Origin of the sequence: Listeria weihenstephanensis (assembly GCF_003534205.1) — a bacterium.
Taxonomy (GTDB): Bacteria; Bacillota; Bacilli; order Lactobacillales; family Listeriaceae; genus Listeria_A; species Listeria_A weihenstephanensis.
The window spans coordinates 1300135-1415477 of record NZ_CP011102.1 but is presented as its reverse complement, the minus strand read 5'-3'; the positions used below and the strand labels follow the sequence as shown (position 1 = coordinate 1415477).

Below are 115343 nucleotides of genomic sequence, written 5' to 3'. Positions count from 1 at the left end.
GCAGAGGAAATATCGCCTGGAACGACAACTTCTTGTCCCACAAAACGCTGTCCGCCAGTTACCCGAATCGTTAAATCCGTGACATCAATTTCTCCACCAAACTGGCGAATCATTTGTTCTGTATGGTCTCGCGTTTTCTCTTTTTCAATAATCGTTGTCTCACCATCTGCTTGTAATGCCGCAAAAATAATCGCGCTTTTTACTTGCGCACTTGCAACCGGTAACGTGTATTCCATCGGCTCAAGCTTTGCTCCTGTTACTTTGACTGGGGCAAAATTAGCTTCTTTCGCTTCAAAAATGGCGCCCATTTCACGTAACGGCGACATCACACGCCCCATCGGACGCTTGGCAATCGACGCATCACCTTTAATTGTAGCATCGAATGGTCGTCCCGCAAGGATTCCCAACATCAAACGTATCGTCGTTCCTGAATTACCAACATCGAGTATCCCAGTTGGTTTTTGTAAACCATCCCAACCTTTTCCGTGTACAACAATCTTGTCTGGCGAATCTTCAATCTCGACACCGAGCGCTCGGAAAACCTCGATCGTGCTGAGGCAATCCTCACCGTGTAAAAAGTTGGTTACCGTCGTTGTTCCTTCCGCTAAAGCTCCAAACATAATGCTACGATGCGAAATAGATTTATCTCCTGGAACCTGAATCGTCCCCGTTAAACCTTGCTTATCCGTGATTAACTGCATGATTTTCCCCCTTAAAAATGACATTGATAATAACTATGTTTTTCGATACAACGCTTGGCACGTTCTCGATCTTTTTCATTTTGAAACGTAATCTGTAAAATACCCATGATGTCTTCGCGCGTTTCCAAAATCTTGATATTGATCAAACTGATTTCTTCTTGCGCTAAAAAGCCTGTGACTTCCGAAATAACACCGGGATAATCTGGAACGTCCACAAATAGGTCATAAAAGGAGGGAATTGCGCCTTCTTGGTGTACTGGTAACGAATCACGAAATTCTTTCGCTGTATCAAAAAATTGATAAATCGCTTTCGTATCCTCATTTTCAAGCATTTGGATCGCATCATTCATTCCATCGCGCCAAGTAGATAGCAATTTGCGCAACGTCTCTTTATTCGAAAGGGAAATATCCGTCCACATCGTTGGGTCAGAAGAAGCAATACGTGTAATATCTCGGAAACCGCCAGCTGCCAACCTGAAAGCCGCGGGATGTTCTTGTGTAAAATCACTCGTTTGATTCACAAGTGCTGCCGCCACAATATGTGGTAAATGGCTAAGCATTCCAGTGATATTATCATGTTCCTGTGCCGAAAGCTCCAAAAATTTCGCATTTGTTCCTTCCAACCATTCACGTAATAGAGCCACGTTTTCTGGATTCTCACCTTCACTCGGCGTCAATAAATAATAGGCATTCTCAAACAATAAAGACTTCGCCGCTGTCACACCACTTTTATGGGAGCCTGCCATTGGATGACCGCCGATAAAAATATGACCTGCTTCTTGAATCGCTACTGCATGCTCCATGACACGACTTTTCGTACTCCCAGTATCCGTAATCAGCAAATTCGCTTTTAAGTCATAGTTCGGTAATTCCGCTAAAAAGCGCTCCGTTTGTTGCACGGGACAACAGAAAATAAGCAAGTCAGCACGCGTGATAACTTCTTCTAAACGTGTCGTTCCTTCATCAATAATTCCCAAAGAGTCGCCCGCCAAAATCGTTTGCTCCGAAATATCAACGCCAATAATATGTGCTTGCGGGTGTTTCGCACGAATACAAAGTGCAATAGAACCACCAATCAATCCAAGTCCGACGATCACGACTGTACCTTTCATTTTTCAAAAACCCCTTACTTTACTAATTGTTGTAACAGTGCAATGACCGCTTCATTTTCAGCCTGCTTCCCAACTGTAATTCGAACAGCTGTCGGGAATCCCAATGCGGAACCAGAACGAACGATATAGCCATTCTTCTCTAAATAACTAAAAACATCATCCGCTGGTAATCCAATATCTACTAGGACAAAATTGCCTTGTGATGGATACACAAAAACCGCTTCATTTTTATCAGCAAAGGCTTGATATTGTTCTCGTCCCGCGGCATTTTCCGCTCGACAAGCATCGATAAAAGCTTGATCCGAAAGCGCGATCTGTGCTAATTTTTGCCCCATTGTCGTCGTATTAAATGGTGGTCTTACAATGTTAATTTGGCTAATAATAGCCGCGTTTGCAATGCCATAACCCACTCGTGAGCTAGCTAGACCATAAATTTTACTGAACGTACGGGTAATAATCAGATTCTCAAATTCATAAATAAGTGCCGTGTGCGTGTCTGGTTGCGGGGAAACATATTCAATATAGGCCTCATCAAGCACGACCAATACATCGGTTGGAACTTGACGTAAAAAGGCAATGATTTCCGTTAGCGCTATGTAGTTACCAGTTGGATTGTTCGGATTACATAACCAAACGATGCTTGTCGTCGCGTCCATTGCAGCCAACATCCCATCTAAATCATGATCTCCGTTTGCGCTTAAGGCTACCTCACGAACTTCCGCTCCTTCAATACGTGCATTTTGGCGATATTGCGGGAAAGTTGGAGCTGGCATGACCGTACTAGTTGCCGGCGAAAGTAGCGTGCGTGCGAGTAAAGCGATTAGCTCATCCACACCACTCGTGAAAACTAGTTCCTCCTCTTTCACACCATGATGCGCCGCTAGTTGTTCACGTAAATCTGTCGCCCAACCATCTGGATAAATTTCGAAATTTACATCCGAATTTGCCATATAATCCGTGACTTTTTTAGACACACCATGCGGATTTTCATTGGAGGACAGCTTCGTAATCTCTGTTAAGCCAAGTTCTGCCATCACTTGTTCTTCCCGTTTTCCAGGTTTGTATGAATGCAAGCCAACTAACTCTTTTTTCCATTTCATTTCCAATTCTCCTCCTACTTCGCCAAATCCGGGCGTAACACTTTTGCGCCTTCTAAGTATACGTGAACCACATCTTGCTGTTTCGTATCGCCTAATTCAGCATTCACCATCAAGCGGATGCACATTGGTAGCGCACCAGCAACGGGGATTTCCATCACACCCATAATGGGCACGAACTGAAAACCTGCTAATTCACGAATTGGCTTCGCTGGGAATGCGGCATCGATATCTTGCGTCACTGATGTCATAACAGATGAAATCGCTTCTGGTTCTAAATGATTATCTTTCACGATCGCTTGGAATAATGTCACCGTTGCTGCATAAATGGCCTCTGCCGTATTTTCCGTCACCGTTGTTGCTCCTCTAATCCCTCTAATCATCCCAGATCCTCCTGACTTAATCGCTCAAATGTTGTTGCTATCACTTCATCCGATACCTTTTGAATCGTCGGTTTCCCAATCGCTTCAAGCAATACCATCGTTATCTCATTAAATGTTGTTTTCTTATCGTGCTTCATACTTTCTAGCAAAACTGCGAAATCAAGATTCACTGGTAAACGAACATCATAACCAAGTCCTGCCAACCATTTTAACAAGGCTTCCTTATCAAAGCTTAATCCAAGCAACTGCTCACTCATGTCAAGCGCATAGATCATCCCGAACATAATTGACTCACCGTGCAACCATTTTCCGAATTCACCGTAAGCTTCCACCGCATGTCCGAATGTATGCCCAAAATTAAGATAGGCGCGAATCCCTTGCTCTGTTTCATCCTGAGATACGATTTCCGCTTTAATCTCGATACCTCGCGTTAAATAAGGCGTTAAATCAACACGATATAAGTCCATCGGTACTTTATACGTTTCCATCAATTCCACCAAAAGCGCTGGGTCACGAATCAACGCATGTTTCACCAGTTCTGCAAAACCAGAACGCATTTCACGCTCTGATAACGTGCCAAGCAGTGAGGTATCATAAATGACCGCTTCCGGTTGATAGAAATTCCCGACCATATTTTTGCCTAGCGGATGATTGATCGCAACCTTCCCACCAACCGCGCTATCATGTGCCAGCACGGTCGTTGGAATTTGATAAAATGCGATGCCACGCATGTAAGTGGATGCTACGAAACCGCCCAAGTCTCCAATTACACCACCACCAAAAGCAAGCAACACAGACTTACGATCCAGTCCGACCTCGATTGCTTTCGTTAGCGCATCCTCGTAAACCGCAAATGTTTTCGCCCCTTCACCAGCTGGAGTGATGTAATAAAAGACATTTTCTAACGGAGCAAGCAACGTATCTAATTTTTCCAAATGCGCTTCTGCTACATTCGCGTCCGTCATCACAAAAATTTTAGAAAAGCGAGCTAATTCTGCGATGAATGCATCCGCCTTTTCGTTCAACGCATTCTGGCTTATATAAACAGGATATACCTTGTCTGTCGTCGTTACCGTGATTTCAGGCATATTTTAAAACTCCCTTGTCATAGCGCGATGCTCTTCTACATGCGCCCGAAGCACATCGAAACGATCGCTATCAAATTTCTCCAATACCGCTTGCGCTACTTCCCAAGCTACAACTGCTTCTGCCACAACGCTCGCTGCAGGAACCGCACAGCTATCAGAACGCTCCACACTTGCATTAAAGGCTTCTTTAGAATCAATATCGACACTTTGTAATGGCTTATACAACGTCGGAATCGGCTTCATCACACCACGTACCACGATTGGCATCCCGTTCGTCATACCGCCTTCAAAACCACCAAGATTATTCGTACGTCTCGTATAGCCATCTTCTTCCGACCATAGAATTTCATCCATCACTTCGCTACCTGGTTTACGCGCGGCTTCAAAACCAACACCAAATTCAGCACCTTTAAACGCATTAATACTAACGATTGCCTGTGCAATTTTTGCATCTAACTTGCGATCCCATTGTACGTAACTACCAAGTCCAGCAGGCACGCCACCAACAACGACTTCCACGATCCCACCGATTGTATCGCCATTTTTCTTGGCTTCATCAATTTTTTGCTTCATTTCTTCTTCTTTCGCCGTATCTAAACAACGCACAGAAGATGCCTCTGAAATTTCCTGAATCTCTTTAATGGAGTAGTCACGCGTTAATTCTGCACGCACACCACCGATTTCTAACACATGTCCAGCGACTTCGATACCTAGTTCAAGTAACAACTTCTTCGCAATTGCTCCAGCCGCCACACGCACCGTTGTCTCACGAGCAGAAGAACGCTCCAGCACATTTCGCATATCGCGATGACCGTATTTCATCCCACCGACAAGATCTGCATGGCCTGGGCGTGGACGCGATACTTTCCGCGACGCTTCTTTTTCCACAGGGACAGGTTCAATACTCATCACTGTCTCCCACTTTTTCCAATCCTTATTTTCCACAAAAATCGCAACTGGCGAACCCATCGTTTTACCGTGACGAACACCCGCTGAAATTTGCGCACGATCCGTTTCAATTCGCATTCTCGCCCCGCGTCCATGTCCACCTTGGCGCCTCGTTAAATCCTTATTAATATCGTCCGCCAAAAGAGGCATTCCTGCTGGTAACCCCTCAATAATCGTCGTTAATCCTGGGCCGTGTGATTCTCCCGCTGTTAAATATCTCATTTTCTCTACTCCCTTTCTCTATTTCAAATTAGAATTTATCCGAAAAATAACTCGCATTATTTTAGCGCTTTAAAGTGTATGTGTAATATCATATCATAATTGTCTCTTCGCGTAAACAACTAAATAACAAAAGCACACGAGAAAAACCCATGTGCCTCTCTATCATCTATCCAATTTAAAGCCAAACATCGACTGCCTTCTCATAGTTCAGCAATTCCTCATCCTTGAAGAACAACCCTATTTCACGTTTTGCGCTCTCGAGCGAATCCGAACCATGAATCACATTACGGTTCATATGTACCGCAAAATCGCCACGAATCGTCCCCTGATCTGCATCAAGCGGGTTCGTTTTCCCCATCATTAGCCGCGCAAGCAAAATCGCTTCATCGCCTTCCCAAACCATCGCAAAGACAGGGCCAGAAGTAATAAAAGCAAGCAGATCTGGGAAAAAGCTCTTACCTACATGTTCCGCATAATGTTGCGTTGCTAACTCCTCATCGATTCTCATCAATTTAGCCCCCACAAGTTTCAATCCTTTTTTCTCTAGGCGCGTCACAACTTCACCAATTAAGCCACGCTCCACACCATCTGGTTTGACCATCAAATAAGTTCTCTCCATCATCTCTTCCCCCTCTAATACTTTCTCTTGTCCAAAAATTGAACGATTTGCTTCAATGGTTTCAGTTCTTTCGAAGGTGGAAATTCATCTAAAATAGCGATGGCTTTCTGTAAATAGCTTTCAGCAATAACCTCTGATTTCGCGATCGCACCAGAAGATTTAATGGCTGCTATAAACGATTGCATCTCCTCTTTTGATGTCTCATCCGTTATTTTGCTAAGCTTCTCTTTAAACGCCTTATCTTCCATTGCAAAGAAAACAGGCAACGTGATATTCCCTTGACGCAAGTCCTCGCCAGCTGGTTTACCTAGCGTCTTTTCCGAACCTGTAAAATCAAGAATATCATCGGTAATTTGGAAAGACATCCCCACATAATAACCAAATAAGAATAACTTGCGATGCCACTTGGATTCCAACTGCGCCACAATCCCGCCAAGTTCACAACTCGCTGCGATTAAGAGCGCCGTCTTACGCTTAATTCTACGCAAATACGTCCGCACATTTTGATCAAAATCATATTTCGCTCGCAATTGTTCAATTTCACCAACTGCAAGTTCCACCGTTACATTAGAAAGAACTTGATGCGCTTGTGGATTCGGAATTTTTGTCATGTATTCTAGCGATTTCGCAAATAAGAAATCTCCGGTATACATCGCAACATGATTGCCCCACTTCGACTTAATCGTTGGTCGGCCACGCCTCATGTCCGCATCATCCACAACATCATCATGGACAATCGATGCCATATGTATTAGTTCCACAGCGACCGCCGCTTGCTCCACCTGGTTCCATTCAAATTGACCCAGCCTTGCCGTTAAGCATACAAAAATCGGTCGAACTCGTTTGCCACCAGCCGCCAGAAGCTCCAAAGCAGCCTCTTCGATTAAAGGCGCTTGCTCTGATTTTACGGCGACTCGTAGCTCTTCTTCAATAGCCGCCACATCCGCCTGAATATTAGAATATAGAAAATTAAGTTTCATCTGCCCCACCTATTGCTCTTTCTTTTTATACCCAAAATGTGTCGCGCTTGCCCCACCACTATGTGGAACATAACGAACATGATCAAATCCAGCGTCTTGGAACATATCGGCCAATTTCTTCATTCCAGGGAAATGACGCGTTGACTCTTCCAGCCACGCATATTCCTCATAACTTTTCGCAAAAAGTTTTCCCATGACAGGCATCATGTGTCGGAAATAAAAGAAGAACAGCTGGTTATAACCCGGAATCGTTGGTGTTGACGTATCAATACATGTTAAAAGCCCACCTGGTTTCAATACCCGGTACATCTCTTTTAGCACCGTCATGTAATCTGGCACATTACGAAGACCAAAACCAATCGTCACATAATCAAATGAATTATCGATAAAAGGTAATTCCATCGCATTTCCGTGCATTAGTGTCACATTGGAAAGGTCCGTCGCGTTGACTTTCTCCTGCCCAACCCCTAACATATTCTCACTAAAATCAAGACCGATAACAGAGCCTTTGGGACCAACTGCATCCGCCATCATAATCGTCCAATCAGCCGTGCCACAACAAACATCCAGTGCCGATGATCCTTCTTTCACTCGCATCAATTCCATCGTTTCTTTACGCCATTTCGCATGAAGTCGGAAACTAATCAGGCTATTCATACGGTCATAGCTAGGAGAAATCTTTTCAAATACATTATGCACTTTTTCTTCTTTTGTTTCTACCATACTCATCATTTCTCCTCTATTGTCCGAGTAGCTCTTGCAACCGTTTCTCCGCCATTTCAGAGATCGCTACCCCGCCCATATTTGCCTTTATTTCAGCTTTCACCGTTACAATCAAATCATCTAGCCACACCGCAAAATTGGCTTGGGCATTCATCGCCATATAGCCATGCTCATACGCCTTTTTAAATAAGGACTCGTCTGTTTTCAGCCACTGTGTACGTTCCCTCAAAAGATAGGTCAACAAAATCATATGCGACCCCACATTGACAAAAGCTTCATCCTTACCAAAATAGGTCGCAAACTTAGCAAAAATCGCTGCTTTGGAAGTCACCAAATGCGTTAAATAATCCTCATCACCAGTAATATGCAGTTGGTATAGGTTCACTTTAGCCTCATTCGTCTCTTGCACACCGCGTTGCAAAGCTGCCAGCAAATCAATCATACCAAATTCAGATAACGTCCGATAATATAAACTACTATAAAAATCACCCGCTAAAACCGTCAACTGCCGCTCTTTTAAAGTGTGCTGCTTCTGGTCATTCGGTTCATCAATTCTTTCATGTGTATCATGGGCTAAAATAACATAGAGCGTCGCACCGATTACTTGGTGAGCTACAATATCATCTAACTCTGTTCCACTAATCGCTTCATGTAACCACAACATCTGGTCTTTATCCATTTGCGGCCCGTCAAAGTTATCCCCCAGAAATCGATAAGTTGTTCGGTCTAAAACAAGTGCTTCCACCTGTTTTAACTGCGCTACACTACCTTGATAACTCATTTTCAAAATCCCCTTCAAATCTCGTTTATCATAATACTGTAAATTATATCATATTCTTCACAAAAGCCCATAACAATACACTACGCTACAGCCTCCACGAAAAAATTATAGTTTCAAACTTAATGCTTAATCAAAGCCATAACTTCACTTCGCAATTTATCATTGTTACGGAAAGCGCCACGAACAGCACTCGTAATCGTTTTTGCCCCTGGCTTGTTGACACCACGAATTGTCATGCACATATGCTCCGCCTCCATAATAACCATCACACCAAGCGGCTTCAATTTATCCATCATAATTTCAGCAACTGTCGTTGTTATGCGTTCTTGCAATTGCGGACGCTTACTCACGTCATCAACAACCCGCGCCAACTTACTCAGTCCAGCTACACGACCATTTTGCGGTAAATAAGCAACATGTGCAACACCAAAGAACGGTACCAAATGATGCTCGCACATCGATGAAAAGCGAATATCTTTCACCAACACTAGTTCCTCATGCTGCTCTTCAAAAACCGTATTAAAATGTATCGATGGATCTTTCTTTAGTCCTGAAAAAACTTCTTCATACATTCTGGCGACACGCATTGGTGTATCAAGTAACCCTTCACGCTCTGGATTCTCTCCAACCGCTTCTAATATAACCTTCACTGCATCTGCAATTTTTTGCTTATCTATTTGCTCCATGATAATCCCCTTTACCAACCCGTTTTTATCTACCTCGTTATTTTAACATAGCTAGCATATCAGGTAAATGTTAATTGCTTGAGCCGCCTAAAATAGTCCCAATCCCCACGCTTGCCTTGTGCTCTTTGTGATAAATCAAACATAATTTTAGACAACAAAAAAGAGACTCCGAGGAATCCCTTTTTCGTGCTTAAAAAGTGTATGTAGTTATTTAACAGCTTCTTTAAGCGCCTTACCTGGTTTGAATGCAGGAACTTTGCTTGCAGGAATGTCAATCTCTTCCTTCGTACGTGGGTTGCGTCCTTTACGGGCAGCACGTTCACGAACTTCAAAGTTACCAAATCCGATTAATTGAACTTTTTCACCTTTAGATAAAGAAGTTTGGATAGTTTCAAAAACAGCTTCTACAGCTTTAGCAGCGTCTTTTTTAGAAAGATCTGCAAGTTCTGCTACGCTATTTACTAAATCAGTTTTGTTTGCCATTGTTTTTTCACCTCCTTAAGAGAATAATACCAAATGATCAGGTCTTACTAAACATGTGGAATATCCATTTTCCAAAATAAGCTAAACTTCTATGGAAATTCTAAGAAGAATTTCTGCTGGAATGGCATTTTACTGCCGTTTCAGTGATTCTGATAAAAGATTATCACATTATCCCTACAACTGCAAGGATTAAGAAGCGAAAAGCTTTGTTTTTTACAAAAAAGATTTCCTTTGTTCTCCCTAGTCCTAGTTGCACAAACGTGATTGTATCAAGCTGTTAAGCATAATACTAACGCGAGAGACCTATAATAGCAAGCAAAAACGTGTCAAATAGCAAAAATAGTTCAAATTCCTTAAAAAAACGACTAAAATCTGTGCCTTTACCAGACAACTCTAGGCTTCAACTACTATTATCCTTCTAACATCATAGATTGAAATATTGCCTTTTTATCCGCCGTAATTCCAATTCCCTTTTCTAGATACGCGTCCACAGATCCATATTTTTTTCGCATTTCATCAAAAGCAATTTCGAGATACGCGGGTTTTGCTTCTGCCATTGGTCGGAAATTCTCTAGCTCAATCTCTTTATCCCCCCCAGAGAACACATCCACCAAACCTTGCATTTCACCAAGGATATTATCCGCATACTGATTTGTAAGCTCGTAATCAGCTAAAATTGTTTTTTCTGGGATATCGAGCAGTTTAAGCAAAAGCGCTCCTAAAACGCCTGTACGGTCTTTTCCTGCGGTGCAATGAAATAAGAATGGCAGTTCTTTTTCCTCGATGATATAATCAAATATCTCACGGAAACCATCGATAGATTGAACAAAAACACGATAACTCTCTCCCATTAAAGGTTCGTAAACGCGATGATCGTCCGGAATATCTATTTTTTGCGTTTCATTTGATTCATTTTTTGCCGTTCCAATTGGAATATGACGATTTTTAATGTTCGCTAATTCGGGGGATGGTTTTGCTGCGATTTCTGATGTGCTGCGCAAATCACAGATCCATTTTATGCCCATAGCCTCCAATGCATCTTGATCTTTCGGCGTCAAATTAGTTAGCAATGATGACCGATATAACTGCCCCCATTTCACCGTTTTACCTGCTTCATTCGTATAGCCGCCCATATCACGGAAATTAAAACAACCTTCCAGCGGGATAATCCGTTCTCCAATAACTTGACTTGTTCCATCAGGTTTTTGAATCGTGAAGAAAACCGGCAAGTCTTCCGTTACGAGCACAAGTCGTGTCTCACCGTCCATAACTAATAGTTGTTTTTTAGAAGCCTCTGGTTGTAACGAGCGGCTCTCAAAAATCGTAGAGCCCATTGGAATATCTCCGACCGACCATGTAAGCGCTAATTGATTTCCAGTTCTTTGCGTTTCTATCATCATTTCATCCCTCCAAATTAGATAAATCTATACTCTCATCTTATCATAAAACAAAAATAAAACCCTCCACGAGCTAACTCGCAAAAGGTTTTCTTGTTTAATACTCTTCTTTTTCCAACTTTGGATCGCGTCCCATAAGACGGTCGATCGCAGTCTGGGGATCATCTTTTTCGAATAGCACTCGGTAAATGGCTTCCGTGATCGGCATATCGATTTCAAGTTTCTGTGCCCATTGATGAACAGCATTCGCCGTACGAACACCTTCCACAACCATTCCCATATTCTCAAGAACAGAATCTAAGTTTTGGCCTTTACCTAACATATTACCCGCGCGCCAATTTCGCGAATGCACACTCGTACAGGTCACAATTAGATCGCCAATCCCAGTAAGACCGTAAAATGTCTGTGGATCTGCACCTGCCGTTACGCCGAGTCGAGTGATTTCAGCCATACCACGCGTCATGAGAGCCGCTTTCGCATTATCGCCATAACCAAGGCCATCAACAATACCAGCGCCAAGTGCGATAATATTTTTAAGCGCACCGCCAATTTCAGCGCCAATAACATCTTCATTCGTATAGATTCGCAAGTTATTATTTAAAAAGGCATCCTGCACGATTTTTGCAGCAACAAGATCTTTACAGCTAGCGCAAAGTGTTGTCGGGTGATGGCGAACTACTTCTTCTGCGTGACTTGGCCCAGAAAGAACGACCACAGCGGAGCGTTTCGAAGCATCTACTTCTTCTTCAATTACCTGTGTCATACGCAAGTTCGTATCAGGCTCGATTCCTTTACTCACGTGTACGAGCAATGTCGGCTCTTTTAAGGCATCATTTAACTGACTACAAACAATCCTCATAGCGCTCGTTGGAATCGCAATAACGACCATCTCTGTGCCTGCTAATGCTTCCTCCAATACGAGAGTTGCCCGCATTTTTGGTGAAAGCGTCATATCAGGAAGATAATGTTGATTGGTATGCTTTGTATTCAGTTCATCAACCACATCGGCGTGATTTCCCCAAATAACAACATCATGCCCATTTTCAATCAAAACTAGTGCCAATCCGGTGCCCCAACTTCCAGCACCAAGAACTGCAACCTTTTGTTTTTTCGCCATTAAATAGTCACTCCTTTATATCATCATTTATAGAACACTAATCCTATAATTTCAAGTAGGATGTGCACGCTGCTTTACACAAATCGAGCGCTTGTCACCGATTTACTTGGTGTAAACAACAACACTTTTACTTTCTTTGGCGTGCTATTAGACGAATCGGTGTGCCATCAAACGGGAAGGCTTCACGGATTCGATTTTCTAGGAATCGTTCATAAGAGAAATGCATCATTTCAGGTTCATTAACAAACACTACAAACGTTGGTGGTCTTACGGCTACTTGTGTTGTGTAGTAAATTTTCAGACGTTTGCCTTTGTCCATTGGAGATGGGTTCATCGCAACGGCATCCATGATAACATCGTTCAGTAGGCTTGATTGAACGCGAAGTGAATGGTTATTGCTGATATCATTAATCATCGGGAAAAGGTTTGTTAAGCGTTGTTTTGTTAGAGCTGACACGAATACAATTGGTGCGTATGATAAGAATAAGAATTGTTCACGAATATCTTGGATAAACGCGTTCATCGTCTTCTCGTCTTTTTCAATGGCATCCCATTTGTTAACAACAACTAAAATTCCGCGCCCCGCTTCATGTGCATAGCCAGCAATTCGTTTATCTTGCTCACGAATTCCTTCTTCGGCATTTAGCACAACTAAAACAACATCGCTTCGTTCAATCGCTCGCATTGCACGTAATACGCTATATTTCTCTGTGGATTCATAGACTTTCCCACGTTTACGCATACCCGCTGTATCAATCATTACGTATTCTTGACCATCATATTCGTAAGGCGTATCAATCGCATCACGCGTCGTTCCTGCAATATCCGACACGATCACACGTTGTTCGCCTAGAAGCGCGTTTAAAATAGACGATTTCCCAACATTCGGGCGACCGATAAGTGAGAATTTGATAACATTTTCATCATATTCTTCTTCATCGAGTTCAGGAAATTTCTTAAATACCTCATCCAATAGATCTCCAAGGCCCAATCCGTGAGAACCAGAAATTGGGAAAGGTTCGCCAAATCCAAGCGAATAGAAATCATAAATTTGATCACGCATCTCTGGATTATCAACCTTATTAATCGCTAAAACAATCGGTTTTTTCGACCGATACAAAATTTTGGCCACCTGCTCATCTGCATCTGTGACACCTTCACGACCATTTGTAATAAAAATAATGACATCTGCTTCATCGATCGCGATCTCTGCCTGCGCCTTAATTTGCGCCAAAAACGGCTCATCTCCTAAATCGATTCCACCTGTATCAATAATATTAAAATCACGTCCAAGCCAATCGGCCGAGTTATAAATCCGGTCCCGTGTGACACCTGGAATATCCTCCACAATCGAGACACGTTCGCCAACGATGCGGTTGAAAATAGTGGATTTGCCGACATTCGGACGACCGACAATTGCTACTACTGGTTTAACCATTATTTCACCTTCTTTTTCTTTAAATTACTTCAGACTTTCTTTAGTTTAACAGTAAATGCACCTAGTATCAACTTAAATTTCACAAATAAAAAGCGAGGTGATTAGTAACACGTAAACGAATACGCATCCATCGACCCTCGCTTTTTCCTATTTAAGCGTGAAAGACTATTTCTTTTGCCGCTTATTTATCGTCTGTCGTTTTTAGATTCTTTAATTTATCACCGATTAAGTCACCCAATTGGAAGCCAGTGCTTTCCTCGGGCAACTCATAATCTGTTACCTCAGCAGGTGCCTCTGTTAAGGCTTTGATGCTAAGCGATAGACGTTTGTCCGTTTCATTCACTTCTAGTACTTTCACTTCGATTTCTTGGCCCTCTTTTAGAACTTCTTGAGGTGTGCCAATATGTTGATGTGAAATTTGCGAAATGTGAACTAATCCTTCTACACCAGGGAAAATTTCTACAAATGCCCCAAATGTGACAAGACGCGCTACTTTACCTTTTAAGACAGAACCAACTGGTGCTTTTTCAGAGATATCATCCCAAGGACCAGGTTGCGTTTCTTTAATAGATAAAGAAATACGTTCGTTTGCTGGGTCAACACCAATAACTTTAACTGTTACTGTTTGGCCTTCTTCTAAAACATCAGAAGGTGATGCGATATGTTGGTAAGAGATTTGGGAAATATGAACCAAACCGTCGATACCGTTCATATCAACGAAAGCGCCAAAGCTAGTTAAGCGTTGAACTGTACCTTCGACAACATCGCCTTCTTTAATTTCGTTCAAACGCTCTTGTTTTTTGCCTGATTTTTCAGCTTCGACAACAGCACGATGCGATAGAATCACACGGTTGTTCTCTGGCTCAAATTCAACGACCTTAAACGTCAATGTTTGATCTTTATACGATGCAAAATCTTCTACAAAATGGTCTTCAACAAGCGATGCTGGCACGAATGCACGCACGCCTAAATCAACCACTAATCCGCCTTTTACAACGTCATTAACGACTGCTTCAAATACTTCGCCGGATTCAAATTTTGCTTTAATATCATCGACAGATTGGAGCGCGTCTACTTTACGTTTAGACAACACTAATACATCGTCCTCTACTTTCAAAACGATTAAATCTAGCGTATCGCCAACGCTTGCAACATCAGATGCTTGCTCAATATGAACATTAGATAATTCACTGATTGGGACAACACCATCTAATTTGGAATCAGGAATACCAACGTAAACCTGTTTATCCTCTACACTAGTAACCGTACCAGTTACTTTGTCGCCTTCTTCAAAATTTCTAACTTCTACACCATTTAATTCTTCAGACATGTATAGCCCTCCTCTAAAAACGTTTATCGTAATTAGGACTTTCGCAAGATTGACTGCCTCAAAAGTAAACAAGCAGGAATACAACTTCAATCTAAAACGGTTCTTTTTAGAAAATCCTATTTGACGAGATAAATTCTCTCTCTACTAACTTCCTACAAAATGGCTCTTTTGTCAAGTTTTTTGAGCTGTTTTCTTTGACTTTTTATTTTACACAACCGGCTTTAATTGGTTATTTTTTCAAGCGCTAATTTATAAATAGAAGTTGCCACTTCATCAATCGTCATAGAAGTCGTATCGAGCGTGATGGCATCCTCGGCTTTTTGAAGCGGTGAGTGCTCTCTTGTGTAATCTAGATGATCCCGCTCCTCTATTTCTTTCTTTAATTGCTCCAAATCACTTGGGAATCCTTTAGAAATATTTTCTTTATAGCGCCGTTCTGCTCGTTCATCCACACTGGCTAGCAAAAATATTTTCAATTCGGCATGTGGTAGAACTGCGGTTCCGATGTCGCGACCGTCCATAACAATGCCGCCTTCTGTCGCAAATACTTGTTGTCGTTTTTGCAATTCTTCGCGTACAACGGGATGGGCTGCTATTTCTGAAACATTCGCCGTGACTTCATGGGAACGAATCACTTCCGTCACATTTTCTGAACCTATAAATACTTGCTGTACTTCCCCAGGTTCAAAGCGGATATCCGTATTAGCAAGCATATCACCAAGCGCACTTGCGTCATGAAGCGGTATTTTTTGAAGGATAGCAGCAAAAGTCACCGCACGATACATAGCGCCTGTGTCAATATAAATATAGCGTAATTCCTTCGCAACAATTTTAGCCACCGTACTCTTACCTGCCGCTGCAGGACCATCGATCGCGATACAAATCTTTTTACTCATTCTGTTATTCGACTCCTTTATTTATCTGAAATTGGTTTGGCAGATTTCTTCTTCCGCAGCAATCAGGACCGCCAATTTCATGCGTGCTTTTTTGCTATCGTAATCTTTACCTAAAATAACGCCTCGCTTATAAAGATCATACGTGCTACCTTCATAATCGTACGTCGTATACACATTTCCTTCTTCCGCACTCGTTGAAATCACAATCGGAATACCCGCTTCCAGTGCACGTTCAATGGCTGGCATCATTTTTGGCGCTACTTGTCCACGTCCAACACCTTCTAGCACAATACCATCCACACCAGCCTCGCGAGCCGCATCAATAAACAGACCGTCCGCCTCTAAATAGCACTTCACAATGCAGACTGAGGGCATCTCTCGCTTAATCCGATATGACTCATGTTCTACCGGCTTTTGGTATAGAAAAACTTGATCGTTATCAATAATACCCAAATAGCCAAATCCAAATGCGCCGAACCCTTGAATGTTTGATGCGTGTACTTTTTTGACATACCGCGCTGCAAAAATACGCTCATTAAAAACGACGACCGTGCCAGTATCACGCAATTCTTTCACACTCGCCGTATAAATCGCATGGCGAATATTGACATACGCATCCGTCCCAGCTTCTCCTGGCGCACGCTGCGATCCAGTCACAACAACGGGACGCGAATCACTGATCGCCAAATCAAGGAAGTACGCCGTTTCTTCAAGTGAATCTGTACCATGCGTGACAACGATTCCGTCATATGTATCGTCCGCAAAAATCGTCATAACTAGCTCTTTCAAAGACACCAAATCTGCAAACGTAATATGCATCGATGGCAATTGAAATGTAGAAAAAATATCGACTTGAATCTCGGCAGGCAACTCACAAAGCGCCGCTAATTCTTGACCTGAAAGTTCCCCCGACGCAAGCCGTCCCGATTCCGTTTTAGTGCTAGCAATCGTTCCCCCAGTGGTTATTAACGCTACTTTTGACAAAAGAAACACCTGCTCTCCAGAAAAAAATCGAGAAAAACGTATAGTTGTTTGTTCTCGATTTTTCTTATTTTTGTTTAAGCCACTTATTGCGGAATCTTCAATACCGTTCCAATTGGCACGCTATCTGCCGATAAACCATTGGCTTGTTTAATTTTGGCTACATTCGCTGCAACGTTACTATTTCCATAGGCTTGACGCGCAATTTTGTATAGCGTATCTCCCGCAACGACTGTGTGTGTTGATTTCGCTGCTGTTTCTTCTTCCTCTTTCTTCTTGGCTTCCGCTGCAATTCGATCTTGCTCCGCTTTTTCAGCTGCTGCCGCTTCTTCTTGTTTACGGGTTTCTTCCGCTTTTGCTGCAGCAATACGGTCTGCTTCTGCTTTTTCAGCTGCGGCTTTTTGATCCGCCGCTTCTTTTGTCTTCGCTTCTTCTGCTTGTTGTTTCTCTAAAGCTGCTTTTTTAGCATCTTCTTCTTTTTGTTTTTGTTCAGCAGCTGCTTTCTCCTTCGCCGCCTTCACTTTCTCTTCGTTGCTCGCGATGTTTACATCTTTCGGTTTCGTCGTCGTTTGTGTTGTTTCAGTTTTCACCGTATCATCCGTGTTTGATCCGAAATTAAGTACGAATAAGTAAACACCTAGGCAGACAATCGGAATAAGTAAGAAGAAAATGATCAATAAGTTTAATATCGGGTAGCGAAAAATAGCCTTCTTTGATTTATTGGCGCGTCTGCTTTGGGAGCGTGATGGAATGGAATCAATATAATCATCGTCAGTCTCTTCACCTAATTGTTTAAACTCTTGATCGTCTTCTTTCCCCATGTTCTCGTCTTCTTTCTTCACCATGCGCGACCCCTCCTTCATTCTGATATCTATTTCTCATATCTAACGCACCAATAAAATTGAATAAAATATGGAACACTATCACTGCGATTAAATTTTGATTACTAAATTGAAATAGTCCTGCAATAATTATACTCGTTATTGTAATATTGAACAACAGATACACTTTATTTAAATAGCGGAAATGTACCAAAACAAACAAAATAACACTTGCCCAAAAACCAAAGTAAAACTGGATGATCCCTCGAAATAGCAATTCTTCCGCGACGCCGATGAGGACGCACAGCCAAAGTATATCGATAATCCCACGATCTTTAAAAATGAGCTTGTTTAGTCCACCATCGTCCGTTAAACGTTCTGGTAGCAAGCGATCAAAGACCACATTCAAAAACCCAACGACAACCGCCAGAACAACAGCTAGAATAATGGCGCCTAAACTGAAACTAAGTTGTTTCGTCCAATTTAAAATACCACTACTGATAAAAATAATACCAATTCCGAGCAAAATTAACAACCCATTTTGCAATAAAAAAACACGCGTTATTTCTTTTTTAGACATTTTTTTCATCGCATCTACTGTATTTGCCACATCTCACCCTCATTTCAATAGATACTCTAAATATTTTTGCCAACCTGCTTCTTCCACAATTTCTTGATTTTCACCGTAAAAATCAGCTAAATTCACGCCACACACATCGCAACAATTTTCAGGCTTATCGTGATTCGTGACTTCCTCAAAATAGGTTTGAATAAACTGACGCCGACACGTTACTCCTTTAATAAAGTTTAAGAACGTATACAAATTCTCTCGTTTCCAGCGTTTTCGGAATTGAATTTTTTCCTTAATCTGGTCTGGCGTGAAACCTAACTGCCGATAAAACTCCAGAAAACGGCGTTCCGTCACCGGTAATTGCTCTGTTAACGCTGGGCTTAGATGAACGAGCTCCTCTTCTGGCAAATCTCGATCTTGTAGTTGCAATTGAATCGCTTCATCTCCATCTGCATAAAGCAAAATCGCAACACTTGGCGCACCATCACGACCGGCCCGGCCAATTTCCTGCAGATAAGCCTCCAAATCGCCCGGCATATGAAAGTGAATCACATAGCGAATATCGCCCTTGTCAATCCCCATCCCAAATGCACTCGTCGCACAGATCAAATGTAGCTGATTCTGAATAAATTGCTGCTGAATTGTAATGCGATCTTCCCCGCTCATATCCCCATGGTAAAACGCCGTCCGAAGCCCATGTTGTTCCCCAATTTCATACGCATAACGCTCCGCCAATTTCTTACTAGAAAAATAAATAATGCCTGGCCCTTTTAACGCCCCAGTTAACGCAAGCAGTTTTGCCTGTTTTTCCATCCTCGTCGATGTATTCTCCACCACGATCGCAATATTCGGCCGATCTACCGAGTGAATCACATCTACACAATCCGTTAAACGCAACTGTTTTTTTATGTCCAAACGTACTTTTTTAGTGGCCGTCGCGGTCAAAACAAGCGTTACCGGTGATCCTAATTCCTGCCGAAGCACTCCCAATTCCAAATAATCTGGTCTGAAATCATGACCCCATTGCGAGATACAGTGCGCTTCATCCACTACAAAAAGGCCAATTGTAAGCCTTCTAATCGCCATTTGGATTTGCTTATTCGCAAGCATTTCCGGCGACACAAAAATAAATTTGTACTGTGCGAGTTCCGCAAGCGCTTGCTGCTTTTCAGGTAAACTTAGAAAACTATTAAGCGCAATCACACGTTTTTCTCCATTCGCGCGCATTCGTTCCACTTGGTCTTGCATCAATGAAAGCAGTGGCGACACAATGAGTACCACGCCATCGCTCAAATAACCAGATAATTGATAACAGACTGTTTTTCCCGTTCCGGTAGGTAGCATCGCAAAGCAGTCGTTCCCAAGAAGCACTTGCTCCACAACTTCCCGCTGCCCAGCTCTAAATTCGTTAAATCCTAAAAAGCGCTCTAATTCTTGTTCTAACTGCATATCGCGCCCCTCCTTTTCGCAACCAAAGCCAGCCTGATTTGAAAATAATCAAGATTGGGAAAGGCCTGCTTAATATCCTTTAAAGATATCCATTGTTGCTCTGAAATCGAAATGACAGCTGCTTCATTAATCCACGCGTCCACACTAAAATTCGGAATCGTGGCCGCAATCTCCACGATATGATCTTGAATCGTACTAAGCTTTAACCGCCTCAAATCCATCATTTTTTCCATCGGCACATTTTGCTGCCATAACTGCCATGTTTTTTGCGCGGAAGCTGTCAAGCCAAGCTGCGAATCAGGCATTAAACCATTTAAAATCGGAAATTCTGTATCTAATTTCGCAAAGAGTTGATGCAACCCGTTCAGCCATTCAAAATAGTACTCCCACGGTGCTAAATCAAGCTCATTCGCCACTTGAAGCCCCGTTTTCCCAATATAATCCCCACCAGAAAATCGCGGCACATAAAATCGAGGCTCCCCGTCCAAAAACCACTTCTCCAACTCCTTGTAGAAATCCCGTCGCGCCATTTCTTTCGACTTACTTTTCATCATATCTGCCAGCCAAAACTTCACGGCTAACTGCGTCACATCATCCCGAACAATCGGTAAATAATGTTTTCGCTCATGCTTAAAATTACTAAACACCTGTACCGCCAAAAGCAAGCGCTCAAAAAATAAGTCTGTCCGATTCTGAAAAGCAAAACCATCCAAATATGGAAACCGCGCAACAAAAGGAATGTCCGCCTTCACACGTATCTCTACACCATCTTCTGTGATCGAGAGTATATCACGCTCCATCATACTCGCTAATCTCGCATCAAACGTTTCAGACTTAAGCATCGGCGCGCATCCAAATAAACGCGTCACCCCAAATAAATGCGAATCCTGAACAGCCTGTCCTGTCCGTTTTCCCGTCACAACCGCATACAAAAAAGCAGGTTTTCGTTTCATCGGAAAAGAAGCAATAACCTCCAGTAAATAGCGATCCAGATAATCCATTCCACCCACCCCTAACGCCGTCTTTTTCACTATTCTAACACGAAAACGTTTGTTCGACATCCCTATTCATGAAAAAAAGAAAAACAATTTCTATATTATCTCCCAGCATTCAAGAATCGCATCCATTCACTACATCCGCCTAATATGTTAAACTTAATAAAAGACATGACCGTATAAAATGAATAAAGGAGGTCTGATTCCTATGAAATACGCAATCGTTGACCAGAGCACCTGTATCGCTTGTGGCGCCTGTTCTGTTCACGCACCCGATATATTTGATTACAATGACGAAGGGCTGGCCTATGTCACACTCGACAACAACCAAGGCGACACACCTATCCCCGAGCAACAAGAAGATAACACCATCGACGCCGAACACGCCTGCCCCTCTTTATCCATAAAAATAGCGAACCACCCGTTTCAAGGCGACCCGCTAAAATTTGAATCTTAATTTTTACGAAGCATCTATACGATTCCCTGATGCTTTTTATTTTTGCTTACTTTCAATTTTACAAGCGTATTTTTCAAAATCCATGATCTCATCCGGCCGTAGACTAAGATGAATACCGCGCCGACAACGACACCTTTTAATAAGTTAAATGGTAGTATGGCAGTGGTTACGAGCGCTGCGATATTCGTTCCCGCAGGAAGTCCACCTACCGCAATATAAAATGGCAATAGAATAAAGTAATTAAATAAAGACATCATCACCGTCATCGTCACCGTCCCAATTCCAGCACCCATTATCATCGCTTTTGTCGAACGGGTAAATCGGAACATGTAATAGATCGGTAACACAAAACAGATACCAGATAAGAAGTTAGCCAGCTCCCCGATTGGAACCCCCACAAAACTCCCCGTTACTAAATACTCCAATACATTTTTGACAAATTCAATCAAGATTATCGCCAGTGGTCCAAATAATAAACCACCAATAATAGCGGGAATATCACTGAAATCCAGTTTTAAAAATGGTGCGCTTGGTAACAGCGGAAATTGAATAAGCATAATAACGAACGCCACCGCTCCCAATACCGCGATACTTACAAATGCCTTTAAAGAATACTTCTTCATCAAAATCACTTCTCCTTAGATGTTCATCCTAAGAATCTGCGGTTTCCCCTTTATTTTGCGACACTACACGAAAAAATCCCCCGAAAAATAATTCGAGGGATGGCATGTGAAAATCTAAACAAGCATAAACTATTCAAATAAAGCCTCCAACCCCTGCAAAAAAACAGTAGCTAAAAAAAGCCCCATCCAAATAGACTATTTCACTAGTCAATTTTTCAAGTAGGCACGCTAAAACGTAAGCGAACCAACATCTCCTCCCATCCAGACTATACTGTCGGTTTTGGAATTACACCAAATCAACCATCTCAATAAAGAAACAGTTCGTGGACTTTAACCACCGGTCGGGAATTACACCCTGCCCCGAAGATGAACTATATTTTATTTTGTTACGTTGGTTATTGTACCATAACGATAAGATTCATGCAAAGTCCCGAATCCTAGCCCCACGGTATTTCTGTGGATAACGATTCCGCAAGTTCACGGCTATGTTTCAAACGATTCTTTCTTGCCAAGCTACGACTTTCCGCATCACGACTAATCATTTTCTCCTCATCCGACTGTGCCACAACAGTTGGGACTTCCACTGTTTTTCCGTTATCATCAATTGCGACAAATGTTAGAAATGAAGTTGCTGCCAGATAGCGATCGCCAGTTTTCAAGTTTTCAGCTATTACTTTCACGAAAATTTCCATGGAAGAACGGCCCGTTGATGCCACGTAAGACTCCAAACATACCGAATGATCGCTTTTAATTGGTTGTAAGAAATCGACCGAATCTGTGGATGCTGTTACGATTCCAGTTCTGCAATGGCGTGACGCACTAATCGATGCTGTATCGTCAATATACGTCATCAAACGGCCACCAAACAGTGTATTATGATTATTTGTATCGGATGGAAACACCCGACTTGTCTTAATTACCAATGAATCTTTACAAAATTTTTGCATGCGTTCTGTCACTTTTATCAAACTCCTTTATATATCTGTGGAAAGTGGCAAGGTCACGATAAACGTTGAACCAATACCTAAATGGCTCTCCACTGTTATTTTACCATTATGCGCTTCTACAATATTTTTTACAATCGACAAGCCTATGCCTGTCCCAGTTTTGCCACGCGTCCTCGCTTTATCAGCCTTGTAGAATCGCTCAAATAAGAATGGAATATCCGCTTCTGGAATCCCGCTACCGTTATCAATAATTTTTATGACTAGCTCATCCGCATAAAAGTTCGCCGCTTCATGAACCTCAACGACACCCTCATAATCCTCACGACCAGTATGGCGAATCGCGTTCATGATCAAGTTCACCAACACCTGCTCCATCCGGTCAGGATCAAACGTATACTCTAAATCCGGATCATCCATCACCAGTTTCAATTTCACGTTATTTTCCTTCGCTAAAACTTCAAAATTCGAAACAACCTTATCCAAAAATGGCACTAGCGGTAAACGTTCTTTTTCCAGTTGATTGAATCCAGCTTCCATCCTCGCTAAATCAAGCATATCATTCACCAAGCGACCAATTCGGAGCGACTCATCGTAAATAATCTGCGCAAATTCACGCACTTCTTCATCCGTTTGGGCAACTCCATCAATAATCGCCTCACTGTAGCCTTGAAGCATCGAAATCGGCGTCCGCAGTTCATGCGATACATTATTCACAAAATCCGTTTTCATCTTCTCTAGACGCTTCTCCTCCGTCATATCACGAATAACCGTAACAATACTTCTGATATCATCACCATTATAAAGCAGCGTCAAAATTGCAACATACGTTTGATCGCCAAACACAATTTCACCGACTTGTTCCTCGCGCGTTTCCAAGATATTCGTAAGCATAATATCCAAATTAGGCGGAATGAGCACCTTATCCTCATTTTCCGTAGAAAAGAACCAATCATGCAAAAACTGCTCCGCCGGCGGATTACTCAAAATAATCGTCTTATCAATATTAAACTTGATAACACCATCAGCCATCCCAACCAAAATATTAGATAACTGCTCTTTTTCCTGCCTTAGCGCACTAATATTGTATTTCAGCTGTTGTGCCATCTTATTAAACGCAATCCCTAAATCACCAATTTCATCATGCGTATACGTCGGTACCCGATTATCAAAATTCCCTTTCGACACAGCAATCGCGATTTTCTTCATTTCCCTAAGCGGATATGCCATGCGCGACGACAAAATAAAGGATAATATCGAGGTCACGAGTACAGCCGCGATACCTGATATAATCAACGTTTTCGTCACTTGCCCAGTGATTTTTAAAATATTCTCGTAGGAACGATACACATAGACAGTACTAATATTCCCATCCAATGTTTTAAAGTGCTGCGCGCCCATATGTACAGTTTCATTATTCTTATCATCATAAAAATTATATTTTTCACTCACATATTTCCCAGAAGATAAGCGTTCATTTAATTTATCGTCTTTAAATAATTTTTGATAAGACGCATCACTCAAGTGCATACTAGTTTGTTGTGACGCAACGACTTCTCCATTCTGTTCTACAATGACACCCGTCGATTTATCCAACAATTGGAACGCAGATGACAGTGTCTCAAGGTTTGTCCCTGATTCAATCAGATTCCCAATATGCTCTGTTGTTGATTCAATACCATTTGCAATTTGTTCTGTATTCTTATCTTCATAAATAATGGCAATGAAAAATCCGGTTGCCACTAGGACACCCGTCAATAAAAGAATAATCGTGCCCCAAATTTTTCCCACAATACTATGCCAAAACTTCATTTTCACCAACCCTTTTATCTGAATTTCAAGATAACAGCTTAAAAAACGTCCCTAGCAAGAAAAAAGATAGGTTCGTGTCACAAAAAACATAACGTGAAACCTATCTTTATCTATTACTCCGTTTCGGTCACTTCAAACTTATAGCCTAAGCCCCAAACGGTTACAATCATTTTCGCAGCTTCCTCCGAAGCATCGTATAATTTTTCACGGAGACGTTTTACATGGGTATCAATCGTACGCAGATCTCCGAAAAACTCGTAACGCCAAACCTCTTTTAAAAGTGATTCGCGATCAAATACCTTGTCTGGTGATTTCGCTAAGTAGTACAGCAAATCATATTCCTTTGGTGTCAAATTAATTTCTTGTCCTTCCACGATAACGCGATGTGCCTCATTATCAATTTTCAGGTGCGGGAAAGTAATGACATCCCCAGGGATACTGGCAGCAATAGGCTGGCTTTGTTGTTGCGCCCGACGAAGTACAGCTTTCACACGCAGAACAACTTCACGAGGACTAAATGGCTTCACGATATAATCATCGGCACCAACCTCGAAACCTTGCACTCGGTTCGCTTCTTCACCTTTAGCAGTCAACATCACCACAGGGGTTGCCTTATATTCACGTAATTCACGACAAACCTCAATACCGTCTTTTCCTGGCATCATTAAATCAAGCAGAATAACATCATAACTATTATCAATTGCGAGCTGTAACGCTTGACCCCCGTCACTTGCCTCTTCAATTTTATAATTCTCACGTTCGAGATACATCTTAAGTAAACGCCTGATCCGGTCTTCGTCATCCACAACGAGAATTTTAACTTGCTCACTCATAGGTAATCATCCCCTTACTCGTTTCCCTAAAACAGGAAACTTATTTCGGTATGTAATCAAATCAATTTAGACTTTCGTACCTTTTTAATGACAGTTTGTTCACAACTTCAATATATCATAGACTAGCACACATTAAAAATAAAAGCCTACTATCCCTCGACAAATTATACATGTTTTTTTTAACTTTAGCTATTTTTAAGTCTTAGTTTGTGAATTAGATCAATTAAATTGTATAAAAATGCAACAAAAATCTAGGGACAATGGCATACATTCCCCTAGATTCTCATTGAAAAAGTAATATTATGTGTGTGTTTCATGGCCTGCTGCATTTTCTTTGAATCTAGGTAATACACTTAACAAAATGAATTATTTCTTATCGCCAAATTGCGTGTAAGCTTTCAATCTTTTCACTTCATGATGCGTTAGCTCTCTTCGTTCCCCAGCATTTAAGCCTTTTAAATCCAGAAAAGCATACGCTTCACGTGATAATTTTTGTACCGGATGTCCAATCGTATCAAACATTTTACGAACTTGACGATTGCGTCCTTCATGAATAACAACTTCGATAATTGCCTTTTCTTTCTTCTTATCAAAAGATTGTAGGCGCACTTTCGCTTTCGCTGTTTTACGTCCCTCAATCATCACACCATTCTCTAATTTACGAAGTGCCTCTTTTGAGGGAATTCCCCGAACTCGAGCAATATATTTCTTCTCTACTTCATACTTGGGATGCATCAATTGATTGGCAAAATCACCATCATTCGTCATCAATAGCAACCCTGATGTATCATAGTCTAAGCGTCCAACTGGATAAAGTCGTTCTGGAATATCCGTGAAAAAGTCCGATACACAACGACGTTTCTTATCATCTGATACCGCAGACATCACACTACGCGGCTTGTATAATAAAAAGTAGCGTTTGACTTCTTGTGTCAACTCAATACCATTAACCTCGATTTTATCCGAGTTTCCGACCTTGAGACCAAGTTCACGAACCACTTTGCCGTTCACTTTCACTTTACCTTCTTCAATCATCACTTCTGCTTTTCTTCGTGATGTGATCCCTGCATTAGCAATTACTTTTTGTAAACGTTCCATCTTGCACCTCATTTTAGCAACAAGCTTTCAGCAGCTAGTCGCTAATTATTCTTCATTCTATGCCTTATTTTCCATTAAAACGATCGAAAAACAAGTCCAGCTCATCCTGCATCATTTCCTCAGAATCAGCTTCATCCATCGATGGCAAATCCTCTAACGAATTCAAACCAAAGCAATCCAAAAATTCGGATGTTGTTACGTATAGTTTAGCTCGCCCTGCGCCTTCCATGCGACCTTTATCCATTATTAACCCTTTAGCGATTAACGTATGAATCGGGCCGTCTGTTTTTACACCGCGAATGTCATCAATTTCCATCCGTGTGATCGGTTGACGGTAAGCAATGATTGCCAATGTTTCAAGTGATGCCTGTGATAACGTCGTATTCCCTGGCGCTTCCACTAATTTTCGCAAATAATTCGCATGCTCTTTTTTCGTAGCGAGTTGAAATGTCCCCGCAAGCTCTAACAGAACAATACCACGTTCTGCGCTTTTTGCATAGCTATCGCTTAATGTTTCCAATAAATTGAGCGCTTCAATATGACTGATTTCCATGACTTCTGTCAACTGCTTTGTGCTCAAACCCTCATCCCCCGCTGCAAAGAGCAAGCTTTCAAGGATTCCTAATTTTTTATTCACGCCTCATCTTCACCTCTACTAAAAACATATAACGTTGCAAAACTTTCCGACTGCTCCACGCTAATTTCGCGACGCTTCATCAACTCCAACACCGCCAAAAAAGTAACAATCAAATCATCCTTTGTCGGCGCATCAAAAAGTTCATCAAAGACAACGCGCCCTTGCGCCTTAGAAATCCGCGTCATCACGTCGCTCATCCGCTGATCAATCGAAATCTCTTGTTTCGTAATCCTCGTATGTAGTGGCTGACTGAATTTTTTGCGTCGTAACATCTTGTGAAACGCACCCAACATATCATTTAGCGACACATCCAAATTCGCCTGTTTACCAGACGTATCATATTCCGCTAAATCCATCGGCGCCTTCCCAAAATAAAAATTACGCTCCGACTCTTTTTCCTTCAATTGTTTGGCGGCTTCCTTGAAACGCTTGTATTCCATCAATTTTTCAACAAGTTCATCACGCGGGTCAACCGAATCATCGAAATCCTCAAAATCGAGTTCCAACTCCTGCTTTGGCAACAACATTTTACTTTTAATCGCAAGAAGCGTCGCCGCCATCACAAGATACTCACTCGCAACATCGAGTTCCATTTCCTTCATCAAATGAATGTACTCCAAATATTGATCCGTAATGTCCGCCATCGGAATATCATAAATATCAATTTCCAACTGCTGAATCAGCTGCAAAAGCAGATCAAGCGGCCCTTCAAAAGCCTCCACTTTAAAATTAATTCCTGTCATGCTCGTTTAACCACCTTAGTAAAGCGGTAAATCAAGTTGCACTAAATTCTCATAGGTTTCCCTTTGCACAACCAGTTTATCCATGCCATCCTCGACAAAAACAACAGCAGCGCGAGGAATTCGATTATAATTATTTGCCATCGAATACCCGTAAGCACCCGTACAAAATACAGCTAAAACTTCTCCAGCATCTGATTCTGGAAGCGGTAAATCCCAAATTAACATATCGCCAGACTCACAGCATTTCCCAGCAATCGAAACCGTCTCCTCAGGCTCCTCAAGCGGGCGCTCAGCGATAACCGCATCATATTTCGCCTCATATAACGAAGGTCTAATATTATCCGACATACCACCATCAACCGCCACATAGCTACGAATATCTGGTACCTCTTTACGTGAACCAATCGTGTAAAGCGTCGTACCCGCCTCGCCAACGAGCGAACGGCCAGGCTCAATCCAAATTTCCGGCATCTCCAAGTCATTAGCAAGCGCCACTTCACGTACGTCCGCAATAATTTCGCGTACATACTGTGAAGGTGGAAGTGGTTTATCATCCGCCGTATAACGAACCCCAAAACCACCACCAAGATTCAGAACTTCTGCGTGGAAATCAAGCTCATTTCGCCAAATGACCAACTGCTCCATAATCCGATGTGCCGCTAATTTAAAACCAGTTGTTTCAAAAATTTGCGACCCAATATGGCAGTGCAAGCCGATCAAACGGAATACATCATCCATCGCAAGCACACGTTTAATCGCTTCTTCCGCCTGTCCATTCGTCAAACCAAAACCAAATTTCGAATCATCTTGCCCCGTTAAAATATAATCATGCGTATGTGCCTCAATACCTGGCGTCACACGAATCAATACAGAAATCGTCGTGTTTTTCGCCCTCAGCACCTCCGCTAACAAATTAATCTCATAGAAATTATCAATCACAATACAACCAATACCGTATTCAATCGCCATTTCAAGCTCTTGTCGCGTTTTATTATTCCCGTGAAAATGGATGCGCTCCGCAGGAAAACCAGCTTGCATCGCCGTATATAATTCCCCACCAGAAACAACATCAAGCGATAAGCCTTCCTCGTGCATTAATTGATAAATCGCAACCGCCGAAAAAGCTTTACTCGCATAAGCCACTTGCGCCTTTACACCGAGCTCTTCAAACGTTTTTTTAAATCCACGTGCACGTTCTTTGATCAACGCAACGTCGTATACATAAAGCGGTGTGCCATATTTTTGCGCCAGTTTCAAAGTGTCCACCCCTCCAATTTCCAGATGTCCCACTTCATTCACTCGCATAGTACCAAATGATTCAAACGCCACGTCAATCCCACCTTTACCAATTTAATATATTAAAAGTTCTTTTATATAGTAGCATAGAAGCACACCGCGCGACAATAGCTAACACTATCATTCCAAACAAATTTATAGCAAGAAAAGAGACTAGGTAACCATCGATACCCAGCCCCGCCTTATTTTCAATCCTTATTTCACATTAGCAACTAGCGCTTTTACATATGTCAGGAATGTTTCTTTCACATGTTCCGTTGTCTCCATTACTTCCTCGTGGCTAAGCGGTTGATCCAGAATTCCTGCTGCCATGTTCGTGATACAAGAAATTCCTAGACAACGCAGGCCACAATGATTGGCAACGATCACCTCAGAAACCGTCGACATTCCAACCGCATCCGCGCCAAGTGTACGCATCATGCGAATTTCAGCAGGCGTCTCGTAAGTTGGACCAGTAAATCCTGCATACACACCTTCGCGAACTTCTATTTCCAAATCTTGCGCTAAAAGACGTGCTTGTTTGCGCAAATCTAAGCGATAAGCATCGGACATATCTGGGAACCGCGGACCGAAATGATCATCATTTTGACCAATCAGCGGGCTCGTTCCAGTAAAGTTAATATGATCTGAAATAAGCATCAAATCACCAGCATGGAACAATTCATTCACGCCACCAGCCGCGTTCGTCACGATCAATATTTCAACGCCCAACTCCTTCATAACACGAACTGGAAAAGTCACGTCTTGCATCGAATACCCTTCATAAAAATGGAAACGTCCTTGCATCGCAACAACTTCTTGCTGTTCCAGTTTTCCAAATACAAATTGCCCCGCATGCCCTTCTACCGTTGACACCGGAAAATAAGGTACATCATTATATTTAATCACAGTCGGCTCTGAAATCTCATCCGCCAAAACACCTAATCCAGACCCTAAAATTAAGCCAATTCTCGGTTTACCGCTGTACGTTTCCTTGATTTTCTTAACAGCTTCCATCACTTTTGTATAATTCATTCTTTATTCTCTCCCTTATTTTAAAATCGATTTCTTCGTCAAGCTCTAGGGTGATATTGTTTGTACACATCTTTCAAGCGAGCCTTCGATACGTGCGTATAAATTTGCGTTGTCGAAATATCAGCATGTCCAAGCAACTCTTGAACAGAACGCAAGTCTGCACCATTTTCTAGCAAATGTGTCGCGAATGAATGCCGCAACGTATGTGGCGTAATCGGCTTATCAATCCCTGCTCTCACCGCAATTTGTTTCAGATTTTTCCAAAAACCCTGCCGTGTCATACCACGTCCATGATGGTTCAAAAACACAAAATCATTCCGTTCCGAAGTCCTGCGCAATTTCGGGCGCCCAAACTCCAAATACCGCTCTAAAACACCGGTTGCCGTCTTACCCAAAGGAATAATCCGCTCCTTATCGCCCTTACCAACCGTCTGTATGAACCCCATCTCTAAATGAAGATCATCCATCTGCAAACGCACCAACTCCGTCACCCGAAGTCCCGTTGCATACAACACTTCCAGCATCGCCTGATCACGCATACCAAGCGGCTTATCCCCATTTGGAGTTTCCAGCAACTTCTCCACATCATCCAAATTCAAAATCTTCGGCAAGCCCTGTGCCTGCTTCGGCGTCTCAATTTGAATCATCGGATCACGATCAGCCAATTTCTCGTGCAGTAAAAAATGAAAAAAAGAACGTAAAGATGCAATATAACGCGCGACCGTTCTCGGTGATTTTCCTTCTAATTTAGCAAAGGCCATAAAGCCCACAATATGTATCCGTTCCACGTCGCGAATCGCCATCTGCCCTTGTTCCTCTTCCAAATACCGCGCAAAATAACGTAAATCCCGTTCATAAGCCACAAGTGTATTTGCTGATAATCCTTTTTCCACTTGTAAGAAATGTAAAAAATCAAGTATTAAATCATCCATAAAGACCCCCGCACTTCCGCTCTGTTCTCAGTATACCAAAAACCCAGCAATTACAAAAGCAAAAAAGAGCCCCAAATAATTGGAACTCTAGAAAACTAATGATATTAAACAGAATCGTTTTTCATCTTAGCTTTACAAGTCGTGCAAATCCCTTGAAAAGTTAAGCGATGATCCTTCACGAGGAAATCCCACTTTTGTTCGACAATTTTCTCTACATCATCCAATAGATCCTCTTGTATCTCTTCAACAGAGCCACATTCCAGACATACTAAATGATGATGAAAATGTTTCGCGCCCTCTTTCCTGAGGTCATAACGCGCTACTCCATCGCCGAAATTAATTTTATCGACCACGCGTAACTCCGTCAGAAGCTCAAGCGTACGGTATACAGTTGCCAAACCAATGTCTGGCGAAATATCTTTCACACGCAAATACACATCTTCCGCGCTTAAATGATCTTTCTCATTTTCAAGTAACACACGCACCGTCGCTTCACGTTGAGGCGTTAATTTATAACTTGCTTCATGTAATTGCGATTTAATCCGCTGAATACGGCCTTCCATTTTATGCCCTCCCTCGGGAACAAACAATCATTCTCAATTAGTAGTTTATAATAATTCTAAATAAAAATCAAGTCTTCTCACTCACGCTTTATCAAGCTAAACAATTGAAATAAGCGGTTTTTATATCTACTTAAAGATAGCATAAAAGATTCAAAAAGTCTATCCAAATTATCAATTACATCTCAAAGCAACTACTTATTTGTAATGATTATCATTTAGCTTTTGCCAGTAAGTAAAGGAAGTACGGCGCACCAATCACAGCCACAACAATACCCGCAAAAATTTCTGATGGTTGCACGATAAGGCGGCCAATCGTATCTGCCACAAGTAATAATAAGGCTCCGATTAAGGCGGAAATTGGCAATACCCAGCGATGTCCACTTCCAACAAGCCTTCTCGCAATATGCGGCCCAATTAAGCCAATAAACGCAATACCACCACTAACAGATACACAAGCCGCAGCAAGAGCAACTGCTACAACAAGTAAAATCACCTTTTCCTTCTCCGTTTTCACGCCAAGCCCTGTTGCTACTTGATCACCAAATCCGAGTATATCAAGCGTCTTTACTTTAAACGCCGCTACTGTTCCAAGCACGACCAGCCAAGGTAACAGCGCGAAAACATATTGCCAACTACTCGCCCAAATGTTCCCTGCAATCCATTCCGCAACCACTTGATAATTCTCAGGGTCAAGGCGAATCGTTAACAACGTCATAAGCGCGGCTACGGCGGCTGAAACAGCAACACCCGTCAAAACTAGCCGATTAGGTAGTAATCCTTCTTTTCGACTATAAGAAAGGCCGTACACGATAAAAGCGGTCAAAATCGCACCTGTAAACCCGATAAGCGGCATAAACATTACCGGAACGTCTAGCGTCGATGGGAAATAAGAAATATAAAGCATCACCGCAAGTCCCGCGCCATTATTGATGCCGAGAATTCCCGGATCTGCCAAACTATTTTGAGATACCGCCTGCAAAATTGCACCTGATACCGCAAGTCCTGCACCAACCATAACCGCAATCACAATCCGCGGCAAACGAAACTGCGAAATAATGAGCGTATCTTGCGCCGAACCTTGCCCAAATAGTGTTTTAACAACGTCAACAAACGGAATTTTAGAATAGCCTGCGTTGACACTGAAAATAAAAATACTAACGAGTAATAGGGCCAAAATAATCGAAATATAAATACGACGTCGCATCACTTTTCGTTCTGTCGTTGTTCCCATCATCACAGACTCCTCCTTTCTTTACGAGCTACATAAAGGAAGAAAGGAACACCAATAAGCGCAAAAATCACACTGATAGGCGTCTCATACGGTGGATTCACCATTCGCGCACCAATATCAGCATACAGCGTCAGTAAGGCTCCAACGATGGCCGAACACGGAATAATCCAACGATAATCAACACCCACCATATAACGAACGAGATGCGGCACAATCAAACCGATAAATCCAACCGGACCAACAACTGAAACCGCAAGTCCTGCCAAGATTAATACAATCAACATCAATATTAATTTAGCGCGTGTCGTATTTTGTCCCAATCCCACCGCAATATCATCACCAAGACTTAAAATCGTGACCGACTTACTCATCAAAACAGCCGCCAAAAGCGAACCAATTAACCATGGCCAAACGACAGCTACTTGCGTCCACGTAACGCCAGCGACTCCACCAGCGAACCAAAATGCCAAATCCTGGCTTAATTTGAAATAAATCGCAATTCCCTCACTCAAAGCCGTCAACAAAGATGCAACCGCAGCCCCCGCCAAAACGAGTCGTGTCGGAGAAAGCCCACCTCGAACCAGCGAACTGACGCCAAAAACCATGAAGCAACCAAGCGCTGCGCCTAAAAATGAAAACAGAATCAAATAATTGTAGCTAAGCCCTGGAAGAAACGCAAAACAAACGGAGATCATAAACGCAGATCCCGCATTCAATCCAAGCAACCCACTGTCTGCCAAAGGATTTCGCGTCATCCCCTGCATTACAGCACCTGCAACTGCAAAAGCCGCCCCAACCATCATATCCGCCAGAACACGAGGAATCCGCAACTCCCAAATAATTTGATGTGTTGTTAAAGCCTTATTATAATGTAACAAAGCATCCCATACAGTCGCTAAATCAATGTCCGCGGCTCCCACAGCAATGCCAACAAAAGCAGAAATAATAAGTAATCCCACGCCAGCAGTCAAAATAACCGTTGCCATCACTGGGCGCGTCTTTAATTGAGAAAGCTCCTTTGTTTTCATATAATTTCTATCCTCCATATGTACGTGGTCTCGCTCAAAACAAGCACGAGACCACCATCTTACAATTTATTGTTGACTCAAAATTTTATCCGTAAAGAGATCTATTTGACCTTTTATCGCAATCGGATCATAGTAAAACGTTTGCTCAAAATCCATCACAAAAATACGTTTCGCTTTATACGCCGGCAAGTCTTTCCAAATACTAGACTGCATGATCGCCTCTTCATTTTTGCTACCCTCAGGTATATACTGGCCTATAAACATATAATCAGCCGCAAACTCAGGTAACACTTCTATCGAAATTTGCTTGTAACCTTCCCCTGTAAATACTTCTTTTTGAATTTTCTCCGGCGCCTTTAATTGTAATGCGTTATAAAGAACTTGTCCACCTCGACCCCAATTATCAGCGAAAACGTACAGATTTTTATCATTTCCTTCATATAGCCCAAACGTTGCATCTGGACCAACCGCATCTTTAATTTTAGCTCTAGCTTTTTCTGCCGTCACTTCGAAATCTGCAATCCAATCTTTTGCTTCCTGTTGTTTTCCAACGATATCTGCAATCGCCGTTAGTTCATCTTGTATCGTATCAAACGCCTTATACGGAATCAAGATGGTTGGCGCAATTTTTTGCATTTTCTCAAATTCGTCTTCCTTCGCCACAATGATTAAATCAGGTCGTAATTCCGCTACTTTTTCAGCAGAAGCTGGCTCACCAATGTCCTCGACGCCTTTTTTATACGCATCTAAATACGGATTTTTCAGCACATAAGAAGCCGCTCCCAATGGCTTAATTCCTAAGGCCGACAAAGAGCCCATATACTCCGTCACAACAATTCTTTGCGGATTTTTCGGAATTTCCACAGTCTTACCGTTCACCATCTTATAAGAACGCGTGCCCTCTTTGTCATCTTCCTTCCCATCTGCCTTTTGATCTGAACCACACGCCACTAAAACAACCGCTAGACAGGCTGTAAACAGCACTAAAATTAATTTTTTCATATTGCCCTCCTTTTTAATTGATAATGATTATCAATCTCAACAAAAAGTATAGCAAGACTTTTTTAGAAAAGCAATAACTATTAAAAAATAAAAATTAAGGGAAGCTACCTATTGCAAGTTTTGCAAAAAGATTCTATACTGAGTATGAGAATGATTATCAATCGCGAATTAAGGAGCGATGTAAAATGAATAATTTAAAAACAGACAATTTGCAAATAGCATACGATAAACGCGTCATAGTCGATGCTTTAAATATCGAGATACCAAAAGGCAAAATTACAGCTCTTGTAGGCGCTAATGGTTCTGGGAAATCCACGATTCTAAAAACGATGTCCCGCCTTATGAAGCCGTCCAAAGGTAACGTTTTTCTTGATGGCAAAGCGATTCATCGCCAATCGACCAAAGAAATCGCCAAACAACTAGCGATTCTACCACAAAACCCAAGCGCACCAGAAGGTTTAACCGTTACGGAACTCGTTTCTTACGGCAGGTCTCCCCATCAAAGCGGTTTAAAATCCATGTCCGTAAAAGACCGTGACATGATTGCTTGGGCTATTCGAGTAACAAGTTTAGGTGATTTTGCAGACCGTTCCATCGATAGCTTGTCAGGTGGACAACGCCAACGTGCTTGGATTGCAATGGCACTCGCACAAGAAACCGATATCCTCTTTTTAGATGAGCCAACCACGTTTCTCGATATGACCCATCAATTAGAAGTCTTAATGCTTCTCAAACAATTGAACCTAACAGAAAATCGGACAATCGTGATGGTTGTCCACGACTTAAACCATGCGTCCCGTTTTGCCGACCATATGATCGCGATCCGATCTGGTCAAGTCATCTCAGAAGGAAGTCCAGTCCATGTCATGACCGAAAAAACACTAGAAGACGTTTTTGGAATTAAGGCCGATATTATGCTTGATCCGCGTACCGGCGTACCTCTTTGCCTGCCATACGAGACATGCCAAGCCTGTGAGATTCGCCAAGTCGCAACTAAGATTGCAGGTGAGATGATTGTCAAACTTGTATGATGTAACCATTATCGGCGGAGGTCCCGTAGGATTATTCACAGCCTTTTACAGCGGTCTTCGCTCCCTTAAAACAAAAATCATCGACGCTGAACCTGCAGTTGGCGGGAAAATTAGCTATTTTTATCCTGAAAAAATCATCCGTGATATTGGCGGTATTCCAGCAATCGCAGGACACGAACTTGTGAAAAACCTGCATGAGCAAGCAAAAACCTTCCAACCAACGATCCAGTGTGGCGAACGAATCACCGAACTCTTTAAACTTCCAGATGGCACATTCCAAATAATCTCCGAAACTGGCAAGGAGCATTATAGCAAAACCGTTATCATCGCAGCTGGTAGTGGGACTTATGAAGCAAACCCACTGGAAGCGTCTGGTAGCGAAACCTTTGCCGATCAAATATTTTATGACATTAAAAACATTGCCCGCTTCCAAGATAAAACCGTCATCGTTTCAGGCGGTGGAAATTCTGCAATTGACTGGGCACAAACGTTAGAACCCTTTGTCAAAGAAGTTCACTTAATCTATCGCGGTGAGAATTTTAAAGGACATGAAGAACGCGTCAAAGAGTTGCACGATTCCTCCGTTTATGTACATGTCAATCATGAAATTACCGCATTACAAGGAAACCTAGACGAACTAACAACCTGCGTTATCCACTGCAATAAAGACGGCAATACATCGAGACTCTCAGCGGATGCTATTCTTGTCAACCATGGCGTCAAAGTAAACCTCGGTTCCATGCTTGATTGGGGCTTCGAAACATCCGATTATGGTATTACCGTTAATCAAGAAATGGAAACAACTATCCCAGGCATATTCGCGTGTGGTGATATTGCTAATTATCCCCGTAAAATGCGCATCATTGCAGCAGGTCTTCATGAAGGCCCCATCGCACTTAACAGCGCAAAAAATTATCTTGACCCAAGCGCGGATGAAGTCGCTATGGTCAGCACTCATCATGAAAGTTTCGATAAAATCTAATCAAAAAGTACGCCTTTCCTAAAAATGGATTGGCGTACTTTTTCTATTCATATTGATTTAGGAAAGTTCCATCTTCTTCTCTTCACAAGCTGCTTTAAAAGCCTTCCAGCTGCCAAAATAATAACGAACCAATCGGTAATCTTTAAATTCACTCATCGTTGGAAAGCGTCGCATAATTTTCTCCATCTGCAAAATATCAAGAATCAGCTTTTCCTTCACTTCCGCGCCCTCATCTTCGCTGGCATATTTTCTTAGCCCAGCGTGTTCCAAGAAATCTTCCCATGAATCATAATATTCCATAACAGACATATACAGTGGAAACTCATGCGGGCCACTGATCGGCGGACGTCCTAATTCTTGCGCAAGTCGCTGTACCTCAGCAGTTAAGAACTCTTCCTTATACGAACGTTTTTGCTCATTTTCCAGGCCTGCCGCTTTTAATGCATTTGGCCAAGAACCAAAGAGTCGCCTTGCTCTTTCGAAGTTCGGATACATGCTCGTCCTCGGAACACGCCCCTGCACTTTCACCATTTGCTGTAATTCCTCTATAATTTGCTCTTTTGTCACAGCCACTCTATCACTCATTGTTATTGCTCCTTCTCCTGTAATAACTTCAATTATTGCATAGTTATGTTGTATCATAAAATGAGGATATAAACAACTTATCTACCGTGTTTTTTGTGCTAAAAAGATAATTTAAGGGCTATATCACCTATTTTTCAACCATACCACGTTCGACGATAGCCATCATATTCATAAACTTATCACCCAAAGGTTGCATTTCCTCCATCGTAGCATCTGGGTGTCCTTGCATGTACTCCGTCGCTAGTTTAATCGTATATTCAAAAAGCCCCACCACCACATCATGTGCATCTTCATAAGCAACATCCGCACGCAACGTTATATTCTCAAAAATCTGATTCACATAAATATCTTGTATATTCATCAATTCCGCATAATATGATGCCAATTTTTCAGCAATTTCTGGCGGTGGGCTCGCAAATGACTGCATAATCAATTGAAACACCGCTGGATACTTTTTACTAAAATCCAATTTTTGCTTCGTCGACCAGATCGCCATCTGCACAAAATCTCCCACCGGCATATCGCTAACCGGTACCTCCACCATCGCTAAATCAATCGAATACTCTACAGCTGCCGTGTATAACTTTTCCTTCGAGCCAAAATAATGAAAAATAAGCCCTTTCGAAACACCAGCAACCTCACAAATTTGATTCGTGCTCGCTGCCTTATAACCGTGTTCTGCAAACTCTTCCACCGCAACTTTTAAAATTTTATCACGCTTATCATCCATCACACTTTCAAATCCTTTTTCTTATACAAAACAAACGTTAATACCGCAAAAATGAGTAGCGCAATCGACGCAATCCAAACATTCACACTCTCCATAGGTGCTGCTAAAAGATCAGACGGAATCGCAAAGTTAATCGGTGAAAAATATTTAAAGAAATCCACATGATCATTGAGTCCAGATAAAATTCCCAAAATATACGTGAAGAAAACAAGTCCCAATGCCACAGGAGTCGCCTGTTTTGCCGAATGCACAACCGCTGAAAAACAAAAACCAGCCATCATAAACAACACCGCAATAAGCAGTTCACTAGAAAAAATCCGCACAAGAGACTTCATCAAATCTCCAGTATTCGCACCATCTTGCTTCAAAAAAATAACAAGTATCGACGAAATAACAAACGTAATCACCCAAAAAGCCACAAAAGAAATCACATTCCCAACCATTTTCCACGCAACGAGTTCCGAACGCGTAATCGGCTGCGCATATAAAAATTCAATCGTACCGTCCGTTTCTTCCTTTACAAGCGCTTGAGCCCCAATCATCGCAGCATACACACACGCCGCAATAAAAATATATTGAAAAACATACGCAAAATAAGCATCAATTTTCGTCAAATCAGCCATTGAACTAATATGCAAAACGTTCATCATTTCTTTCGGTAACGCATCGATCTTCGTATTCACCAATTCCTGCATACCGCTTGAACTCATGCTAGGAAAAAACGCCATAAACATGCCTAGAATAAGCGCCACAACACCCGACCAAACGAGTAGACTCTTGAAATGTGTTTTCCACTCAATTTTTAAAATGTTCATTTTGTCTTCCCTCCTTCATAGAGCGTCAAGAATTTATCTTCCAACTCTTGATTTGTAATAGATAAATCCTTTATCCCATCGGCACTAAGAATCGGTAATACCGTCTGCACATTTCCATCAAACGTGAGTCGCGCAGTCGTTTCCGTTGTTTCTACCACTTTCGCTCCCGCATTCACAAGCGCCGTCACTGGCAGATCATTCCCTTTAAGCACAATAACCTTCCCAGCCATTTCCTTATCCGCAATATTTTCTAACGCAACAATTTGGCCATCGCGAATAAACGCCGCACGCGAACTATATTCCTGAATCTCCCGCAAATTATGACTAGATAAAAAGATCGTCATACCATCTTCTTTATTTTGACGCGTCATTTCTTTAAAAAGATGATGTTGCATCAAAGGATCCAACCCATTCGTCGGCTCATCAAGAATCAATAACTTCGGCTTTGTAATTAGACCAGCAACAATCGCCACTTTTTTCTTATTTCCAAGTGACATATCCCCAAAACGCTTATGTGGATCAATATCAAACATCTCATAATAGCGCTTCATCTGAATCGTCGCTTGATCAATCTGGTGGAATTTCGCAGCAAAACCAATAATATCGTTCGCCGTCATTTGCGGGTAATAACGAACCTCACTCGGTACATAACCGACCATCTTTTTAATAGCAGCCGATTCCTTCACAATATCTTTCCCTAAAACGGTGGCATGCCCACTTGACGCATAAATAAAATTAAGCAGCAACTTGATCGTTGTTGACTTTCCAGCGCCATTTGGTCCAATAAATCCAAATAATTCGCCCTCATCTACGGTCAAATTCACGCCTTCAATCGCTTTCTTCTTATGATAAAATTTCGTCAAATCCGTTATCTCTATCGCCTTCATTTTATACCCCTCCAATTCACGATTGACCATACAGTCAACCCGCAACTATTCCCTCCTTTCATTCCACTAAAACCACATGAAAAAACGGTTCTATAATAAATGTTGGGGTAGAAAATAATCTACCTCCGCATTTTTTTGTTCTCATTTCAAGACAAAAAAATACACAGTAATATCAAAATCCTTTAAGATAAAAGTGACGAAACCCAATCCAAAGGAGCGATATTACCATGCCAGACCATTTTATCATACAACTCATCGGTTTAGAAAATAAAAACATCCAACTTCTTGATTATTCGATTGAAAATCATATCTGCCACATTCATATCCAACTAAAACGAAAAAAACATGCCTGCCCCTCTTGTAAAACACGGACAGATCGCATTAAAGACTATCGTACGCACACTTTCCAACATCTAAAAGTCGCAGAAAAACGTGTCTATGTGCACTATCGAAAACGCAGATATGCTTGTTCCTGCGGAAAATCATTTGATGAAAAAAATCAAGGACTTGTGGCACGCTATCAGCGTTTTTCGACATCTTGGCATCAAGCAGCCCTTTTCCATAGTATCTCTGCCCCCTCCTTTACCTATACTGCCAGAACGTTTGGAACCACCGCACCTAAAATTATGCGCCTATTCGACGCGCGTACAGAAGCCTTTTCCACGCCTCCCGTCGCTCTTCCTAAAGTCATCGCTATCGATGAGTTCAAGGGAGATACCGACAAAGGCAAATTCCAACTCATTATCGCTGACCCCATGACTCGTCGCCCCATTGATATCTTAGAAAACCGTCGCGCCAAAACCATTCAACGTTATTTAAGAGAACGCGGGCATCAGGTAGAGATGGTTATCATGGATTTGAGCTCGACCTTCAAAAACGCTGTGCAACAAGCTCTTGACAAACCAGTTATTATTGCCGATTCTTTCCACTTCTCTCGCTACATCTATTGGGCGCTGAATAAAGTCCGCGTTCGTGTCCAACAGCGTTTTTCAGAAAAAGATCGAAAACACGGGAAACGGATACAAAAACTCCTTTTCAAGCGATCTCATAAGCTGGATACAGCGCAAAAAAGCATCATTCGCCGTTACTTAAGCTTGCACCCTGATCTACAAACCGCCTACACCATCAAGGAAGCCTATCAGGCTTGGTTTGATGCCAATAAAGCACAAGAACGCCGCGACGTTCGTCAATCCTTACACGATTTCTATCAACTCGTACAAGACAAACAGCTTCCAGAATTCATAAAAGCTATCGGTACTTTCCGACGCTGGGAAACAGAAATCATCAATGCCTTCATTTACCCACATCTGTCCAATGGTTTCGTAGAAGGAATTAACAACCGAACCAAGGTCATCAAGCGTACTTCTTATGGCTATCAAAACTTTTCACGGTTCCGCGCCAAAATACTTGCCCAGCACTTTATCAAAAATTTTGACATTTCTGTAGGCTAAAAAGAGGTACAAGCCACTATTTCCCTAGCTTGTACCTCGATATTTCACCCCAACAATTGACAAAGAGCCGAAAAAACGCGCCAGCACAATCCCCTGACACGCCCTTGCTTATAATCCTTCATTCGTGCGAAACTCTCCATAACTAAAATGCCATTGTATCCCGAATTTATCAGCAATCATAGCATAGCCATCGCTCCAAAAAGTCGGTTCTAATGGCATGTAAATTTGACTATCCTGCTCAAATTTAGCATAAAGTGTTTTTAAATCATCCAAATCATCACTTTCAATCACAATACTAACATTATCGCCAACCGTAGCAGGGATCCCGTCAGGCATATCAGATAACATCACACGAGTACCCCTGACATCGATCTCACTATACATGATTTTATCCGTATTTCCATTGCTTTGTCCCGGTTCATCTGAATTTTTTGGAGCATCTCCATACGTAGCGACACCCTTTGCCTCCACCTCAAAAATAGATGTGTAATAATTCAAAGCGTCCCGACAATTCCCCGTAAAATGTAGAAAAATAGCTGTCATAATAACAAACTTCCTTCCCTCTTAGTTTATCGCGTTTCGTAATTGCCAATATTGTACCGCATACACTGTTTTTGCATCACAAATCACGTTTTCTTCTATTAACTGTAACGCTTCGTCCAAGCTTACTTCCAAAATGTTCACAAATTCATCCTCATCTGCCTGTAGTGGGTTCGCTTGTTTGTGTATATCTCCCGCTAAATAAATATGTAACAGCTCATCCGCAAAACCAGGTGAGGTATAAAATGAAACAAGATGCGTCAGATCTTCTGTTTTATATCCCGTTTCCTCTTCTAACTCACGGCCTGCCGTTAATTCTGGCGCCTCATTTGGTTCAATTTTTCCAGCTGGGATTTCTACGATTGTATTTTCCAAAGGTTTACGGAACTGTTCCACCATGATCATTTTATTTTCTGGTGTAATCGCAATAACCGCAACAGCCCCTGGATGCTTCACGATTTCACGCTTACTCATCGCACCATTTGGCAAAACAACATCGTCCACCACTAATTTAACAATTTTGCCTTCAAAAATAGTCTCTGATTTTACCGTCTTTTCCTCTAATGAATCCATGCCCTCACTCCATTTCTCACTTATTTTTATCATTATACCATAACCTAGACCGAGGGCAATTTACATCGCACGACTGATAACATCTTTTCTGTCAATATGGTATGATATAGTCAAATCAGTTAGCCTTTTCAAACGATTTTTTGAAACAATTTTTACAAATACTTAATCCTTAAAAAAAATAAGGAAGCCTAAGGAGAAGATAGACATGGTAGTTTTTAAAAAATTTATGGCCTTCACCGGCTCGATCGTTCTGACACTTGTTTTGTTCGGTATTCTGGCAAACATTTTCGTGAATAACTGGTTACTTATTAGCATCGTGACGCTTGTCGTTGCTGCTGTCCTATTCTTCTTTTCTGCCAGAGCTGGAGATAAGGCACATGCTATTCAGACTGGTCTTACAAAGAAAGAATATAAATACATTCGCATCAACTTGGAAGAATCACGTGCGAAGATACTTCGTCTCCAAAAAATTACGTCTGCACATCGCACTTTGTTTACTTTCCAAGAACGCGATAAGACACTACTACTAACAAAACGTATTTATGGCATCGTGAAAGAAGAACCAAAACGTTTCTATGATGCGGAAGACTTTTTCTTCTCCCATCTTGATTCCCTTGTTGAACTTACTGAAAAATATGCTTTCCTAGATAGCCAACCTGTAAAAGACAAGAAGATTTACCAAACACTTTCTGATACGCGCTCCCTACTTAACGATTTAGGTCGCGTTATCGAGAAAGATCTCTTCTCACTTCTAAATAAAGATGTTTCGAGTCTTGATTTTGAATTAGAAGTAGCAAAAAACTCAATCTCCAAACAAGAGAAGAAATTTGAAAGGAGAACACCAAAATGACCGAGAACCAAAAGTCAAACGAGCCTGAATTTCAAACAAAAGAAACACCCACATATGATCAACCAAAAGCAGAGGTTATCGATGGCAACTTTAATAAAACCTTAGATGATCTTCTTGCTGATCCATTCGGTACAAACGGTTCCCCATCCGTGAAAGAAATCGTAAACAACGAGACAGACAAAGCACCACGTCTTGTTGATATGCTACCTGAGGCGAACCGTCGTCAAGCAGTCGAACTTGCTAAGCAAATCGAGCCTGGCAATCAAGCAGCAATCCTTGGATACGGAGCACCCGCACAAGCCAAACTCCATGATTTCTCTCACTCCATGCTCAACCAAGTTCAAAAACAAGATGTTGGGCCCATCGGTGAGATCATCAGCGACCTCATGTTCCGTTTACAAGAAGCAGATCCTGATGAACTTGCTGCACGAAACAAGAACGTTTTCACAAAAATGTTCTCTCGTGTCAAACAGTCTATCAACGAAATCACATCCAAATATCAAAAAATGGGTACACAAATCGACCGTATCGCCCTCAAATTAGAACATGCGAAGAAACGTTTAATGGAGGACAACTCCTTCTTAGAACAGCTTTATGATAAAAACAAAGACTATTTCCAAGCACTCAACATCTACATCGCAGCAGGAGAACTAAAACAAGAAGAAATCAATACAAAGCTCCTTCCAGAACTACGTAAAAAAGCGGAACAATCTGGCGATCAGATGGATTTCCAAGAGGTAAATGACCTAACACAATTCGCGGATCGCCTTGAAAAACGCGTACATGACTTAAAGCTTAGTCGCCAAATTACCATCCAACAAGCACCGCAAATTCGCTTGATTCAAAACACAAACCAAGTGCTTGCTGAAAAAATTCAGTCCTCTATCATGACTGCTATTCCATTATGGAAAAACCAAGTAGCTATTGCACTTACACTATTGCGTCAACAACAAGCTGCTGAAGCACAACGTCAAGTAGCAGAAACAACAAATGAACTGCTTAAACGTAATGCAGATATGCTGAAGACAAACGCCATTGAGACAGCTCGTGAAAACGAAAGAGGGATTGTAGATATCGAAACATTAAAAGAGACACAATCTAGCTTGATTGAGACATTGCAAGAAACATTGAAGATTCAACAAGAAGGCCGTGCAAAACGCGCCGTAGCAGAAAAAGAACTTGTATCCATGGAACAAGAGCTAAAAGATCGTTTATTGGAAATGAAATAATGCTACAGGGAGATCACTTTTTAGTGGTCTTCTTTTTGTTCTGAAAAAGCTGTCCCCCCAACGATGACAGCTTTTTTTCTATATCAAAATAATCAAGTAAAGCACTTTTCTGTATAACCATTGCTACTTAAAATAGTATCTTGTAGCATGCTTTAAGGGTTTTTTCCATAATTTAAATCTTTTTGCTTAAATGCTCTATTGGCCCAAATATTAAGCAAGATACTCATTGCAATGCATATGAAAGAAATACTAACTAACCTAATATCCCAATCCAATTGATTTATACCCACGGTCCAAATCAATTGGAATACAAGTGCGGTCATTAGGCTCATATGGCTAGCAATAAGGAGGCGCTGTACTTTTGGCGTCAAAGTAATAGCCTGCTCAGATCTTTGAATATGACGCCATATTTGACCACTCACCATACGATGCACAAAATAACTATTCAATCTTCCTTTTTTCATTTTGAAAATCCCTATAGCCGCCATCGAAATAATCGATATGATAAGCACCACTACCAATATAAAACTTCCGAGCACCCACTTATCCATCCCTCATCCTCCTATCTTTACCTTCATGTTAAGCGCAATATGCAAAATAGTAAATAGGTATTTTAAAAACCTTCTAACTTTAAATTTTCAAAATGGAGTGGCTTCAAATTCGTGACAGTCAAACCTACTAATCGAACACTTTCTTCTCCACTATAAACATCACGAAGTAGGCTCAATCCTGCGTCATAGATCATTCTAGCGTCCCTTGTATACTCCGTTAATGATAGTCGTCGCGTAATCGTGCTAAAATCACTGTAACGGAGCTTTAAAACAATTGTTTTGCCGTGCTTTCCAATTTTTTCGAGAGATTCCTCTATTTTACTGGCGAACTTAAATAACATATCCTGCATTTCACGCTCATCAAAAATATTATTTGCAAAAGTCGTTTCTCTCCCCACGGATTTGCGTTCCCGATGTGGGTTTACTTTCGAGTCAGATAGACCTCTTACTGCTCGGTACAATCGATAACCTTGTTTATTAAGCTCACGAATAAGATCCCATTCGTCCCAAGCTTTTAAATCGGCACCTGTTTCAATACCCAGGCCATGAAGTTTCTCTGCGGTTACCTTGCCTACGCCGTGAAATTTTGTCACAGGAAGGCTCTCAAGGAATGCCTCAGCCTCATCTGGCAGTACAACTGTCATACCTGCAGGCTTTTTATAATCTGAGGCGATCTTTGCAATAAATTTATTATAAGAAACACCAGCCGATGCTGTTAAGCCAAGTTCCTGATAGATAGCGTGCTGAATTTCGAGGGCAATACGCATGGCAGACTTGATACCCTTCTTATTTTCCGTCACATCTAAATAAGCCTCATCAAGTGACATTGGCTCTACCAGATCTGTATAGCGGTGAAAAATTTCTCGGATTTGGATAGAAACTTCACGGTAATGCTCCATATTCCCATGAATGAAAATACCGTGTGGGCATAATTTATAGGCTTGCTTTGTCGGCATTGCAGAGTGAACACCATATTTCCTTGCCTCATAAGAGCAGGTTGAAACAACGCCTCTTTTGTTTGGGTCACCACCGATAATAAGCGCCTTCCCTCGGTATTCAGGATGATCACGCTCCTCTACAGAAGCAAAAAAAGCATCCATATCAATATGAATTATCTTACGCGTCTTATCCATAAACTTCATCGCCCTTCACACAAAAACGAACGTTTGTTCTATTTATTAATAATACCTCATTTATTCCTATAAAGCAAGAACGAAGTAGGTAAATAAAAAAATCCAGCAAGACCGAAATCTCACTGGACACGCTTATTTTTTCTCAAACGAGCCTTTACCAAAAAATTCAATAACACGAGGCATCACTTGATAAGTTCGTGAAATGATATTCATCAAGAAAGGCAAATTGATTTCGCGTCTTCCTTTCCCCATAATAGCCACAATTTTAGCAGCTACTTTCTCTGGTTTTAAAACGAGAAAACCAACGTTATCTAAGTAGTTGCCCGATTTATCCGCGATATCAAAAAAGCTCGTCGCAATGGGGCCAGGATTTACCGTTGTTACATTGATATTATCTGGCTTTACTTCCATTCTTAGCGCATTAGAATAGCCGAGCACTGCGAATTTCGTTGCCGAATATGCAGATGATTTTGGGGTAGCAATTTTCCCAGCTTGAGAGGCAATGTTGATAATATGGCCCGATTTACGCTCTATCATACGAGGTAAGATAAGTTGTGTTAATCGCATTAAACCAAGTACATTGGTGTCAAACATCCGCTCCACTGTATCAAAATCAGTCGTTACTGCTTCTTCAAAAATTCCAAACCCAGCACAGTTGACCAACACATCAACCTTTGTGTCGCCAAGCTGTTCAGCCACTTGTTCAATCTCCGCAAAATCGGTCATGTCCATTTTGAAATATCGGCTGCTCACATCGAATTTCATTTCAATATCAGCTGCTAAATCTGCTAATTTTTCTGTACGTCGAGCGGTTAAAATTGTATGCGCTCCCTGCTGCGCAACCTGCCTTGCCATCTCTGCGCCAAGCCCATTTGAAGCCCCTGTGATCAGAACCGTTTTGTCTTTTAAAAAATCATTCATCCTTGTCAAACTCCTTTATAGTTCGAATATCGCAAAATCTGTTGCTATTTCTGTATTCGGGAAAATTTGACGACACTCATCTACCAAAATACGATTATCCTCACGCGTGTATCGGGAGCTTATATGCGTAATAATGAGCTGTTTCGCATCTGCTTTTTTTGCTAAAGTTGCAGCTTCTATCGTAGTAGAATGCATGTATTCACCCGCCATATCACCCATTTCAGATCCAAACGTAGCCTCGTGAACGATGACATCCGCATTTTTTGCCAGTTCAAGTTCTGTTGCTGTCGCTCGCGTATCGCCGAAAATCGTGATCGTCCGTCCTTTTTTTGTGGGTCCGATGAAATCACGACCATTGATGCTTCTCCCGTCTTCGAGTTTCACTGTTTTACCATCTTTTAATTCCTTGAAAATTGGCCCTGGTTTTACCCCAAGCGCTGAAATGGCAGCCGCATCAAGCGATCCCGTTTTATCAGCCTCATCCACTCGGTATCCATAACTCAAAATACCGTGATCTAGCTCTTTGCAAGTTACTTTAAATTCACTGTCTTCGAATACAAGATCGTCCTTTATTTCAACGATATCGAGAGGGTACTTGAGGTGTGTTCCGCTTACAACTAAACTTGTGCGGATAAAACTCTCAATCCCGGCAGGACCGTATATAGTCAGCGGTGTTTCTCCGCCTTGAAAGGAACGACTGCTAATGAGTCCTGGTAAGCCAAAAATATGATCTCCGTGTAAGTGTGTGATAAAAATCTTTTCTAGTTTACTTAATTTTATAGAACTTCTTAAAATCTGATGTTGCGTTGCTTCTCCGCAATCAAAAAGCCAGATACTGTTTCGCTCGTTTAACATTGTGAGCGCAATCGCCGTTACGTTACGGCCTTTGGAAGGGACACCTGCTCCTGTCCCGAGGAAAATTAATTCCATGGTTGACTCACAATCCTTTCGTTGGTTGATGGGGTTATGTGGTTGTTCTTAGTGAGGCGTTTTAGAGCCTTGATATGCATGTGCTAATGGTTCTTGCGACACCATATTTTGAATGTACTCTTAGTTTAAATTGAAGTTAGGGATCTAGAGTAAGTAGAATCTTAGGGTTTGTCGGTTAGTTTTTAGGTTGGCGCCTTCGGATCTAACGGGCCGTTTACGCTTTGTTGTGGCTCTTAGGAAATGTTCTGTATTTCCTTAGAGTCTCAATATGAGTGCGAACGTAGAGAGCATTCGTTCCTTGCACTGCGTCATGTTTTGCGCCTCTGGATCTAGCTCCAACAGCCAGCCTCTCGGAAATTTCGGTGCCTCCGCAAAAACCAAAAGAGGGTTTTCACTGCGCCCCCTATGTTGTGGCTCTTATGAGGCATCGTTCGCCGATTTAGAGCCTCAATACGAGTGCGAACGTAGAGAGCATTCGTTCCTTGCACTGCGTCATGTTTTGCGCCTCCGGATCTAGCTCCAACAGCCAGCCTCTCGGAAATTTCGGTGCCTCCGCAAAAACCAAAAGAGGGTTTTCACTGCGCCCCCTAACAATTTCTGTCGAGGCTAACGGGCTGTTTACGCTTTTCATCTTATAATACCACATTTCTCCCTCTCTATCCCCCGTTTTACCCTTTTATAAAATTTTTTCAGCTCAATCAGTTGCACATTAGAAATCAAACCGCTAAAATAGTAAGGAATAATGAGGTAACTATGATTGTATTTTTTCTATGTTGGAGCTATTTTCGACAGTATAAGACCTCATTGAAATAATGAAAGAGGGTAAGCACGTATGACAGAGGTGAAAGAACAAGTAGCTTTAATTACAATTTTTGGTGGTACGGGAGATCTAGCGAATCGCAAACTTTACCCTTCTCTATACCATCTCTTCACGAAGGGCTTTTTAAAAGAGAATTTTGCGGTAATCGGTACTGCTCGTCGGCCATGGACAAATGATTTCTTCCGTGAAAAGGTCGTGGAATCATTAAAAGGCATTGAGGAAGACGGTTTTGATCCACAAGATTTTGCATCGCATTTCTATTATCAATCGCATGATGTAACCAACCGTGAATCCTATGTTGAGTTGAAAAATTTATCTGATGAACTTGATAAAAAATATGAACTTCAAGGAAATCGCCTTTTCTATCTTGCTATGGCACCTAATTTCTTTGGAACGATTGCTAGTCGATTAAAGTCAGAAGGTTTTGTCGATAATACTGGTTTCAGTCGCCTTATCATCGAAAAACCATTTGGTCGTGATTTAGCAAGCGCCCAGGAACTAAATGAGTCACTTCGCCTCGCTTTTGATGAAAATGAAATTTATCGTATTGACCATTATCTTGGTAAAGAGATGATTCAAAATATTTCTGTGATCCGTTTTGCGAATTCGATCATTGAATCGCTTTGGAATAATCGTTATATCGACAATGTTCAGGTTACGCTTAGTGAAACGCTCGGTGTAGAAGATCGTGGTCGTTATTATGAAGAAAGCGGCGCACTTCGTGATATGGTTCAAAATCACATTTTACAAATCGTTTCCTTGCTTGCAATGGAACCACCTATTAAGCTAACAACACAAGAAATTCGCCATGAAAAGGTTCGTGCACTCCGTTCATTACGCGTGATTCAAGGTGACGATGTCTATAAATATTTCGTTCGCGGTCAATACGGTCCTGGAACGGTTGATGGTAAAGAACTTGTAGGTTACCGCCAAGCTGAAAACGTAGATCCTGACTCAAATACAGAAACATTTGTAGCCGCTAAACTAATGATTGATAATTTCCGCTGGAGTGGCGTTCCATTTTATATTAGAACTGGTAAACGTCTCGCTAAAAAAGCAACGCAGATCGCCATTCAATTTAAAGATGTGCCGATGAATCTTTTCGGACCTCAACAATCTATTGGAGGAAATGTACTCGTGATACATATTCAGCCAGATGAGGGTATCACACTACACATGAACGTAAAAGAACCAGGTCAAGGAATGATGACGATGCCGATCAACTTAAATTATGCGCACTCCTCACCAGACGGCATGAACACACCCGAAGCCTATGAAAAACTGATTCAAGACTGCCTAAATGGTGACGCAACGTACTTCTCACATTGGGATGAAGTATCCCTATCGTGGAATTTCGTTGATAAAGTAGCCGACGTATGGTCAAATACAAAAGAACACTTCCCGAACTACACATCCGGAACAATGGGACCAAAAGAAGCGGATAAATTAGTGTCACAGGATGGGTTTGAGTGGTTTGAATAGAGAAAAGCGCAAACAGCCCGTTTAGCCTCGACAGAATTTGTTAGGGGGCGCAGTGAAAACCCGTACTTGGTTTTTGCGGAGGCACCGAAAATTCCGAGAGGCTGGCTGTTGGAGCTAGATCCGAAGGCGACCAAGGAGCAAGCACCGCACAAACAGAGAGACATCACCCCTTCAAAACGCCAAACTTCAACAAAAACGAAGAGCTAATCCAAAATCCAGCAAATTAAGACCCAAAACAACCCCAAAGACAGGATATATTCACTTTATCCCATGCCCCACCAAAAACATCATCGAATAAGGTTGACCAGCTACCCACTAACCTGCTATCATTAAGGTTAATAGGTAGCTGGTTTTATTTTTATACCAGTTAATATTTCAAATTTCGAGTCTAATATTTAGGAATAATTAAGTGCTTGGTCTCTTATGTATGCTGTAAACGCTGAATAGTCTAGTAATCCTATCATGAGAATGCAGTCATTCACGTTCGGCACCCACCAGAAGGATTACATGCTCACTTCCGCTCACATGCATATTGACGCTCTAAGTCTCAGCAAACTACGCTTCCTAATAGCCTCAACAAAGGAGAATCAGTATGCCAGAAAGCATTGATGATTATATCGATCGTGGGATACATGGTGCTAAGGAAATCAACCCTGCGGAACGAAAAAAATACCTCGGAACATTCCGAGAACGCATCGAAATTCAGATGTCGAAGCAAGAAGTTTTTGAAAAGTTTTGCACCAAGGAATTAGAACAGGAAATGAAAGATCATCCGAAGGCGAAACTACTGCTAAACGGCTCTATTTCTTATGAAATATTGCGCTCTTACATCATGTTAGCCGAAAAACACAAAATGCCGTTTTCGATTGTCGCACGTGAAACAGATGATACGCCAATTGGGCTTGTCTTAACAGAAGATCACGAAATCAATCGGGAAGACACGCACCTTCATGAAACGCCCGTGACCCCAGAAGATCCCACTGGGAAAACCAATCTTCTAGACAAGATCAAAGCTATTTTTCAAGATTAAGGAAGTGATATGCATGCTCCATACGATCGTGATTGCGCTCGCAGTCCTCGTTTTTTTACAAACGATCTACTTCTTCATACGAAAAAATACCGATATGGGCGTGATGTTTCTGCTCATCGGTATCGCTTTGCTTATTATTTCTACTATCGGTTAATTAAGAGGCTTGCCAGTATCAAGTGCTGTGCGGAGCCTTTTTTGCATGTCGCCAATTCCTCTTGCACCGTGCAATGGAAAAACAAATACTTGTTCGCCATTTGTGATCATCTCGAGCAGTGATTTGAATTTCTTTCCCCCAAGCATGATAATTATTTCTTGCTTTATACCAAGCGTCTGCCATTGCTGTGTCAATTCGGAAATAGAAATCGTCTCCGAACTCACGCCTTTTGCTGTAAATCTCACATCATAGGTTCCTAAAACGTGTGAATCAGGCTTCAAAAAACCGTACTTCGGCGACAAAATAAGATAATCCCCGTCAAATTGTTCCGCATACGCTTTACATAATTGATGGAAATTCCCTGTATAAGCGAATCTTGCCTCTACTGCGCCTTCTTCTGGCTGCTTATCCCAAATCTTCGGCTTCCCCGACGGAATAATTATCATTGTACTCCGTCTTCCATTGGGTATTCCCATAATAAAATGGTACCGCGCGACTCCATCTTATCCTGATCTTCTTGGTACACAAATCCTGATTTTCGTAAAACTTGAATAGAATGCGGATTATTTTCAAAGCTACGAGCAAAGATTCGTTTGATCTCTGGTTGTTTTTTGAGCCAAATCAGTAACTCACACAAGGCTTCTGTCACATATCCCTGATTTTGATACGAAGGCACAATACTGTATCCCAGCTCAATTTCACCCGTTTCATCAGGCTTCCCTTGTCCTCCAATTTCACCGATGATCTTGTTCTCTTCCTTCAGCACAATCAAATGCGTCCATTTCGTCATCTCAGGCTCTTTTTTTACATTCTCTAACACATATGGCAAGTAGAAGAAAAAATCGATGCCAGGCCATTCTGGGGACACGCTGTAGCCTGATACTCGCTCCAGTTCATCCACGCCTGCAATCGTCGCCTTGATCCAATCCAAATTATATTCTAACAACAATAAGCGTTCCGTTTCTAATTTCCCCATGTCAAAACCTTACTTTCCATTCATTTCTCTTACTTCTAAAACTATCAAATTATCCACTATTACGCAATCATTTTGCAGAATATCACCTGTTATTATTACCACATCTTAATTTTTCGAAAACTTTTTTCATAACTTTTGTATCCGCTTACACCATTCCCTTTCAAAGCATTTAGCTATATATTCCCGTTTTTCAATGAAATCCAAAAGCAACAAATTTTCAAAAAATGGTTGACATTTCCCTGTCAAAAGCTATAATTAATAATAATATTACATTGATTGATATTTATTAAATTCACATAGGCTACATACGAATTTACGAAGTATCCCAAATTTGATGAAGAGGAGCTAATGACTTATGAAAACATTTAACCGAAATTACGTCATTACAATTTTATTACTCTAGCAAGGGTCTGGAACACTGTTTAAAACAAGCAGTCGTTTAGATCCTGTTTATTATTAAATGGGATACTTATCTAGGCATCCCATTTTTTTAACTCAAAAATGGGGTGCTTTTTTGTTGCCAAATCGCCTTATCAATGTCATTTTTCATCTCAAAAGGTCATGCTAGTTGATATATTCTAAAAATTCAGCGTCGACCAACAATTATAATAAAGAAACGGGGAATATACTCATGCGTAGTGATAAAATCAAAAAAGGTGTCGAACAAGCTCCAGCTCGGAGTCTTCTACATGCAACTGGTCAAATTAAAAGTCCAGGTGATATGGATAAACCATTTATCGCCATTTGTAACTCGTATATTGATATCGTTCCGGGTCATGTGCATTTAAGAGAACTCGCGGATATTGCAAAAGAAGCGATTCGTGAAGCTGGCGGTATTCCTTTCGAATTTAATACGATTGGTGTCGATGACGGGATTGCGATGGGCCATATCGGGATGCGTTATTCCCTTCCGAGTCGTGAAGTTATCGCGGACGCAGCCGAAACGGTTATCAACGCCCACTGGTTTGACGGCGTTATGTATATTCCAAACTGTGACAAAATCACGCCTGGTATGTTGCTTGCTTCTGTACGTACGAACGTGCCGGCAATCTTCTGTTCTGGTGGCCCGATGAAGGCTGGACTTTCTGCTACTGGTAAAGCCTTGACGCTATCTTCGGTATTCGAAGCAGTTGGTGCTTTTAAAGAAGGCAGCATGTCCCAAGAAGAATTTTTAGATATGGAAGCGAATGCTTGTCCGACGTGTGGATCGTGTGCTGGGATGTTTACAGCGAACTCGATGAACTGTTTGATGGAAGTACTCGGTATGGCGGTTCCATTTAACGGCACAACGCTTGCAGTATCCGAAGCTCGCCGCGAATTGATCCGTGAATCAGCGTTCCACTTGATGGATCTCGTGAAAAAAGATATTCGTCCTCGCGACATTATTACGCGTGATGCGATTGATGATGCTTTCGCGCTAGATATGGCGATGGGGGGCTCGACAAACACTGTGCTTCACGTTTTGGCTTTAGCGAACGAGGCGGAAATCGATTACGATCTAGAACGTATTAATGAAATCGCAAGTCGTGTTCCCTACCTTTCCAAAATCGCGCCATCCTCTGCGTACTCGATGCATGATGTTCACGAAGCTGGCGGTGTTCCCGCAATTATGAAGGAACTTGTCGACCTCGGAAATGCGATCCATCCCGACCGAATTACGGTGACTGGGAAAACGATTCGTGAAAATGTGGAAAATGCGAAAATTAATAATACGGACGTGATTCATCCAAAAGAAGACCCGTATACGAAAACGGGCGGTCTCTCCATTCTTTTCGGAAATATTGCGCCAAAAGGTTCGGCAATCAAAGTCGGTGGCGTGGATCCATCGGTATCCGTCTTTACTGGGAAAGCGATTTGTTTCGACTCTCATGACGCAGCTGTTGAAGCGATTGATAATCATACGGTTCGCGAAGGTCATGTGGTCGTGATTCGTTATGAAGGTCCTCGTGGTGGTCCTGGAATGCCTGAGATGCTTGCTCCGACGTCTTCTATCGTTGGACGCGGACTTGGAAAAGATGTGGCGCTAATTACGGATGGTCGCTTCTCTGGTGCGACGCGTGGTATCGCAATTGGACATATCTCTCCCGAAGCGGCTTCTGGTGGCCCGATTGCCTTGATTGAAGATGGCGATACAATCGTGATTGACTTACCGAATCGGACGTTGAACGTGGACGTAGCGCCTGATGTGTTAGAGGCACGCCGCGCTGGGGTTCCTAAATTTGTACCTAAAATCAAAAAAGGCTATCTGGCTCGCTATGCTGCACTCGTGACTTCTGCTCACACTGGTGGCGTGTTGCAACTTCCAGACGATTTCTTAGAGTGATAAGGAGAGGTGAAGAAAATGATCAAAGTAGAAAAGCAAACAACAACGAAAAGCGGTGCCCAGCTGTTAATTGATGCATTGAATGCCCAAAATGTGGAGATGATATTTGGCTATCCTGGTGGGGCTGTTCTCCCATTATATGACGCTTTTTATGATTGCGATATCCCACATATCCTAACTCGCCATGAACAAGGCGCGGTACATGCAGCAGAAGGTTATGCGCGTGTGACAGGAAAAGCTGGTGTTGTCGTAGTCACAAGTGGTCCAGGAGCAACTAATGCCTTAACGGGGATTGCCGACGCGATGAGCGATTCGATTCCGATGGTCATTTTCACTGGTCAAGTTGCCACTCCTGGTATCGGTAAGGACGCCTTCCAAGAAGCAGACATGATTGGGCTCACAATTCCAATCACGAAATATAATTACCAAGTACGTGATGTGAAAGATATCCCTAAAATTATAAAAGAAGCGTTCCACATCGCAACAACTGGCCGTCAAGGTCCTGTCGTGATTGATCTTCCAAAAGATATGTCGCTCGCAACAACAGATACGGTAAACGATGATACGATTCATCTTCCAGGCTACCAACCCACATTAAAACCAAACGGTATGCAACTTGAAAAATTGATGCAAGCTTTGGCGACTTCCAGCAAGCCGGTGATTCTGGCTGGTGCCGGTGTCAATCATTCGCGTGCGACGGCCGAACTGCTCGATTTTGCAGAGCGTTATCAGATTCCCGTTGTCAATACGCTACTCGGGCTTGGTAGTTTTCCACAAGATCATCCCCTCTTCCTCGGAATGGGCGGAATGCATGGATCTTATGCGGCAAACATGGCGCTCACAGATCCCGATTTATTGATTAATTTTGGATCGCGTTTCGATGATAGAATGGTCGGTGCGCCTAAGGAATTCGCAAAACATGCGGTGATTGCACACATCGATATTGATCCTGCGGAAATCGGCAAAGTTCTAACAACGAAAATTCCGATTGTTGCGGATATTAAAGAAACGTTGACACAGTTACTTGAGATGAGCATAACCGATGAAACGGATAAAACGCATTGGTATAAGCTAAATATGACGCGTAAAGAACGCCATCCTTTCACGTATAATCGTGATTCTAAAGCTGAAATTAAACCGCAAAAAGTGATTGAGATTATTGGGGAGATTACGGAAGGCAAAGCACTTGTTGCAACAGATGTTGGCCAGCACCAAATGTGGGTCGCGCAATTTTATCCGTTTAGTCATGATCACCAAATTATGACGAGCGGTGGACTTGGTACGATGGGCTTTGGTTTCCCAGCTGCCATTGGTGCACAACTTGCTTATCCTGAACAAACGGTTGTCGCTTTTGTTGGTGATGGTGGTTTCCAGATGACGAATCAGGAACTCGCTATTTTGAATGATTATAATATTAATTTGAAAACAGTCATTATTAATAACGGATCGCTTGGAATGGTGCGTCAGTGGCAAGAGAAGTTCCATAATGAACGCTACTCTCACTCCATTTTCCAGAGTCAGCCAGATTTCGTGAAACTTGCGGAGGCTTACGGTGTCAAAGGTGTTCGGCTTACTGATCCCCAAACGTTAGCGGCGGATTTGAAGGAAGCTTTTGCTTATCCTGGTCCAATTGTTATCGATTGCGTTGTATCACCTAGCGAACTTGTTTTGCCAATGATCCCACCTGGTAAAGCGAATCATCAAATGGAAGGAGTGGAATAAATGCGACGTATCATTACAGCAACTGTCAACAACTCAAGTGGTGTGTTGAATAGGATTACCGGCGTTATCTCTCGTCGCCAATACAATATTGATAGTATCTCTGTTGGTTGGACCGAAACGCCGAATGTTTCTCGCATCACCATCGTCGTTCATGTCGATTCACTCTATGAAATTGAACAAGTGACGAAACAGTTAAACAAGCAAATTGATGTGCTGAAAGTGAGTGATATTACCGATGATCCGCATATGGAGCGTGAACTGGCTCTGATTAAAGTTAACGCCCCTGCTGCTAACCGCGCGGAACTGAATTCGATTATCGAGCCTTTTCGTGCGACGATCATTGACGTTGGTAAAACAAGTGTCGTTGTTCAAGTCGCTGGTACGAGTGAAAAAGTCAATGCTTTTGTTGATAGTATTCGTCCTTATGGGATTCAGCAAATGGCACGTACAGGTGTCACTGGTTTTACTCGAAGCGCAAAATAAGAAAGGTCCTCTCGCCTAACTTGCAATTGGGCTTGCGACAAATTTTGAATCCCAGAAATCCTTTTTCTGAGAAATATAAAAAGATAATTTATGGAGGTTAGGAAAAATGACAAAAGTATATTATGAAGATTCGGTAAAAGAAAACGCGCTCGATGGTAAGACAGTAGCGGTGATTGGATATGGTTCACAAGGCCACGCCCATTCGCAAAATTTACGCGATAACGGGAACAATGTCATTATTGGGATTCGTGAAGGAAAATCTGCTGAAGCTGCGCGCAATGACGGTTTTGAAGTTTTATCTGTGGCAGACGCGACAAAAGCGGCGGATGTTGTGATGATCCTTTTACCAGATGAAACGCAAGGAGATACTTATGAAGCTGAAATCAAGCCGAATTTAGAAGCTGGCAATGCATTAGCTTTCGCGCATGGTTTTAACATTCATTTTGACGTAATTAAACCACCTGCTGACGTGGATGTGTTCTTAGTAGCACCAAAAGGTCCAGGACATTTAGTTCGTCGTACATTCGTTGAGGGTGGCGCGGTTCCAGGTTTATTCGCGGTTTACCAAGACGCTACTGGAAAAGCAACAGATGTCGCTTTATCTTACGCAAAAGGCATTGGCGCAACTCGTGCTGGCGTTATCGAAACGACATTTAAAGAAGAAACAGAAACCGATTTATTCGGTGAGCAAGCCGTTCTATGTGGTGGTACAACGCATTTAGTGCAAGCTGGTTTCGAAACATTAGTGGAAGCTGGATACCAACCAGAACTTGCTTATTTTGAAGTATTACATGAGTTGAAATTGATTGTTGACTTGATGTATGAAGGCGGCATGGAAAAAATGCGTGATTCGATCTCAAACACAGCGGAGTACGGCGATTATGTTTCTGGCCCACGCGTTGTAACGAGCGACACGAAAAAAGCAATGAAAGAAGTCTTGACGGACATCCAAAACGGTAACTTTGCCAAAGCATTTATTGATGATAATAAAAATGGTTTCAAAGAATTCCATCGTCTGCGCGCAGAGCAAAAAGGACACCAAATCGAAGCAGTTGGTGCGAGCTTGCGCGAAATGATGCCTTTCGTTAAACCACAAAACTAATAGGAAGAGAAATGGGGATTTAGGAAACCTGCAGCGTTTCGACAAATACTTAGATTCTAGGCAAAGTCGAGCACTGGAGCGGAATGTACGACTTGTACATGAGCATCAGCGCACAGACTTTAACGACGAAGATGAGTGTTTGTCGATACGCTGCCCCCTTTTCTAATATGAGGTGGATAAATTATGGCTTATATTCAATTTTTCGATACAACACTACGTGATGGCGAACAAACGCCAGGCGTCAATTTTAATCAGCAGGAAAAAATTCAGATTGCGCGTCAGCTTGAAACTTATGGGATTGATGTGATTGAAGCTGGATTCCCTATCGCGTCTGATGGTGATTTTCATTCAGTAAAAGAAATTGCAAGTGTAATCAAAACGGCTACTGTCTGTGGTTTGGCTCGCTCTGTGGAACGTGATATTGACCGAGCGTATGAAGCACTTCGAGACGCGGCTAATGCCCAAGTCCACGTTTTTCTTGCTACGAGTGATGTACATATGAAGCATAAATTAAACATGAGCAGGCCACAGGTTTTGGCATCGATTAAACACCATGTCGCGCATGCTCGGAAACTTTTCCCGATTGTGCAGTTTTCGCCGGAAGATGCGACGCGTACGGACCCTGCTTTTCTAGTAGAAGCTGTGCAGACGGCAATCGATGCTGGGGCGACGGTGATTAATATTCCGGATACGGTTGGCTTTACGAACCCGACGGAATTTGGTGCCCTCTTCCGCTACTTGCGTGACAATATTCCGAGTTTTGACGAAGTTATTTTCTCGACACATTGTCATGATGATCTTGGAATGTCTGTTGCAAACGCGCTTGCTGCTATTGAAAATGGTGCGCGACGCGTGGAAGGAACAGTAAACGGGATCGGTGAACGTGCTGGAAATACCGCGCTTGAAGAAGTCGCTGTGGCACTTCACATTCGCAATGATTACTACAAATCGGAGTCCGGTATTATTTTGAATCAGACGAAGAAGACGAGTGATCTGATTAGCCGCCTTTCTGGTATGCCTGTACCGCGCAATAAGGCGATTATCGGTGGGAATGCTTACGCGCATGAATCTGGTATCCATCAAGATGGCGTTTTGAAAGAACCAACGACGTACGAAATTATCACGCCAGCCCTTGTCGGAGTAGAGAAGAATTCGTTGCCACTTGGTAAATTGTCTGGCCGTCACGCCTTTGTGACTCGCATGGAGGAACTCGGCTACACGATGACCGACGACGAGAAAAACGATGCGTTTAAACGATTCAAGCATTTGGCAGATGTGAAAAAATATGTGACCGAAGACGACTTGCACGCGCTTATTCTTGGTCAAACGTCCGAGAAAGCGGATGATTATGAATTGAATCATTTGCAAGTACAATATGTGACGGGAGGCGTACAAGGCGCGATTGTCCGCATTCATACGGAAGACGGTTCTGTTTTAGAAGATGCAGCAACTGGGGCTGGTAGTATTGAAGCGATTTATAATACGATTAACCGCCTGATGGAGCAAGATATCGAGCTCACCGATTACCGGATTCAAGCGATTACGGCTGGACACGATGCACAAGCCGAGGTTCATGTTATCGTCAAAGACAAAGACGGCGCAACGTATCATGGCATCGGCATTGATAATGACGTTCTGACCGCTTCCGCCAAGTCGTACCTTCATGCAAGCGCAAAAGCCAATGAGGCAAAACAACAAACAAACGAGGAGGTACCAGTCAAGTGACCTATTCCATTACAGCCCTTCCTGGCGACGGGATTGGACCAGAAATCATGGCGAGCGGTCTAGAGATTCTCGAAACCCTCGCCGAGAAATTCCAACTCGATTTTAAAATTGAAACACACCCATTTGGCGGGGCTGGCATTGACGCCTTGTCCGACCCACTTCCAGAAACAACACTAGCTGCTTGTCAAAAAGCGGATGCCATTTTGCTTGGTGCTATCGGTGGCCCGAAATGGGATGATGCACCGAAACGCCCAGAACAAGGCCTACTAGCACTGCGTAAAGCACTTGGCCTATTCGCAAATATCCGCCCTATTCAAGTTCCAAACACGATTGCGCACCTCTCTCCTTTAAAAAAGGAAATTGTCGAAGGTACCGATTTTATCGTCGTCCGTGAACTCACAGGTGGTATTTATTTCGGCGAACCAAAACATTGGGATGAAACTAGCGCGGTGGATACGTTAACGTATACCGCCTCCGAAATCGAGCGAATCGCTGTTCAAGCTTTTGAACTTGCAAAAACGCGACGTAATAAGGTTACTTCGGTGGACAAAGCGAACGTACTGGCATCTAGTAAACTATGGCGCCAAGTTGTAGAACGTGTTTCCAAACACTATCCTGAGGTTACGCTGGAGCATCTATATGTAGACGCCGCAGCAATGATTCTCATTCAACGCCCTACTACTTTTGATGTGATTGTTACGGAAAATATGTTTGGCGACATTTTGAGTGATGAAGCATCTGTAATCACTGGTTCGCTGGGCATGTTACCATCCGCGAGTCATCCAGAATCCGGTCCATCGTTGTATGAACCGATTCATGGTTCCGCACCAGACATCGCCGGTCAAAACATTGCCAATCCGATGTCGATGATTTCATCTGTGTCAATGATGCTACGCCAATCTTTCCAACTTTTCGAAGCAGCAGATTATCTTGACAAAGCGGCTGCCGATACAATGGAAGCTGGATTCCTAACTAAAGATCTGGGCGGAAATACATCGACTACTGATTTTACAAATGAAGTAAAAAAACGAGTTAAAGGAGGAGAATAACAATGGCTAAAACAATGTTCGATAAATTGTGGGATCGTCACGTCATATTTGGAAAAGAAGGGGAACCACAACTGTTATACATTGATCTGCATTTGGTGCATGAAGTTACCTCCCCTCAAGCTTTTGAAGGATTGCGAATGGAAGGAAGACAGGTTCGCCGCACGGATCGCACGTTTGCCACGATGGATCACAACGTCCCAACCGAAGACATTTTCAACATTCAAGACGTCGTTGCAAAAAAACAAATCGATGCTTTACGTAAAAACTGCGAAGAATTCGGCGTAACGCTTGCCGATGTTGGTAGTGAGCGTCAAGGGATTGTGCATATGGTCGGACCTGAAACGGGGTTAACTCAACCTGGCAAAACAATCGTATGTGGTGACTCGCATACCGCAACACATGGCGCTTTCGGAGCGATGGCTTTTGGCATTGGCTCGAGTGAAGTAGAACATGTCCTTGCTACGCAGTCCATCTGGCAACAAAAACCAAAATCAATGGGTGTCAAAATCAACGGTACCCTTCCAAAAGGTGTTTATGCAAAAGATGTTATTCTGCATCTGATTGCAACATACGGCGTCGCGTTCGGTAACGGATACGCTGTTGAATACTACGGAGAAGCGGTTCGGAAGATGACGATGGAGGAACGCATGACGATTTGCAACATGTCGATCGAAGGCGGCGCTAAAATGGGCATGATGGCACCTGATGCCACCACATTCGCCTACATCAAAGGACGCGAATACGCACCAACAAATTGGGAAGCAGCTATCGCCGATTGGGCAACTTTACCGAGTGATCCTGATGCAACATACGATCGTGACATTGAAATTGATGTTTCTGAACTTGCGCCATACGTTACCTGGGGAACCAATCCAGGTATGGGCGTTCCAGTTACAGAAAACTTCCCAGCTACCCAAAGTATCGATGACGAGCGTGCCTATCAGTACATGGGACTAAAACCCGGCCAATCAGCTTCTGAAATCGATCTTGGCTATGTGTTCATCGGATCTTGTACCAACTCACGACTTTCTGATCTCGAAGAAGCCGCCCAAATTGTGAAAGGTCATCAAGTCGCATCTGGCATCCGCGCAATGGTCGTTCCTGGTTCCCGCCAAGTCCGCCTAGCTGCAGAACGCATAGGTCTTGATCAAGTTTTCATCGATGCCGGTTTTGAATGGCGTGAACCAGGTTGCTCGATGTGCCTTGGCATGAATCCCGACCAAGTCCCAGACGGCGTTCACTGTGCCTCCACATCGAATCGTAATTTTGAAGGACGTCAAGGAAAAGGCGCACGAACACATTTGGTCAGTCCAGCAATGGCCGCAGCAGCCGCAATTAACGGTCGCTTTATCGATATTCGCAAAGGAGTGTGGCAAAATGGAAGCAATGGTGTTGCATAAAGGAAAAACAGTAGCCCTCATGAACGATAACATTGATACCGATCAAATTATCCCGAAACAATTTCTAAAACGTATCGAACGAACAGGATTTGGTGAATTTCTCTTTGACGAATGGCGCTATCTTCCTGATCGTTCCTTGAATCCAGAGTTTCCGCTAAACGCTCCTGACCGACAAGAAGCTACCATCCTTGTCACCGGCGATAATTTTGGCTGCGGCTCTAGTCGTGAACACGCTCCTTGGGCCTTACTCGACTACCGTTTCCGCGTCATTATTGCCGGCGGATACAGTGATATTTTCTACATGAACTGCACGAAAAATGGTATTTTGCCAATTAGTTTGCCAAAAGAAGTACGCGTGAAATTGGCGGCAATTCCAGCGAACGAAGAGATTGCTATCGATTTGCCGAAACAACAAGTTATTAGCTCGGTGGGGACGTATGATTTTGACATCGATGCGACCTGGAAAGAGAAGTTCATCAAAGGCCTCGATGATATCGCCCAAACAATGGAGCATGAATCCATGATTACCGATTACGAAAACAAGGCACGCGCCTATTAAAAATGAGGATGTGAGGATGTTATGGAAATGGTTGATGTCGATGCTTTAGTTAGCAAACAAGACGTGCTCGACGCGTATGATACATTAAAATCTATCGTCAAGCACACGCCACTTGAAAAAGACTACTACTTATCACAAAAATATGACTGCAACGTCTACTTAAAACGCGAAGATTTACAGTGGGTTCGTTCGTTCAAACTACGCGGTGCCTATTACGCCATCGCTCAACTGACCGAAGAACAACTGAAAAACGGCGTCACATGTGCGAGCGCTGGAAATCATGCACAAGGTGTCGCTTTTACATGCCAGAAGCTCGGCGTACCAGCTACAATCTTCATGCCAACGACAACGCCGCAACAAAAAGTATCGCAAGTAAAATTCTTCGGCGGTGAGTTTGTGGAAGTCCGCTTAACTGGAGACACATTTGATGCTGCCGCTTATTCTGCTAAGAAATTTAGCGCTGAAAATAGTAAAACGTTTATCGCACCATTTGACGATGCAGATATCATCGCAGGTCAAGGTACTGTCGCAGTTGAAATGTTGAATGATTTAGGAGACGAGAAATGTGACTTTATTTTTGCAGCAATTGGCGGCGGTGGACTTGTATCAGGTGTTGGCTCTTACGTGAAAGCAGTCAGCCCCGCCACAACCATTATTGGCGTTGAGCCAAGCGGTGCGCCGTCCATGGCCAAATCACTTTTAGCTGGAAAAGTTGTTAGCCTACCTAAGATCGATAAATTTGTCGATGGTGCTGCGGTGAAACAAGTTGGGCAACTAACGTATAAACATTGCGAAAAACTGGTAGATGAAGTGATGGAAGTAGAAGAAGGCGAAGTGTGTTCTACGATTCTAGATATGTATACAAAACAAGCTATCGTTGCCGAACCCGCTGGTGCCCTATCCGTAGCCGCGCTGAATCATTTCCGAGCACAGATCAAAGGAAAAAACGTGGTTTGCATCGTAAGTGGTGGTAACAATGATATCAATCGTATGCAAGAAATTGAAGAGCGTTCGCTTGTTTTTGAAGGCTTAAAACATTATTTTATTGTCAACTTTCCACAACGTCCAGGTGCCCTTCGCGAGTTCGTAAACGATGTTCTCGGTCCATATGATGACATTACAAAATTCGAATATACAAAAAAAGTAAATCGTAATCAAGGTCCAGTCATCATCGGTGTTCTTTTACAAGACCCGAACGACTACGAAAAATTATTAGAGCGCATCGCTGTTTTTGACCCAAGTTTCATGCCGATCAACGACAATCAAATGCTTTATACCCTACTCGTTTAATATCAATTGAAAGGTCCTACAGTTCATTGTGGGGTCTTTTTTGTTAGGAATATCCGATCCTTGGTGTATAATGGCATATAAACTTAAAATTTATGGAGGTGATTCTAAGTGCATGAAGAAAGAAAAAATCGGCTTTTCCAACATTCCACCATGGCAGCACTCGTGGCTGGCCTATATCAAGGCTCCACTTCCTTCAAGGAACTACTGACACATGGTGATTTCGGAATTGGCACATTAAATAATCTCGATGGAGAGCTTATTATTCTAGATGGATCAGCCTACCAAATCAAAGAAGACGGCAAGGTGTATCATTTGAAACCTAAAGATACAACACCCTTCGCTTCTATCACTTTTTTCTCAGCCGATCATTCCTTTGATGTCACAAAACTGACTGCAAAAGCAAAATTAGAAGCGCAAATGGAATCCTATATGCAGAGTCCTAACCTTTTTTATGCCATCAGGATAACTGGTAACTTCCGTATCGTGCACACTCGTGTTGTTAGAAAACAAACGCGTCCCTATCCGCTCTTAATTGAGGCGGTTAAAACACAGCCTACCTTTGATTTAGAATATCGGACAGGCACGATTGTCGGTTTTTGGTCCCCTAGCTATATTCAAGGTCTTGTTGTTCCTGGTTACCACCTTCACTTTATGGATGATCTAAAACAAGTTGGCGGGCATGTATTTGACTATACACTACTCGAGGGTGTTGTTGAAATCGCGCACCAGACAGAGTTTGAGTTAGAGCTGCCGCACACAACGGAATTCCTAAATAGCGACCTTAACAATCCCGAAATAACCGATCAAATTGATTCCATTGAAAATAAAAAAGATTGAGCACTACCTAAAAAACGGTACGTGCTCAATCATTAGTCATGTTCTCTCGCAATGATTAAAGTTTTGTTACTTTATCAGCTTGAGGTCCACGTTGTCCTTCTACGATTTCAAACTCTACTTTTTGACCCTCGTCAAGTGTTTTAAAACCGTCTCCTTCGATTGCGCTGAAGTGTACGAATACATCGTCGCCGCCTTCAACTTCGATAAAACCAAAACCTTTTTCGCCATTGAACCATTTTACTGTACCTTCTTGCATGTGTCAAAAACCTCCAAAAATTTTCTTAATATGTTCCTTTTACACATAAAAAACTTACTGGGAAACTGCTAAACAACAAGCTCACCTTTGTTTTCATAGAAAATTCACATATTATAAAAGGTACTCAAACCTTGGGATCAATACCCTTTATAAAACGTGAATAAGCCGCTACCAAGTGAATACACAGTGTCCCAACAACTACTGTAAAAAGAAATATCATATTTATCGATACCACTATTTTAACGCTTTCATTCCAAAAAAGCAAGTAATATTTCCCTAAGTGCGCCATTATTGCGACAACTTGATGTTTACCATTTTTCTCAAACAAAAAACCGCGAATCTGCTTTATGACAAAGCATACTCACGGTTTCTTATTTTATTTTATAATACTACGATCCTTAATCCGCCATTTCACTAATAAATTATGCAGTGGTTCGCGTACAAGGAAATAGACGCCGAGTGAGATGAAAATGGAAGCAACTCCGAATAGGAATCCTCCGAATACGTCGGTTGGATAATGCACACCTAAATATACACGAGAATACATAATGAAGAAAATCCATCCTAAAGCAACAACACCGATCACGATCTTAGCCCACATTTGCTTCACTGTGAAAATAAGAAACATTGCCGATAAGCCGTAAAAAACGGTGCTACCTGTCGCGTGTCCACTTGGGAAACTAAAACCAGTTTCCGCTATTAAGCGATCAAAATTCGGACGTGGACGAGCAAAAATGTCTTTTAAGACCGTATTTAGTAGAACCGCACAGACAAGAACTGTACCACCAAACCATAGTCCAACCACAAACTTACGCAGAAAAAAGAGAATAACAACGACAATAAGTGTTAAAATAATAGCTGTTTCTGCGCTTCCAATCATCGTTAAGTTCTCTATTAGGTTCGTTTTTGATATGGAAATGTTCGTTTGAATACGACTGATCCAGTTTAAATCGAACTTTGCTACCCATCTAGGTTCTGAATTCACCGCAAGGGCCACAATCACAAAAATTAATAAGGAAAAACCACCAATTACGAATAACGGGAGAGCTTTCTTTTTGTTTGTATTCATTCGTTTGCTCCTAACTTTACTTGTTTTTTTGTAGATAATCTTGTACTTCTGCAACCATCGCTTGATAATTCGCTTGTTCATCGGTATGTTTTTGTTCCAATAAGTTTATGGAATCAGCGGTTATAGCAAGTGTGCCATAATAGACGAACGTTGCGTTACCAATAAGTTGCAAATGAAGCGCGCCATCTTTATCTTTCGCTGCAGTCACTTTTACCCGACCACCGTTATTATAAACATGAACAGGCGTTTCCAGCTTATCATCATGAAGCAATTTTTTCATCAGACTTGAGGCTGACATCGCTGTGCCACAAGCATTTGTAAAGCCCACACCACGTTCAAAAGTGCGAACATAAATCGTATCTTCGGCCAGCTCTTTTACAAAGCTAACATTGACACCGTCTGTAAAATAAGGATTATCTCCATTTAAGTACGTGGAAAGTTTTGCTTGCTTATCTGAATCAAGCGTTACTTGATCGACAAATGTTATGAGATGTGGATTAGGAACCGCAACAGCAGAAAAACGTAATTCTGGATCGAAGGCAGCTACTTGTTCGTTAAACAGCTTGGATTCAGGCCAATTTAACGGCAATGTTGCTGGATCGAATAGAACTGGTGAGATTTCTACTTGATAGGTTGGAATTCCAGCACCTATTTCTTCGGCTTTAGAAACATGAAGTGTCGCTTTCATCGTTTCAACGGTTGCTTCCTTTAGACCCTCGCGTTCTAGCAAGTAACGAGCGACTGTACGCAAGCCATTTCCGCACATCGATGCTTCAGAGCCATCTGAATTAAAAACGCGCATACGGCCGATAGAGGCCTTATTTGAGCTTTCAGAGACAAATAGAATTCCATCCGCTCCACCAAGCATTTCATCACGATTGCAAATACGAACAGCTAATTCCGCTCGGTCCGCATCTTTCCATTTAGAAAGACTATTTTTAGTTTCATCAATAAGAAAGAAATCATTTTGCGAGCCGTGTACTTTAATGAAATTAATATGCGCCATCAAGATCCCTCCATTTCTATTAACTTAAGGTCCTTTTTAAGCTCTGTTAGCTACCAAAGGACCTCAGGCATTATTCCTTGTATTGTGTCATCCGTGTCGTCGCGCCCTCCATAAAAAGCAAGAGCGGCTTTTTATGGAGGCCGCTCCAGTTTTTGTCGGAGCTTAGCGAGCCGTTTCAGCTTTTCATGCGTAGTTTTCTACCACAATATCCGCGCAACGTTTGCACAATGTTGGGTGATCGTGGTTCTCGCCTACGTCTTTCTTCACAACGCGGCAACGTTCGCATGTTTCACCTTCTGCTACAGTGATTGCTACGGCAACGTGGTTCTCTTTTACTGCGTTTTCAGGTGCAGCGTCTAAGCCTTCTACTAATTCGAAATCTGATACGATCAGTAGTTGTGCAAAGTCACCTTCTAGTGAGTCAAATAATTGTTTTGCTTCTGCATCCACATATAGCGTTACTTTTGCAAGCATCGATTTACCGATGATTTTCTCCGTACGGGCTTCTTCTAGCGCTTTTTGAACGACATCACGGATTTGCATGAATTTATCCCATTTCTCCGTAATCGCTTCTGTTGCAGGATAATTTTTCACTTCTGGCATCTCTGTCAAATGAATGCTCGACGCTTCTGGATTTCCAAGATGCGACCATACTTCGTCGGCTGTATGCGGTAAAATTGGTGCTAATAGTTTCGTCAATGTCACGACAGCTTCATAAAAGACAGTTTGCATCGCGCGACGGTCTTTGCTATCTGCCGCCTCAATATAAACAACATCTTTTGCGAAATCCATATAAAATTGGCTAAGTTCTACTGTACAGAAATTATTGATTTGGTGATAAATCGTTGAAAATTCATATTTATCGTAGCTCGTGCGAACATTTTTAACGAGCTCATCTAATTGTATAAGCAAATATTGATCTACTTCACGCAAATCTTCATAAGCAATACCGTTCTCAGCTGGTGTAAAATCAGCAATATTTCCAAGTAAGAAACGCATCGTGTTACGAATTTTACGATATACTTCTGACACTTGTTTTAAAATATCATCACTGATACGAACGTCGGCTTGATAATCCACAGAGGCAACCCACAAGCGAACGATATCAGCGCCTAGTTGGTTGATTACTTTACCTGGAAGCATTGTGTTACCAAGTGATTTACTCATTTTGCGACCGTTACCGTCGAGCGCCATACCGTGACTTAAAACATTACGATATGGTGCCTCACCGTTCGTTGCAACACTTGTCGTTAGCGATGAGTTAAACCAACCGCGATATTGGTCAGAACCTTCCATGTAAAGATCTGCCGGACGATCCAAGTAAGGACGGGCAGCAAGAACAGCTTGGTGACTCGATCCAGAATCGAACCAAACATCCATAATATCATTTTCTTTCGTGAATTCGCCATTTGGACTATCTTCATGCGTAAATCCTGCTGGTAGTAAGTCTTTTGCTTCACGCTCAAACCAGATATCCGATCCGTGCTCGCGGAATAAATCCGAAACATGCTCAATCGTTTCATCCGTGATAATTGGCTCACCATTTTCCGCATAAAAAATCGGAAGTGGAACGCCCCATACGCGTTGGCGAGAGATAACCCAGTCGCCACGATCGCGAACCATGTTGAATAAACGTGTTTCGCCCCATGATGGCGTCCAAGTTACACCTTGGATCGCATCCAGAAGGTCTTGACGGAATTTATCAATAGACGCAAACCATTGTGCTGTCGCGCGGAAAATAACAGGCTTCTTCGTACGCCAGTCATGTGGATATGAATGCGTGATGAATTCCATTTTTAATAATGCGCCGACTTCTTCTAATTTTTCAGTGACCATTTTGTTCGCCGTATCATAGAAAACACCTTCAAAACCAGGTGCTTCCTCTGTGAAAACGCCGCGATCATCGAGTGGAGCGAGAATTTCTAAGTCATATTTTTTACCGATCAAATAATCGTCTTCCCCGTGTCCTGGCGCTGTATGAACCGCTCCAGTACCAGCTTCTGCTGTTGCATGCTCGCCGTTCATAACAAGTGAATCGCGATCGTAAAATGGATGTTTCGTTACCACGCGATCAAGCTCGGAACCACGAACCGTTTTAATAACTTCTGCGTTCTCCCACTCTAATTTCTCACGAAGTCCTGCAAATAGTGCTTCTGCTACAACATATTTCTCGCCGTTAACAGCTACAAGCACGTATTCTAGATCGGGGTTCACAGTGATTCCCATGTTGGCTGGAATCGTCCATGGGGTCGTTGTCCAAATAACGATGTTCGTGCCCTCATCTAGCACACCTTTGCCATCTGTAACTTTAAAAGCCACAAAAATCGAGGCAGATTTCTTATCTTGATATTCAATTTCAGCTTCGGCCAAAGCAGATTCACTTGACGGAGACCAATAAACTGGTTTTTTACCTTTATAGATGTAGCCTTTTTTAGCCATCGCACCAAAAACTTTGATTTGTTCCGCTTCATACTCAGGCTGCAATGTGATGTAAGGGTTAGCCCACTCGCCTGTTACACCTAAGCGTTTGAAACCAGTGCGTTGAATATCCACTTGTTTATAGGCATATTCCGCACATAGTTTACGGAATTCTGCTACAGACATTTCTTTACGCTTCACGCCTTTGTTTGCTAGTGCTTGTTCAATCGGTAAACCATGCGTATCCCAACCAGGAACATATGGCGAACGGAAACCACTCATCGATTTTTGACGCACAATCATGTCTTTGATAACTTTATTCATCGCATGGCCCATATGTAGCTCACCATTCGCATACGGCGGTCCATCATGCAAAATAAATGTTGGTTTATCTGCATTCTTTTGTTGAATTTGATCGTATAGGTCCATCTCTTCCCATTTTGCTTGCCATTCTGGTTCTTTGTTCGGTAAATTTCCTCGCATCGGGAACTCTGTTTTTGGCATTAATAACGTTTCTTTGTATTCCATTAGTCCATTCTCCTTTGTTGGTTGAATTATTTGTTTGGTGCTTAGTGTTTTGGTTTAGAGACTTGATGTGTATTTGGTGCGTTTGTAGTCTGCAGTGGGGTTTCAGAAGGTTTGGAATTGGCTCCTTGTTATTTGTTGAGGTTGAGGCGTTTAGGTAAGCTGTAATCTCAGGTTTGTGCGTTTGTTATTGCTTTGGCGCCTTCGGATCTAGCTTCACGGGCTAGCTCCTCGAAAACTTCATGCCCTCCATAAAAATCAAGTTCGGATTTTCACTGCGGCCCTTCCAGTTCTTTTCGGAGCTGAACGAGCCCGTTCCGCTTTTCTGGTGATCTAGCTTCACGGGCTAGCTCCTCGAAAACTTCATGCCCTCCATAAAAATCAAGTTCGGATTTTCACTGCGGCCCTTCCAGTTTTTTTCGGAGCTGAACGAGCCCGTTTCCGCTTTTCAATTTTTAAACGACAAAAAACCCCTCCCCTAAAAAAGGGACGAGTTCATTAATCGCGGTACCACCCTCGTTGACATCGATCTTAAATCTTTGCCCACTTCGTTATATCGTTAACGCCGATATACGCTTTTTGCTACTAAAGATCAATGTCTCGTTCGAAAAAAGAGCTCCAGAGTGATTTCCTAACTTTCCATTCTAATGCTGACCTCACACCGCTTGCCAGCTCGCTTGGATTAGAATTTGTTCGGGAAAGAGTACTTGTCTCTATTATTGCTTGTCACTATTTTCTTCTATTTCGATTGGGCCTGCGGATTTCAGTTCGGTTGCATCGACTTCATATTCCATCAATTGCTTCCAATCATCACTCTTAATCAGGTCCATTTGTGTTTCTACTAGTAAGCGCAGACGTTCGCGGAACACTTTCGATTGGCGTTTCAAATCTTCAATCTCAATCGCGATTTTGCGAGCTTTCGATAACGAATCACTCAATATCCGATCTGCATCTTTTTCTGCTTCACGTACGATTAACTTCGCTTCTTTATCCGCATTATCAATCACTTGGTTCGCAGCTTCTTGTGCTACAATCAATGATTTATTAAGCGTTTCTTCAATGTTTGTGAAGTGCCCTAAACGGTCATCTCTTGAAGATAGAGTTTCCTCTAAGCGTTTCTTTTCTTTAATCAGTTGTTCATAATCCTTAATAATTTGGTCGAGGAATTCGTTCACCTCGTCCTCTTCATAACCTCTAAAACCACGGCTAAACTCTTTGTTATGTATATCCAGCGGTGATAATGGCATGCTCAACACCTCCATATGGTCAAAGCCTATCAAAACTAGGCCAGCCCCTTTATTATACCATAAAAATTGATTCCCACATATACCTGTTTATAACTATAATAAAATTCCGACTTTCTCGCAAGTATTATCCTCTAGAAAAAGCAAAATTAGCGTAAGTAGCCAATCTCAATGCGAATTTTATCCTTCTTCGTGTGCCCATTGATTTCGCCAAGTTTCACGCGACCGTAACCTCGTGCGGAAATAATATCATTTTCCTCACATTCAAAATCGGGATTCTCAACGGTTTTCCAATTGACCTTCACCAACTTACCTTGCACTAATTGTTTCGCTTTTTGACGAGAAATATTATGAGCCGTTGCAACCACAAGATCTAAGCGTAGACTTGATATCGTCGTGCCCTCATATTGCCAATCCGTGTGCACTGGTAACGCTTGATCAAGCGCTATTTCTTCCAGCATAATATTTACTTTCCCTATTTTATCAAGTTGCAAACTTACGTAGTCTTTCATTTCAGCCATCACGAAAAATTGCCACTCTTCCTTTTCCGTTAAAATATCGCCGAATATATCGCGCTTCATGCCTAGTGACATCACCGTTCCAAGAATTTTTTGGTGGGTTAATGTCGTAAATTTCACAGGATAGCGGATATCAAATAATGTAATCTGGAAATCAGCTTCCGATGGTTCATAGTAATCTGGATAAATAAGTGCGCGTCTTCGCTCCGCTTGATTCACACCACCCCAGAACTTCACCTCAATGTTCTCGTAACCCCCAACGACAGACTCCAAAATCAAGCGTTGTCTCGGGTCTAAAAAGTCAGTTAGCCTCGGCGTATACTGATCCTCCACTTGCACAATCCACTCTAATGCGCCATCGATAAAAGCATGCTCTTCCGCCCTAAAATGTTGGTAAATTCCTTCCATGTCCCTTTTCTCCCTTGAATGACAAAGTCGCTTTCCTAGAAAAAAGCTTCCTTGTGATTTTATCGTGCCTTCATAATCCTCATTATAGCACGCCTACCGCATTTTTGACACTCCTAAATAATCAAAAAATACCAAATGAAGCTCGACCCGCTTTCGCCAGATCGCCTTCACTTAGTATTCATTCTTAGAAAAAAAACGGTAGTACATAGTTATACACTAAATACTGTAAACCGAACGTTGCCATCCGAATTGCGAAAAAGGCAATGATTGGTGATAAGTCAAGCACTCCACCAATTGGCGGGATGATTTTCCTGAATGGTGCTAAAACTGGTTCACAAATTTTCCCTAAAAAGCGTCCAAATGTGGTTTCATACGCACCTGGAAACCATGACAATAGAATATAAACAAACAGGACGTACGGGAAGTAATCCAGTACTAAGAAAACATAATGTGCGATCTGATATGCTAATAAAATCTGTTACACCTCATTTACATAAAATCTTGTTCTTCCAACATTTCAGAAATAGCGCCATCTACTTCGACGTTTTCTGGCGTACAGAGAAAAATATTGTTGCCAATACGTTGAATATCTCCACCTAAAGCATACACTGTTCCGCTTAAAAAATCCACAATGCGAATCGCTTGATCATGACTGATGCGCTGTAAATTAACAACAACTGTTTTATATTCCTTTAAGTAATCCGAGAGTTCTTGCGCCTCAGCATATACGCGCGGTTCTACTAAAACCATTTGGCTTGAAAATTGCGCGCCATTCATACTTACCACTTTATTTTCGTCCACTGGTGCTTCACTTTGATTCGTAAAGTAGTTTTTCCCTGTTGTTTTTTTCATCGATTTCTCAGCTGGAACCTCGCGAAGTGGCTGAGGCTTAGTTGCTGCAACCGGTTCTTCATAATAATCTTCGCCCTCTTCCTCATCTAAGAAAAAGTAAGATTTAAATTTATTTTTTAATCCCATCTGATTTACACCTCCACATTTAGTTTTCCTCTACTAAAGCTCTTCCTACTCTGATAAACGTTGCGCCTTCCTCAACTGCGATCTCAAAATCATTCGTCATTCCCATCGATACTTCATGACACGGAACATTGGCGATTCCAAGTTTCTCTATTTCTAGTTGCAATGCTTTTAATCCTTGAAAAACGTGATGTAAAGCCTGTGCATCATCTGTGTTGGGCGCCATTGTCATCAAGCCAACAATTTCAATATGTTCATAGGTTTGCGTTGACACAAATGCAATTGCTTCTTCGGCGTTAAAGCCATGTTTTGTTTCTTCCTCCGAGATATTTACTTGCAAGAAACAAGCAACTTTCTCCGTGGCACGTTTTTCAATCTCATCGGCAAGTGATTTACGATCCAATGAGTGTAAATAATTAATATATGGTAGGATGGCGCGTACTTTGCGTGTCTGCAGCGATCCAATAAAATGCCACACGATATCGGTTTTATCGGCAAAAGCAGCTACTTTTTCAGTAAAAACTTCTGCTCTATTTTCACCAAAATGACGAATGCCGAGATCGTATAGTTTTTCCATTGCTGGAGCATCAACCGTTTTAGTGACAGCAACCAGATGCACGTCACTTCTTTGGCGGTTACTTTTCCCCACTGCGTTGGTTATTTTATTTTCTACCGCTTGCAAATTTTCACTGTAGCTCATCACATATCACCTATTTTTTTCATACTTTTGTTCGGTTTTAACTACGACGATTTCTGTTCCGAATGAACGCTGGTACATCGACGTCTAAGTTTTGGCGTGGTTCTTCCACATGTTGTTGTTTTTCTTCGGTTGCAGGTTGTTGTTGTCCTTGTGGCTCTTCTTTGACCGCATAACCGGGACGATTAACTTGAATTCCTGGGTTAGGACGGTTTTGCGATTGTTGCTTTTGTTTCGCTTGCGCTACTTCATCAAATCCAGTTGCGATAACTGTCACGATGAGTTCTTCTTGTAATTCATCATTGATAACGGAACCAAATATCATATTCACGTCTTCATCGGACGCAGAAGATACGATTTCAGCAGCTTCTTGCACTTCGTAAAGACTTAGATTAGATCCACCAGTAATGTTCATCAAGACACCTTTAGCGCCATCAATCGATGTTTCTAGCAATGGAGATGAGATCGCTTTTTTAGCTGCATCCGCGGCACGATTTTCACCAGTTCCAATACCAATTCCCATCAAAGCAGAACCACGGTTCGTCATAATTGTCTTCACATCAGCAAAATCTAAGTTGATTAAACCTGGAACAGCAATTAAATCAGATATACCCTGAACACCTTGTCGTAAAACATTATCTGCTTCGCGGAAAGCCTCAAGCATCGGCGTATTTTTATCAACAATTTGAAGTAAACGATCGTTTGGAATCACAATTAATGTATCAACCGCTTCTTTCATTGCCTCTGTTCCGATGGCTGCTTGTTTCGTACGTTTTGGTCCTTCAAAGCCGAATGGACGTGTCACAACACCAACTGTTAGGGCACCCATTTCTTTTGCGATCGTTGCAATAACAGGAGCCGCGCCAGTTCCAGTTCCGCCACCCATACCTGCCGTTACGAAAACCATGTCTGCGCCTTTTAACGCTTCTTCAATCATTTCACGACTTTCTTCCGCCGCTTTTTTACCGATTTCAGGAACGGCACCTGCGCCTAGGCCACGTGTTAATTTCGTGCCAATTTGCATATGAACCTCCGCTCTTGAAAGATTCAAAGCCTGTGCATCCGTATTAACTGCGACAAAATCAACGCCTTGGACACCATGTTCGATCATGCGATTGACAGCGTTATTTCCGCCACCACCGACACCGATTACTTTTATTGTTGCTAAACTCTCTGCACTTGTGTCAAAATCTAACATATTATTGCCTCCTAATTTCACCTATTTAACGAAACACCTTTTTTAATCGAAAAACGCACCAAAGAAATTCTTCATTTTAGTCGAAACTTTTTCTTCTTCGGTTTTTGGCGTTTTTTGTTTTGGTTTTGGACTAGATTCTTCATTTTGCGGGGCTTCCGTTGGTTCAGCGCTAACACTTCTGCCTTCTTTTTCCGCCATTTGGTACGCATATTTTATAAGACCAACAGCAGTCGTAAAACTAGGTTCACGAACACCGATATAATCTGGAATCGCCAATCTTACATGCGCCTGAAATACTTTTCCAGCAAGGTCAATAGCACCTGGAATCGCCATCGAACCACCTGTTAAGACGTAACCACCTTGAAGATGACCCTTCCCAACACGCGATAATTCTTCTATTGTCAACATGAAAATTTCTTCCATCCGAGCTTCCACTATATCAGCTACTTCCAACTGTGTATAGTGCTGTTGTTGGTCGCTACCGATAACATCGATGCCAAACGCAATGTCAGCCGATGCATCATCATAAAAAGCGTAACCTTGTTCTAATTTCACTTTTTCAGCGTTTGCCGTCGATGTGTTTAACCCAAGTGATAAATCTTTCGTCACATGATCCCCGCCTACTGGCAAGACGGTAGTATACGTTAATTTTCCATGTTCAAAGACACTAATTGTGGTTGTACCTGCACCGATATTCACGAGGGCCGTCCCAAATTCTTTGTCATCTTCTGATAAGGAAATCGATCCTTCTGCGAGTGGTTGGAGTACGATATCTGTGATTTCCAGACCAGCTCGTTCTACGCAGCGAAGCGTATTATGTAAGATCGTTTTTGAACCAGTAATCAGCGTTCCTTCCATTTCTAGGCGAACACCAATCATACCTCTTGGATCTGTGACACCGTCCAAACCATCCACAACGTACTGATCTGGAATGACATTAATAATTTCTCTTTCAGGTGACAATGGGACCACTTGTGCCGCATCCATCACATTCCAAACATCTTCATCTGTAATTTCACGATTTTCACTGTTAATTGCAACGATTCCATGGCAAGATTCCAGCTGTACTTGACTCGAGACAATTCCAACAATAACTTGTGAAATATGCACGCCTACCATACGCTCAGCTTGCTCAATCGCTTTCTTTATTGAATCTACTGTTTTATCAATATCAATGACGACGCCTTTTTTTACCCCTTGGGACGCCACGTTACCCACACCGATAATATTGAGTCTGTCATTTGCCATCTCAGCAATGATCACTTTCACAGATGATGTCCCAATATCCAAGCTAACGTAAATTTCGTTTTCTCCCATTTATCGGCACCTCCTTCAATTAAATAATTTCTATAACTATATGTGTCTACTCGCAAAAAATTCAGTAGTTAATTTTTGTTTAAACATCTATTTTTATATTTGGCGTTTGTCATTCAAGATTCCCCTCTTCGACAAACATAATATCCTAAGTAACAGAATATACGAAGGCTTTCAAGCAAGCAACACATATCTACAGTCTACACCAAGAAACCTAGTAATAAAAGCACAAAGGGTGTTTTTCGATAACTTTTTGATTTTTCCGCAAAAAGAGGAACGTGCATTCTTATTTCCGCTTTCATATAAGCTTAACGACTTGTCATATTTGTAATCTAGCTGTCTTTTTTCTTATTCAATGCGGCTTGTTCTTCTTTATCTTTTAAATAGGTTCGGAAATACGATCCAATTTCAAGATCAATAATACCTTTTTGATCTTCTTTTAACTGAGCAACGATAGAAGGATAATGTGCCATTTTTTCGGCGAATGTGGCAATTGTTGCTGACACTTCATTCCCATCATTCATGTATAAACGAATATGCTCATCATCACTTTTTGTTGGTGCAAAATGAACTTCCGAAATGGATAGCAAAACACCTTCTGGTAATTGTTTTAACTGTGACACCATATCTTTTAAAACCGCACCATTCTTAAAGCCACTAAAAAGCGGATTATTCCCGATAGGAAACTGTTTTGGCTGTGTTGTGAGAAGTTTCCCCGTCTCCAAAATATCGAAATATTGGCCGTCTTTCTCTTGATAACCAATTGTTTGATTCTCAGTAATATTCACGCGTAATGTGTTGAAGCCTTCTAAATGAATTGTTGCTTTTTTGATCAACGGATTTTCTTCTAAGGAAGTGGCACTTTTAGATTTATTGAAACCAAATACAAATGTGCCTAGAGCTAAGTCTCCTTCTTTCAGAATCGTCTCCTCATCTACTTGATGATTACCGTCCACATAGACGCGCTGAACTTTACTTATTGGTGACAAGAAGTAAAGCGTAATTAAGATAAGTACAAGAAAAACACTGATTAGGATCGACATATGGCGAATAAGTTTCTTTTTGCGGTATTTTTTTAATTCTGGAATTCTACTTTCTATGGAAACGATTTTTTTATTCGCCATGTTTTGCCCTCCTCATTTGTTACTTTTTCATTATTTCATAGACCGCATCAACTAATTTATCTGCTGCGTCTGGCACGCCTAATTGTTGGGATTCATACTGCATTTTGGCCAGTTTTTCAGGGCTATTCATAATGCTGTCGATTTCATCCAACAATCGATCTGCTGTTAAATTCGCCTCTAAAATCACGACGGCTGCATCTTTTTTAGCTAGCGAATCGGCGTTTTTTTCTTGATGATTTGCTGTCACATATGGGCTCGGAATTAAGATACTTGGGACACCCAAAGCTGTGAGTTCCGCGAGTGATGTTGCGCCGGCTCTTGATACAACAAGCGTGGTCGCGTGAAGCACTTTTGGCATATCATAAATGAACGGTTGAATGCTGATGTTCGGGTTTAATGCCATATCTGCGAGTTTATCTTGTACTTTTTCGTAATGAACTTCCCCAGTCACATATAACACCTGGTAAGGACGTTTACTCAACTTCGGCAAATTAGCTTCTACTGCCTCGTTTATTCCTCTAGCGCCACGACTTCCACCGAAAAATAGGACTGTCGGTTTATCTTTTTCAAGACCGTATTCCGTTAGGACATCACCTGGCTCGATACCAATCACTTCGGATGCTCGCGGATTACCTGTGAAAACTACTTTTTCAGCGGCAAACGAATCGCTTACTTCTTCAAAACAAATGGCAACACGATCAGCATAACGGCTCAAAAACTTATTTGTTAAACCTGCGACACTATTTTGTTCATGGATCAGTGTGGGAATATTTAATTTAGCTGCCGCGTAAACGACTGGTCCGCATACATATCCGCCTGTTCCAATAACTGCGTCGGGAGCAAATTCTCGAATGAGCGCTTTACTTTTCGTCACACCTTTGAAGAAACGCGTAATCGTCTTCACGTTTTCAAGTGATAGAGAACGTTTAAAACCAGTTATTTCGATCGCTTCAAAACGGATACCTTCACGCCTAACGATGGTTGATTCCATCCCTTTTTCAGTTCCAATGTATAAGAATTCAGCTTCGGGATTTCTTTTTTTGATGGCTCGGATAAGAGCAAGAGCGGGATATACGTGCCCGCCTGTTCCACCACCGCTAATTACAAACTTCATTTTTCCACCTCGTCTGGTAGTTCTTCAATAGCATCCATAAAGGCACGGCCACGAACTTCAAAAGTACGATACTGATCCCAACTTGCACACGCCGGAGATAATAAAATAATGTCGCCTGGTTCCGAATGTTCATAAGCCAGAGGAACAGCAGCGGTAACGTCATGTACTTTATGCACATCCACGCCAGCTTCTTTCCCCACACGACCTACTTTATCCGCCGTTTCGCCAAATACGATCAATGTCTTGACGTTCTTGAAAAATGGCTTTAATTCATCAAATTCGATACCGCGATCAAGGCCACCAGCGAGCAAGATAACAGGTTTATTAAAACCGCTAAGTGCGCTTTGCGTTGCCAAAATATTCGTTGCTTTCGAGTCATTGTAGAATTTGCGGCCATGCAAATCTTTCACAAACTGCGTACGATGTTCCACACCCTTGAACGTTTCTAATACGTGCATAATTTGTTCGTTGCTAACTTCGCAAATTTTAGCGACAGCAATAGAGGCCAAGATATTTTCTAAATTATGCTCGCCTGGGAGTAGAATATCTTCACGTCTGCCAATGACTTCGTCGTAGAACATGATATTTCCATCCTTCACGTAAGCACCTTCCCCAAGTTTTTGAGTTGGTGAAAACGGGATGACTTTCGCTTTGGTGCGTTTTGTCATGTTACGCAATTCATCTTGATCCCAATTAACGACAAGAAATTCATTTTTCGTTTGATTTTCTTGGATGCGCCACTTTGCTTTCACGTAGTCTTCCCGTGTTTTATGATAATCGATATGTGCTTCATAGATATTCGTAATCACCGCGATTTTCGGGCAGAATGTGCGAATTCCCATCAACTGAAACGATGAGAGTTCCATCGCAATATATTGATCGGCCGTTGCTTTTTCTGCGACCTCCGAGCCTGGAAAGCCGATGTTCCCTGCAAGTAGTGATTTATTCGGTGTCATCTCGTTTAGCATGTTGTGCACGATGGTTGTTGTTGTCGTTTTACCATTTGTTCCTGTGATACCAATGATTGGCGCGTCCGATATTTGATAAGCAAGCTCGACTTCGGTAATAATCGGAATCATGAGATCTTTCGCTTTTTGAATCATCGGGTTTTCATACGGGATTCCTGGGTTTTTAACGACCAACTCAAAACCCTCATCCAAAAGTTCCACCGGATGCGATCCACAGATGACCTTAATACCTTGTTCCAGTAATCCTTGCGCCTCTGGATTCTCACTAAATGGTTTTTGGTCATTGACCGTGACAAATGCGCCTAACTTATGAAGCAATGATGCTGCACTGACGCCACTTCTGGCCAATCCCAATACAAGTACTTTACGATGCTTATATTGAATAATGTTTTTCATTTTAATTCCCCCAGTTTTACGATTCCCTTTTTTATCTTTTTATAGGACTATGACAAGTGCAATGATCGCACAAATGAGACCAGCGCCCCAAAAAGTGAAAACAATTCGCCATTCTGACCAACCGATATCGGCATGTTCAAAGTGATGGTGAATGGGACTCATTTTAAATAATCGTTTGCCATTTGTGGCTTTGAAATAGAAGACTTGAATAATCACGGAAGCTGTTTCAATAACAAAAACAAGACCGATAAGTAGTAACATCCATTCTTGCTGTAGCATGATAGAGATTGCCGCAATAGCACCACCGAGCGCAAGCGAACCGGTATCTCCCATGAAAATTTTAGCTGGGTTCTTGTTGAAAATTAGGAAACCTAGCATGGCGCCGACGATTGCAAGACAGAACATCGCAACAACGTCCTGATCTTGGAAAATCGCGATGATACCAAACGCACCAAAAGCGATAACGGAAAGCCCTGAAACAAGACCGTCGAGGCCATCTGTCAAGTTGACGGCATTGGAGAATCCAACCAGCCAGAAAATAATGAAAATCAAGAAGAACCAACCGAGATTTACTTCAATCGATGTAAACGGTACGGTCAGTGTTTCTGGGAAGCCGTTTAGACGATAAATTAGATAGAACAAAATGGAGATGATCACTTGTCCGATGAATTTCTCTTTGGATCTTAATCCTAAATTTTGTTTTTTAACGACTTTAATGTAATCGTCAAGGAAGCCAAGTGCTCCAAACAAGACTAGTGGAATAAGTAGGAGTAGTGCCTCGCTACCAAACCAGCCACCAATAAGTGTCATGATGACAAAACTGATAATCATCGCGAGCAAGAAAATAAGTCCCCCCATCGTTGGTGTTCCTGATTTTTTCTGATGGCTTTGCGGGCCTTCCTCACGAATACTTTGGCCAAATTTTAATTTTTGTAAGAAGGGGATAAATAATGGCACCCCTATAACGGTAATAATGAAAGCCATCGCAAATGTTGTAAATATCCAATATAATGACACGCTTTTTCGCTCCAATCTATTTGTCACAAACGATCCATCTGTGCAATTTAAAGTTTCTTATTGTTTCAGTGTCACATTACAGTATTTTAGCAAGAATAGCTGCTCGTGCCTCAACTCTGTCATTAAAGTCGTGGACAACATCACCGATAATTTGGTATGTTTCATGTCCTTTTCCAGCAATTAAAATAACATCATCTGGATTTGCTTGCTTCACTGCGTATTGAATCGCGTCTTGGCGATGTTCCCTCACTGTATAGTCAGCTTCTGGGACACCTGCCAGCATATCTTCAATAATTTGCATTGGTTCTTCCGTTCGCGGGTTATCCGATGTGAAAATGGGATCCGTCGCGTACTTCACAGCAATCTGCGCCATTTGCGGGCGTTTTCCTTTATCACGATCTCCACCACAACCGACAATAACAAAAATGCGTCCCTTGGCAAACTCGCATACTGTTTTCAGAACGTTTTCTAAACCGTCTGGTGTGTGCGCATAATCCACGATCACTGGGAATTGTTGCCCTGCATCCACCAATTCAAAACGGCCAGCAACGCCCTCTACTTTTTCAAGTGAAGAAATAATATCTGGAATCGCCTGTGGTTTCGTATTGGCAGCGTACACCGTAGCAATTGCAGCTAGCGCGTTATACACGTTAAATTTCCCAATCAATTTCAATTGGACGCTAAATGTCTCTCCTTGAAAATGCAAGTCAAACTTCGTGCCTTTACTGCTGATTTGAATATTGCTCGCTTTAAAAGTTGCCTCATTATCAATACCATACGTGAGCAAATTCACACCTGTCGCGTCGATCATCATTTGGCTATGCGCATCATCCCGGTTAATAATCGCCGTTTTCGGAGTTCCTTGATAACCATTGCCAAGTTGGGCGAACAGTAGACTCTTCGCATGTGCGTATTCCTCCATCGTCTTATGATAATCTAGATGATCTTGGGATAAATTCGTAAATACCGCCACATCATAATCCGAACCATAGACACGACCTTGCACTAATGCATGCGATGAAACTTCCATGATTGCCGTCGTTACATCTTCTTCACGCATTTGACGGAATGTTTTCTGCAAAGTCAGACTGTCTGGCGTTGTATTTTTCGTTTCTAAAATCTCTGTGCCAATTTTGCGATACATCGTGCCAATTAAGCCCGTCATCACATGCGCATCAGAGAGGATAAACTCGACTAAATGGCTCACCGTTGTTTTGCCGTTGGTGCCTGTAATTCCGATCAAGTTCATTTCGGAGGTCGGATAATTGTAAAACGCCGCAGCAAGCATCGCCATCGCCCGTTTACCGTCCTCGACTAAAATAATGGGAATCGCGATCCCCGGTAACATACGTTCCGCGACAATGGCAACAGCGCCTTGTTCCTGTGCTTTACTCGCAAAAGCGTGGCCATCCACGATTTCACCATCGATACAAACAAATAGTGTGCCTGCCTTGACTTGCCTGCTATCCTGTTCTACCGCCTGTACTTCTATATGTAGCGTATTCTCATCCGCCTGCTTGATCTGACTATAAGGAATTGCGCGTATCAGTTTTTCTAATTCCATAGTGAACTTCCCTTCCTCCATTACTTACCCGTACCATGCCAAAAAATGATAGCAGCCGCTCTTTTTTTAATTCGGGCGCATATCAGCATCTATTGATGGCAAATCTTCCTCTCTATATTAGCAAAAATAGAGCTGGAATACTAGTCTTTTAACAATGTTTAGATCCGCCTATTTGCTAAATTATTCCCATCGATATGTACTTTGTAAATATAATTACTATTGTTTATAAAATGAAAGCGGGAAACATATTTTGTTCCCGCCCACTTTTAGTTTAACAATGCATTCAGACCCGCAGCTTCCTCAACGCTTGTATCTGTCGAATCTTCTTTATTGTCATCTGCAACTGGCGCTTTGTTGAAGTTCGGAATTTTATCTGGCGTTGTTAATTCGATTGTTACCGTTGATTTATCATTGATGACCGAACCAGCTGAAAGATTTTGCTTCAAGACATAGCCATCGCCCTTCACTTGGAAAGGAACACCTGTTATTTCAGAAACTTTGAGCATATCGTTCTTCGCCCAATCTTTCATATCAGGAATGGTCATATCGCCTTCTGTCATCAAAATTACGCGCTGGCCTTCTAAAATCTTCTCATCAGCTTGTGGCAATTGTTGTACGATTTTCTTACCGTTACCAATCACGACTGGAACTAGTTTTTTCGCTTCCATCGCTTTTTTCGCTGCATCGGGCGTTTTTTCCAACACAGACGGTACGGTAATTGTTTTAAGTTTTGCTGTATCTGCCGATTTAATATTCATGTACTGCAAACTATTTTTCATCACGGGGTTAAAAACTTCTGAGACTGCTTTCCCACCTGTTGTACTTCCCGAGAGTTGCGGTTGCTGCATCGTCACGTACATTACAAGTTCAGGATCTTTTGCCGGCGCCATTCCCATGAATGAGAAAATATAGTTATTATTGCCCGTCATGTAGCCACTACCATCCGGATTAGGAATCTGTGATGTCCCAGTTTTACCAGCGATATCATATCCTTCAATAGCATACGCCTTCCCAGTTCCAACTTTACCAGTAATAACGTTCCGCAGTTCTTCACGCGTTTGTTTGGCAGTTGCCTCGCTGATTGGCTTTCCGGTCGTCGTTGTTTTTGTTTCCGTTATTTTTCCTGTATTCGGATCCACAATTTTTGAAACCACATACGGTTGTTTCATCGTGCCATCACTTGCAATAGCCGTTGCGCCTTGTAGCATTTGCATCATCGTCACCGTTGTCCCTTGCCCAAACACCGTCGTTACTTGCTCAATTTTTTGATCAAACAAAATTTTACCTGACGCTTCATTTGGAAGGTCTATGCCAGTTTTTTGACCGAAGCCAAAGTTTTGCAAATACGTTTTGAATTTATCTGGTCCCATACCAGCAAGCAACTTCGCGAACGCCACGTTACTCGAACGTTCCACGCCTTCACGGTATGTTATAGAGCCCCAACCAGCACCACCGTTGTGATCATGAATTGGAATACTGCCGACATTATACGTTCCCGATTGGTAGTAAGCGTTAGGATTATAAACGCCCAAATCGATGGCAGAGGCTAGTGAAAATATTTTCATAACCGAGCCAGGTTCGTACGTCGTTTCCACCGGCAGATTAGCCCATTGATCTGTCAAGCCTTCTTTTGTCGTCGGATTGAACGTATCACGCTGGCTCATCGCTAGAATTTCACCTGTTTTAGGGTTCATAACGACCGCCATCATATTTTTCGGGTTATATTTCGCATCCACCGTGTTCATCGTATCCTCTAAAAATGTTTGGATTTTCTTATCTAGCGTCAAATAAATATCTTGCCCATCTTTCGCTTCTTTCACCGCGCTTTTCGTATTCGGCAAAATGTAGCCATATTTATCAGCGTCATAATTAATCGATCCATTTTTACCTGTCAAAATAGAATTGTACGCTTTCTCAATCCCCATTTTACCGATGAGCTTAGAAACACCATCTTCGCCCGTCTCCTGTTGCGCATAACCGACTAGATGCGAGGCAAAAACGCCGTTTGGATAAAAACGTTCCGCCTGCTTAGTGAACACCAATCCAGGTAATTTCGACGCTTCAATCTTATCCTTCACTTCCGCCGACAAATTCTTGCCAGCTTTTCCAAATTCAACTTGGAAGACATCCTTCTTTTGCAGTTTTTTCAGAATATCGGCTTCTTTCATAGGTAAATACTTCGCCAAAAGTTTCGCCGTCTCTTCTTTTTCCACCACATGGTGCGGTTCTTTGGTTCCCTCACTTTGCTTCGGATCAAGCACCGCCGCTAACGTATAAGAAGCAGTGTCCTTTGCAATCACTTCGCCCTTTTGATCTAAAATAGAGCCACGATTTGCTTCTAAGACACTGCTTCGTAAATGCTGTTTCGCCGCCTTGGCAGCAAGTGGAACCCCGTTGACATCGCCAACAACTTGCATGTAAAAGAAGCGTCCGATAACCGACAGAAAAATAACTCCAAAGATGATAAATAAAACCAGGGCGCCTCTTCGCATGTTTCCTACTCTTTTTTTCATTTGCCTTCCACTACCTTCACATTGTCTGGATCAAGTTTCAGTCCAAGTTCTTTCGCTTTTTGCCAAACGCGTTCATAACGGCTAAGATCTGACACTTCTGCTGATAAATCTTCGTTTGCTTTCACTTGCTTATCTACATCTGCCTGTTTCTCTTGAATGCCTTGGTTTACCGTATATATTTGTGCTTGTACATGAATAATTTTAAAAGCAAAAACCGCAATAACGATAATAAAAACGGAGGCGATTAGTTTTTCACCCAACGTTATTTTACCACGTTTTAAAATTTGTTTTTTCGGTTGTGGTTGCGGCGCTTCTGTATGTACACGTTTTGGTTCCGCATTGGCTTTGTAGGCTACATTATTACTCATCTACTTCACTCCTACTTTCTACTTATTCCGCTCTATCACTCTAAGTTTTGCTGATCTGGCACGATTGTTTTCTGCCAGTTCTTGCTCAGACGGGAGAATCGGTTTTCTTGTAACTAATTTCATTTTCGGCTTATATTCTTCTGGAATAATCGGTAACCCTGGCGGCAGTTCCGGCCCTTTTGATTCGTCCGTAAAAATGTGTTTTGTAATGCGATCTTCTAATGAGTGGAACGTAATAACGCTAATCCGTCCACCAGGTTTCAGCAAGTCCATCGCTTCTTTCAGCGAATCTTCTACTGCTCCCAACTCATCGTTCACCGCAATTCGAATCGCTTGAAAAACCCGTTTCGCTGGGTGTCCACCTTTTCGTCTTGCCGGTGCAGGGATCGCGGCTTTAATCGCGTCAACGAGCTCACCAGTCGTTTCAATCGGTGCCACTTCACGCCTACGCTCAATTTCTCGTGCTACTTGTTTTGAAAACTTCTCCTCACCATATTGGAAAAAAATTCGTACAAGATCTTCATAACGCCAATCATTGACAACATCGCGTGCTGTAAGTTCCGCCTCTTGATCCATTCGCATATCTAGCGGTGCATCTTGATGGTAACTAAATCCTCGTTCCCGTTCGTCTAGTTGTGGGGAGGAAACACCTAAATCATACAAAATCCCATCTACTTCTGTCACGCCAACTTCTAGTAATGCTTCTTTTATATATCTAAAGTTGCTTTTGATAAACGTTACTTGACCCTCGTACTCACTAAGGAACTCTTTCGCGTGAGCAATCGCCGTACTATCTTGATCAAACGCAAATAAATGGCCTTTTTCTGAAAGTTGACTAAGAAGATACGCGCTATGACCTGCACCACCAAGGGTACAATCTACATAGACACCATCAGGCTTTATATTTAAGCTATCTACCGTTTCTTTTAATAGTACCGTTTCATGTTCGAACATACTTACTCCTCCTTAAATATCAAAGCCAATCATATTTTCGGCAATGTCTGCAAATGACTCTTCTGCTTCATTGAAGAATTTATCCCATTCCGACTTGCTCCAAATTTCAATACGACTTGCGACCCCGACAATCACCGTCTCCTTCTCGAGTTCCGCATAGCTTGTTAAATTGGACGGAATATTAATCCGGCCCTGCTTATCAAGCTCACATTCCGAAGCCCCAGAAAAGAAAAAACGGGTAAAAGAACGAGCATCTTTTTTAGTCAGTGGGAGTGTCTGGATCTTTTCTTCTACTTTCGTCCACTCATCAAGCGGATAAGCAAAAAGACATTTATCAAGCCCTCGGGTAATGACAAATTGATCCCCTAATTGTTCACGGAATTTAGATGGCACGATTAAACGACCCTTTATATCAATGTTATGTTGATATTCGCCCATGAACATAGTCCATCCCCACTTTCTTATAGACAACTTTACCACAACTCCCCACTTCGTACCACCAAAAACTAAAAAAAAGCGCAAAAAAGAAGCGACACATCAAAAAAATACCGCTGAAACCGATCTATAGAGCCATTTTACTAACTTAAAAAAATGTGGGTGTTAGTGGGACGCAACGTAAGATAATGGATAAAAATTCGTGGTAACAACATTTTAAGCTCTAGTTAATCTCCAGTTTATTTTTATATGGCATAATTAGAAGAAAGAAGGAGGTCGCTCCATGGCAAAAATCGTTCTCATTTTCATAACACTCATACTCGCCGCCTGTTCCAATGTCAACACAAAAGAAACAATAACCACCACGCAAAAAAGCCCCGTAAAAAAAGAATCCGAGGAGAAGTCTATGCCAAAAAATGTGGCCAATTTGAATCAAGCCCTACTCAAAGCTATAGAAACAAAGGATAGCCAACAAATCGAAGCCCTATTAAAGCAAGGGGCACAAGTTGATACAGTGAATACTCGCGGTGAAAGCGGCTTACTCGTTTCCACCCATGACAATAATATCCCGATGGCAAAACTATTTCTACAATACGGCGCCAATGTCAATTTGCAAGATAAGATAGAAGATAGTCCCTTTTTATACGCAGGGGCAGAGGGACGAACAGAAATTTTAAAATTAATGATTCCGCATAAACCCGATTACACGCTGACGAATCGCTTTGGAGGAACTGCCTTGATTCCAGCTGCCGAAAAAGGCCATCTAGCAAACGTTCGCCTCCTTTTAGCCGAAACTGATATCGATGTGAATCACGTAAATAATCCCGGCTGGACCGCACTTTTAGAGGCGATTGTACTTTCCGATGGCAGCAAAACGCAACAGCAAATTGTACAGGCATTACTCGAAAACGGGGCCGATCTAAACATCGCAGATTCTAGCGGCGTTACACCACTTACACACGCGAAACAACAAGGTTACGATGCTATTGCCGATTTACTACTATCTTATGGCGCAAAATAACACGAAAAAAAGAAGAGATGTCTACCGAAAAATGCCCTTTCTCGGTCGTGTCTCTTCTTTTTCCTATTCTTGCCTCACTGTCCGCGTTGTTGGTTTAAGCGCCCAGAATGTCATCAACACACCAACAAGCCCGCAAAACAGGATGAATAAAGCCATGCCATACTTCCCAATATACGGCGAAAACATCAAACTTCCGGCGCCAATTAATTTTCCAATTTGAAAAACAAAGCCATTAAACGCCATGTAGGTCCCGCGCATCGAATCGTCCACAATATCCGCCAGAATCGTTTGCCGCGTTGGCACGTAAAGCAATTCTCCGACAGATAAGATGACTGTGGCGCCAAATAGTATCCAAATATGATTCGCAAAGGCACATAACGCAAACCCAAACGAAAAAACCATAAATCCAACATACATCCATTTTTGCAGATTTCGATCTCGCACCCATTTTGCAATTGGAGCTGTGAAAAGTACAATCATCAATGTGTTTACCAACGTCAACACGCTCACCAGTTTCACACCGTCAAAAGGTATATTTCCAAGCCACCCAAAGCTGTATAACATCGGCGGAAACACATCGGCTAGCCGTACTGAAATAAAATTATTGCGCTGGAATTCAATCGACAATACCGCGATTCCGCCTGCTGTGAACCATAGAAAACGAGCATCGTACAAAATCTTCTGATAACTCCGAAACAAATTTCTTATCCCCGCATCACTTGCCTCGCGTCTTTCACTCAACACTAATGTTTCCGAAATCCGCGTAATCGTCAACCAAGTCGTCACAAGCGACATCACAAGCAACCCGATGAGCAGTTCAAATAAATAACTTTGGAAAAACCAACCACCGATAACGACACCGATCATCACAGATAAATTATTCGCCCAGTAATTAATCGAATACATGTAAGCCCGCTCCTCACGCGTACTCACATCAATCAACATCGCGTCACTCGCAGGGATGGTAAAGCCTTGAGATACCGCGATTAAAAGAAGCGCAACGAACGTCAACCAAGGGGACACAATAAAAGGCGAATTCACGAGTAGCATCAGGGCAAACGCACCAACTTTCACCCACTCTCCCCACACCATCAATTTCCGCCGTCCGATATGATCTGCCAAATGTCCGCCATAAATACTCGCAATAAACTGTACCGCGATGTTAATCATCAGCAAAATACCAGCGACCCCAATGTTAATCTCCTTCGCAAAATAAATCGCCATGAACGGAAACACCATCGAACCAATCAGCTTACTTAAAAACGAAATACCAATCCGCGCTTTTATATTTGGATGCAATGTACGAAACATTGACTTCACCTCCTAAACATAGTATAACTAGTTTTAAAAAGGAGAAAAAGGGATAATATCATATTTTTTTGTCCCCTTTTATACTAGAAGGAGGTTCACACAATGCGTGACATTGCCTACTACGACATGCGTGCTTTTTTGCTAGAAAGACAAATCGATAACACCGCTACCTTTCGACTGAATGAACTGGCCGAAAAATGGGCATGCAGTGACAAAAACGTCAAGCGAAAACTCAAAAAATATCAAGAACTCGAATTTTGCCAGTATCAGCCTGGTCAAGGACGAGGAAACGCCTCCAAAATAACATTTGCGCAGAGCTTCCAATCAGAAATTGAGGACTTTATCCGCACCGCTGTGGAACAAGAAAATCTAGATAAACTGCTTGGCCTCTTGCAGTTTAATATTCCACGCGAATGGTTTAGCTCGGTTTCCTCCGAAATGAACGAACTATTTGGACTGCATACCGAGAAGGGCGACCAAGATATATTACGCCTCGTCATCGCACGCCCATTTAGCATCCTTGATCCGCTTCATACATCCATCAACATGGAGAGCTCCTTACTTCTTCAACTTGGTGATCCACTTGTTCGCTTCGACACAACAACGAACACCGTCATGCCATGCATCGCGCATCACTGGAAAGCCGAGCATAACAGCACGGTTTGGACATTTCATATTCGAAAAGGAATCCGTTTCCATCATGGTAGAACGTTGACGAGCACTGATGTTTACCAAACGCTTGAAAAAGCGATGCAAAAAGGAACCGTGACTCATTGGTATCTAAAAGATATTGCACGAATAGAGCTCCCGTCCGAAACAAAGATCACGATTCATCTCCATACACCGAATCCTTTCTTCATTCGCTATCTTTGTCTAGGAAACCTTGTTATTCTACCGCACGATGTCCCTTTTGACGAATATAAATGGACGAGCACCGGCGCCTTCAAGCTGACAAAAAGAAGCTCTCAAAAACTAATTCTAGAAGCCTTTGACGACCATTTCCTAGAACGCCCATTTCTCGATCGAATTGAATTTTGGCTTGTGAAAGACCAGAAGAATCCCGTCATCACCGTCACGAACATGGGAAATGCCGATAATACAGACTATACGGATCACGCAACGAAAGATTACGGTGTCAATATCGTTACGTTTAACTTCAAACACTGTACTTTCGCACATCATCGAGCATTCCGAGAAGCTTTCTATCACCTGCTCGATCCACAAAAAATGCTTCATGATCTAGAAAATGACGAGGAATCTGAGGCTTCCAGTTATTTTTTTCATAAGTCTAGTCCACAAAAGAGAGATTCTAGTAAAATAACAGCATTGCTAAAAAGCGCTCATTACAACGGGGAACCATTGCGTTTTGCGATTCTTTCCCATGCAAAAACTATTCGTCAAGGTCGTTGGGTTGTAGCCCGAGCAGCCGAGTTTGGTATTTCACTCGACTTGCAAATCATCGATATAAGCTCCGAATTTTATCAAGCGAAATGGGAGGATATTGATATTAACATGGGTGCTGATGTCCCAAGTAGCGATATCGAGATTGCTTTTATGGATTTTTACGGAAACCCTAATTTAGCACCTCAGCGTTTTTGGGCAAAAAAAGAGCTCCAACAAATAGAGGAGCTACTACATCAAGCGCGGCAGTGCACAGCATTCAGCGATCGCGATTATTTTTACGACCAACTCGAGAGCTTTGTGCGCGATAATCACCTGCTCCTCTTCCTAGAGCATATGACCAAACACCAATTCATCCATGCGACCATCCAGACCGAAGACAAACTCCTATACGGCCACTTAAATTTGAAAAAACTGTGGATTGGCTAAAAAACTAATATAATACTTTTTACAATACCGATCACGAATAACAATAAATATAAGATCGCAAAAGCAAAGAAGCAAATTCGCCAATAACCGCGAATCACTTTACGAAAATTAATAATCCCTTGTGACTTGGCGAATAGCGCGACAAATAGAATGCCAATCAAGAATAACAACAACAGAATATACAACAAAAACGACTGATCAAATAGCACAATCATGAAAAAGTGATCCGCTAAGATCAGGAAAAACGTCGTCACATCTGCGCTTCGCTTCACCGCTTTTGGTGTTCTTTTTGTCATTTGCTGCGTCACCATAAAAGTCACTGTAAAAATAAGTACTGGGGCGATGATAACAAGCGCCGTTATATTCGTTAACCAACTCACTGTAAGTATTCTCCTTCTAGCCCTTTCACTAGGCCGTATAATGTTTCTGAAATCGGGGCGACTTTGCCTTGCTCCTCGGCAAGTGCAACAACAGCCCCCGAAATGCTCGCAATCTCCGTTTTCCGCTTCTCACGTACATCTGTAGCCATCGAAGAATAATTAGCCGACGTCGCCTTACATATCGCAACGACAGCCTCTAACGCGTCCTCACGATGCAGTACATCTGCCACTTCCCTCGTCAAACTCACAAGCAACGTATACCAATATTCATTATGTAATAAGGCACCATTCGGCACACCAAGAACAGCCGTCAACGGATTAATCACCGCATTTGCCAATAACTTATTATAAACCATTTCTTTAAAATCCGCTTGCTCAAAAAAAGGGAACTCAGGATTCACCATCATAATCGTTCGTAACATCGTGTTTGCCTCGCCTCGAAATATCGCCCAATTTGTCTGACCCGCACCACGCCAGACCACCGTCGTCGCATCGATTTTTCCAGCACCATGTTCACACGTTCCAAGCAAGATTGTTTTTTGTGGCAGATCAGAAAGTTGCGTTAGATGTCCCATGCCGTTTTGTAGAAATAAAAGTGGTATATTGGGAGGAATCTTCATCAGTGTTTCCATTATATTTTCTAGTTGATATGATTTCACCGTTATGATAAGAAAATCTGTCGTTGTGAAATCAGCATCATCTATCGGTATCGCGCGAACATCAACGCGGCTCTGATCATGCCCAGTTATCACAGTTATGCCGTCATGCTCTGCAATAAGATTCGCTTGCTCTTTCGTTCGAGTAAAAAGCGTTACATTTTCCTGTAGCAAACCTGCGTACAATAAGCCCAATGCCCCTGCTCCGATAATGCCAACCTGATACGCCATGTCCCTCACTCCTCTTTTATAGCTTGTGTTTATTTTAGCAAAATCTGCGGAGTTTTGCATTTTTGAAGTAGGGTCCTTTTTCTATGTATAGCGCGTGACAAAAAGATTACCTGCTCGCAGTCTTTTCCTGTGAGCCTAAATAAAAAACCCAGAAGATCCATGGCGTCTTCTGGGTTTTCTATTTGACAAGCGTACGTATCGCCTGTTTTTGTTCACGTAAATTAGTTGGTTTCTACTACTTCTTTGCCGTTATATTGACCACATTCTGGACAAATACGGTGAGAAAGTTTGTACTCTCCACAACTAGGGCATTCTACCATACCAGGCACTTGTAATTTGAAGTGCGTACGACGCTTACGTTTTTTCGCTTTAGATGTTCTTCTAAAAGGTACTGCCATTTCCATACACCTCCTTCGCGACTTCGGGATATCTCCCTCATCGCAATCCTTTTAGGAAAAATTTCTTCTTCCTAAAATATATTCCAGCTTGTAAAATCAGTCGTTCTTTTTATCAAAGAAATCGGCTAATCCTGCAAGACGAGGATCCACTTTTGTTTCTTCTTGCTTTGCTTGTTGCTCCAGCTCTTCTTCCGTTATAATGTTCCAATCGTTTCCTTCTGACAACGCATTTTCTACATTATCACTGTAAACTTGCATTGGAATTTCTAACAAAAGTAACTCTTCAATCACTGGTAACACGTCAATTTTATCGCCATCCATCAGGTGATGCATCTCATCCAGCACTTTCTCCTCTTTGTCCACATACGTTTCCACAGATTCGATATGATACGGATAAATAACATCTTCAAATGTTCTGGCACATGGCAATATAATCGTCCCATCTAAAACAAGTTCGATCAAAACGGAATCTTGGCGCACCGTAATATCACCAGACACACGCACAGGGCTTGCATCACGAACATCATGGTTATGCTCTTTCAAGTATTCTGTAACATCAACTTCCTGCTCTATTGGTACTTTTTTACCACGGTATTTCTGTAGTTGAATTAATGACCATTTCATTGTTTATCACTCCAAGCGCAACAAAAAATATTATAGACTTTTCTAAGCCTTTTGTCAATCCCTATTCCCAAAACGAATCATGTTATCATGCGCGATTTTATGGTATTCTGGAGGTAATCTAAAAATAGCGATCGAAAAAATCTACCTTACTATTGTGACATGGAGTTGATAAAAATGAAAGCAACAGGCATTATCGTGGAATATAACCCTTTTCATAATGGCCACTTATTGCATTTACAAGAGGCCAGGAAGCAAACAGACGAAGATGTTGTTATCGCTGTCATGAGCGGATCTTTCCTCCAACGTGGCGAGCCTGCTCTACTTCCAAAATGGGAACGCGCACAGATGGCTGTGGATGCTGGTGTCGATCTTGTCGTCGAACTTCCCTTTGACTATGCAACACAACAAGCCGCTATTTTCGCACATGGCGCCATTGAAATTCTAGGTTCGCTTGGGGTCTCATCGATTTTTTTTGGAAGCGAAAATGGCGATGCAAAAGTGTTCAGCTCGATTGCAAAGCTAGTGACCGAAGAGAGCGTCTCTTTTAAAGCCTCTATACGACGTTTTTTGGACGATAAAGCGAATAGTTACGCTACTGCTTGGAATAGCGCAATTCGTGAACTAGCGCCCGATCTGACGCTTGATTTAGCACAGCCTAATAATATCTTGGGTTTCCATTATGCGCTTGCCATCGCCGAACAAGGGAAAAATATCAATATAGCAACGATGTCCCGAAAAAGCGCAGGCTACCACGATCAAAGTCCAGCGCACCATTCCATCGCGAGCGCTACAGCAATCCGCCATATCTTACTCGCAAACGATTGGAAAACAGCTCAGCAATACTTACCGGATACTACATTGGTCATCCTGCAAAAATATCGAGAAACCCATTCATTTGTCACTTGGAACGACTTTTGGCCTCTACTCCGATATCAGCTTATTTCAGCACCAACTGACCAGTTAGCAACGATACGAGGCGTTTCTGAGGGCATTGAGAACAGGTTACAACAAGCAGCCATTCACGCAGCGACCTTCGATGATTTCTTAGCAAAAACAACAACCAAACGCTACAGCACCTCACGTATCAAGCGAACAGCTTTACAAATACTTTTCCAACAAAGAGCACACGACACAGCATCGCAAAATTACATTCGGCTTTTAGGTATGTCAGCAAACGGCCAACAATACCTCAGCCAAATCAAAAAAGAAATCAGCCTACCGATCGTGAGTACTGCTTCAAAAGCCAATCCCCATCTGATTCAAAACGATATTCGTGCAGGCAAATTATATTCTTTAGCCCCAAGTTTAGGCGATCAAGTTTTACGCGATTTTCACACAACGCCATATAGGAAAAAACCTTAATCGCGTCGGATTAAGGTTTTTTTTACACTATTTCTTCTCTTTCACCGTTTTCAAATAATCGAGCGCATCTTGGAACGTTTTCACAGGGACGATCTTCATTTTAGAATCGATCGCTTTTGCCGTCTTCACTGCCTCTGCATAATTACTCACAGCGCCAGGCTCAAACTTCTTCATCTCATCTGTCACCGTATCATCAGGTGCGAAGAAAATTTCCACATCATCACGATCCGCCGCAACCACTTTCTGATCGATACCACCGATGCGGCCAACATTTCCGTCAACATCGATTGTCCCTGTTCCAGCGATATTACGCCCTTTTGTCCAATCCGTCTTACCAAAATGATTATAAATTTCTAGCGTAAACATCAAACCAGCAGATGGTCCACCAATTTTTTCGGAATCAATCTTAATGGCAGGATCCGTGACTAGCTTCTGATCATCGACAAGCGAAATACCGATACCTGGCGTGCCTTTTTTATCAATATCAATCAACTCAATCGATGCTTTTTCCGATTTATCTTGATGCTTGTAGCTCACCTCGACCTTATCGCCAACTTTTTTGCTGCGAACATATTTAATAAATTCCGCACTCGATTCAAACGTTTTCCCATCAATCGCTGTGATTAAATCGCCTGCTTGTAAGTATTTTGCCGCAGGAGCATCTTTCATCACACTCAAAACATAAACCCCGCGATACTCTATTTTCACCGATTTCCCAGCTGCTTTATATGCCACTTGAATCGCATTATTTTTCGATTGATTCATGAGCGATAACTGACGAACATTATACTCCTCATCCGTTTCATTTTCTCCACGAACGTCCGATTCCTTCTCGATCTCCTGATATGGCATCACTTTCGCCGCTAGGTATGAATAAATATTCGCCTGCCCCATCGCAATCGTCACTAAGCGAAATACGCCCTCACTTTTACTCGGATATCCTTCCACCGAAACAAGTGGACTCAATTTATCCGCACTACCGGGCCGCGTCACATAGTATGGCAACGGTACAAAAAACGCAACGACCAAAGCCAAAACGATCAGACCGGCTAATAATTTTTTCCAATTCTTTTTTATCATCCTTTTTCTCCTGTATTCCCTAGTTTATTTAGCAACGCCTGATGTACGATCGGCGGCACCAGCTCAGCAATATTGCCATTATACCGCGCCACTTCCTTCACAATACTCGAACTGAGGAAAGAATACTGCGAACTCGTCATAATAAAAAACGTTTCAATATGATCATCAAGCACACGGTTCATTGCCGTAATCTGCATCTCATATTCAAAATCACTAATTGCCCGTAACCCACGTACAATCGCGTTTGCTTCCTTTTCCCTCGCATAATCCACAAGCAATCCAGACGCACTTTCCACACGCACATTCGGCAAATGTTTCGTCACCTGTTCCATCAAATATATCCGTTCCTCGACATCAAAAAGCGATTGCTTCGACGAATTATTTAAAACTGCCACATAAAGCACATCAAAAACCTTGGCCGCGCGCGTAATAATATCTAAATGACCATTTGTAATCGGATCAAAGCTACCCGGACATACTGCTATTTTATCCATTTATCGCCACTTCCTTCTCATACTCGAAAATTGAAAGCACCGTAATCCCGTAGCGCTCTTCCCGAATTTTTTTAAATCCAGCAATCTCATCTGGCAATTTGGCATCCGCATCATGCTCACAAATAGCAAGCGCCTCATCGTTAACAAGTTCGAGCTCTGCAAGTGATGTCATCAATTGCTCCAACTGTTGCTTTTTATAAGGCGGATCCAAAAATACTAAATCAAACGCCCACGCATTTTTAGCCAAAAGCTTCAAAGCCCGCTTCGATTCATTCCGAAAAATATGCGCCTGAGCCTCTAAATGACACGCCGACACATTCAAATGAACCGTCTTAATCGCTGCTTGCGCCTGATCAATAAATACACACTCACTAGCCCCACGGCTGAGCGCCTCGATTCCAAGTCCACCACTTCCAGCGAACAAATCCAGCACTTTCTCGCCATCAAAAAAAGGACCAATAATCGAAAATAGCGATTCCTTAATTTTATCCGTCGTCGGTCTTGTATTCGTCCCGGGCACCGCCTTCAAATGATGCCCTTTACGTTCTCCTGCAATAACTCTCATCTATTATGTACCTCCAAAAATAGAAAGCGACAGAAGTTTGGTAGTTAAATAAAATAAATCGGCGACAAGCGCTCGCATTCCAAGAATTTAGCAGACTTCCGGTTCTCATGTACAGTCGTACACTCCGCTTCCGGCTTCCACCAAATTCTTGGAATACAAACGCTTTCGCTCGATTCGCGTAAAGTCAAAATCACAGCCTACTTCAAATGTTAAACCCGGCTTCCATTCAACTCCTTATTATCTATCCAAACCAGCCGCCTATTATTAAATGCTAATTTGTACGTCATCCATGCGGTCACGAAACTTCATGTCTTTCTTCGATTCGTATTCGGTGTTTAAGAATGGCCGATACGACAATTCCACCCGTTTCACGTAATGGAAGCGCGATAATTTAGCGGCAACTTCTTCAATCTCTGCCATATCGCAATATAGAACCGCATATTTCAGTTTTCTAGAAACGTAATGTACATTTCCAAAACGCTTTAAAGAACGTACTTGCTTCAAATGATTCATCCAAATAATAATGGATTGACGTTCATTCTCCATGTTCTTTCCCCCTCTTTAAGCTGAACAGCCACAACCGCCACCCGTTCCACATCCTCCTGTTGAACAAGAAGATTTTGTTTCAAAAAACGGATTCCCAGTCGGGACTTTAATATTTTCCGAGACAGCACCTGCCAAGATCATGCTAATTTCATCCAATAAGCTTTGTAAATCCATTTCCGCTTGCCGAAACGCTGCGACATGTTCATCCATATCGACCTCACGTTTATACTGGCGGGATAGGCGATTCACTTCCTTATAATCTGGATGATAGCGACCAAAACGTTGCACTTCATCATACTGCTCTTTTATCTTTGCCAAGCGTTTAATACGCTGTTGTGTTGGTAAACTTGTGGTCATTTTATGCAGGCATTCGCGATATCGATCTGCCTCTTCTGACTCCAAAATCATCGATGCAAGATCATCCGAAACATCAAGTAATGCCAGATTTTCCATTGTAGCAAGCATGTTGCCACCTTCTTTCCATCGTATATCAAATAACCTTCTCCATTATAACATGATTATCCAAAAAACGCTTTACTTTTGCAAGAAGTTCTGCGTGTAGAATTTCCGATAAGTTCCAGCTCCCATATCTGTGAAACTGTTGTCAAATAGATTTTTGCGGTGCCCTGCTGAATTCAGCCAGCCCTCTACTGCCGCGGGTCCATCCAAATAATTAGATGCGATGTTCTCCGCCGCCTTCTGATAATCAATATTCGCACGACTCATCCGATCCGCAAGCGTACCATATGTCGGCGAATCATGATCAAAATATTTATTCTCATACATATCCACACTATGCCCATAAGCGACCTCAGCCACAGCCTCATTCCACTCTAATTGCTTCTTCCCATATCGTTCACGGAAAATATTCGAGATATCAAACACTTGCTGATCAGACGCCTTATCAATATTTTTCCACTGTTCATCCGTTACTGTATCCTTAAAAACATCGCCCTGATACGTCATCTCATACGGATGCATTTTTATAAGTGAAAGTTTATTAAAATACCGAACGCTGATCACTTTGGACTCAAATTTATCAAAATTAACCTGCGCGTAGACACCGTTCCCAAGACTAATCAGCGGACGTATATTAAGCTCATCCTCCGATAACTCGAAGCGATAGTAATTATCCTCATAGTTAAACGTGATCTCCGACTGCAATTTCATATTCAAGAAAACCTTCTCTGTCGTCATTCCAATCTCAAACGGCTTGAGCGGTAACTTATCCCCCAAAGCATAAATCGTCTGTACCTTATTATTCGTTACACCCACTTGCATATACAAACCATCATTTTGATGAAAAATATAATTTTGGTAGCTATATGGCGAAGCATCTATTCGAATCGGATCACCATAATTCTTCACAAGCAATGACACATCTTTATTTAAATAAGCAGCAAGACTCGTTTGCGTCTCCGCTTTCGGACTGCTTTCCGTCGTATTATTTTTATCTACATTACCTTGTTGCACACTCTTCTCATCCACTGTATTAACATCTGTCGGTGTTTCAAAAAATAGATCGGTGTAGTAGCCCACAAAAAGACATACCACTACCACACAAACTGTTCGTAAAATAAATCGCATATATTTCTGCACTCCTTCATGCTACTCCCTCTATTGTATCGGCTTTTCAGAAAAATTACTAGTAAGAAATTCTACTTTTTTTCGCAATAAAAAAAGCCCGACCGCGTAAGTCAGGCTATCTTTATTATAAAAACACACCAATGATGACCATCGATACGAATAAAATAGTCATGTAATTGATCGAGTACACAAAGCTAATGCGCGCCCATTTCATGCTGTCCTCCATTTTAAATCCGTATAGACAAAGCGCCAACCAAATGACATTTAGAACTGTTGCAAGGATAACATACACAAGTCCAAGTTCCCACATGAAGAATGGCAAAATAGTCAATAGAACAACCCAGAAAAGTGTGCTCCATTTTGTGCGTTCAATCCCTTTCACAACTGGTAACATCGGGATTCCTGCGGCTGCATACTCTTCTCTACGCTTGATTGCGATTGCATAGAAATGAGGCGGTTGCCAACAAAACATGACAAGAAATAGCATAATCGGAACAGCGCTGAAACTCGGTTCAACCGCGAACCAACCAATTAGCGGTGGCACGGCTCCAGAAAAACTTCCGATCACCGTATTACTTACGAGCTTGCGTTTTGCCCACATCGAGTAAACAACAACGTATAAGAAAATACCGATCAGGCCAATAACGCCCGCTTGCCAAGTTGTCATAAATAGTAACGCTTCGCCAACAATTCCCAGTGCTGCAGCAATTAGAAGCGCTTTCCGTCCAGAAATCTTGCCCGTCATCGTCGGACGATTCTTCGTACGTTCCATAATCCCATCAATATCGCGATCGATCACATTATTAAAAGCACCTGATGCCGCAACGACCATTCCTGACCCTAAAATTGTGAAAATAAGAATATCGAGGTTCTGCATAAAAGAAACCCCTGTTAATTGAAATGCCAACCACATTCCTGTAAAAGCAGTAATCGTATTGGAATTAACGATCCCAATTTTCACGAGTTCCGTAAAATCTTTCACAGTGAACTTGTCGACAGCGTCTACCTTTACTGTCTTCTCCATTTGATTCACTTGTTCTCCCCCTTAACTTTTGTTGCGCTTTACACATTATTCACATAGATAATCATACCGACATTGCTAATTTGTTCACAATCTCCTTATGAACTCCATCTTAACTATTATCGGAAATAACTACCCCTATTGTCAACCATTTCAACTTGATTTGAGGCGGAAGAACTGGATCTGAATCTTTTGTATCCCTTTTTAATTTCACAAGCCAGCCCCTTTACTTACATCTACAAACAAGTTAAAATAAAAAGTATATGGCTATGCAGTTTTTTTATGTATGCTCAGTTTTGAATTATTACATATTATTGAGGGGGAAACTATAAAAAAATGAAAACATTTCTAAAAGTTTGGTCTGTTCTAACCATCCTTTGCATGACATTCGTTGTGTTCGGTGGCGCGTTAGTAACAAAGACCGGTTCAGCAGATGGTTGCGGGAATACATGGCCGCTCTGCAATGGACAATTTGTTCGCTTAACAGACATTACACCTGAAAAAATTATCGAGGTTATGCACCGACTTACAACAGGAATTAGCTCTATTTTCGTTATTGTTCTAGCTATTTTAGCATGGATTTACATCAAAGATCGCCGCGAAACAAAGCCACTTGCTATCGTTGCTGTTTCGTTTTTAGTACTACAAGCATTCATGGGCGCAGCAGCTGTTATGTGGGGACAAAATCCGTACATCATGGCACTTCATTTCGGTATTTCCATCATCTGTTACGCTTCCATCGTTTTACTTTGCCTGCTTATTTTTGAAGTAGATAACAAATTCGATGCTCGTAATATGGTCATTGGAACCAAGCTTAAGGTGAATATTTATTTACTCACAATCTATACCTATCTTTCGGTCTATACAGGAGCGCTTGTCCGTCACGAAAAAGCAAGTCTTGCCGTTCCCGCTTGGCCATTTGAAAATGGTACATTCGTGATGCCAACAAACGTACAAGACTACGTGCAATATTTGCACCGATTCGCAGCATTCATCCTTGTTGTCTGGATTCTCTACGTCACTTGGATTGTTTTCCGCGAGTATAGCCATTATCGTGTCCTTAAATACGCGATGGTTCTTGAAATAATCTTTGTTGCCTTGCAAGCATTTACCGGTATTATGTCTGTTGTGACAAACGTAAACCTTTACGTAGCTCTCGCGCATAGCTTAATTATCACCATGATGTTTGCCTTGATGACATACCTCTGCTTACTTGCAAGTCGTAGTAAGCAAAATCGATTACGTATCAAATAAAAACATGACAAAGAGCCAAGCTCACCGTTTGGCTCTTTATTATGATAGAATGATGGTATTATACGATAGAAAGTAGGAATTCGGTTGAAAGCTCCACGTCGCACTATTCTTTATGAACTTTTCATGTTTATTTTAGTCCTCATCTCAGTCCTAACCATTCCAATACACACAGAAGCCGTTACTATCCTTAATCTTATCATTTGGGCTATTTTTGTGGTTGACTATTTTGCGAGACTCATTCATGCGGAAAATAAAAAAGAATACATCAAAACTCATTTATTCGAACTTATCGCGATTTTACCATTGTACAACTTTTTCCGTATCGCACGGATTGTTGGTCTCATGCGGATTCTTCGCTTAACTGCCATGGGGAAACGCTATGTCGTTCCGCTTTACACATTTCTACGTACGAACGGCTTTAATCGAATTGTTAACGCGCTCATTATCACGATTATCCTCATTCCAATTCCACTTATATACGCCGAGCCAAGTATTAAAGATTACCCAGACGCACTTTGGTTTGCGATCGTTACAACGACGACTGTCGGATACGGTGATATCGTTCCCGTCACAGGCCTTGGCCGCACGCTTGCTATTCTTTTGATGCTCTTTGGAATTGGCTTCATTGGGGCGCTAACCTCTACGATTCGCTCCTATCTTACGGCAAACAAGAAACAGCTTAACAGCGCCGAAAAAATTAATAAAATCACGAAAAGCATCGAGCAGGCTGGCACTTTGACCGAAGCCGAGATAAACATTGTCCAAACATTTCTTCATAGCAAAAAGAGCGATGAAACAAAGCAATAAAAAAATAGGAATTCCCTTGAAGCTGGGGATTCCTATTTTTATGTCCATTGTTATACTAAATTAAATGACCAACCAACACCATACTTATCCGTTAATTGACCAAATTTTTCAGACCAAAACGTTTTTTGTAGTGGCATTATTTTGGTTGCACCATCTGATAAAGCGTCAAAATAACGTGTTAATTTATCAGCATCTGTCACTTCAAGCACTAACGTCACGTTGTTCCCAGGAATAAACTCCATAAAGTCTGGTGTATCTGAGAACATCACTTTGTCCCCTTCTATTTCAAGACTCGCGTTCATCACTAATTCCTTTGTTTTAGCATCCATCTCTGGTCCATTCTCATCATGAATCGAGCCATACGTCATTAAATCCGTACACGTTGATCCAAATATTTCTCCATAAAAAGATAGTGCGTCACGTGCTTCGTTTTTCATATTAATATAGATACCTAATGCCATTTTCCATCCCTACTTCCCATTCATTTATAACGCTTTCATTCCCAACAATTATACCATGCTCCTAATCAAAAGAAAACTATTCTACATGAAAAGTGCCATCCCTGCATCTAGTATGTAACCATATTAATTAAACGCGTCTCCACGTCAAAACGATAGCGCTCCGCCAACGCCTCTACTTCCAAAATACGAATCAAATCTTCTTGGTCCCCGTGACCATGAAGAATTTTATCATGACAAAAAGCAACGGTTATTAAATCGTCTGGCCGTTCAATACACTCCACTTTATCGCCCACAGAAATTTCGCCAACCTCAATCGTTCGACAAAGATATCCTGTAAAGCCGGTATTTCTAACTTCTTTGAATAATTCAGATAATTCATTTCTTTTCCCGATTGTATTACACGGATTACGCGCTTCTGTCACTTGAATAATCGATTGACCAATTCGAAACACATCACCTATACAAATATCTTTTTCGAGCATTCCCGTTACAGTTAAATTCTCACCAAACGCAGCATTCGGCAAAGAAATACCAAATTGTTCATTCCACCGTTCATAATGCTCCGCTGGATAGATACATACAGTCCGATCCGGTCCTCCATGATGCCTCAAGTTATGCGGTCCATCATTAACAAAACCATATTGCGTTAACATCGCTTTTTCTACTTGTTGTTTCACGATTCCCGTCATCATCTTTTTCCCGTTGCCCAGTTCCATCTCTGCGGGCTCGCCAATTGCTAAACCAACCACTCTTCCATTCATGTCCTCACCCCTTCTGCTACATTCAATCTATCAAAAAAACGCCGAACATTCAAGCCCTGGCGTCCTTTATTTATATTTTATTTACAGCGACCTTCACAATTCTGACAATAATCCAAATGAAAATGACGATATTAATAACAAGAATCAAAGCCAACATAAAGAGTGCAATAAACGTCATTCCCGACTCGTCTCCAGTTGAAAAACCGTACAATCCGATGATAATGAGGAACAAAATATTCAGCGCAGTTGGAACTAAATCTACTAAAAATACTGTTTTCGCATGTCGCTTTACATAATCAGACTTCACAAAAATCCATACGAGTGCCGGAAAAATGACCGGTAAAAAGAAATGGCTCGCATAGGATAGTATCACCCATATTTTATCTTTATTCATTCGTTCTCCGTCCTCTCGTTATTTCTTACGTCTCACAAGAAAACTCCACACAGCAATAACAAGCGCTAAAATAGCAATCCCCAGTGAAACCCATTGTACCACAGATGGATTCTTACTATCCTCTGTTTTTTCATCGCTTTCTGTCGCTTTCTTGCCATGAGAATCTGCCGCACTTTCTGACGCTGCTTTTGAAATTGTTGTTGTGGCATGCGGATAATCCGCGTCCGCATCCCCTGTCCACTCCACAATCGAACCGTCTTGGTAATACTGATACGCATTCCAATTCACAGCCCCAGCCTTATCTGGATTCTGCGCTATAAAACTAAACCGCTGGAACTCACCATTTTGAATGCCTTTCCCAGCAGCCGTCCAGGTTACCGTACTATCCGCCTTGTTCACTGCCACATTCCAACCAGGAACAGGCTCATACGATTGAAATGCGACACCCGTCGGAATTTTAACGACAAGCTTGATCGTTGCGCTATCTTTTTCGACTGGTACTTTCACCGTATATGTCTCCCAAGCTCCCGTCGTCGATTCCGTTGGTGCCACACTCACATGTGCACTAGCCAATACTGGTGATACTACGAGCATCAAGCCCGCCATTAAAACGCCAATTAATTTCTTCATATCAAAAACTCCCCTACTGTTTTATTTTGATGGTAAAACTTGTATCTATCTCTGAAAAATCATTTCCAAGTGCGTGAATCTTTATTTCCCAGCGTCCCGTCGCATTCAAATACAAACCAGTGGCCACATATACGTCTTGTTTATCTTTGACCGCTTGAAACTCACTTTCCTTCTTTCCACCATTTGGAACAGCTGTTAACCTCACTTGTTGGAAATCTGAACGTACTTGCCCATCCTCATCCGTAAATACGACCATAAACGTGTTTTCACCCACAATCGCCGGTGCAATTTTCAAAGTGACATAACCCGATTTCACCGCTACCTTCTCAGAAAAAGCTTCTGGCGGCGCTGGTGGTGGCGTTTGAACATTTGTTAAAAAGGCTGCTACACCTAAAATTGCGATACCAATGCCAAACTCTGCGATAATCGTTTTCGCGGACAGTTGCCGCCCCGTTTGTCGCATATACAAATAATGTACCAAACCCAGCGCACCCATGACTAGAAAAAGCGCCACTTTTAGCAAAATAACCTTCCCATATTCCGTTGTGAATAGCTTTGTCATCGAGCCAATATTCATGACACTCATCAGCAGCCCACTAACGATAATTACCGCGACAAATCCCGCTGCATAAGGACTAAACCGATTCCAAGTCTCCTTCGCCAGTTTCTGCTTCGCCAACAAGAAAAACAGGACTAAAATGCCACCAACCCACGCCGAGGCGCTGAGGAGATGCAAGAAATCCATCGGAATCGCGATTGTCTTATCAGGACTACCAGCCGCATGACCCTGCATCGCTTTCGCAAATAAAATCACCAAGAAAAAGCAAAGTGATACGAGCCAAATCCATACGCGCTCCATCCACTGTTTTCGAATTATCACGACAAAACTCACAATCAGCAATAATAGCGAACCCAGCTGAATCAGCCACAAGTGTCCAATCGTTGAGGTTTGAATCAACTGCTTCATCGCATCAAAATCCAAACCATTTCCACCCGTATAAATTTGAACTTGTACCGGCAAAAATAACAAGAAGCCAATCAGCAACAATCCAATTCCAACAGTCAATGCTTGAACAGTTCTCCTACGCAGTTTTTCATCTACTTTTCCACGATATAAAGCGATATAAAACAGCAGAACTCCTGCCACTACACTAAAACCTATGTACAAGATTACCTTCACAAGTGTACTTGGCCAAGAAGAACTATCGCTTTTCCCCACCGCACTTGCTGTAAAGTTCTTATCTACGTTCCCTATTTTAAAAGAAATAACACCAGAAACAGGATGCCCATCTGCTGAAACGACACGCCACTCCGCACTATAAATATCTGCTGGAAGCGAACTCGCGAGACCGACTTCCACAACATGATCGTTCTCCTTGTTGATATACGCTTTTCCATCCTCGACACGTTTCCCTTCCGAATCTCGCACAATAATAGAAGGATATTCATTTTGGATCATCTCCGTAAAAGTCAACACCACTTTGTCTGGTGATTTGGCAAGTTCCGACTGATCTGCAGGATTCGAACTTTGCAAATACGCATGTGCCTCAACGGCTGTTGGCGAAGTAAACAAGAACAGCACAACTGCAAATAAGCTAATGCCCCATAAACTCCATTTCTTCACGCACAAATTCCTCCTCCACATTTCACTCTCTGTCCTCTAAGATACCACGCCCCTCTTTTTTACGGAATTATTTTGCCTAAAAAAGAGCAACCAGAACACATTTCTATGCTCCAATTACTCTGTCTATTTCTATTGTTTTACTCTCGCAACAAATTGGAATCGATTCCCAACATATTGCGAACGTGTAAATTCAAACGGCCTACCATCTTGTAAAAATGTGATCTGGCGCAGTTTCATTACTGGTGATCCCATCTTCACATCTAAATACGGTGCCACCTTTTCGGACACTAGCGCGGCTTCCATGATTTGTTCCGCTTCGCCAATATTCTGACCTAGTTTGGATAAAATAGCTTCATATAATGAATCCATGATATCTTCTTTATTCAATAGTGACGCGATATTTTCAGGAACAACCACCACTTCAAACAAAATCGGTATTTTATCACCGTACCGGATACGTTCTATTTTCATGACATTACTATTTTCAGGAAGCTGCAACGCCTCTCGCTCTTGCGTACTCGCTGGTCTAATCCCGTAAGAAACAATCCGTGACGATGGCGTTTTACCTTCATGAATCATTAAATTCGTAAAACTTGTAACCGCTTCTAAATGCTCTGTCATCTTTTTCTCGGCAATAAAAGTTCCCGCCCCAACACGGCGCTGTAAAATAGAATCATCAACAAGGCCCTGTATCGCTTGGCGGACCGTCATTCTGCTCACATGAAACATTTCGGCTAACTGGCGCTCCGCAGGAATTGCCTTCCCAACTTGCCATATACCATCTTCAATTTTTTGTTTAATCTCACCTTGAATTTGAATATAAATCGGTATCCCCGACGACTTATCTATCATATTTACCACCTTCTTTATTTAGAAGTGAGTATAACATAAAATTCCTACATAAACAATGCACCAAGCTATCCCATCTACTGAAACAGAATCGCTTGGTGCCATTTTTTCTTTTATAAAAGAGATGCTGCGTCTTTATCGACAACAATCGTTACATCAGGGTGGTTTTGTAAAACAGAAGCTGGAATGCTAACGTCCACTTTGCCTTCCACTGTATCTTTGATTGCTTGTGCTTTATTCGCACCAAATGCTAGTAAAATGATTTTTTTAGCGCCCATAATTGATTTAATTCCCATCGAATACGCATGTGTTGGTACGTCTTCTTCACGGTCAAAATAAATTTTATTCGACTCACGTGTAGATTCTGTCAACAATACTTTATGCGTTGGTGTTTCAAACGGTGTGCCTGGTTCGTTAAAACCGATATGCGCGTTTGTACCAATTCCAAGTACTTGAATATCAATAGGGTGATCCGCTAGAACTTGTTCGTAACGTGCGCATTCCGCCTCAGCATCTGTCGCTAAACCGTCTGGCAAATAGCTCTCTTTAAATTTCTTTTTCGAAAAAAGGACATCGTTCATATAGTAGTTGTAGCTATTTGGATCGTCTGCTGCTAACCCCACGTACTCATCTAAGTTTACAGAGACAAGTTCCGATGTATCCACATCACTATTCACAAACTCTTTATATAGATCCGTCGGTGTACTTCCTGTTGCTAAGCCAAGTGTTTTAGCTTCACCTGATTTAATGGCTTTCTCAATGATTTGGAAAGCTTCTTTTGATGCTTCTGCTTTTGTATCTTTAATAATAATGTTCATGTTTGATTTCCTCCTATTAGTTAATATGTTTTTCACCGAATGAATAGGTTGCTTGAATTTCTAGCGCATCATTCAAAAGGTTAAAGTCAGCATCTTTTCCAACTGCAATGCCACCTTTTTTATCTAATTTAAACTCTTTAGCTTGGTTAACCGATGACATCAGAACAGCTTCTTCCATCGTGCAACCAGCGAATTTAATCATGTTACGGAAAGCATCATCATATTTGAGTACACTTCCAGCCAACGTTCCATCTTCTAAACGTGCTTGGCGATCTTTCACATAAACTTTTTGACCACCAAGTTCATAATCACCATCCGGCATTCCTTTGGCACGCATTGAATCCGTAATAATATTAATGTGCTCTGAACCCTTCACGTTATACGCCAATTTAATCATATCCGGATGCACATGGATGCCATCGACAATCAGCTCCGCTTGAATATTTTTCTCTAGCATCACATGACCGACAACACCAGGCTCACGATGATGTAGCGGACGACATGCATTATACATATGCGTCGCGTGACTCGCTTTACTATGAATCAACTGCGCGCGACAAGCATTAGAATGCCCGACAGAAGGCACCACACCAAGTTCAATACACAAATCTTCAAAAGCCGGAGAAGTACTATGTTCTGGCGCATAGGTCACTAATTTAATACGTTCCCCACTCGCTTTATACCATTTTTTGAAAAGTTCTAAATCAGGTTCTGTAATATATTCTTCTGGTTGCGCTCCTTTAAACACTGGCGACACGAACGGCCCTTCTAAGTGAATACCACCGATTACAGGAACTTCCTTGGCAACTTCGTCAATCACACGCAATGCTTTTTCAATGTTTTCATTGGATTGCGTCATCGTCGTCGGAAAAATAGTTGTAAGTCCTTCTCCGATCATTTTATGCATTTGTTTTTTCAATTTCTCAGGATCGGCATCCATAACGTCAAAGCTATAACCACCATGTGTATGGACGTCGATAAATCCTGGTACTAATTTTTGACCTTTTGCATCAATCACTTCTTCATTCGCTTGTTCTTGATAGCTCGTCATAGGTCCTACTTCAGTAACTTCTTTATCGAACCTTACAAAACCCTCCGCGATAACAGATTCGCCTGTGTATATTACTGCGTTCTTGATTACTTTTGAAGTCATTATAAAATCATCCCTTCTACAACTGGTCTATACCAATTATTATACAACTTATTTAAAAAAATGCAACCTCTTTACGTTCTTTGTTTACCCAAATTTGAAATTAATATGCAAAAAAAGACTAGCTATCAGTTCCAAGTTTCAGAAATGATAGCTAGTCTTTTTTATTTATTCTTGCTCTTTTTTATCTTCTGGTTGCGTGTCTTTCTCTTCAAGTTCAGGAATGAGGACTTCTTTTTCTTCTGCTTTTTTGTCCGCCTTCGCTTGTTTGTTCGCTTCACGCTCTAGATCATCCAGCATTTCTTCCATCGAAGCATTGTCTTTTTTCTTGAAGTTTTGTTTTTCACGTTCGATAATTTCATCTACCATTTGCGTAAAATCTTGTGTTTTTCCTTTGATTGCTTCTTTACCTTTTGCTGTTTTCTTCTCTAGTTCTGCCATTAATTCATCAAATGTTTGTGAAAGTTCACTTGTCATGTCCGCTTGTTTTTTAGCAGTATCTGCAAGGTCGCGTTGTTTTTGCGCTTCGTGGTAGTCTGTCACGCTTCCCCAGCTCATGTCGTGGATAACTTTATCCATTTTTTCAGCAGTTTCTGATGCGTTTTTCTCAGCCGTTTCAGCCAAGTATTGTGTTTTCAAGTTCTTCCATTTCAAACGCATTTCGTGCATCCGCATTTCTAATTTGTCTAGTTGCTCCGTTGCATTTTGGTAATGATCCTCTGTTGTTTTAAGTTGTTCCTTATATTGTGCTACTTCCTCTTTCGCAAAGTTAGCTAATTTTTCTTCGCCAGCTTCTTCCGCAATTTTTGCTTGATGCTCACGTTTTTCGATATATTTCTCAATTTCTGTGCATTCTTTATAGAATAGAGATTTCAATTCACGTTGTTTGTCCACAGCACGTTCAATATCTTTCATTTCTTTTTTCGTTTGATCTAGATAATAGGATACTGAATTGCGTTTCTTTTCTTCACGTTTTTCTTTCATTGCATCCCAGTCATTATTTACAGCTTGTTTGAATTTGTTTAAGAAGTTTGTCATTGTTATTTCCTCCAATTGTTTAGTATATATCAATAGTCAAATGTATTCGGGTTTGTGTTTTTGCGCTTATTTCTCGTTAAGAAGTAAATCAATGCTACAACAATGGCTACGGTAATAACGCCAGATAAGTTCGTCAAGATGATGAATGCCCCGACACCGATAAGTACGCCGTATAAAATCTTTTCTCCAACACTGTTTGCTATCGTCCATTGTCTTAGAGCCCAGTAACCGAGTCCAGCTCCGAGCGCCGCCATAATCGCGGGCCAAAGGAAAACAATGATTGCTATGATGAGTGCTGCGACTAAAACGCCGATTATAATTCCTCTCATGATTATGTCCTCCTTGCTTTACTATACAACTATCATAAAATAGTTTCGTCTTTTGAGTAAGCTACTCGGGTTGGAACTTTCCCTACAACTAGAGTCCTACTGCCTATCATTTTGAGACAACACAACAGCGCTTCTTCATACTTATATTCCACTTCCTACTATATCAAAGCTTGTATTAACTTACTAGACTTAATTATGTTTCTTTTTACGTACTATTTCAAAAAAGTGATATTTTTGACGTGAATATGACACTGTCTTTGGATTCTGATTTTTAATTTTTCTATACAAGGGTTATACTCATTTAGGGGGGTGATAATTGTCTATAGAACTGATTCTAAAGCGATGGGGGGGCGATTTTTAAATGAGCAAAATAAACTAATTTTCTGATGTGTACGAGAATGCTTTTATGGGATGAATAGAAATAGAGGTGAAGGGGAAATGAAGAAAAATATAAACAAACACCTTACTACCATCTTAACTCAATTGGAAGATGGTGGGTTGTCACTCACAAATTTCAACAAAGCGAGTAGCCAAATAGAGAGAAAAACGAATTTAAGTAAAGATATCATTTTGACCGTTCTCTACACATTAGAAAGTTATGGCTATGTTTTTCGAGTGTATCACTTGGAAGACATCACGTATCACATTACACCAAAAGGGAAACGTTTAATAGAAAAAAATATAAATTGAGATGAAAAAGCCTACTGCCAATGGAAGATGTTTGGCAGTAGGCTACAGGGTACGCCCATTATTTTTTTAATTCTTGTCGCTTGTTCTCATAATCAATCGTTGACATCGCACCTTCTGAAACCATATTGTTCTCCTCTAAATCCAGTTCCTCTACTTTTCCTTCTTCAAATGGATCCAATGTTTTTTGATTTAAAACGGCGTAGGCCACAGCAGCACCGAGTGCACCTGCTGCAGAGCCTATTAATAACCAGTTTTTCTTATTTTTCATTTTACAAACCTCCCAAGGACTTCTCTTATCCTTTTCCCACTTCAAATAAAAATAAACCGCATCTCCATGATGGAAGATGCGGTTTACCTGTTGCGTTAGGCCATAAATGGATCTTTAGGCTTGCGTACGAAGCTTAGAATAGCCGCGATAACAAGTAGTAGTCCTGGCACGAAACCAGCAACAACAAAGCCACCAATTGTAACAATAATTCCAGCAATCAGAAACATAAATCCTGCAAGTACTGGTTTTTTATTGCCTGTAATGAAAATCAAGCCAATGATAAGCATAATTGTGAAGATAATCGTTGCAATAAGTGCTAGTACTGCATATGTGTGCACCATGTCAAGCACTTGTTTCGCACTTGGAACATCTGCTACAGAAATACCCGATTCTTCTAAACTTTGGTAATAGCTTCTCGTGAACGATGCAATACCCTCTTTTGTGCTTCCTGCTTTGTCCAATATAAATCCAATCACTGTAAATCCAACCAGCGTCACCAATCCTAGTAACATGCCGATAACAGCTAGAACAACCTCTGCCGTACGTTTAATCATAACTTACTACTCCCTCATTTCTTACGTGTTTATGTTCAGTATACTATAAATAAATGCCGCTGTAAAAATAAAGATTCAATTTTATATGAGATAGAAGATGCGCTTTTCCTGAAAAACTTGTATACTTTACTAAGATGTTGTTAATTTAGAAAAGAGGATATTGCGTATGTGGAAAAAAAGTTTATGGATGGGATTATTATCAGCTATTTTCATGGCGGCAGCAATTCTGCTATTGATTCAGCTAAATGGGACACACCGTGAAGTGAATCAAAGTACAACTCCAACAATATTTATTCACGGTTATCGTGGTACGGATCGGTCACTTCATGGCATGATCAGGCGCTTTGACCAAGAATATGATTGGGCGACGGATGCTTTGACGGTGAAAGTAAGTCCTACTGGGGATATCACGGTGAAGGGAACCTATAATGGAAAGAAGGCCGACAATCCACTTATCAATATTGTTTTTGCTGATAATCGCTCAACGATGACGCAGCAATCACTCTGGACAAAAAAAGTCATGAGTTACCTGCAAGATCATTATGGTGTCACGAAGTTTAACGCTGTTGGACATTCCATGGGCGGTGGTGCTTGGGTTTCTTACTTGGCGTCTTATGCCAATAACCCAGATTATCCAGAAGTTCAAAAAATCGTCTTTCTAGCTGTTCCTTTTTATCCAGAAGAGTATGTCAATGGAGATCAGGAAGTAGATTTGCAAAACGCTACTGCTATTCATACGAAATTTGCCAAACAAATGGAGAAAAAATTAAAGAGTAGTACACGTATTATGATCATTGGTGGTAATTTAGAAGATGGCACAAATAGTGACGGAGAGGTCAAAATTGATAGTGTGATGTACGGAAAAGAACTTTTCACCAATCAATATGTTGAGACTCATACGTTAACAGGCCCAACAGCGACACATAGTAACATGCATGAATCACCAGTTGTTGATAACTATGTCGCTAAATTTTTATGGGGATTTAAGGAGTAACTTATCATGAAGAAATTATTAATCACCTTTAGTATTCTAGCTGTATTTGTTATTGGTTTTGGTTTTATTTTTGCAGCACACAATAGCACAAAAGGAAATTCGAACGCCGAGGACGCTAAAAAAACGGTCGTGAGTAATACCGCTTCGAAAGTAAAGACGATTGATGTTCCAACGCTATTTCTACACGGGTATTCTGGAACGAAGAATTCAATGGGGCATATGATGGATCGTCTCGCGCGAAATGGTGATGCGACAAGGTCTCTCGTTGTCTCTGTTTCGCCTAGTGGGAAAACGAAATACACTGGCACTTGGGATAAATTTGCTACAAAACCGCTGATCCAAGTTCTTTTTGAAGATAATAAAAGTTCGCTTGAGAATCAAACTGTGTGGCTTCAAACGGTCATGCGCGAGCTGAAAAGTGACTATCATATTCCGAATGTTAATATAGTTGGTCATTCTATGGGTGGCGTCGATGGGGTTAGTTACCTTGAAGCCGCAAACAACAAGCCAGAATTTCCTGCTGTGAAAAAGATGGTCACAATCGGAGCTCCGTTTAACGGTTTGGTCATTGGTGACGATGGTAAAACCGCGTATGATTTAACAGATAGTGGACCTGGTGCCCAAACAGAGCGTTACGCGGCGTTTATTGCGAACAAAAGTGCGATTCCTCCATCACTTGACGTTTTAAATATCGCTGGTGATGTTTTGGATGGCACGAAGAGTGATACGAGTGTTTCGCTTGCCAGTGCATTGTCAGGAAAATTCATTTTTAGCAATGCTTTGAGTTATCAGGAACTCGTCTTTACAGGAAGCAAGGCGCAGCATAGTAAACTTCATGAAAATAAAGACGTTGATGCCGCTGTAAAAGCATTTTTGTGGTCATGAAAAATAAGCGTGTAATCCCATTCGGGGATTACACGCTTATTTTATTTGTTCTTCTTCGGCTTCTTTTTAAAGCCCCAGAAACTTCGATTTTTAATTTCCGCTTCATTTCCTCGTACTCCTAATACATCGAATAGGAACACGACAACTGGAATACCTACAATTAGTCCCCATACGCCGAAAAAATGCTCCGAGAATATAAGGATGATGAATGTGTAGAATACGGGTAAATCTGTTTTAGATGACATCAGTTTTGGATTGAGTATATAGGTTTCAATCGCATGAACAATGACAATCGTGATTAAAATGACTATTACATCGGTTATTCCACCTACGGAATAGGCGATAATGGATAGCGGGATACACGAAATAATAACCCCTGCTACTGGAATTAAGCCTAATAGGAAAACCATGATGGATAGCGTTAGAACTTGCGGGAAGCCCATCGCAATCAGAGCAATCGTCGTCAAAAATGTATTGACAAGCGCGATCAAAAACTGCGCTTCCAGTACCACGCCAAATGTTCCTACAAATTTTTTCCCGAAATAGGCAATCTCACGGAAAACGGGTCCTATTTTACTCGTTAAAAACTTGCTTGAAAAATGAACCACACGTTCTTGTTCTAGCGCGAAAAACAGACTTAAAATCAAGGCCATGAAGAACGATATACCAATACTTCCGATACCACTTAATGAACCAATGATGAATTTCACACCAGAATCAATATACGCTTTTACATTCGAGTCATTAATTAAATTCACAACATATTTCAAGAAATCATTATTTCCAGGATTATTATAAAATTTCATCACGGCGTTAAACGTCGAAATAACTTGATCAATAATAATTGGTAAATAATGCGTAATCGCGAAATACAAGAAAATAACGATCAAAACATACAAAACAATGACAATTAGTTTCCTCGGGACTTTCACCCATCGCAAAATCACTTTTTCTAGTCTTGTGATTAGAAATGTGAAAATAAAAGTTAATAAGATTAGATCGATCATACTTCTTACCAAATACAGGACAAAGACGAGTAGCGCAAAAATAAGAACTCGTTGTAATCCGGTATTTGCTTTAAATTTCTCCCATAGTTCTTCCACAGAACACACTCCCCTCGCTTCTTATTCATATTCTAGCACAGTTTCCAGTTTTCATGAAAATTTTCGTTGTTTTTTTATAAGTTTTTGATAAAAGTTATATTTTAGGGTTTACTTTTACACTAAAACACGATAAGATATCCTATGAACCAATCATCCTACCTTTAAAGGGAGTGCTTCATTATGCTACATAAATTACAAAAAAAAACACTGGTGGAACAAGTATATGATCAAATTGAGGACATGATTAAGAATGGCGTTTGGGAAATTGGCGATCGCCTGCCCAATGAAGCGGACTTAATGGAACAATTCGGTGTGAGCCGAAATACTTTGCGTGAAGCTATTAGAGCGTTATCACA

At 41.8% G+C, this 115343-nt stretch carries 121 protein-coding genes, 1 riboswitch and 1 other annotated feature (2 of these 123 only partly in view); of the genes, 28 read left to right on the top strand and 93 right to left on the bottom strand.

From position 1 onward, the window contains the following. From aroA to UE46_RS06800, 22 genes are all read right to left on the bottom strand, one after another. On the bottom strand, positions 1–701 hold the 5' portion of the coding sequence (aroA, locus tag UE46_RS06905; RefSeq protein WP_036061279.1) for a 3-phosphoshikimate 1-carboxyvinyltransferase. The gene continues 574 nt to the left of window position 1, outside the view; the window shows 701 of its 1275 coding nt (coding positions 1–701); its start codon is at positions 699–701; its stop codon lies off the left edge, out of view. Between the two features lie 11 nt (positions 702–712). Beyond that, complete coding sequence (locus UE46_RS06900) at positions 713–1813, bottom strand: prephenate dehydrogenase (RefSeq protein ID WP_118907494.1); 1101 nt, start codon at positions 1811–1813, stop codon at positions 713–715. Between the two features lie 14 nt (positions 1814–1827). Further along, the gene (gene hisC / locus UE46_RS06895; RefSeq protein WP_036061281.1) at positions 1828–2913 is read right to left on the bottom strand and encodes a histidinol-phosphate transaminase; all 1086 of its coding nucleotides are present in this window, start codon (positions 2911–2913) and stop codon (positions 1828–1830) included. Between the two features lie 14 nt (positions 2914–2927). Further along, on the bottom strand, positions 2928–3293 hold the full coding sequence (aroH, locus tag UE46_RS06890; RefSeq protein ID WP_036061283.1) for a chorismate mutase: 366 nt from the start codon (positions 3291–3293) through the stop codon (positions 2928–2930). Next, complete coding sequence (aroB, locus tag UE46_RS06885; protein ID WP_036061284.1) at positions 3290–4381, bottom strand: 3-dehydroquinate synthase; 1092 nt, start codon at positions 4379–4381, stop codon at positions 3290–3292. Before aroB ends, aroH begins: the two co-directional genes overlap by 4 nt. A 3-nt stretch (positions 4382–4384) precedes the next feature. Further along, on the bottom strand, positions 4385–5551 hold the full coding sequence (aroC, locus tag UE46_RS06880) for a chorismate synthase (protein WP_036061286.1): 1167 nt from the start codon (positions 5549–5551) through the stop codon (positions 4385–4387). 175 nt (positions 5552–5726) lie between these two features. Further along, complete coding sequence (gene ndk / locus UE46_RS06875) at positions 5727–6170, bottom strand: nucleoside-diphosphate kinase (RefSeq protein ID WP_036061289.1); 444 nt, start codon at positions 6168–6170, stop codon at positions 5727–5729. A gap of 14 nt (positions 6171–6184) precedes the next feature. Beyond that, entirely contained in the window at positions 6185–7150 is a 966-nt protein-coding gene (gene hepT / locus UE46_RS06870; protein ID WP_118907493.1) for a heptaprenyl diphosphate synthase component II, read from the bottom strand. Positions 7151–7159: 9 nt separating this feature from the next. After that, positions 7160–7873, bottom strand: a complete 714-nt coding sequence (locus tag UE46_RS06865; protein WP_036061291.1) for a demethylmenaquinone methyltransferase — start codon at positions 7871–7873, stop codon at positions 7160–7162. Between the two features lie 16 nt (positions 7874–7889). Then, positions 7890–8654 carry a heptaprenyl diphosphate synthase component 1 gene (locus tag UE46_RS06860; protein ID WP_036061293.1) on the bottom strand — a complete coding sequence of 255 codons (765 nt, stop codon included), beginning with the start codon at positions 8652–8654 and terminating at the stop codon, positions 7890–7892. Between the two features lie 119 nt (positions 8655–8773). Then, the gene (gene folE / locus UE46_RS06855; RefSeq protein ID WP_036061296.1) at positions 8774–9340 is read right to left on the bottom strand and encodes a GTP cyclohydrolase I FolE; all 567 of its coding nucleotides are present in this window, start codon (positions 9338–9340) and stop codon (positions 8774–8776) included. A gap of 207 nt (positions 9341–9547) precedes the next feature. Next, a complete protein-coding gene (locus UE46_RS06850; protein ID WP_003720260.1) occupies positions 9548–9823 on the bottom strand; it encodes an HU family DNA-binding protein in 276 nt (91 codons plus the stop codon). A 410-nt stretch (positions 9824–10233) separates the two neighbouring features. Beyond that, the gene (locus UE46_RS06845; RefSeq protein WP_418288442.1) at positions 10234–11217 is read right to left on the bottom strand and encodes a tyrosine-protein phosphatase; all 984 of its coding nucleotides are present in this window, start codon (positions 11215–11217) and stop codon (positions 10234–10236) included. Between the two features lie 100 nt (positions 11218–11317). Next, positions 11318–12337 (bottom strand): NAD(P)H-dependent glycerol-3-phosphate dehydrogenase, encoded by a 1020-nt coding sequence (locus UE46_RS06840; protein ID WP_036061299.1) that lies wholly within the window; start codon positions 12335–12337, stop codon positions 11318–11320. Positions 12338–12464: 127 nt separating this feature from the next. Continuing rightward, positions 12465–13775, bottom strand: a complete 1311-nt coding sequence (der, locus tag UE46_RS06835) for a ribosome biogenesis GTPase Der (RefSeq protein ID WP_036061300.1) — start codon at positions 13773–13775, stop codon at positions 12465–12467. 181 nt (positions 13776–13956) lie between these two features. Further along, positions 13957–15105 (bottom strand): 30S ribosomal protein S1, encoded by a 1149-nt coding sequence (rpsA, locus tag UE46_RS06830; protein WP_036061301.1) that lies wholly within the window; start codon positions 15103–15105, stop codon positions 13957–13959. Between the two features lie 221 nt (positions 15106–15326). After that, positions 15327–16001 (bottom strand): (d)CMP kinase, encoded by a 675-nt coding sequence (gene cmk / locus UE46_RS06825; RefSeq protein WP_036061302.1) that lies wholly within the window; start codon positions 15999–16001, stop codon positions 15327–15329. A gap of 21 nt (positions 16002–16022) precedes the next feature. Further along, positions 16023–16985: an asparaginase gene (locus UE46_RS06820; protein WP_036061304.1), complete on the bottom strand. Its 963-nt coding sequence runs from the start codon at positions 16983–16985 to the stop codon at positions 16023–16025. Between the two features lie 83 nt (positions 16986–17068). Next, the gene (locus UE46_RS06815) at positions 17069–17827 is read right to left on the bottom strand and encodes a LysM peptidoglycan-binding domain-containing protein (protein WP_036061306.1); all 759 of its coding nucleotides are present in this window, start codon (positions 17825–17827) and stop codon (positions 17069–17071) included. Then, entirely contained in the window at positions 17775–18413 is a 639-nt protein-coding gene (locus UE46_RS06810; RefSeq protein ID WP_118907491.1) for a CPBP family intramembrane glutamic endopeptidase, read from the bottom strand. The genes UE46_RS06815 and UE46_RS06810 overlap by 53 nt, the downstream gene beginning before the upstream one ends. Before the next feature lie 9 nt (positions 18414–18422). Continuing rightward, complete coding sequence (locus tag UE46_RS06805) at positions 18423–19823, bottom strand: RecQ family ATP-dependent DNA helicase (protein WP_036061307.1); 1401 nt, start codon at positions 19821–19823, stop codon at positions 18423–18425. Next, entirely contained in the window at positions 19814–20854 is a 1041-nt protein-coding gene (locus tag UE46_RS06800) for a YpbB family protein (RefSeq protein WP_233230997.1), read from the bottom strand. The genes UE46_RS06805 and UE46_RS06800 overlap by 10 nt, the downstream gene beginning before the upstream one ends. A gap of 172 nt (positions 20855–21026) precedes the next feature. Here UE46_RS06800 and UE46_RS06795 point away from each other — a divergent pair, with 172 nt between their 5' ends. Continuing rightward, positions 21027–21275 carry a ferredoxin gene (locus UE46_RS06795; protein WP_036061311.1) on the top strand — a complete coding sequence of 83 codons (249 nt, stop codon included), beginning with the start codon at positions 21027–21029 and terminating at the stop codon, positions 21273–21275. 14 nt (positions 21276–21289) lie between these two features. Here the strand turns inward: UE46_RS06795 and UE46_RS06790 are convergent, their stop codons facing one another. The 14 genes from UE46_RS06790 to UE46_RS06725 form a co-directional block, all read right to left on the bottom strand. Then, positions 21290–21898 carry an ECF transporter S component gene (locus UE46_RS06790; protein WP_036061312.1) on the bottom strand — a complete coding sequence of 203 codons (609 nt, stop codon included), beginning with the start codon at positions 21896–21898 and terminating at the stop codon, positions 21290–21292. Between the two features lie 245 nt (positions 21899–22143). Further along, a riboswitch (FMN riboswitch) is annotated at positions 22144–22270 on the bottom strand. 65 nt (positions 22271–22335) lie between these two features. Beyond that, positions 22336–22845 (bottom strand): acyl-CoA thioesterase, encoded by a 510-nt coding sequence (locus UE46_RS06785; protein WP_221638537.1) that lies wholly within the window; start codon positions 22843–22845, stop codon positions 22336–22338. A 27-nt stretch (positions 22846–22872) separates the two neighbouring features. Next, positions 22873–24654: an ATP-binding protein gene (locus UE46_RS06780; RefSeq protein WP_036061314.1), complete on the bottom strand. Its 1782-nt coding sequence runs from the start codon at positions 24652–24654 to the stop codon at positions 22873–22875. A 113-nt stretch (positions 24655–24767) separates the two neighbouring features. Further along, complete coding sequence (locus UE46_RS06775; RefSeq protein WP_036061315.1) at positions 24768–25487, bottom strand: response regulator transcription factor; 720 nt, start codon at positions 25485–25487, stop codon at positions 24768–24770. 366 nt (positions 25488–25853) lie between these two features. Next, positions 25854–26585 carry a pseudouridine synthase gene (locus UE46_RS06770; protein WP_036061316.1) on the bottom strand — a complete coding sequence of 244 codons (732 nt, stop codon included), beginning with the start codon at positions 26583–26585 and terminating at the stop codon, positions 25854–25856. A 64-nt stretch (positions 26586–26649) separates the two neighbouring features. Beyond that, the gene (gene scpB, locus UE46_RS06765) at positions 26650–27222 is read right to left on the bottom strand and encodes an SMC-Scp complex subunit ScpB (RefSeq protein ID WP_036061318.1); all 573 of its coding nucleotides are present in this window, start codon (positions 27220–27222) and stop codon (positions 26650–26652) included. Then, a complete protein-coding gene (locus tag UE46_RS06760; RefSeq protein ID WP_036061320.1) occupies positions 27219–27965 on the bottom strand; it encodes a segregation/condensation protein A in 747 nt (248 codons plus the stop codon). Before UE46_RS06760 ends, scpB begins: the two co-directional genes overlap by 4 nt. Positions 27966–27980: 15 nt before the next feature. Then, entirely contained in the window at positions 27981–29294 is a 1314-nt protein-coding gene (gene lysA / locus UE46_RS06755; RefSeq protein ID WP_118907490.1) for a diaminopimelate decarboxylase, read from the bottom strand. A gap of 162 nt (positions 29295–29456) precedes the next feature. Continuing rightward, entirely contained in the window at positions 29457–30275 is an 819-nt protein-coding gene (locus UE46_RS06750; protein ID WP_036061321.1) for a purine-nucleoside phosphorylase, read from the bottom strand. Between the two features lie 38 nt (positions 30276–30313). Next, a complete protein-coding gene (xerD, locus tag UE46_RS06745; RefSeq protein WP_036061323.1) occupies positions 30314–31207 on the bottom strand; it encodes a site-specific tyrosine recombinase XerD in 894 nt (297 codons plus the stop codon). 104 nt (positions 31208–31311) lie between these two features. Continuing rightward, the gene (gene fur, locus UE46_RS06740) at positions 31312–31770 is read right to left on the bottom strand and encodes a ferric iron uptake transcriptional regulator (protein ID WP_036061325.1); all 459 of its coding nucleotides are present in this window, start codon (positions 31768–31770) and stop codon (positions 31312–31314) included. 211 nt (positions 31771–31981) lie between these two features. Then, the gene (locus UE46_RS06735; RefSeq protein WP_036061327.1) at positions 31982–33004 is read right to left on the bottom strand and encodes a FecCD family ABC transporter permease; all 1023 of its coding nucleotides are present in this window, start codon (positions 33002–33004) and stop codon (positions 31982–31984) included. Continuing rightward, positions 33004–34029: a FecCD family ABC transporter permease gene (locus UE46_RS06730; protein WP_036061328.1), complete on the bottom strand. Its 1026-nt coding sequence runs from the start codon at positions 34027–34029 to the stop codon at positions 33004–33006. Before UE46_RS06730 ends, UE46_RS06735 begins: the two co-directional genes overlap by 1 nt. 66 nt (positions 34030–34095) lie before the next feature. Continuing rightward, a complete protein-coding gene (locus tag UE46_RS06725; protein WP_036061330.1) occupies positions 34096–35031 on the bottom strand; it encodes an iron-hydroxamate ABC transporter substrate-binding protein in 936 nt (311 codons plus the stop codon). Positions 35032–35216: 185 nt separating this feature from the next. On the opposite strand from UE46_RS06725, the gene UE46_RS06720 reads away from it, so the two are divergent. Together UE46_RS06720 and UE46_RS06715 are read left to right on the top strand one after the other, a co-directional pair. Next, the gene (locus tag UE46_RS06720; RefSeq protein ID WP_036061332.1) at positions 35217–36062 is read left to right on the top strand and encodes an ABC transporter ATP-binding protein; all 846 of its coding nucleotides are present in this window, start codon (positions 35217–35219) and stop codon (positions 36060–36062) included. Then, positions 36046–37044 carry an NAD(P)/FAD-dependent oxidoreductase gene (locus UE46_RS06715; RefSeq protein WP_036061333.1) on the top strand — a complete coding sequence of 333 codons (999 nt, stop codon included), beginning with the start codon at positions 36046–36048 and terminating at the stop codon, positions 37042–37044. Before UE46_RS06720 ends, UE46_RS06715 begins: the two co-directional genes overlap by 17 nt. A gap of 57 nt (positions 37045–37101) precedes the next feature. Here the strand turns inward: UE46_RS06715 and UE46_RS06710 are convergent, their stop codons facing one another. The 4 genes from UE46_RS06710 to UE46_RS06695 all read right to left on the bottom strand — a co-directional run bounded on the left by UE46_RS06710 (position 37102) and on the right by UE46_RS06695 (position 40061). Beyond that, on the bottom strand, positions 37102–37629 hold the full coding sequence (locus tag UE46_RS06710; RefSeq protein WP_036061335.1) for a homing endonuclease associated repeat-containing protein: 528 nt from the start codon (positions 37627–37629) through the stop codon (positions 37102–37104). Between the two features lie 127 nt (positions 37630–37756). Beyond that, entirely contained in the window at positions 37757–38359 is a 603-nt protein-coding gene (locus UE46_RS06705) for a TetR/AcrR family transcriptional regulator (RefSeq protein WP_036061337.1), read from the bottom strand. Continuing rightward, complete coding sequence (locus tag UE46_RS06700; protein ID WP_036061338.1) at positions 38359–39174, bottom strand: ABC transporter permease; 816 nt, start codon at positions 39172–39174, stop codon at positions 38359–38361. The genes UE46_RS06705 and UE46_RS06700 overlap by 1 nt, the downstream gene beginning before the upstream one ends. Next, positions 39171–40061: an ABC transporter ATP-binding protein gene (locus UE46_RS06695; RefSeq protein WP_036061341.1), complete on the bottom strand. Its 891-nt coding sequence runs from the start codon at positions 40059–40061 to the stop codon at positions 39171–39173. The genes UE46_RS06700 and UE46_RS06695 overlap by 4 nt, the downstream gene beginning before the upstream one ends. Positions 40062–40288: 227 nt before the next feature. Between UE46_RS06695 and UE46_RS06690 the strand changes: the two genes are divergently transcribed. Next, positions 40289–41512 carry an ISL3 family transposase gene (locus tag UE46_RS06690; protein WP_118907367.1) on the top strand — a complete coding sequence of 408 codons (1224 nt, stop codon included), beginning with the start codon at positions 40289–40291 and terminating at the stop codon, positions 41510–41512. A 108-nt stretch (positions 41513–41620) separates the two neighbouring features. Here the strand turns inward: UE46_RS06690 and UE46_RS06685 are convergent, their stop codons facing one another. Then, positions 41621–42055, bottom strand: a complete 435-nt coding sequence (locus UE46_RS06685; protein WP_036062451.1) for a VOC family protein — start codon at positions 42053–42055, stop codon at positions 41621–41623. A 21-nt stretch (positions 42056–42076) separates the two neighbouring features. Next, the gene (locus UE46_RS06680; protein ID WP_036062453.1) at positions 42077–42625 is read right to left on the bottom strand and encodes an NUDIX hydrolase; all 549 of its coding nucleotides are present in this window, start codon (positions 42623–42625) and stop codon (positions 42077–42079) included. A 205-nt stretch (positions 42626–42830) separates the two neighbouring features. On the opposite strand from UE46_RS06680, the gene UE46_RS06675 reads away from it, so the two are divergent. Both UE46_RS06675 and UE46_RS06670 read left to right on the top strand, forming a co-directional pair. After that, a complete protein-coding gene (locus UE46_RS06675) occupies positions 42831–43475 on the top strand; it encodes a 5-bromo-4-chloroindolyl phosphate hydrolysis family protein (protein WP_036062454.1) in 645 nt (214 codons plus the stop codon). Further along, positions 43472–44704 (top strand): toxic anion resistance protein, encoded by a 1233-nt coding sequence (locus UE46_RS06670; RefSeq protein ID WP_036062457.1) that lies wholly within the window; start codon positions 43472–43474, stop codon positions 44702–44704. Before UE46_RS06675 ends, UE46_RS06670 begins: the two co-directional genes overlap by 4 nt. 152 nt (positions 44705–44856) lie before the next feature. On the opposite strand, the gene UE46_RS06665 is transcribed toward UE46_RS06670, so the two are convergent. The 4 genes from UE46_RS06665 to rnz form a co-directional block, all read right to left on the bottom strand. Continuing rightward, complete coding sequence (locus UE46_RS06665) at positions 44857–45255, bottom strand: hypothetical protein (protein WP_036062459.1); 399 nt, start codon at positions 45253–45255, stop codon at positions 44857–44859. Positions 45256–45317: 62 nt separating this feature from the next. Further along, complete coding sequence (dinB, locus tag UE46_RS06660) at positions 45318–46388, bottom strand: DNA polymerase IV (RefSeq protein ID WP_036062461.1); 1071 nt, start codon at positions 46386–46388, stop codon at positions 45318–45320. A 132-nt stretch (positions 46389–46520) separates the two neighbouring features. Then, complete coding sequence (locus tag UE46_RS06655) at positions 46521–47309, bottom strand: SDR family NAD(P)-dependent oxidoreductase (protein WP_036062463.1); 789 nt, start codon at positions 47307–47309, stop codon at positions 46521–46523. A gap of 15 nt (positions 47310–47324) precedes the next feature. After that, positions 47325–48239: a ribonuclease Z gene (gene rnz, locus UE46_RS06650; protein WP_118907489.1), complete on the bottom strand. Its 915-nt coding sequence runs from the start codon at positions 48237–48239 to the stop codon at positions 47325–47327. Positions 48240–49071: 832 nt separating this feature from the next. Between rnz and zwf the strand changes: the two genes are divergently transcribed. The 3 genes from zwf (at position 49072) to UE46_RS16290 (ending at position 51725) form a co-directional block, all read left to right on the top strand. Further along, a complete protein-coding gene (zwf, locus tag UE46_RS06645; protein WP_036062466.1) occupies positions 49072–50541 on the top strand; it encodes a glucose-6-phosphate dehydrogenase in 1470 nt (489 codons plus the stop codon). A 592-nt stretch (positions 50542–51133) separates the two neighbouring features. Further along, complete coding sequence (locus UE46_RS06640) at positions 51134–51571, top strand: YueI family protein (protein WP_036062469.1); 438 nt, start codon at positions 51134–51136, stop codon at positions 51569–51571. 13 nt (positions 51572–51584) lie between these two features. Further along, the gene (locus tag UE46_RS16290; protein ID WP_185424476.1) at positions 51585–51725 is read left to right on the top strand and encodes a hypothetical protein; all 141 of its coding nucleotides are present in this window, start codon (positions 51585–51587) and stop codon (positions 51723–51725) included. Here UE46_RS16290 and UE46_RS06635 read toward each other — a convergent pair. Both UE46_RS06635 and UE46_RS06630 read right to left on the bottom strand, forming a co-directional pair. Next, a complete protein-coding gene (locus UE46_RS06635) occupies positions 51722–52201 on the bottom strand; it encodes a DUF6884 domain-containing protein (RefSeq protein WP_077912585.1) in 480 nt (159 codons plus the stop codon). The genes UE46_RS16290 and UE46_RS06635 overlap by 4 nt on opposite strands. Further along, complete coding sequence (locus UE46_RS06630) at positions 52168–52701, bottom strand: GNAT family N-acetyltransferase (RefSeq protein WP_036062475.1); 534 nt, start codon at positions 52699–52701, stop codon at positions 52168–52170. Before UE46_RS06630 ends, UE46_RS06635 begins: the two co-directional genes overlap by 34 nt. Before the next feature lie 631 nt (positions 52702–53332). Between UE46_RS06630 and ilvD the strand changes: the two genes are divergently transcribed. The 10 genes from ilvD to budA all read left to right on the top strand — a co-directional run bounded on the left by ilvD (position 53333) and on the right by budA (position 65191). Further along, on the top strand, positions 53333–55024 hold the full coding sequence (ilvD, locus tag UE46_RS06625) for a dihydroxy-acid dehydratase (protein ID WP_036062478.1): 1692 nt from the start codon (positions 53333–53335) through the stop codon (positions 55022–55024). Positions 55025–55042: 18 nt separating this feature from the next. Next, complete coding sequence (ilvB, locus tag UE46_RS06620) at positions 55043–56746, top strand: biosynthetic-type acetolactate synthase large subunit (protein ID WP_036062479.1); 1704 nt, start codon at positions 55043–55045, stop codon at positions 56744–56746. Further along, on the top strand, positions 56747–57229 hold the full coding sequence (ilvN, locus tag UE46_RS06615) for an acetolactate synthase small subunit (RefSeq protein ID WP_036062481.1): 483 nt from the start codon (positions 56747–56749) through the stop codon (positions 57227–57229). It abuts the gene before it with no gap. Between the two features lie 106 nt (positions 57230–57335). Then, a complete protein-coding gene (ilvC, locus tag UE46_RS06610) occupies positions 57336–58331 on the top strand; it encodes a ketol-acid reductoisomerase (protein ID WP_036062484.1) in 996 nt (331 codons plus the stop codon). 183 nt (positions 58332–58514) lie between these two features. Then, on the top strand, positions 58515–60056 hold the full coding sequence (locus UE46_RS06605; RefSeq protein ID WP_036062486.1) for a 2-isopropylmalate synthase: 1542 nt from the start codon (positions 58515–58517) through the stop codon (positions 60054–60056). Beyond that, a complete protein-coding gene (leuB, locus tag UE46_RS06600) occupies positions 60053–61105 on the top strand; it encodes a 3-isopropylmalate dehydrogenase (protein WP_036062488.1) in 1053 nt (350 codons plus the stop codon). Before UE46_RS06605 ends, leuB begins: the two co-directional genes overlap by 4 nt. Before the next feature lie 2 nt (positions 61106–61107). Beyond that, positions 61108–62505, top strand: coding sequence for a 3-isopropylmalate dehydratase large subunit (leuC, locus tag UE46_RS06595; protein WP_036062491.1), 1398 nt, complete (start codon positions 61108–61110; stop codon positions 62503–62505). Next, positions 62483–63064, top strand: coding sequence for a 3-isopropylmalate dehydratase small subunit (gene leuD, locus UE46_RS06590; RefSeq protein ID WP_036062493.1), 582 nt, complete (start codon positions 62483–62485; stop codon positions 63062–63064). Before leuC ends, leuD begins: the two co-directional genes overlap by 23 nt. Positions 63065–63085: 21 nt before the next feature. Continuing rightward, positions 63086–64354: a threonine ammonia-lyase gene (ilvA, locus tag UE46_RS06585; RefSeq protein ID WP_036062496.1), complete on the top strand. Its 1269-nt coding sequence runs from the start codon at positions 63086–63088 to the stop codon at positions 64352–64354. A 108-nt stretch (positions 64355–64462) separates the two neighbouring features. After that, positions 64463–65191, top strand: a complete 729-nt coding sequence (gene budA / locus UE46_RS06580) for an acetolactate decarboxylase (protein ID WP_036062498.1) — start codon at positions 64463–64465, stop codon at positions 65189–65191. A 55-nt stretch (positions 65192–65246) separates the two neighbouring features. On the opposite strand, the gene cspD is transcribed toward budA, so the two are convergent. From cspD to mraZ, 20 genes are all read right to left on the bottom strand, one after another. After that, positions 65247–65447 carry a cold-shock protein CspD gene (gene cspD, locus UE46_RS06575; RefSeq protein ID WP_036062500.1) on the bottom strand — a complete coding sequence of 67 codons (201 nt, stop codon included), beginning with the start codon at positions 65445–65447 and terminating at the stop codon, positions 65247–65249. A 376-nt stretch (positions 65448–65823) separates the two neighbouring features. Then, on the bottom strand, positions 65824–66516 hold the full coding sequence (locus UE46_RS06570; protein ID WP_036062502.1) for a phosphatase PAP2 family protein: 693 nt from the start codon (positions 66514–66516) through the stop codon (positions 65824–65826). A 16-nt stretch (positions 66517–66532) separates the two neighbouring features. Beyond that, the gene (gene dapF / locus UE46_RS06565) at positions 66533–67522 is read right to left on the bottom strand and encodes a diaminopimelate epimerase (protein ID WP_118907488.1); all 990 of its coding nucleotides are present in this window, start codon (positions 67520–67522) and stop codon (positions 66533–66535) included. A 183-nt stretch (positions 67523–67705) separates the two neighbouring features. Next, positions 67706–70468: an isoleucine--tRNA ligase gene (ileS, locus tag UE46_RS06560; protein ID WP_036062507.1), complete on the bottom strand. Its 2763-nt coding sequence runs from the start codon at positions 70466–70468 to the stop codon at positions 67706–67708. A gap of 479 nt (positions 70469–70947) precedes the next feature. Continuing rightward, positions 70948–71194, bottom strand: a binding site (T-box leader). After that, the gene (locus UE46_RS06555; RefSeq protein ID WP_118907487.1) at positions 71182–71712 is read right to left on the bottom strand and encodes a DivIVA domain-containing protein; all 531 of its coding nucleotides are present in this window, start codon (positions 71710–71712) and stop codon (positions 71182–71184) included. (Overlaps the previous feature by 13 nt.) 146 nt (positions 71713–71858) lie before the next feature. Continuing rightward, positions 71859–72635, bottom strand: coding sequence for a YlmH family RNA-binding protein (locus tag UE46_RS06550; protein WP_036062509.1), 777 nt, complete (start codon positions 72633–72635; stop codon positions 71859–71861). A gap of 184 nt (positions 72636–72819) precedes the next feature. Next, positions 72820–73068: a YggT family protein gene (locus UE46_RS06545; RefSeq protein WP_221638542.1), complete on the bottom strand. Its 249-nt coding sequence runs from the start codon at positions 73066–73068 to the stop codon at positions 72820–72822. Positions 73069–73124: 56 nt separating this feature from the next. Next, entirely contained in the window at positions 73125–73613 is a 489-nt protein-coding gene (locus UE46_RS06540; RefSeq protein ID WP_036062513.1) for a cell division protein SepF, read from the bottom strand. Positions 73614–73632: 19 nt separating this feature from the next. Beyond that, the gene (locus UE46_RS06535) at positions 73633–74310 is read right to left on the bottom strand and encodes a YggS family pyridoxal phosphate-dependent enzyme (protein ID WP_036062516.1); all 678 of its coding nucleotides are present in this window, start codon (positions 74308–74310) and stop codon (positions 73633–73635) included. A gap of 37 nt (positions 74311–74347) precedes the next feature. Then, positions 74348–75505 carry a cell division protein FtsZ gene (gene ftsZ, locus UE46_RS06530; RefSeq protein ID WP_036062518.1) on the bottom strand — a complete coding sequence of 386 codons (1158 nt, stop codon included), beginning with the start codon at positions 75503–75505 and terminating at the stop codon, positions 74348–74350. Between the two features lie 42 nt (positions 75506–75547). Next, positions 75548–76822, bottom strand: coding sequence for a cell division protein FtsA (gene ftsA / locus UE46_RS06525; protein ID WP_036062520.1), 1275 nt, complete (start codon positions 76820–76822; stop codon positions 75548–75550). Between the two features lie 329 nt (positions 76823–77151). Continuing rightward, the gene (locus UE46_RS06520) at positions 77152–77943 is read right to left on the bottom strand and encodes a cell division protein FtsQ/DivIB (RefSeq protein ID WP_118907486.1); all 792 of its coding nucleotides are present in this window, start codon (positions 77941–77943) and stop codon (positions 77152–77154) included. A 19-nt stretch (positions 77944–77962) separates the two neighbouring features. Continuing rightward, the gene (gene murG / locus UE46_RS06515) at positions 77963–79057 is read right to left on the bottom strand and encodes an undecaprenyldiphospho-muramoylpentapeptide beta-N-acetylglucosaminyltransferase (RefSeq protein ID WP_118907485.1); all 1095 of its coding nucleotides are present in this window, start codon (positions 79055–79057) and stop codon (positions 77963–77965) included. Then, a complete protein-coding gene (gene murD, locus UE46_RS06510; protein WP_036062522.1) occupies positions 79054–80421 on the bottom strand; it encodes a UDP-N-acetylmuramoyl-L-alanine--D-glutamate ligase in 1368 nt (455 codons plus the stop codon). Before murD ends, murG begins: the two co-directional genes overlap by 4 nt. Positions 80422–80460: 39 nt before the next feature. Further along, complete coding sequence (gene mraY, locus UE46_RS06505; RefSeq protein ID WP_036062524.1) at positions 80461–81438, bottom strand: phospho-N-acetylmuramoyl-pentapeptide-transferase; 978 nt, start codon at positions 81436–81438, stop codon at positions 80461–80463. A 76-nt stretch (positions 81439–81514) separates the two neighbouring features. After that, positions 81515–83002, bottom strand: a complete 1488-nt coding sequence (locus UE46_RS06500; RefSeq protein ID WP_036062527.1) for a UDP-N-acetylmuramoyl-L-alanyl-D-glutamate--2,6-diaminopimelate ligase — start codon at positions 83000–83002, stop codon at positions 81515–81517. A gap of 266 nt (positions 83003–83268) precedes the next feature. Then, a complete protein-coding gene (locus UE46_RS06495) occupies positions 83269–85515 on the bottom strand; it encodes a penicillin-binding protein (RefSeq protein WP_118907484.1) in 2247 nt (748 codons plus the stop codon). Next, on the bottom strand, positions 85512–85883 hold the full coding sequence (gene ftsL, locus UE46_RS06490; RefSeq protein WP_036062530.1) for a cell division protein FtsL: 372 nt from the start codon (positions 85881–85883) through the stop codon (positions 85512–85514). The genes UE46_RS06495 and ftsL overlap by 4 nt, the downstream gene beginning before the upstream one ends. Positions 85884–85901: 18 nt before the next feature. After that, positions 85902–86837, bottom strand: coding sequence for a 16S rRNA (cytosine(1402)-N(4))-methyltransferase RsmH (gene rsmH, locus UE46_RS06485; protein ID WP_036062532.1), 936 nt, complete (start codon positions 86835–86837; stop codon positions 85902–85904). A gap of 12 nt (positions 86838–86849) precedes the next feature. Then, complete coding sequence (gene mraZ / locus UE46_RS06480; protein WP_036062534.1) at positions 86850–87281, bottom strand: division/cell wall cluster transcriptional repressor MraZ; 432 nt, start codon at positions 87279–87281, stop codon at positions 86850–86852. A 274-nt stretch (positions 87282–87555) separates the two neighbouring features. Between mraZ and UE46_RS06475 the strand changes: the two genes are divergently transcribed. Continuing rightward, positions 87556–88293, top strand: a complete 738-nt coding sequence (locus UE46_RS06475) for an ankyrin repeat domain-containing protein (protein ID WP_118907483.1) — start codon at positions 87556–87558, stop codon at positions 88291–88293. Positions 88294–88356: 63 nt separating this feature from the next. On the opposite strand, the gene UE46_RS06470 is transcribed toward UE46_RS06475, so the two are convergent. Further along, on the bottom strand, positions 88357–89604 hold the full coding sequence (locus UE46_RS06470) for an MDR family MFS transporter (protein ID WP_036062535.1): 1248 nt from the start codon (positions 89602–89604) through the stop codon (positions 88357–88359). Between the two features lie 102 nt (positions 89605–89706). Between UE46_RS06470 and UE46_RS06465 the strand changes: the two genes are divergently transcribed. Then, positions 89707–91434 (top strand): ABC transporter substrate-binding protein, encoded by a 1728-nt coding sequence (locus UE46_RS06465; RefSeq protein WP_051493039.1) that lies wholly within the window; start codon positions 89707–89709, stop codon positions 91432–91434. On the opposite strand, the gene UE46_RS06460 is transcribed toward UE46_RS06465, so the two are convergent. The 4 genes from UE46_RS06460 to UE46_RS06445 all read right to left on the bottom strand — a co-directional run bounded on the left by UE46_RS06460 (position 91431) and on the right by UE46_RS06445 (position 93723). Next, positions 91431–91814 carry a DUF3397 family protein gene (locus UE46_RS06460; protein WP_036062536.1) on the bottom strand — a complete coding sequence of 128 codons (384 nt, stop codon included), beginning with the start codon at positions 91812–91814 and terminating at the stop codon, positions 91431–91433. The genes UE46_RS06465 and UE46_RS06460 overlap by 4 nt on opposite strands. Further along, positions 91811–92701: a 2-dehydropantoate 2-reductase gene (locus UE46_RS06455; protein WP_036062537.1), complete on the bottom strand. Its 891-nt coding sequence runs from the start codon at positions 92699–92701 to the stop codon at positions 91811–91813. Before UE46_RS06455 ends, UE46_RS06460 begins: the two co-directional genes overlap by 4 nt. 221 nt (positions 92702–92922) lie before the next feature. Next, positions 92923–93099, bottom strand: coding sequence for a 50S ribosomal protein L32 (rpmF, locus tag UE46_RS06450; RefSeq protein ID WP_036062539.1), 177 nt, complete (start codon positions 93097–93099; stop codon positions 92923–92925). Between the two features lie 96 nt (positions 93100–93195). Then, complete coding sequence (locus tag UE46_RS06445; protein WP_036062541.1) at positions 93196–93723, bottom strand: YceD family protein; 528 nt, start codon at positions 93721–93723, stop codon at positions 93196–93198. Between the two features lie 174 nt (positions 93724–93897). On the opposite strand from UE46_RS06445, the gene UE46_RS06440 reads away from it, so the two are divergent. Continuing rightward, positions 93898–95085: a nucleotidyltransferase gene (locus tag UE46_RS06440; RefSeq protein ID WP_036062543.1), complete on the top strand. Its 1188-nt coding sequence runs from the start codon at positions 93898–93900 to the stop codon at positions 95083–95085. A 27-nt stretch (positions 95086–95112) separates the two neighbouring features. Here the strand turns inward: UE46_RS06440 and UE46_RS06435 are convergent, their stop codons facing one another. From UE46_RS06435 to cyoE, 7 genes are all read right to left on the bottom strand, one after another. Further along, positions 95113–96162, bottom strand: a complete 1050-nt coding sequence (locus UE46_RS06435; RefSeq protein WP_118907814.1) for a SepM family pheromone-processing serine protease — start codon at positions 96160–96162, stop codon at positions 95113–95115. Next, positions 96162–96659: a pantetheine-phosphate adenylyltransferase gene (coaD, locus tag UE46_RS06430; protein WP_036062548.1), complete on the bottom strand. Its 498-nt coding sequence runs from the start codon at positions 96657–96659 to the stop codon at positions 96162–96164. The genes UE46_RS06435 and coaD overlap by 1 nt, the downstream gene beginning before the upstream one ends. Further along, positions 96652–97224: a 16S rRNA (guanine(966)-N(2))-methyltransferase RsmD gene (gene rsmD, locus UE46_RS06425; protein WP_118907482.1), complete on the bottom strand. Its 573-nt coding sequence runs from the start codon at positions 97222–97224 to the stop codon at positions 96652–96654. Before rsmD ends, coaD begins: the two co-directional genes overlap by 8 nt. A 264-nt stretch (positions 97225–97488) precedes the next feature. Continuing rightward, complete coding sequence (locus UE46_RS06420) at positions 97489–97770, bottom strand: YlbG family protein (RefSeq protein ID WP_036062550.1); 282 nt, start codon at positions 97768–97770, stop codon at positions 97489–97491. A 15-nt stretch (positions 97771–97785) separates the two neighbouring features. Further along, complete coding sequence (locus UE46_RS06415; protein ID WP_036062553.1) at positions 97786–98235, bottom strand: YlbF/YmcA family competence regulator; 450 nt, start codon at positions 98233–98235, stop codon at positions 97786–97788. Positions 98236–98304: 69 nt separating this feature from the next. Then, entirely contained in the window at positions 98305–99357 is a 1053-nt protein-coding gene (locus UE46_RS06410) for a CAP domain-containing protein (RefSeq protein ID WP_036062555.1), read from the bottom strand. Between the two features lie 124 nt (positions 99358–99481). Then, positions 99482–100390, bottom strand: coding sequence for a heme o synthase (cyoE, locus tag UE46_RS06405; protein WP_036062557.1), 909 nt, complete (start codon positions 100388–100390; stop codon positions 99482–99484). 324 nt (positions 100391–100714) lie between these two features. Here cyoE and UE46_RS06400 point away from each other — a divergent pair, with 324 nt between their 5' ends. Both UE46_RS06400 and UE46_RS06395 read left to right on the top strand, forming a co-directional pair. After that, on the top strand, positions 100715–101632 hold the full coding sequence (locus tag UE46_RS06400) for a COX15/CtaA family protein (RefSeq protein WP_036062560.1): 918 nt from the start codon (positions 100715–100717) through the stop codon (positions 101630–101632). Between the two features lie 84 nt (positions 101633–101716). After that, entirely contained in the window at positions 101717–102439 is a 723-nt protein-coding gene (locus tag UE46_RS06395) for a potassium channel family protein (RefSeq protein WP_118907481.1), read from the top strand. Positions 102440–102489: 50 nt separating this feature from the next. On the opposite strand, the gene UE46_RS06390 is transcribed toward UE46_RS06395, so the two are convergent. The 10 genes from UE46_RS06390 to UE46_RS06345 all read right to left on the bottom strand — a co-directional run bounded on the left by UE46_RS06390 (position 102490) and on the right by UE46_RS06345 (position 110493). Beyond that, positions 102490–102900, bottom strand: a complete 411-nt coding sequence (locus tag UE46_RS06390; protein WP_036062562.1) for a VOC family protein — start codon at positions 102898–102900, stop codon at positions 102490–102492. 107 nt (positions 102901–103007) lie between these two features. Next, a complete protein-coding gene (locus UE46_RS06385; protein ID WP_036062565.1) occupies positions 103008–103661 on the bottom strand; it encodes an MOSC domain-containing protein in 654 nt (217 codons plus the stop codon). 70 nt (positions 103662–103731) lie between these two features. Beyond that, positions 103732–104055 carry a magnetosome magnetite crystal formation protein family gene (locus UE46_RS06380; protein WP_036062568.1) on the bottom strand — a complete coding sequence of 108 codons (324 nt, stop codon included), beginning with the start codon at positions 104053–104055 and terminating at the stop codon, positions 103732–103734. An 18-nt stretch (positions 104056–104073) separates the two neighbouring features. Further along, positions 104074–104685 carry a YcnI family copper-binding membrane protein gene (locus tag UE46_RS06375; protein WP_036062571.1) on the bottom strand — a complete coding sequence of 204 codons (612 nt, stop codon included), beginning with the start codon at positions 104683–104685 and terminating at the stop codon, positions 104074–104076. A gap of 13 nt (positions 104686–104698) precedes the next feature. After that, the gene (locus tag UE46_RS06370) at positions 104699–106309 is read right to left on the bottom strand and encodes a copper resistance CopC/CopD family protein (protein WP_051493040.1); all 1611 of its coding nucleotides are present in this window, start codon (positions 106307–106309) and stop codon (positions 104699–104701) included. Positions 106310–106438: 129 nt separating this feature from the next. Continuing rightward, on the bottom strand, positions 106439–107161 hold the full coding sequence (locus UE46_RS06365) for a GntR family transcriptional regulator (RefSeq protein WP_036062574.1): 723 nt from the start codon (positions 107159–107161) through the stop codon (positions 106439–106441). A 110-nt stretch (positions 107162–107271) separates the two neighbouring features. Beyond that, a complete protein-coding gene (locus tag UE46_RS06360; protein WP_036062576.1) occupies positions 107272–107976 on the bottom strand; it encodes a glucosamine-6-phosphate deaminase in 705 nt (234 codons plus the stop codon). 16 nt (positions 107977–107992) lie between these two features. Next, positions 107993–109129 carry an N-acetylglucosamine-6-phosphate deacetylase gene (gene nagA / locus UE46_RS06355; RefSeq protein ID WP_036062578.1) on the bottom strand — a complete coding sequence of 379 codons (1137 nt, stop codon included), beginning with the start codon at positions 109127–109129 and terminating at the stop codon, positions 107993–107995. Positions 109130–109294: 165 nt separating this feature from the next. Next, positions 109295–110164 carry a PspA/IM30 family protein gene (locus tag UE46_RS06350; protein WP_036062580.1) on the bottom strand — a complete coding sequence of 290 codons (870 nt, stop codon included), beginning with the start codon at positions 110162–110164 and terminating at the stop codon, positions 109295–109297. A 29-nt stretch (positions 110165–110193) separates the two neighbouring features. Beyond that, on the bottom strand, positions 110194–110493 hold the full coding sequence (locus UE46_RS06345) for a lmo0954 family membrane protein (protein ID WP_036062582.1): 300 nt from the start codon (positions 110491–110493) through the stop codon (positions 110194–110196). A gap of 438 nt (positions 110494–110931) precedes the next feature. Between UE46_RS06345 and UE46_RS06340 the strand changes: the two genes are divergently transcribed. After that, positions 110932–111183, top strand: coding sequence for a DUF3116 family protein (locus UE46_RS06340; RefSeq protein ID WP_118907480.1), 252 nt, complete (start codon positions 110932–110934; stop codon positions 111181–111183). 58 nt (positions 111184–111241) lie between these two features. Here the strand turns inward: UE46_RS06340 and UE46_RS06335 are convergent, their stop codons facing one another. Together UE46_RS06335 and UE46_RS06330 are read right to left on the bottom strand one after the other, a co-directional pair. Next, complete coding sequence (locus tag UE46_RS06335) at positions 111242–111451, bottom strand: hypothetical protein (RefSeq protein ID WP_036062585.1); 210 nt, start codon at positions 111449–111451, stop codon at positions 111242–111244. Between the two features lie 95 nt (positions 111452–111546). Continuing rightward, positions 111547–112005, bottom strand: coding sequence for a DUF4064 domain-containing protein (locus tag UE46_RS06330; protein ID WP_036062587.1), 459 nt, complete (start codon positions 112003–112005; stop codon positions 111547–111549). A 187-nt stretch (positions 112006–112192) separates the two neighbouring features. Between UE46_RS06330 and UE46_RS06325 the strand changes: the two genes are divergently transcribed. Together UE46_RS06325 and UE46_RS06320 are read left to right on the top strand one after the other, a co-directional pair. Further along, on the top strand, positions 112193–112999 hold the full coding sequence (locus UE46_RS06325) for an alpha/beta hydrolase (RefSeq protein ID WP_233230996.1): 807 nt from the start codon (positions 112193–112195) through the stop codon (positions 112997–112999). Positions 113000–113005: 6 nt separating this feature from the next. Then, the gene (locus UE46_RS06320) at positions 113006–113884 is read left to right on the top strand and encodes an alpha/beta hydrolase (RefSeq protein ID WP_036062589.1); all 879 of its coding nucleotides are present in this window, start codon (positions 113006–113008) and stop codon (positions 113882–113884) included. 41 nt (positions 113885–113925) lie between these two features. Here UE46_RS06320 and UE46_RS06315 read toward each other — a convergent pair whose 3' ends face one another. Further along, a complete protein-coding gene (locus tag UE46_RS06315) occupies positions 113926–114987 on the bottom strand; it encodes an AI-2E family transporter (RefSeq protein WP_118907478.1) in 1062 nt (353 codons plus the stop codon). A gap of 180 nt (positions 114988–115167) precedes the next feature. Between UE46_RS06315 and UE46_RS06310 the strand changes: the two genes are divergently transcribed. Further along, positions 115168–115343: the 5' end (the start) of a FadR/GntR family transcriptional regulator gene (locus UE46_RS06310; RefSeq protein ID WP_036062591.1), read on the top strand. 505 nt of this gene lie beyond the right edge of the window; only the first 176 of its 681 coding nucleotides appear in the window; its start codon is at positions 115168–115170; the stop codon falls past the right edge of the window.

Bases quoted from the DNA above. Each gene is read 5' to 3' on its own strand.
- UE46_RS06790 (WP_036061312.1), bottom strand. From the start codon at position 21,898: ATGAAGAAGTATTCTTTAAAGGCATTTGTAAGTATCGCGGTATTGGGA.
- UE46_RS06445 (WP_036062541.1), bottom strand. From the start codon at position 93,723: ATGAAATGGTCATTAATTCAACTACAGAAATACCGTGGTAAAAAAGTA.
- ftsL (WP_036062530.1), bottom strand. From the start codon at position 85,883: ATGAGTAATAATGTAGCCTACAAAGCCAATGCGGAACCAAAACGTGTA.
- UE46_RS06635 (WP_077912585.1), bottom strand. From the start codon at position 52,201: ATGGGAATACCCAATGGAAGACGGAGTACAATGATAATTATTCCGTCG.
- ilvD (WP_036062478.1), top strand. From the start codon at position 53,333: ATGCGTAGTGATAAAATCAAAAAAGGTGTCGAACAAGCTCCAGCTCGG.
- murD (WP_036062522.1), bottom strand. From the start codon at position 80,421: ATGAAAAACATTATTCAATATAAGCATCGTAAAGTACTTGTATTGGGA.
- rsmD (WP_118907482.1), bottom strand. From the start codon at position 97,224: ATGAGAGTTATTGCAGGAGAACGTAAAGGGCATCATTTGAAGGCGGTG.
- UE46_RS06725 (WP_036061330.1), bottom strand. From the start codon at position 35,031: ATGAAAAAATTAATTTTAGTGCTGTTTACAGCCTGTCTAGCGGTTGTT.
- UE46_RS06695 (WP_036061341.1), bottom strand. From the start codon at position 40,061: ATGAAGGCGATAGAGATAACGGATTTGACGAAATTTTATCATAAGAAG.
- ftsZ (WP_036062518.1), bottom strand. From the start codon at position 75,505: ATGTTAGATTTTGACACAAGTGCAGAGAGTTTAGCAACAATAAAAGTA.
- UE46_RS06640 (WP_036062469.1), top strand. From the start codon at position 51,134: ATGCCAGAAAGCATTGATGATTATATCGATCGTGGGATACATGGTGCT.
- UE46_RS06685 (WP_036062451.1), bottom strand. From the start codon at position 42,055: ATGACAGCTATTTTTCTACATTTTACGGGGAATTGTCGGGACGCTTTG.
- UE46_RS06420 (WP_036062550.1), bottom strand. From the start codon at position 97,770: ATGGAGAATGAACGTCAATCCATTATTATTTGGATGAATCATTTGAAG.
- ilvB (WP_036062479.1), top strand. From the start codon at position 55,043: ATGATCAAAGTAGAAAAGCAAACAACAACGAAAAGCGGTGCCCAGCTG.
- UE46_RS06690 (WP_118907367.1), top strand. From the start codon at position 40,289: ATGCCAGACCATTTTATCATACAACTCATCGGTTTAGAAAATAAAAAC.
- UE46_RS06700 (WP_036061338.1), bottom strand. From the start codon at position 39,174: ATGAACATTTTAAAAATTGAGTGGAAAACACATTTCAAGAGTCTACTC.
- UE46_RS06675 (WP_036062454.1), top strand. From the start codon at position 42,831: ATGGTAGTTTTTAAAAAATTTATGGCCTTCACCGGCTCGATCGTTCTG.
- UE46_RS06340 (WP_118907480.1), top strand. From the start codon at position 110,932: ATGAAGAAAAATATAAACAAACACCTTACTACCATCTTAACTCAATTG.
- UE46_RS06795 (WP_036061311.1), top strand. From the start codon at position 21,027: ATGAAATACGCAATCGTTGACCAGAGCACCTGTATCGCTTGTGGCGCC.
- UE46_RS06535 (WP_036062516.1), bottom strand. From the start codon at position 74,310: ATGAGCTACAGTGAAAATTTGCAAGCGGTAGAAAATAAAATAACCAAC.
- UE46_RS06335 (WP_036062585.1), bottom strand. From the start codon at position 111,451: ATGAAAAATAAGAAAAACTGGTTATTAATAGGCTCTGCAGCAGGTGCA.
- fur (WP_036061325.1), bottom strand. From the start codon at position 31,770: ATGGAAGGCCGTATTCAGCGGATTAAATCGCAATTACATGAAGCAAGT.
- UE46_RS06325 (WP_233230996.1), top strand. From the start codon at position 112,193: ATGGGATTATTATCAGCTATTTTCATGGCGGCAGCAATTCTGCTATTG.
- ilvN (WP_036062481.1), top strand. From the start codon at position 56,747: ATGCGACGTATCATTACAGCAACTGTCAACAACTCAAGTGGTGTGTTG.
- UE46_RS06735 (WP_036061327.1), bottom strand. From the start codon at position 33,004: ATGATGGGAACAACGACAGAACGAAAAGTGATGCGACGTCGTATTTAT.
- UE46_RS06455 (WP_036062537.1), bottom strand. From the start codon at position 92,701: ATGGCGTATCAGGTTGGCATTATCGGAGCAGGGGCATTGGGCTTATTG.
- UE46_RS06730 (WP_036061328.1), bottom strand. From the start codon at position 34,029: ATGAAAACAAAGGAGCTTTCTCAATTAAAGACGCGCCCAGTGATGGCA.
- folE (WP_036061296.1), bottom strand. From the start codon at position 9,340: ATGGAGCAAATAGATAAGCAAAAAATTGCAGATGCAGTGAAGGTTATA.
- aroB (WP_036061284.1), bottom strand. From the start codon at position 4,381: ATGCCTGAAATCACGGTAACGACGACAGACAAGGTATATCCTGTTTAT.
- ilvC (WP_036062484.1), top strand. From the start codon at position 57,336: ATGACAAAAGTATATTATGAAGATTCGGTAAAAGAAAACGCGCTCGAT.
- UE46_RS06465 (WP_051493039.1), top strand. From the start codon at position 89,707: ATGCGTGACATTGCCTACTACGACATGCGTGCTTTTTTGCTAGAAAGA.
- UE46_RS06500 (WP_036062527.1), bottom strand. From the start codon at position 83,002: ATGGAATTAGAAAAACTGATACGCGCAATTCCTTATAGTCAGATCAAG.
- UE46_RS06520 (WP_118907486.1), bottom strand. From the start codon at position 77,943: ATGGCGAATAAAAAAATCGTTTCCATAGAAAGTAGAATTCCAGAATTA.
- UE46_RS06665 (WP_036062459.1), bottom strand. From the start codon at position 45,255: ATGGATAAGTGGGTGCTCGGAAGTTTTATATTGGTAGTGGTGCTTATC.
- UE46_RS06805 (WP_036061307.1), bottom strand. From the start codon at position 19,823: ATGCAGTTAGAACAAGAATTAGAGCGCTTTTTAGGATTTAACGAATTT.
- UE46_RS06540 (WP_036062513.1), bottom strand. From the start codon at position 73,613: ATGGGATTAAAAAATAAATTTAAATCTTACTTTTTCTTAGATGAGGAA.
- UE46_RS06850 (WP_003720260.1), bottom strand. From the start codon at position 9,823: ATGGCAAACAAAACTGATTTAGTAAATAGCGTAGCAGAACTTGCAGAT.
- UE46_RS06375 (WP_036062571.1), bottom strand. From the start codon at position 104,685: ATGAAGAAATTAATTGGCGTTTTAATGGCGGGCTTGATGCTCGTAGTA.
- UE46_RS06350 (WP_036062580.1), bottom strand. From the start codon at position 110,164: ATGACAAACTTCTTAAACAAATTCAAACAAGCTGTAAATAATGACTGG.
- leuC (WP_036062491.1), top strand. From the start codon at position 61,108: ATGGCTAAAACAATGTTCGATAAATTGTGGGATCGTCACGTCATATTT.
- mraZ (WP_036062534.1), bottom strand. From the start codon at position 87,281: ATGTTCATGGGCGAATATCAACATAACATTGATATAAAGGGTCGTTTA.
- UE46_RS06475 (WP_118907483.1), top strand. From the start codon at position 87,556: ATGGCAAAAATCGTTCTCATTTTCATAACACTCATACTCGCCGCCTGT.
- ftsA (WP_036062520.1), bottom strand. From the start codon at position 76,822: ATGGGAGAAAACGAAATTTACGTTAGCTTGGATATTGGGACATCATCT.
- UE46_RS06865 (WP_036061291.1), bottom strand. From the start codon at position 7,873: ATGGTAGAAACAAAAGAAGAAAAAGTGCATAATGTATTTGAAAAGATT.
- UE46_RS06720 (WP_036061332.1), top strand. From the start codon at position 35,217: ATGAATAATTTAAAAACAGACAATTTGCAAATAGCATACGATAAACGC.
- UE46_RS06570 (WP_036062502.1), bottom strand. From the start codon at position 66,516: ATGAATACAAACAAAAAGAAAGCTCTCCCGTTATTCGTAATTGGTGGT.
- UE46_RS06750 (WP_036061321.1), bottom strand. From the start codon at position 30,275: ATGAATTATACAAAAGTGATGGAAGCTGTTAAGAAAATCAAGGAAACG.
- UE46_RS06550 (WP_036062509.1), bottom strand. From the start codon at position 72,635: ATGGAAGGAATTTACCAACATTTTAGGGCGGAAGAGCATGCTTTTATC.
- UE46_RS06785 (WP_221638537.1), bottom strand. From the start codon at position 22,845: ATGCAAAAATTTTGTAAAGATTCATTGGTAATTAAGACAAGTCGGGTG.
- UE46_RS06710 (WP_036061335.1), bottom strand. From the start codon at position 37,629: ATGAGTGATAGAGTGGCTGTGACAAAAGAGCAAATTATAGAGGAATTA.
- hisC (WP_036061281.1), bottom strand. From the start codon at position 2,913: ATGAAATGGAAAAAAGAGTTAGTTGGCTTGCATTCATACAAACCTGGA.
- UE46_RS06860 (WP_036061293.1), bottom strand. From the start codon at position 8,654: ATGAGTTATCAAGGTAGTGTAGCGCAGTTAAAACAGGTGGAAGCACTT.
- zwf (WP_036062466.1), top strand. From the start codon at position 49,072: ATGACAGAGGTGAAAGAACAAGTAGCTTTAATTACAATTTTTGGTGGT.
- UE46_RS16290 (WP_185424476.1), top strand. From the start codon at position 51,585: ATGCTCCATACGATCGTGATTGCGCTCGCAGTCCTCGTTTTTTTACAA.
- UE46_RS06780 (WP_036061314.1), bottom strand. From the start codon at position 24,654: ATGAAGTTTTGGCATAGTATTGTGGGAAAAATTTGGGGCACGATTATT.
- UE46_RS06390 (WP_036062562.1), bottom strand. From the start codon at position 102,900: ATGGCATTAGGTATCTATATTAATATGAAAAACGAAGCACGTGACGCA.
- murG (WP_118907485.1), bottom strand. From the start codon at position 79,057: ATGAAGTTTGTAATTAGCGGTGGTGGAACAGGCGGGCACGTATATCCC.
- UE46_RS06470 (WP_036062535.1), bottom strand. From the start codon at position 89,604: ATGTTTCGTACATTGCATCCAAATATAAAAGCGCGGATTGGTATTTCG.
- UE46_RS06670 (WP_036062457.1), top strand. From the start codon at position 43,472: ATGACCGAGAACCAAAAGTCAAACGAGCCTGAATTTCAAACAAAAGAA.
- UE46_RS06605 (WP_036062486.1), top strand. From the start codon at position 58,515: ATGGCTTATATTCAATTTTTCGATACAACACTACGTGATGGCGAACAA.
- UE46_RS06365 (WP_036062574.1), bottom strand. From the start codon at position 107,161: ATGATAGATAAGTCGTCGGGGATACCGATTTATATTCAAATTCAAGGT.
- UE46_RS06655 (WP_036062463.1), bottom strand. From the start codon at position 47,309: ATGAATGATTTTTTAAAAGACAAAACGGTTCTGATCACAGGGGCTTCA.
- UE46_RS06345 (WP_036062582.1), bottom strand. From the start codon at position 110,493: ATGAGAGGAATTATAATCGGCGTTTTAGTCGCAGCACTCATCATAGCA.
- dinB (WP_036062461.1), bottom strand. From the start codon at position 46,388: ATGGATAAGACGCGTAAGATAATTCATATTGATATGGATGCTTTTTTT.
- cspD (WP_036062500.1), bottom strand. From the start codon at position 65,447: ATGCAAGAAGGTACAGTAAAATGGTTCAATGGCGAAAAAGGTTTTGGT.
- cmk (WP_036061302.1), bottom strand. From the start codon at position 16,001: ATGAGTAAAAAGATTTGTATCGCGATCGATGGTCCTGCAGCGGCAGGT.
- aroH (WP_036061283.1), bottom strand. From the start codon at position 3,293: ATGATTAGAGGGATTAGAGGAGCAACAACGGTGACGGAAAATACGGCA.
- UE46_RS06680 (WP_036062453.1), bottom strand. From the start codon at position 42,625: ATGGATTCATTAGAGGAAAAGACGGTAAAATCAGAGACTATTTTTGAA.
- UE46_RS06775 (WP_036061315.1), bottom strand. From the start codon at position 25,487: ATGAGTGAGCAAGTTAAAATTCTCGTTGTGGATGACGAAGACCGGATC.
- UE46_RS06555 (WP_118907487.1), bottom strand. From the start codon at position 71,712: ATGCCATTATCACCGCTGGATATACATAACAAAGAGTTTAGCCGTGGT.
- ndk (WP_036061289.1), bottom strand. From the start codon at position 6,170: ATGGAGAGAACTTATTTGATGGTCAAACCAGATGGTGTGGAGCGTGGC.
- UE46_RS06705 (WP_036061337.1), bottom strand. From the start codon at position 38,359: ATGGATGATAAGCGTGATAAAATTTTAAAAGTTGCGGTGGAAGAGTTT.
- rpsA (WP_036061301.1), bottom strand. From the start codon at position 15,105: ATGTCTGAAGAATTAAATGGTGTAGAAGTTAGAAATTTTGAAGAAGGC.
- rpmF (WP_036062539.1), bottom strand. From the start codon at position 93,099: ATGGCAGTACCTTTTAGAAGAACATCTAAAGCGAAAAAACGTAAGCGT.
- UE46_RS06630 (WP_036062475.1), bottom strand. From the start codon at position 52,701: ATGGGGAAATTAGAAACGGAACGCTTATTGTTGTTAGAATATAATTTG.
- der (WP_036061300.1), bottom strand. From the start codon at position 13,775: ATGGTTAAACCAGTAGTAGCAATTGTCGGTCGTCCGAATGTCGGCAAA.
- UE46_RS06380 (WP_036062568.1), bottom strand. From the start codon at position 104,055: ATGAATAAAGATAAAATATGGGTGATACTATCCTATGCGAGCCATTTC.
- UE46_RS06320 (WP_036062589.1), top strand. From the start codon at position 113,006: ATGAAGAAATTATTAATCACCTTTAGTATTCTAGCTGTATTTGTTATT.
- hepT (WP_118907493.1), bottom strand. From the start codon at position 7,150: ATGAAACTTAATTTTCTATATTCTAATATTCAGGCGGATGTGGCGGCT.
- coaD (WP_036062548.1), bottom strand. From the start codon at position 96,659: ATGGATAAAATAGCAGTATGTCCGGGTAGCTTTGATCCGATTACAAAT.
- UE46_RS06385 (WP_036062565.1), bottom strand. From the start codon at position 103,661: ATGAATGGAAGAGTGGTTGGTTTAGCAATTGGCGAGCCCGCAGAGATG.
- UE46_RS06770 (WP_036061316.1), bottom strand. From the start codon at position 26,585: ATGGAACGTTTACAAAAAGTAATTGCTAATGCAGGGATCACATCACGA.
- nagA (WP_036062578.1), bottom strand. From the start codon at position 109,129: ATGACTTCAAAAGTAATCAAGAACGCAGTAATATACACAGGCGAATCT.
- UE46_RS06495 (WP_118907484.1), bottom strand. From the start codon at position 85,515: ATGAAAAAAAGAGTAGGAAACATGCGAAGAGGCGCCCTGGTTTTATTT.
- UE46_RS06400 (WP_036062560.1), top strand. From the start codon at position 100,715: ATGAAAACATTTCTAAAAGTTTGGTCTGTTCTAACCATCCTTTGCATG.
- UE46_RS06815 (WP_036061306.1), bottom strand. From the start codon at position 17,827: ATGGTGAAGAAAGAAGACGAGAACATGGGGAAAGAAGACGATCAAGAG.
- UE46_RS06415 (WP_036062553.1), bottom strand. From the start codon at position 98,235: ATGCTTGCTACAATGGAAAATCTGGCATTACTTGATGTTTCGGATGAT.
- leuD (WP_036062493.1), top strand. From the start codon at position 62,483: ATGGAAGCAATGGTGTTGCATAAAGGAAAAACAGTAGCCCTCATGAAC.
- UE46_RS06760 (WP_036061320.1), bottom strand. From the start codon at position 27,965: ATGACAGGAATTAATTTTAAAGTGGAGGCTTTTGAAGGGCCGCTTGAT.
- aroC (WP_036061286.1), bottom strand. From the start codon at position 5,551: ATGAGATATTTAACAGCGGGAGAATCACACGGCCCAGGATTAACGACG.
- UE46_RS06360 (WP_036062576.1), bottom strand. From the start codon at position 107,976: ATGAACATTATTATTAAAGATACAAAAGCAGAAGCATCAAAAGAAGCT.
- ileS (WP_036062507.1), bottom strand. From the start codon at position 70,468: ATGGAATACAAAGAAACGTTATTAATGCCAAAAACAGAGTTCCCGATG.
- UE46_RS06900 (WP_118907494.1), bottom strand. From the start codon at position 1,813: ATGAAAGGTACAGTCGTGATCGTCGGACTTGGATTGATTGGTGGTTCT.
- UE46_RS06840 (WP_036061299.1), bottom strand. From the start codon at position 12,337: ATGGCGAAAAAACAAAAGGTTGCAGTTCTTGGTGCTGGAAGTTGGGGC.
- ilvA (WP_036062496.1), top strand. From the start codon at position 63,086: ATGGAAATGGTTGATGTCGATGCTTTAGTTAGCAAACAAGACGTGCTC.
- dapF (WP_118907488.1), bottom strand. From the start codon at position 67,522: ATGGCGCATATTAATTTCATTAAAGTACACGGCTCGCAAAATGATTTC.
- UE46_RS06330 (WP_036062587.1), bottom strand. From the start codon at position 112,005: ATGATTAAACGTACGGCAGAGGTTGTTCTAGCTGTTATCGGCATGTTA.
- UE46_RS06410 (WP_036062555.1), bottom strand. From the start codon at position 99,357: ATGCGATTTATTTTACGAACAGTTTGTGTGGTAGTGGTATGTCTTTTT.
- rsmH (WP_036062532.1), bottom strand. From the start codon at position 86,837: ATGTTCGAACATGAAACGGTACTATTAAAAGAAACGGTAGATAGCTTA.
- xerD (WP_036061323.1), bottom strand. From the start codon at position 31,207: ATGGATGATTTAATACTTGATTTTTTACATTTCTTACAAGTGGAAAAA.
- rnz (WP_118907489.1), bottom strand. From the start codon at position 48,239: ATGGAATTAATTTTCCTCGGGACAGGAGCAGGTGTCCCTTCCAAAGGC.
- UE46_RS06440 (WP_036062543.1), top strand. From the start codon at position 93,898: ATGAAAGCAACAGGCATTATCGTGGAATATAACCCTTTTCATAATGGC.